Origin of the sequence: Colwellia sp. PAMC 21821 (assembly GCF_002077175.1) — a bacterium.
GTDB lineage: Bacteria > Pseudomonadota > Gammaproteobacteria > Enterobacterales > Alteromonadaceae > Cognaticolwellia.
In genome coordinates, this window is sequence record NZ_CP014943.1 from 346029 (window position 1) to 461371 (window position 115343).

Annotated in this window: 92 protein-coding genes and 6 tRNA genes (2 of these 98 cut by a window edge); 42 read left to right on the plus strand and 56 right to left on the minus strand. The window is 38.8% G+C overall.

Translation table 11 applies throughout. From position 1 onward, the window contains the following. The 9 genes from pheT to thrS form a co-directional block, all read right to left on the minus strand. Window positions 1-2173 carry the 5' portion of a phenylalanine--tRNA ligase subunit beta gene (gene pheT / locus A3Q33_RS01370; protein ID WP_081178182.1) on the minus strand. It extends 239 nt beyond the left edge of the window, so only the first 2173 of its 2412 coding nucleotides appear in the window; it begins with the start codon at window positions 2171-2173; the stop codon falls past the left edge of the window. Between the two features lie 12 nt (window positions 2174-2185). Further along, window positions 2186-3166, minus strand: a complete 981-nt coding sequence (gene pheS, locus A3Q33_RS01375) for a phenylalanine--tRNA ligase subunit alpha (protein WP_081182167.1) — start codon at window positions 3164-3166, stop codon at window positions 2186-2188. A gap of 316 nt (window positions 3167-3482) precedes the next feature. Beyond that, window positions 3483-4775 carry an ammonium transporter gene (locus A3Q33_RS01380; RefSeq protein ID WP_081178184.1) on the minus strand — a complete coding sequence of 431 codons (1293 nt, stop codon included), beginning with the start codon at window positions 4773-4775 and terminating at the stop codon, window positions 3483-3485. A 69-nt stretch (window positions 4776-4844) separates the two neighbouring features. Then, window positions 4845-5183 (minus strand): P-II family nitrogen regulator, encoded by a 339-nt coding sequence (locus tag A3Q33_RS01385; RefSeq protein WP_081178185.1) that lies wholly within the window; start codon window positions 5181-5183, stop codon window positions 4845-4847. Between the two features lie 344 nt (window positions 5184-5527). Next, window positions 5528-6631: a phosphoribosylaminoimidazolesuccinocarboxamide synthase gene (locus A3Q33_RS01390; RefSeq protein ID WP_081178187.1), complete on the minus strand. Its 1104-nt coding sequence runs from the start codon at window positions 6629-6631 to the stop codon at window positions 5528-5530. 204 nt (window positions 6632-6835) lie between these two features. Beyond that, entirely contained in the window at window positions 6836-7192 is a 357-nt protein-coding gene (rplT, locus tag A3Q33_RS01395) for a 50S ribosomal protein L20 (protein ID WP_077284679.1), read from the minus strand. 15 nt (window positions 7193-7207) lie between these two features. Then, the gene (gene rpmI, locus A3Q33_RS01400) at window positions 7208-7402 is read right to left on the minus strand and encodes a 50S ribosomal protein L35 (RefSeq protein WP_081149668.1); all 195 of its coding nucleotides are present in this window, start codon (window positions 7400-7402) and stop codon (window positions 7208-7210) included. Window positions 7403-7582: 180 nt separating this feature from the next. Next, window positions 7583-8137 (minus strand): translation initiation factor IF-3, encoded by a 555-nt coding sequence (gene infC / locus A3Q33_RS01405; RefSeq protein WP_081178189.1) that lies wholly within the window; start codon window positions 8135-8137, stop codon window positions 7583-7585. Between the two features lie 92 nt (window positions 8138-8229). Then, window positions 8230-10140, minus strand: a complete 1911-nt coding sequence (thrS, locus tag A3Q33_RS01410; protein ID WP_081178191.1) for a threonine--tRNA ligase — start codon at window positions 10138-10140, stop codon at window positions 8230-8232. A 414-nt stretch (window positions 10141-10554) separates the two neighbouring features. Between thrS and A3Q33_RS01415 the strand changes: the two genes are divergently transcribed. Next, window positions 10555-11265: an START domain-containing protein gene (locus tag A3Q33_RS01415; RefSeq protein WP_196798028.1), complete on the plus strand. Its 711-nt coding sequence runs from the start codon at window positions 10555-10557 to the stop codon at window positions 11263-11265. 180 nt (window positions 11266-11445) lie between these two features. Here the strand turns inward: A3Q33_RS01415 and A3Q33_RS01420 are convergent, their stop codons facing one another. Beyond that, a complete protein-coding gene (locus A3Q33_RS01420; RefSeq protein WP_081178195.1) occupies window positions 11446-13092 on the minus strand; it encodes an NAD(P)/FAD-dependent oxidoreductase in 1647 nt (548 codons plus the stop codon). A gap of 196 nt (window positions 13093-13288) precedes the next feature. Between A3Q33_RS01420 and fdxA the strand changes: the two genes are divergently transcribed. From fdxA to A3Q33_RS01435, 3 genes are all read left to right on the plus strand, one after another. Next, entirely contained in the window at window positions 13289-13621 is a 333-nt protein-coding gene (gene fdxA, locus A3Q33_RS01425; RefSeq protein WP_081178197.1) for a ferredoxin FdxA, read from the plus strand. Window positions 13622-13731: 110 nt separating this feature from the next. After that, window positions 13732-14598, plus strand: coding sequence for a fructosamine kinase family protein (locus A3Q33_RS01430; RefSeq protein ID WP_081178199.1), 867 nt, complete (start codon window positions 13732-13734; stop codon window positions 14596-14598). 146 nt (window positions 14599-14744) lie between these two features. Then, window positions 14745-14951: a CPXCG motif-containing cysteine-rich protein gene (locus tag A3Q33_RS01435; RefSeq protein ID WP_502687209.1), complete on the plus strand. Its 207-nt coding sequence runs from the start codon at window positions 14745-14747 to the stop codon at window positions 14949-14951. A gap of 94 nt (window positions 14952-15045) precedes the next feature. On the opposite strand, the gene A3Q33_RS01440 is transcribed toward A3Q33_RS01435, so the two are convergent. Further along, window positions 15046-15666: a riboflavin synthase subunit alpha gene (locus A3Q33_RS01440; protein ID WP_081178201.1), complete on the minus strand. Its 621-nt coding sequence runs from the start codon at window positions 15664-15666 to the stop codon at window positions 15046-15048. 108 nt (window positions 15667-15774) lie between these two features. Between A3Q33_RS01440 and A3Q33_RS01445 the strand changes: the two genes are divergently transcribed. From A3Q33_RS01445 to A3Q33_RS01460, 4 genes are all read left to right on the plus strand, one after another. Next, entirely contained in the window at window positions 15775-17109 is a 1335-nt protein-coding gene (locus tag A3Q33_RS01445; RefSeq protein WP_231295758.1) for an MATE family efflux transporter, read from the plus strand. A 165-nt stretch (window positions 17110-17274) separates the two neighbouring features. Continuing rightward, window positions 17275-17351, plus strand: a tRNA-Val gene (locus A3Q33_RS01450). Between the two features lie 126 nt (window positions 17352-17477). Beyond that, window positions 17478-18674, plus strand: a complete 1197-nt coding sequence (locus tag A3Q33_RS01455; protein ID WP_081178205.1) for a leucine-rich repeat-containing protein kinase family protein — start codon at window positions 17478-17480, stop codon at window positions 18672-18674. Between the two features lie 190 nt (window positions 18675-18864). Continuing rightward, complete coding sequence (locus tag A3Q33_RS01460; protein ID WP_081178207.1) at window positions 18865-19341, plus strand: DUF2947 family protein; 477 nt, start codon at window positions 18865-18867, stop codon at window positions 19339-19341. Window positions 19342-19514: 173 nt separating this feature from the next. On the opposite strand, the gene A3Q33_RS01465 is transcribed toward A3Q33_RS01460, so the two are convergent. The 5 genes from A3Q33_RS01465 to A3Q33_RS01485 form a co-directional block, all read right to left on the minus strand. Beyond that, window positions 19515-20852 (minus strand): Na+/H+ antiporter family protein, encoded by a 1338-nt coding sequence (locus A3Q33_RS01465; protein WP_081182172.1) that lies wholly within the window; start codon window positions 20850-20852, stop codon window positions 19515-19517. A gap of 159 nt (window positions 20853-21011) precedes the next feature. Further along, the gene (locus tag A3Q33_RS01470) at window positions 21012-21785 is read right to left on the minus strand and encodes a HalD/BesD family halogenase (protein ID WP_081178209.1); all 774 of its coding nucleotides are present in this window, start codon (window positions 21783-21785) and stop codon (window positions 21012-21014) included. Between the two features lie 374 nt (window positions 21786-22159). Next, a complete protein-coding gene (locus A3Q33_RS01475) occupies window positions 22160-23197 on the minus strand; it encodes an AI-2E family transporter (RefSeq protein ID WP_081178211.1) in 1038 nt (345 codons plus the stop codon). Window positions 23198-23294: 97 nt separating this feature from the next. Then, window positions 23295-25880 carry an ABC transporter permease gene (locus A3Q33_RS01480; protein ID WP_231295759.1) on the minus strand — a complete coding sequence of 862 codons (2586 nt, stop codon included), beginning with the start codon at window positions 25878-25880 and terminating at the stop codon, window positions 23295-23297. After that, window positions 25880-26665 carry an ABC transporter ATP-binding protein gene (locus tag A3Q33_RS01485; protein WP_081178213.1) on the minus strand — a complete coding sequence of 262 codons (786 nt, stop codon included), beginning with the start codon at window positions 26663-26665 and terminating at the stop codon, window positions 25880-25882. Before A3Q33_RS01485 ends, A3Q33_RS01480 begins: the two co-directional genes overlap by 1 nt. Between A3Q33_RS01485 and A3Q33_RS01490 the strand changes: the two genes are divergently transcribed. Both A3Q33_RS01490 and A3Q33_RS01495 read left to right on the plus strand, forming a co-directional pair. After that, the gene (locus A3Q33_RS01490) at window positions 26664-27338 is read left to right on the plus strand and encodes an arylesterase (protein WP_081178215.1); all 675 of its coding nucleotides are present in this window, start codon (window positions 26664-26666) and stop codon (window positions 27336-27338) included. The genes A3Q33_RS01485 and A3Q33_RS01490 overlap by 2 nt on opposite strands. 6 nt (window positions 27339-27344) lie before the next feature. Further along, window positions 27345-28913 carry a cation:proton antiporter domain-containing protein gene (locus A3Q33_RS01495; protein ID WP_081178216.1) on the plus strand — a complete coding sequence of 523 codons (1569 nt, stop codon included), beginning with the start codon at window positions 27345-27347 and terminating at the stop codon, window positions 28911-28913. A 1404-nt stretch (window positions 28914-30317) separates the two neighbouring features. On the opposite strand, the gene A3Q33_RS01500 is transcribed toward A3Q33_RS01495, so the two are convergent. The 5 genes from A3Q33_RS01500 to A3Q33_RS01520 all read right to left on the minus strand — a co-directional run bounded on the left by A3Q33_RS01500 (window position 30318) and on the right by A3Q33_RS01520 (window position 31196). After that, window positions 30318-30393 (minus strand) — tRNA-Glu (locus A3Q33_RS01500). A 94-nt stretch (window positions 30394-30487) separates the two neighbouring features. Further along, window positions 30488-30563, minus strand: a tRNA-Glu gene (locus A3Q33_RS01505). 136 nt (window positions 30564-30699) lie between these two features. Next, window positions 30700-30775 (minus strand) — tRNA-Glu (locus A3Q33_RS01510). 145 nt (window positions 30776-30920) lie between these two features. Further along, window positions 30921-30996, minus strand: a tRNA-Glu gene (locus tag A3Q33_RS01515). Between the two features lie 124 nt (window positions 30997-31120). Then, window positions 31121-31196 (minus strand) — tRNA-Ala (locus A3Q33_RS01520). Window positions 31197-31594: 398 nt separating this feature from the next. Here A3Q33_RS01520 and A3Q33_RS01525 point away from each other — a divergent pair. Continuing rightward, complete coding sequence (locus tag A3Q33_RS01525) at window positions 31595-32524, plus strand: gluconeogenesis factor YvcK family protein (protein WP_081178218.1); 930 nt, start codon at window positions 31595-31597, stop codon at window positions 32522-32524. A gap of 229 nt (window positions 32525-32753) precedes the next feature. Here the strand turns inward: A3Q33_RS01525 and dcd are convergent, their stop codons facing one another. Together dcd and apbC are read right to left on the minus strand one after the other, a co-directional pair. Further along, window positions 32754-33347, minus strand: a complete 594-nt coding sequence (dcd, locus tag A3Q33_RS01530) for a dCTP deaminase (RefSeq protein WP_081149598.1) — start codon at window positions 33345-33347, stop codon at window positions 32754-32756. Between the two features lie 122 nt (window positions 33348-33469). Further along, the gene (gene apbC / locus A3Q33_RS01535; RefSeq protein WP_081178220.1) at window positions 33470-34570 is read right to left on the minus strand and encodes an iron-sulfur cluster carrier protein ApbC; all 1101 of its coding nucleotides are present in this window, start codon (window positions 34568-34570) and stop codon (window positions 33470-33472) included. 120 nt (window positions 34571-34690) lie between these two features. Between apbC and metG the strand changes: the two genes are divergently transcribed. The 5 genes from metG (at window position 34691) to A3Q33_RS01560 (ending at window position 41344) form a co-directional block, all read left to right on the plus strand. Then, window positions 34691-36817, plus strand: coding sequence for a methionine--tRNA ligase (gene metG, locus A3Q33_RS01540; RefSeq protein WP_081178223.1), 2127 nt, complete (start codon window positions 34691-34693; stop codon window positions 36815-36817). Between the two features lie 157 nt (window positions 36818-36974). After that, complete coding sequence (locus tag A3Q33_RS01545) at window positions 36975-39107, plus strand: cation:dicarboxylate symporter family transporter (protein WP_081178224.1); 2133 nt, start codon at window positions 36975-36977, stop codon at window positions 39105-39107. 42 nt (window positions 39108-39149) lie between these two features. Beyond that, complete coding sequence (gene rcsF, locus A3Q33_RS01550) at window positions 39150-39572, plus strand: Rcs stress response system protein RcsF (protein ID WP_081178226.1); 423 nt, start codon at window positions 39150-39152, stop codon at window positions 39570-39572. Continuing rightward, window positions 39572-40345 (plus strand): tRNA (N6-threonylcarbamoyladenosine(37)-N6)-methyltransferase TrmO, encoded by a 774-nt coding sequence (gene tsaA, locus A3Q33_RS01555; RefSeq protein ID WP_081178228.1) that lies wholly within the window; start codon window positions 39572-39574, stop codon window positions 40343-40345. The genes rcsF and tsaA overlap by 1 nt, the downstream gene beginning before the upstream one ends. Before the next feature lie 168 nt (window positions 40346-40513). Continuing rightward, the gene (locus A3Q33_RS01560; protein ID WP_155866671.1) at window positions 40514-41344 is read left to right on the plus strand and encodes a DMT family transporter; all 831 of its coding nucleotides are present in this window, start codon (window positions 40514-40516) and stop codon (window positions 41342-41344) included. A gap of 117 nt (window positions 41345-41461) precedes the next feature. Here A3Q33_RS01560 and A3Q33_RS01565 read toward each other — a convergent pair whose 3' ends face one another. From A3Q33_RS01565 to A3Q33_RS01575, 3 genes are all read right to left on the minus strand, one after another. Next, entirely contained in the window at window positions 41462-42766 is a 1305-nt protein-coding gene (locus A3Q33_RS01565; protein WP_081178230.1) for a metal-dependent hydrolase family protein, read from the minus strand. 250 nt (window positions 42767-43016) lie between these two features. Further along, a complete protein-coding gene (locus A3Q33_RS01570; protein WP_081178232.1) occupies window positions 43017-43511 on the minus strand; it encodes an FKBP-type peptidyl-prolyl cis-trans isomerase in 495 nt (164 codons plus the stop codon). Between the two features lie 179 nt (window positions 43512-43690). Continuing rightward, on the minus strand, window positions 43691-44578 hold the full coding sequence (locus A3Q33_RS01575; protein WP_081178234.1) for a DMT family transporter: 888 nt from the start codon (window positions 44576-44578) through the stop codon (window positions 43691-43693). Window positions 44579-44821: 243 nt separating this feature from the next. Here A3Q33_RS01575 and A3Q33_RS01580 point away from each other — a divergent pair, with 243 nt between their 5' ends. Then, entirely contained in the window at window positions 44822-45571 is a 750-nt protein-coding gene (locus A3Q33_RS01580; protein ID WP_081182177.1) for an MBL fold metallo-hydrolase, read from the plus strand. Window positions 45572-45601: 30 nt separating this feature from the next. Here the strand turns inward: A3Q33_RS01580 and A3Q33_RS20710 are convergent, their stop codons facing one another. Next, window positions 45602-45769, minus strand: a complete 168-nt coding sequence (locus A3Q33_RS20710) for a hypothetical protein (protein WP_182130918.1) — start codon at window positions 45767-45769, stop codon at window positions 45602-45604. 828 nt (window positions 45770-46597) lie between these two features. Here A3Q33_RS20710 and A3Q33_RS01585 point away from each other — a divergent pair. Beyond that, window positions 46598-47593 carry a D-cysteine desulfhydrase family protein gene (locus A3Q33_RS01585; RefSeq protein ID WP_081178235.1) on the plus strand — a complete coding sequence of 332 codons (996 nt, stop codon included), beginning with the start codon at window positions 46598-46600 and terminating at the stop codon, window positions 47591-47593. A gap of 268 nt (window positions 47594-47861) precedes the next feature. Then, a complete protein-coding gene (locus tag A3Q33_RS01590) occupies window positions 47862-48671 on the plus strand; it encodes a substrate-binding periplasmic protein (RefSeq protein WP_196798029.1) in 810 nt (269 codons plus the stop codon). 12 nt (window positions 48672-48683) lie between these two features. Here A3Q33_RS01590 and A3Q33_RS01595 read toward each other — a convergent pair whose 3' ends face one another. Both A3Q33_RS01595 and sbcD read right to left on the minus strand, forming a co-directional pair. Further along, window positions 48684-52607 carry an AAA family ATPase gene (locus A3Q33_RS01595; RefSeq protein ID WP_155866672.1) on the minus strand — a complete coding sequence of 1308 codons (3924 nt, stop codon included), beginning with the start codon at window positions 52605-52607 and terminating at the stop codon, window positions 48684-48686. Further along, window positions 52607-54016: an exonuclease subunit SbcD gene (gene sbcD, locus A3Q33_RS01600; RefSeq protein ID WP_081178238.1), complete on the minus strand. Its 1410-nt coding sequence runs from the start codon at window positions 54014-54016 to the stop codon at window positions 52607-52609. Before sbcD ends, A3Q33_RS01595 begins: the two co-directional genes overlap by 1 nt. Before the next feature lie 230 nt (window positions 54017-54246). Between sbcD and A3Q33_RS01605 the strand changes: the two genes are divergently transcribed. Beyond that, window positions 54247-54615: a VOC family protein gene (locus A3Q33_RS01605; protein WP_081178240.1), complete on the plus strand. Its 369-nt coding sequence runs from the start codon at window positions 54247-54249 to the stop codon at window positions 54613-54615. A gap of 819 nt (window positions 54616-55434) precedes the next feature. Here A3Q33_RS01605 and A3Q33_RS01610 read toward each other — a convergent pair. Both A3Q33_RS01610 and A3Q33_RS01615 read right to left on the minus strand, forming a co-directional pair. Further along, the gene (locus A3Q33_RS01610) at window positions 55435-57054 is read right to left on the minus strand and encodes a methyl-accepting chemotaxis protein (protein ID WP_081178241.1); all 1620 of its coding nucleotides are present in this window, start codon (window positions 57052-57054) and stop codon (window positions 55435-55437) included. 363 nt (window positions 57055-57417) lie between these two features. Then, window positions 57418-57981, minus strand: coding sequence for a DUF2780 domain-containing protein (locus tag A3Q33_RS01615; RefSeq protein ID WP_081178243.1), 564 nt, complete (start codon window positions 57979-57981; stop codon window positions 57418-57420). 177 nt (window positions 57982-58158) lie between these two features. On the opposite strand from A3Q33_RS01615, the gene A3Q33_RS01620 reads away from it, so the two are divergent. Beyond that, window positions 58159-58740 (plus strand): VF530 family protein, encoded by a 582-nt coding sequence (locus tag A3Q33_RS01620; RefSeq protein WP_081178245.1) that lies wholly within the window; start codon window positions 58159-58161, stop codon window positions 58738-58740. Window positions 58741-58895: 155 nt separating this feature from the next. On the opposite strand, the gene A3Q33_RS01625 is transcribed toward A3Q33_RS01620, so the two are convergent. Further along, complete coding sequence (locus A3Q33_RS01625) at window positions 58896-60890, minus strand: methyl-accepting chemotaxis protein (RefSeq protein ID WP_231295760.1); 1995 nt, start codon at window positions 60888-60890, stop codon at window positions 58896-58898. Window positions 60891-61288: 398 nt separating this feature from the next. Here A3Q33_RS01625 and A3Q33_RS01630 point away from each other — a divergent pair, with 398 nt between their 5' ends. Further along, window positions 61289-62341 (plus strand): hypothetical protein, encoded by a 1053-nt coding sequence (locus tag A3Q33_RS01630; RefSeq protein WP_081178249.1) that lies wholly within the window; start codon window positions 61289-61291, stop codon window positions 62339-62341. 113 nt (window positions 62342-62454) lie between these two features. After that, window positions 62455-63507, plus strand: a complete 1053-nt coding sequence (locus tag A3Q33_RS01635; protein WP_081178250.1) for a hypothetical protein — start codon at window positions 62455-62457, stop codon at window positions 63505-63507. Between the two features lie 149 nt (window positions 63508-63656). Here the strand turns inward: A3Q33_RS01635 and A3Q33_RS01640 are convergent, their stop codons facing one another. Continuing rightward, the gene (locus tag A3Q33_RS01640; RefSeq protein WP_081178252.1) at window positions 63657-64136 is read right to left on the minus strand and encodes an acyl-CoA thioesterase; all 480 of its coding nucleotides are present in this window, start codon (window positions 64134-64136) and stop codon (window positions 63657-63659) included. A gap of 218 nt (window positions 64137-64354) precedes the next feature. Then, entirely contained in the window at window positions 64355-65422 is a 1068-nt protein-coding gene (locus tag A3Q33_RS01645) for a porin (protein ID WP_081178254.1), read from the minus strand. A gap of 447 nt (window positions 65423-65869) precedes the next feature. Between A3Q33_RS01645 and A3Q33_RS20535 the strand changes: the two genes are divergently transcribed. Beyond that, entirely contained in the window at window positions 65870-66136 is a 267-nt protein-coding gene (locus tag A3Q33_RS20535; protein WP_155866673.1) for a hypothetical protein, read from the plus strand. Further along, window positions 66129-66854, plus strand: a complete 726-nt coding sequence (locus A3Q33_RS01650; protein WP_155866674.1) for a sulfite exporter TauE/SafE family protein — start codon at window positions 66129-66131, stop codon at window positions 66852-66854. Before A3Q33_RS20535 ends, A3Q33_RS01650 begins: the two co-directional genes overlap by 8 nt. Before the next feature lie 158 nt (window positions 66855-67012). Here the strand turns inward: A3Q33_RS01650 and A3Q33_RS01655 are convergent, their stop codons facing one another. The 5 genes from A3Q33_RS01655 to A3Q33_RS01675 form a co-directional block, all read right to left on the minus strand. Further along, complete coding sequence (locus tag A3Q33_RS01655) at window positions 67013-68533, minus strand: MFS transporter (RefSeq protein ID WP_081178256.1); 1521 nt, start codon at window positions 68531-68533, stop codon at window positions 67013-67015. Between the two features lie 119 nt (window positions 68534-68652). Further along, a complete protein-coding gene (locus tag A3Q33_RS01660) occupies window positions 68653-69027 on the minus strand; it encodes a RidA family protein (RefSeq protein WP_081178258.1) in 375 nt (124 codons plus the stop codon). 107 nt (window positions 69028-69134) lie between these two features. Next, entirely contained in the window at window positions 69135-70694 is a 1560-nt protein-coding gene (locus A3Q33_RS01665; protein WP_081178260.1) for a BCCT family transporter, read from the minus strand. Between the two features lie 93 nt (window positions 70695-70787). Beyond that, on the minus strand, window positions 70788-71786 hold the full coding sequence (locus tag A3Q33_RS01670; protein WP_081178262.1) for a dipeptidase: 999 nt from the start codon (window positions 71784-71786) through the stop codon (window positions 70788-70790). Between the two features lie 14 nt (window positions 71787-71800). Further along, the gene (locus A3Q33_RS01675; RefSeq protein ID WP_081178264.1) at window positions 71801-73243 is read right to left on the minus strand and encodes an aldehyde dehydrogenase family protein; all 1443 of its coding nucleotides are present in this window, start codon (window positions 73241-73243) and stop codon (window positions 71801-71803) included. A gap of 90 nt (window positions 73244-73333) precedes the next feature. Here A3Q33_RS01675 and A3Q33_RS01680 point away from each other — a divergent pair, with 90 nt between their 5' ends. The 3 genes from A3Q33_RS01680 to A3Q33_RS01690 all read left to right on the plus strand — a co-directional run bounded on the left by A3Q33_RS01680 (window position 73334) and on the right by A3Q33_RS01690 (window position 75892). Continuing rightward, entirely contained in the window at window positions 73334-74242 is a 909-nt protein-coding gene (locus tag A3Q33_RS01680) for a LysR family transcriptional regulator (RefSeq protein WP_081178266.1), read from the plus strand. 560 nt (window positions 74243-74802) lie between these two features. After that, window positions 74803-75396, plus strand: coding sequence for a class I SAM-dependent methyltransferase (locus tag A3Q33_RS01685; protein WP_081178268.1), 594 nt, complete (start codon window positions 74803-74805; stop codon window positions 75394-75396). Window positions 75397-75652: 256 nt separating this feature from the next. Beyond that, window positions 75653-75892, plus strand: coding sequence for a hypothetical protein (locus A3Q33_RS01690; RefSeq protein ID WP_081178269.1), 240 nt, complete (start codon window positions 75653-75655; stop codon window positions 75890-75892). Between the two features lie 456 nt (window positions 75893-76348). Here the strand turns inward: A3Q33_RS01690 and A3Q33_RS01700 are convergent, their stop codons facing one another. Next, complete coding sequence (locus A3Q33_RS01700; RefSeq protein WP_081178271.1) at window positions 76349-77365, minus strand: IS110 family RNA-guided transposase; 1017 nt, start codon at window positions 77363-77365, stop codon at window positions 76349-76351. Window positions 77366-77698: 333 nt separating this feature from the next. Here A3Q33_RS01700 and A3Q33_RS01705 point away from each other — a divergent pair, with 333 nt between their 5' ends. The 5 genes from A3Q33_RS01705 to A3Q33_RS01720 all read left to right on the plus strand — a co-directional run bounded on the left by A3Q33_RS01705 (window position 77699) and on the right by A3Q33_RS01720 (window position 80480). Beyond that, window positions 77699-78241, plus strand: a complete 543-nt coding sequence (locus tag A3Q33_RS01705) for a DUF4287 domain-containing protein (RefSeq protein WP_081178273.1) — start codon at window positions 77699-77701, stop codon at window positions 78239-78241. A 168-nt stretch (window positions 78242-78409) separates the two neighbouring features. Beyond that, window positions 78410-78574 (plus strand): hypothetical protein, encoded by a 165-nt coding sequence (locus tag A3Q33_RS20715; RefSeq protein ID WP_196798030.1) that lies wholly within the window; start codon window positions 78410-78412, stop codon window positions 78572-78574. Between the two features lie 163 nt (window positions 78575-78737). Next, window positions 78738-79082: a DUF3024 domain-containing protein gene (locus tag A3Q33_RS01710; protein WP_196798031.1), complete on the plus strand. Its 345-nt coding sequence runs from the start codon at window positions 78738-78740 to the stop codon at window positions 79080-79082. Between the two features lie 496 nt (window positions 79083-79578). Further along, window positions 79579-79770, plus strand: coding sequence for a DUF3185 family protein (locus tag A3Q33_RS01715; protein ID WP_081178277.1), 192 nt, complete (start codon window positions 79579-79581; stop codon window positions 79768-79770). A 128-nt stretch (window positions 79771-79898) separates the two neighbouring features. Further along, window positions 79899-80480, plus strand: a complete 582-nt coding sequence (locus A3Q33_RS01720) for a DinB family protein (RefSeq protein ID WP_081178279.1) — start codon at window positions 79899-79901, stop codon at window positions 80478-80480. A 97-nt stretch (window positions 80481-80577) separates the two neighbouring features. On the opposite strand, the gene A3Q33_RS01725 is transcribed toward A3Q33_RS01720, so the two are convergent. Further along, window positions 80578-80760 carry a hypothetical protein gene (locus A3Q33_RS01725; protein ID WP_081178281.1) on the minus strand — a complete coding sequence of 61 codons (183 nt, stop codon included), beginning with the start codon at window positions 80758-80760 and terminating at the stop codon, window positions 80578-80580. Window positions 80761-81129: 369 nt separating this feature from the next. On the opposite strand from A3Q33_RS01725, the gene A3Q33_RS01730 reads away from it, so the two are divergent. From A3Q33_RS01730 to A3Q33_RS01740, 3 genes are all read left to right on the plus strand, one after another. Next, window positions 81130-82839 (plus strand): hypothetical protein, encoded by a 1710-nt coding sequence (locus tag A3Q33_RS01730; RefSeq protein ID WP_081178283.1) that lies wholly within the window; start codon window positions 81130-81132, stop codon window positions 82837-82839. Between the two features lie 10 nt (window positions 82840-82849). Then, on the plus strand, window positions 82850-83587 hold the full coding sequence (locus tag A3Q33_RS01735; protein ID WP_081178285.1) for a DUF3726 domain-containing protein: 738 nt from the start codon (window positions 82850-82852) through the stop codon (window positions 83585-83587). A 511-nt stretch (window positions 83588-84098) separates the two neighbouring features. Next, window positions 84099-86378 carry an FdhF/YdeP family oxidoreductase gene (locus A3Q33_RS01740; RefSeq protein ID WP_081178287.1) on the plus strand — a complete coding sequence of 760 codons (2280 nt, stop codon included), beginning with the start codon at window positions 84099-84101 and terminating at the stop codon, window positions 86376-86378. Window positions 86379-86584: 206 nt separating this feature from the next. Here A3Q33_RS01740 and A3Q33_RS01745 read toward each other — a convergent pair whose 3' ends face one another. Then, complete coding sequence (locus A3Q33_RS01745) at window positions 86585-87412, minus strand: SDR family oxidoreductase (RefSeq protein WP_081178289.1); 828 nt, start codon at window positions 87410-87412, stop codon at window positions 86585-86587. A gap of 426 nt (window positions 87413-87838) precedes the next feature. On the opposite strand from A3Q33_RS01745, the gene xylB reads away from it, so the two are divergent. Next, the gene (gene xylB / locus A3Q33_RS01750) at window positions 87839-89296 is read left to right on the plus strand and encodes a xylulokinase (RefSeq protein WP_081178291.1); all 1458 of its coding nucleotides are present in this window, start codon (window positions 87839-87841) and stop codon (window positions 89294-89296) included. 37 nt (window positions 89297-89333) lie between these two features. Here the strand turns inward: xylB and A3Q33_RS01755 are convergent, their stop codons facing one another. Further along, on the minus strand, window positions 89334-89810 hold the full coding sequence (locus A3Q33_RS01755; RefSeq protein WP_231295761.1) for an RDD family protein: 477 nt from the start codon (window positions 89808-89810) through the stop codon (window positions 89334-89336). Window positions 89811-89947: 137 nt separating this feature from the next. Next, window positions 89948-90772 carry a DUF2059 domain-containing protein gene (locus A3Q33_RS01760; RefSeq protein WP_081178293.1) on the minus strand — a complete coding sequence of 275 codons (825 nt, stop codon included), beginning with the start codon at window positions 90770-90772 and terminating at the stop codon, window positions 89948-89950. Window positions 90773-91055: 283 nt separating this feature from the next. Here A3Q33_RS01760 and A3Q33_RS01765 point away from each other — a divergent pair, with 283 nt between their 5' ends. Further along, window positions 91056-91718 (plus strand): peptidylprolyl isomerase, encoded by a 663-nt coding sequence (locus tag A3Q33_RS01765; protein WP_155866675.1) that lies wholly within the window; start codon window positions 91056-91058, stop codon window positions 91716-91718. A gap of 89 nt (window positions 91719-91807) precedes the next feature. On the opposite strand, the gene A3Q33_RS01770 is transcribed toward A3Q33_RS01765, so the two are convergent. Together A3Q33_RS01770 and A3Q33_RS01775 are read right to left on the minus strand one after the other, a co-directional pair. Beyond that, window positions 91808-92068 (minus strand): DUF2999 family protein, encoded by a 261-nt coding sequence (locus A3Q33_RS01770; protein WP_081178295.1) that lies wholly within the window; start codon window positions 92066-92068, stop codon window positions 91808-91810. Between the two features lie 152 nt (window positions 92069-92220). Beyond that, on the minus strand, window positions 92221-93420 hold the full coding sequence (locus A3Q33_RS01775; protein WP_081178297.1) for a DEAD/DEAH box helicase: 1200 nt from the start codon (window positions 93418-93420) through the stop codon (window positions 92221-92223). A 229-nt stretch (window positions 93421-93649) separates the two neighbouring features. Between A3Q33_RS01775 and A3Q33_RS01780 the strand changes: the two genes are divergently transcribed. Continuing rightward, on the plus strand, window positions 93650-93982 hold the full coding sequence (locus tag A3Q33_RS01780; protein WP_081178299.1) for a GIY-YIG nuclease family protein: 333 nt from the start codon (window positions 93650-93652) through the stop codon (window positions 93980-93982). 270 nt (window positions 93983-94252) lie between these two features. Here the strand turns inward: A3Q33_RS01780 and A3Q33_RS01785 are convergent, their stop codons facing one another. Further along, on the minus strand, window positions 94253-94438 hold the full coding sequence (locus A3Q33_RS01785) for a hypothetical protein (RefSeq protein ID WP_081178301.1): 186 nt from the start codon (window positions 94436-94438) through the stop codon (window positions 94253-94255). Window positions 94439-94580: 142 nt separating this feature from the next. Beyond that, entirely contained in the window at window positions 94581-95483 is a 903-nt protein-coding gene (locus tag A3Q33_RS01790; protein ID WP_081178302.1) for a hydrogen peroxide-inducible genes activator, read from the minus strand. A gap of 296 nt (window positions 95484-95779) precedes the next feature. Here A3Q33_RS01790 and katG point away from each other — a divergent pair, with 296 nt between their 5' ends. Continuing rightward, entirely contained in the window at window positions 95780-98002 is a 2223-nt protein-coding gene (gene katG, locus A3Q33_RS01795; protein WP_081178304.1) for a catalase/peroxidase HPI, read from the plus strand. An 81-nt stretch (window positions 98003-98083) separates the two neighbouring features. Here katG and A3Q33_RS01800 read toward each other — a convergent pair whose 3' ends face one another. From A3Q33_RS01800 to A3Q33_RS01835, 8 genes are all read right to left on the minus strand, one after another. Continuing rightward, window positions 98084-98905 carry a M90 family metallopeptidase gene (locus A3Q33_RS01800; RefSeq protein WP_081178306.1) on the minus strand — a complete coding sequence of 274 codons (822 nt, stop codon included), beginning with the start codon at window positions 98903-98905 and terminating at the stop codon, window positions 98084-98086. Window positions 98906-99716: 811 nt separating this feature from the next. Next, on the minus strand, window positions 99717-101903 hold the full coding sequence (locus A3Q33_RS01805) for an OsmC domain/YcaO domain-containing protein (protein ID WP_081178308.1): 2187 nt from the start codon (window positions 101901-101903) through the stop codon (window positions 99717-99719). Between the two features lie 212 nt (window positions 101904-102115). Next, entirely contained in the window at window positions 102116-104731 is a 2616-nt protein-coding gene (locus A3Q33_RS01810) for a glycoside hydrolase family 3 protein (RefSeq protein WP_081178310.1), read from the minus strand. Continuing rightward, window positions 104731-106005, minus strand: a complete 1275-nt coding sequence (locus A3Q33_RS01815) for a sugar MFS transporter (protein WP_081178311.1) — start codon at window positions 106003-106005, stop codon at window positions 104731-104733. Before A3Q33_RS01815 ends, A3Q33_RS01810 begins: the two co-directional genes overlap by 1 nt. Before the next feature lie 138 nt (window positions 106006-106143). Next, entirely contained in the window at window positions 106144-109131 is a 2988-nt protein-coding gene (locus A3Q33_RS01820; protein ID WP_081178313.1) for a TonB-dependent receptor, read from the minus strand. A gap of 106 nt (window positions 109132-109237) precedes the next feature. Then, window positions 109238-111886: a glycoside hydrolase family 16 protein gene (locus A3Q33_RS01825; RefSeq protein ID WP_081178315.1), complete on the minus strand. Its 2649-nt coding sequence runs from the start codon at window positions 111884-111886 to the stop codon at window positions 109238-109240. Window positions 111887-112153: 267 nt separating this feature from the next. Next, window positions 112154-112984, minus strand: coding sequence for a LytR/AlgR family response regulator transcription factor (locus A3Q33_RS01830; protein WP_081178317.1), 831 nt, complete (start codon window positions 112982-112984; stop codon window positions 112154-112156). A gap of 3 nt (window positions 112985-112987) precedes the next feature. Beyond that, entirely contained in the window at window positions 112988-114097 is a 1110-nt protein-coding gene (locus tag A3Q33_RS01835; RefSeq protein ID WP_231295762.1) for a sensor histidine kinase, read from the minus strand. Window positions 114098-114312: 215 nt separating this feature from the next. Here A3Q33_RS01835 and acuR point away from each other — a divergent pair, with 215 nt between their 5' ends. Both acuR and acuI read left to right on the plus strand, forming a co-directional pair. Continuing rightward, window positions 114313-114945: an acrylate utilization transcriptional regulator AcuR gene (gene acuR, locus A3Q33_RS01840; RefSeq protein ID WP_081178322.1), complete on the plus strand. Its 633-nt coding sequence runs from the start codon at window positions 114313-114315 to the stop codon at window positions 114943-114945. 45 nt (window positions 114946-114990) lie between these two features. Further along, on the plus strand, window positions 114991-115343 hold the 5' end (the start) of the coding sequence (acuI, locus tag A3Q33_RS01845) for an acrylyl-CoA reductase (NADPH) (protein WP_081178324.1). 634 nt of this gene lie beyond the right edge of the window; the window shows 353 of its 987 coding nt (coding positions 1-353); it begins with the start codon at window positions 114991-114993; its stop codon lies beyond the right edge, outside the window.

Genomic DNA, 115343 nt, shown 5'->3' on the forward strand with positions numbered 1-115343 from the left:
GCTCATCAATCACTACAGCGATGTCACGTCTATTCGCCGGAAAGCGAGATATGTCGCGTGCTTGCGGGATATTTTGTGTACAAACTTCAGCCAATAAAAGCTCAAAAACTAATGTGCGACCATTAAGGCCCAATTTACGTTCTAATTCAGGATGTAAGGCTCCAACGTGTCCAACTAGCACACCATTTTTGTGAATTGCAGCGGTTTGACCCGGGTGTAACGCGTCAATTTCAGCCTTAGAAAACACAAAATCACTTACGTTATTTGTTAAACCAAGTAGTGCCTCAACATCAGATTTAATGTCATAAAAATCGCTTGCTGCTTTTTCGATGTCCCAATGTTCTTCACTACGTTGACCACTTAAAACACCGGCGATCATATTATCTTGGCGAACACCATTTTCGACACTTTCATCAGGAATAAAACGCAAACCGCTTTCAAATAGGCGTACGCGGTTTTGTTGTCGATTTTGATTATAAGCAACAGATTGTAATAAACCGGTCCATAAACTCACGCGCATTTCTGACATTTCAGACGAAATTGGATGCGGTAAGGTCATAGTTGCTTGACCAGGATGCAATTGCGCTTGTACTTTTGGATCAACAAAACTGTAAGTTATAGCTTCTTGATAACCGCGATTAACTAACACATTACGTAATTTGCTTAACGGTAACTGTGCTTCTTTTTGCTCACGCATGGCTAATGTTGCTTTTGGCGAAACATTAGGAATATTGTTGTAACCAAAAATTCGAGCAACTTCTTCAATTAAGTCAACTTCAATGCTGATATCAAAACGGTACGCTGGCACAACAACAGTCCAAACTTTTGCTTGGTCTGCGCCAGTTTCAGTAACATTAAAGCCTAAGCGCGTTAATATTTCAGCAACGGTTGTATCTTTAATATGATGTCCAATACGGCCATCGAGTTTTGCACGACGTAAGGTAACGGTTCGCTCAGCCGGAATATTTTCTATCGATACAGCTTCAACGATTGGGCCGGCTTCACCGCCAACAATTTCAAGCAGTAATTGTGTTGCGCGTTCCATAGCATCACGTTGCAATTGTGGGTCAATACCACGCTCATAACGGTGCGATGCGTCTGTATGTAAACCATATTGACGGGCTTTGCCTAAAATAGCTAAAGGAGCAAAGAAAGCACTTTCTAAGAAAATATCTTTTGATTCGTTAGTAACACCTGAGGCCAAACCGCCAAATATACCGGCCATAGCCAATGCTTTTTCATTATCCGCAATCACTAAGGTTTGTGTTGATAATGTCACTTCATTACCATCGAGCAAGGTCAGCTTTTCAGCTTCATTAGCGAAACGTACGTTAATGCCGCCTGCTATTGCTGATAAGTCAAAGGCATGCATTGGATGTCCTTGCTCAAGCAATACGTAGTTAGTCACGTCAACCACAGGGTCAATTGAGCGCGTACCACAACGGCGTAGCTTTTCTACCATCCATAAAGGCGTTTGGGCATTGATATTAATGTTTTTAATCACGCGACCTAAATAACGCGGACAGGCTTTCTCAGCTGATAAGGTAATGGCAACGGTATCGTCAATCGTTGGTGTAACCGCTGTAATTTCAGGCTCAGTTACACTTAAGTTATTTAATACACCAACTTCACGTGCAAGACCTTTTAAGCCAAGACAATCGCCACGGTTCGCCGTTAAGTCAACGTCGATAGTTACATCGTTAAGATCAAGATATTCACGCACACACATACCGATTGGCGCGTCACTTGCTAATTCCATGATGCCGTCAGCACTTTCAGATAAACCTATTTCTGACTCACTACACAACATGCCATGCGATGGAACGCCACGAAGTTTCGCTTTCTTAATTTTAAAGTCGCCGGGTAAAACAGCGCCAACAGTTGCGACAGCAACTTTTAAACCTAAACGACAATTTTTAGCACCACAAACAATATCGGCAAGCTCGCCGTCATTGTAATCAGGTCCTAAATTAATTTTTGTTACTTGTAATTTATCCGCATCAGGATGAGGACCACATTCAACTACTTCACCAATCAATACACCGGTAAATTCACCTGCAACAGGTTCTACGGCGTCAACTTCAAGACCAGCCATGGTAATTTGATGTGCTAATTCATCTGAAGATATAGCAGGGTTTACCCACTCACGTAACCAAGATTCACTAAATTTCATTATATGGCTTTCCTACTTGAACTGTTTTAAGAAGCGAAGATCATTTTCGAAGAATGAACGTAAGTCATTTACGCCGTAACGTAACATAGTTAAACGTTCAACCCCCATACCAAAGGCAAAACCGGTATAAACTTCAGGATCAATGCCAACACTGCGCAGTACATTTGGATGCACCATGCCACAGCCTAAGACTTCTAACCATTTGCCATTTTTACCCATAATGTCTACTTCTGCAGACGGTTCAGTGAATGGGAAATATGACGGGCGGAAGCGTATTTCTACTTCTTCTTCAAAAAAGTGATGTAAGAAGTCATGTAAAACACCTTTTAAATGCGTAAAACTGACGTCTTTATCAACCATTAGGCCTTCTACTTGATGAAACATAGGCGTATGGGTTTGGTCATAATCGTTACGATAAACTTTACCTGGCGAGATAATACGCAAAGGCGGTTGTTCTTTTTCCATGGTGCGAATTTGCACGCCAGACGTTTGCGTACGCAACACTAACTTAGGATTAAAGTAAAAAGTATCGTGGTCTTGGCGCGCTGGATGATGCTCTGGAATATTCAAAGCATCGAAGTTATGAAAGTCGTCTTCAACTTCTGGCCCTTGCTTGACTGAAAAGCCTAAGTCACCAAAAAAACTCTCGATGCGTTCGATGGTGCGCGTAACTGGGTGTAATCCGCCTAGCTCATCACCACGACCGGGTAATGTTACGTCGATAGATTCTGCCGCAAGTTGTTGTTTAATAACTTCTGCACGCAATAATTCGCCACGTTCAGTCAACAATTTTTGTACTTGCTGTTTAGCGATGTTAATCACTTGACCCGCTTTGGGCTTTTCTTCTTTTGGTAACTTACTTAGGCCTTTCATTTGCTCTGTGAACAAACCTTTTTTTCCTAAGAAGTTAACGCGAACTTGGTCAAGTTCTGCAGGATCAGTCGCCGCAGCAATTGCTTGTTCTGCCTGCAATATAATATCGTCTAAATTCATGAGTTCCTCTAAAGCGTGTTTAAAGCGCCCATAGTTTTTTAATACAAAAATATAGGGCATTAACATCGGCCTGATTTTGGCCTTTAGCTAGACTTTTTCGATTAATAAAATGGTGAATGATTTTACACAAAAAATAGCTATTAGAGTAGAGTAAATCTGCGCTTTTCAAGAAAAAACTGGTGATGATTAAGTTTTATTTTCTAAAACTAGGATATTTTGACAGTAATGGGGTTTTAAAATTGAAATTTATCGAGGTAGGAGGATTAGGAAAAGGCCTTTTATCGCCTTTTCCTATGATAGATTAATCAGTTATAAATTACATGTTATAACCAACTTCGTCATGCTCTGTTAAATCTAAGCCGGTGGTTTCCTGCTCTTTCGAAACACGTAGACCATTAGTCATTAACGCCACTAATTTAAACAAAATGTAAGATACAACAGCAGTATAAAGAATAGTTGAACCGATACCAATAAGTTGTACTGTGACTTGCCCTAGCATCGTAGTAATGCCTTCAGCGTAACCAAAACCACTAAATGCTCCTAGCTCTGTTGAGGCAAAAACCCCCGCAAGTAAAGTCCCTAAAATACCGCCAATACCATGTACTGGGAATACATCTAACGAGTCATCAATTTTAAGTTTATGTTTGATATAAACCGTAGAATAAAAACAAATAATACCCGCTGAAACACCAATAATTAACGCGCCGCCCGGCCCTACGAAACCTGAAGCTGGTGTAATAGTACCAAGACCTGCAACCATGCCTGTTACGGCACCAAGTACACTGGCTTTACCAAATTTCTTCCACTCAATAGCAGCCCAAGTAAGCGCCCCAGCAGAAGCTGAAAGATGCGTAACTAACATCGCCATTGAAGCATCACCATTAGCAGCTAACGCACTACCGCCATTAAAGCCAAACCAACCTACCCATAGCATACCCGCGCCAGTGACTGTCATAGTGAGGTTGTGAGGTAACATAGGTGTTTTTGGAAAGCCGTGACGCGGCCCAAGCACTAACGCAGCCACAAGTGCCGCAACACCGGCAGTAATATGAACAACAATACCACCAGCAAAGTCATAAACGCCCATTTGTGCAAGCCAGCCGCCGCCCCAAACCCAATGAGTCACTGGAGCATAAACCACTAAAAGCCATAATCCTGAAAACAGTAACACCGCAGAAAACTTCATTCTTTCAGCATAAGCACCAATAATTAGCGCTGGTGTTATCACCGCGAAGGTCATTTGAAATAACATAAATAAACTTTCAGGAATGTCACCTGAAAGTGACTCTTTGGTCATGCCAACCATCAGCACTTTACTGAAATCGCCGATCCATGCATTACCTTCCCCAAAGGCAATACTGTAACCAACGATAAACCATAAAATTGATGAAAGGCCGGCAATGGCAAAACATTGCATTAAAATTGATAGAATATTTTTACGACGCACTAAACCGCCATAAAATAAAGCCAATCCCGGTAAAGTCATCAATAACACTAGTGCAGTGGCGGTTAATATCCACGCAGTATTAGCACCGTTAAGGCTTGGCTCGACCGCAAAGCTTGGAACTGAAAAGCTTAAAGCTAAAAGTGTGATAATTATTTTATTCATTTTTACATCCACTATTTATTTCTTATTTTGGCTTAACACAGCCAAATGTATCAACGCGATAAGGCAAGTTTAAATAGCGTCATCATCTGTTTCGCCAGTACGAATACGAGTAATGTTTTCAATGTTGGTGACAAATATTTTTCCGTCACCTATTTTTCCGGTCTGAGCCGAGCTCACAATAGTCTCAACAACGCGCTCAGCGAAATCATCTTTAACCGCAATTTCAAATTTTATTTTTGGCAGAAAGTCGACCGAATATTCAGCTCCGCGATAAAGTTCGGTATGGCCTTTTTGACGACCAAAGCCTTTAACTTCTGTGACGGTCATACCATCGAGGCCAATTTCGTTTAGCGCTTCGCGAACATCATCCATTTTGAAGGGTTTAATAATTGCTGTTATTAGTTTCATTTGATCACCTTAAGTGCATTCACTTTAATTTTATTTATAAACTTCATTATTTGAATAACACTAAGCACCATTTATACCCAAAATATAAAACACAATAAATACAATAAATTAAGTTATATACAGCAAGTTAATCATAATCAACAGGCACCAAACTAGTGCATAAAAACACCAAAAAAGTGCAATATTGGTGCAGCCAGTAACCTTTGCCTCAGAAATGGGCAATTAAATATATTTGGGATTGGCAATACCAAAGGGTCTACCGGGAGCAATTACCGAGATGGCTAATGCCTGAGCATAAAAAAGCCCCGCTATTGCGAGGCTGTTTAATGCTTAATCTCTAAAACCTAGTCAATCAGTTGATATTCATCACGTAATATATCAATAATTTCTTGTTTAGGATTTTGCGATAATACAATTTTTTTACCGATAACTTTTTCTGCAATCGCAAGGTAAGTTGCAGACAAGTCCATTAACACTGAGGCTGGTAACTCATTCTCACGAGCCAGTGCCTCACGTTCTGTCATCCGGTCTTTATTCAAAAGAATATCAGGATCAGGGAAGTGACTGAGTAATAACTGACGGAAACCTTCTTTAGAGTTTTCTACAATATTGCCAGCGCGATATTGCTCGCCGTCCCAAATACGTGATGAATCAGGCGTGCCCACTTCATCCATATAAATAAGCTTGTCATTACCATTACGGTCTTTGACATAACCAAACTCAAATTTAGTATCAACAAAAATTTGATCAAGCTTGCCTAATGCTGCTGAAATAACGTCAAAGCCTTCCGTTAATAACTTTTCGTACAAGGCAATATCTTCAGTTGACTTGAAATTAAAAGCAGCGAAGTTATCTTCAATATTTTTACGCGTAATATTGACGTCATCAACGGCTGGTACGCCAGGAATATCCTGTAAAATACCTTTAGTTGATGGTGTTTGCAGTAATTGTGGTAACTTACTGTCTTTTTCTAGGCCATCGCTGAGTTCAATACCACAAAATTCACGTTCGCCTTTAGCATACGAGCGCCACATTGAACCGGTGATATATTGGCGACATATAGCTTCTATCATCACAGGTTTAGCTTTTTGCACGATCCAAACAAACGGGTGCGGAATATCCAGAATATGGCTATCCGCTAAACCTTGCTCTTTAAATAATTTAAACCAATGATTAGAAATGGCATTTAATGCTGCACCTTTGCCAGGAACACCTTTCATGCCTCCCTCACCGTGCCAAATACAGTCAAATGCTGAAATTCGGTCACTGATCACCATAATCGCTAAAGGTGTATCTTGTGCAACATCATAGTTTTTTTCTTGAATTAAGCGACGACTGTCAGCTTGAGTTAACCAATAAACAGAACGTACTTTACCGCTATGAACAGCAACATCAGTACGGATAGGCAAATCATTATTTACCGCTAGAATTTGATCAGCAAGACTCATAATAAGACCTTTACTTCCTATAATTAAATTAAACTTTTAAACTAAACTTTTAAATAAACAGGCTTGATTTGGATTTGATAAACCAGCTTAGTTACGGTTCATTTTATATGATTTGAATTTTCCTGACTTTTCAGTCAATTTTTTTAATTTCTAAAAAAGAAAAGGACGCCATAGGCGTCCTTATCTCAGAGCTAATATCTCAAACTATGCTAAAGAAGCTTGCGCTTTTTCAACTAAGAATGTGAAAGCTGCTTTATCGTATACTGCGATGTCAGCTAGGATCTTACGATCGATTTCAATAGAAGCCTTTTTAAGACCATTAATGAAACGGCTGTAAGATAAACCATTTTGACGAGCTGCTGCATTTATACGAGCAATCCAAAGTTGACGGAATTGACGCTTACGTTGACGACGGTCACGGTATGCGTATTGGCCAGCTTTAGTTACAGCTTGGAAAGCAACGCGATAAACGCGACTACGGGCACCGTAGTAACCTTTAGCTTGCTTTAGAACCTTCTTGTGACGTGCACGTGCTTGTACACCACGTTTTACTCTTGCCATTTTCTATCTCTCCTATTAACCGTGACGTAAAAGTTTTTTAACTGACTTAATGTCAGCTGCGGCGATCATGCATTTAGCACGAAGATGACGCTTAACTTTAGTACGGCGTTTAGTCAAAATATGACGAAGACCGGCTTGTTTAAATTTATAGCCTGTGGCTGTCTGTTTAAAGCGCTTTGCAGCACCTTTATTGGTTTTCATTTTAGGCATGTTAATAACTCCGCATTGTTATGCCAAATATAAAGTAAACTAGGCGAGAATTTCTAAGCGCTTAGCGGTTAAGCTAAGATATTGAACTCTACTTGTAGGCCTTGTTTACCAGCTTAAAGATAATAGCGGTGAGCTAAATATTTCGAAAAATACGTAGCTGCTTGTAAAACCGGGTATTATCTATTTTTTAGGGGCTAAGACCATCACCATTTGACGCCCTTCCGCTCTACGAGGGAAAAACTCGACTACGGTCAATTCTTCTAAATCGTTTTTAACGCGAGTTAGAATTTCAAGACCGAGTTCTTGGTGGGCCATTTCACGGCCACGGAAACGTAATGTTACCTTGACCTTGTCGCCGCCTTCTAAAAAGCGCTTCAGGTTGCGTAGTTTTACCTGATAATCGCCTTCATCTGTTCCAGGACGGAATTTAATTTCCTTAACCTGTATTTGTTTCTGGTTTTTACGTTGTTCTTTCTGCTCTTTAGCCTTTTCATAGATAAACTTACCGTAATCCATAACTCGACAAACAGGAGGTTTTGCTGTTGGGCTGATTTCTACAAGATCGACACCTGCGTCCTCTGCTTGGTCCATAGCTTCATCTAATGTAACTATGCCACCGGGTTCGCCGTCATATTTAATTAAACGAACTTCATTGCCCAGAATACCTGTGATTAACTCATTTAAGCGATGCGCCGGCTCTTTTTGTCCGCCACGTTGTCCACCTTTAATAGCCATGTTCCTCCAAAGAACGTTGTGACCAAGTAAGCACTAGTTTTAGCTTACTTGGGTTAAATAATAATATTACGTGTTTTTTTATTTCAAAGTGCTTATCGACGGTTTTTAACTTCGTCCGATAATTTAGTAATAAAGTCGTCTACCGACATTGTACCTAAATCTTCACCACTTCGAGTTCGTACTGCAATTTCGCCAGTTTCCATTTCTTTATCACCGACAACTAACAAATACGGAACACGCTTTAAAGTATGCTCGCGGATTTTAAAGCCTATCTTCTCATTTCTCAAGTCTAGTTTTGCTCTAAATCCACTTTCTTTCAGTTTTTTTGCAACTTTTTGACAATATTCGTCTTGTTTGCCCGTAATATTCATCACAGTTGCTTGAATTGGCGATAACCACGTTGGAAATTTGCCAGTGTACTCTTCAATCAAAATTCCGATAAAACGTTCAAGTGAACCTAAAATTGCACGATGGATCATGACCGGAATGTATCTTTCGTTGTCTTCACCAACATAAGTTGCGCCTAAACGCTCTGGCAAAGCAAAATCGAGTTGTACAGTACCACATTGCCAAGCACGTCCCAAACAATCCATTAAAGTGAATTCAATTTTAGGACCGTAAAATGCGCCTTCGCCTGGTAAATATTCAAAAGCGATATCACTATCGGTTAATGCTTGGGCAAGACCGGCTTCAGCTTTATCCCAAATTTCATCACTACCAATACGATTTTCTGGTCGAGTAGACAATTTTACCACAATATCTTTAAAACCAAATGAGCTATACACGTCGTATACCATTTCGATACATTTGGTGACTTCGGCTTGCACTTGTTCTTCCATACAGAAAATATGTGCGTCATCTTGAGTAAAGCCACGTACGCGCATTAAACCATGTAAAGACCCTGAAGGTTCATTACGGTGACAACAGCCAAATTCAGCTATGCGCAGTGGTAAATCGCGGTAAGACTTTAACCCTTGGTTAAATATTTGTACATGTCCTGGACAGTTCATCGGTTTAATCGCGTATTCACGCTTTTCAGACTCAGTGGTAAACATGCCATCAGCATATTTATCCCAATGACCTGACTTTTCCCAAAGACTGCGGTCCATCATCATCGGTGCTTTAACTTCGTCGTAATCATATTCGTGTAATTTTTCACGAATGAATTTCTCTAACTCTGTATAAATAGTCCAACCATCGTTATGCCAAAACACCATGCCTGGTGCTTCTTCTTGCCAATGGAAAAGATCTAAGGTTTTACCAATTTTACGGTGATCACGTTTTTCAGCTTCAGCTAATCGTACTATATAAGCTTTAAGTTGCTTTTTATCAGCCCAAGCGGTGCCGTAAACACGTTGCAACATTTTGTTGTCTGAATTACCACGCCAATAAGCACCCGCAACTTTCATCAATTTAAAATGATGACAATGACGCATGCTCGGTACGTGTGGTCCACGACACATATCAATATATTCTTGATGATGATAAAGCGCAGGGGTATCTGACTTATCGATATTCTCATCAAGAATTTGTAATTTATAACTTTCGCCACGCTCAGTAAACGCGTCGTAAGCGTCTTGCCACGTACCGGTTTTCTTAACAACTTCGTAGCCGGTACGCGCTAATTCTGTCATGCGCTTTTCTAGCTTAACTAAATCGTCTTCGGTAATTGACTCTTCTAGGTCAACATCGTAATAGAAACCGTTATCGATTGTCGGCCCAATGGCCATTTTGGTATTAGGCCATAACTGCTTAATAGCATGGCCTAATAAATGCGCGCAAGAATGACGGATGATCTCAAGACCTTCGCTGTCTTTACTGGTAATAAGTTGCAGCGCTGCATCTGCTTTAATTAATTCACAAGCATCGACTAACTCGCCATTGATGCGACCAGCAATGGTGGCTTTTGCCAATCCAGGACCGATATCTAAGGCAACGTCCATTACAGAAACAGCTTGTTCAAAAGAGCGTTGACTACCGTCGGGAAGCGTAATTACAGGCATGTGTTTTCCTTTGTTCAGTGGCGACACACACTAAGTGCCGCTTGAGTATAAATAATACCAAGTGAAATAAATAATCGATCATTCTAAGATGGTTTAAATGTCCAATATCTGCGTTACTTTCAATCCCAATAGCCAGCTATTGCTCAATCAAGTGCCTTAATCTTGAATATTTATACTCGCTTATAATTGCTCACTTACTTAATTCAATTGGTATAATAATTTTTATAACAACATTATTGATTATTAAACAATTAATGACGCTATATAATGCTAAATTCGATACTATATCGGTGGCTATTAACACAATGAAATGAAAATAATAAAATTTGCGTTAAAGCGAGCACGGGAATATAGGGTAATTCGCTATAATTTGCAATGCACAGGACGAGTATATTGAGCCAGCAAGTAAAAAAAATGATGACATTAAAAGTGCGGATGATTTTCAGTGCTTTGCTTAGCTTATATTCAATTAATAGTTTAGCGATACAAAACACTGCTGAAATAGCCAGTAAAGCCAATGATAAAGCTCAAGAAATGCCTTGGAAATTATGGCGTACAGACGATTATTTCAAGGTAAGCTATCGTATAGATAGCGTGAAAAATTTAATTGAAATAAAAGCACAAGCTGAGCTTACATCAACGCTTGCTGGTTTTCTTTACTTTATTGAAGACTTAGAAATGACATCTCACTGGTTAGACAATGCAGAGTCAGCGGTAATGATTAGTGAAATAGCGACTAATGAACATATTTTCAAAACTCGTTTCAAAAGTATATGGCCATTTTCAGCACGCGAGATAGTGGTTTATTCTCGATATTGGCAGAATCAGGATCTATCGATAGAAATTTTGCTTGAAGACTATGGTGATAACATTGCAAAGACCGATGACGCCATTCGCATGCAAGTGTTAAGCGCGCATTGGAAAATTATACCGACTCAGCCTGAGCGCATAAGTATTACTTATCAGTTTAAGGTTGACCCTAAAGGTAACATTCCACAATGGCTAGCCAAACCGATGGCACTTAACAGTATTTGGACCACACTCAATAATATGAGAGAGCAGTTACCTAAAAGTAAATTCCAGCAACAAATTAAAACCGATATTCAAGAAATACAACATAACTAACTAATGCATGAATCAAATGAATGCTAAGTTAGCTTCAAAGTTATTTACTTCACTTCAAAAGTACAGTGTTCACTTCAAGGTTAAAGAGTTCACTTCAAGATACTGTCACGGTAACTTGAAGTGCCTGATCGCCATAATGAGTTAAGGCTTAGAATAGATAATTAACTGATTGTTTATACGTTATTGGTGGTTTTTAAGCATAGAAAGCGCCATAGCTTCAGCGACTTTAATCCCATCAATACCTGCAGATAAAATACCGCCTGCATAACCTGCACCTTCACCCGCTGGATACAAACCTTTGGTATTAACACTTTCTAAGCTGTCTTTATCACGGGTAATATTAATAGGAGACGAAGTTCGAGTTTCAACAGCCGTTAAAGTGGCATCGGCCATTGAGAAACCTTTTATTTTTCGCTCAAACGCAGGTAGTGCTTCACGAATAGCTTCAATAGCATAAGCAGGTAAGGTTTCACTTAAATCACAGTACTTCACACCCGGCTTATATGAGGGTTCAACAACACCGTGCTCACCACTTTTTCGTCCGGCTAAAAAGTCACCCACTAATTGCACAGGTGCATCGTAGTTTTCACCGCCGAGTTTAAATGCGGTTTCTTCAAGTCGGCGTTGAAACTCAATGCCGGCAAGTACGTTATCTTTACTGCCATTTTCATCATAATCTTCTGGAGATATTCCAACGACAATGGCGCTATTAGCGTTACGTTCATGACGTGAATATTGGCTCATGCCGTTTGTAACCAAGCGGCCTTCTTCAGATGCCGCTGCGACTACCGTGCCACCAGGGCACATACAAAAACTATAAACTGAACGGCCATTTTTACAATGGTGAACAAGCTTGTAGTCAGCCGCACCTAATATCGGGTTACCGGCATTATCGCCAAAACGAGCATCGTCAATTACCGATTGTTCATGTTCAATTCTAAAACCAACTGAAAAAGGTTTGGCTTTAATAAAAACACCTTTTTTATGCAACATTTCAAACGTATCACGGGCACTATGTCCAATAGCTAGCGCAATATGTTTTGTATTAATGACCTCACCCGTTGCTAACGTTAAGCCAGTAACTTGCATATTGTCGCTGTTATCATCTGCTTGGGTAAAATGAATATCATCAACACGCTGGTCAAAACGCACTTCACCACCAAGGCGATGTATTTCAGCACGCATTTGTTCAACCATAGTCACCAATTTAAAAGTACCGATGTGCGGCTTGCTTACGAATAATATTTCGCTTGGCGCACCCGCATCAACAAACTCGTGCAGCACTTTACGGCTATAATGTTTTGGATCTTTAACTTGGCTGTAAAGCTTGCCGTCAGAAAACGTACCCGCGCCACCTTCACCAAATTGAACATTAGATTCTGTATTAAGAATTTTTTTCCGCCAAAAGCCGAAAGTATCTTTAGTACGCTGACGTACTTCACTACCACGCTCTAAAATAATGGGGTTAAAGCCCATTTGCGCTAACAGTAACCCTGCAAATAAACCACAAGGTCCCATACCAATGACGACTGGGCGCTCGGTTAGGTTTTCTGGCGCTTGTCCAACAAACTTATAACTAGTATCTGGGCTGGCTTTAATATTTTGATCACTTGAATGTTCAGCAAGCAGCTGTTCATTCTTTGTAGTCTCTACATCTAAGGTATACATCAAAATAATTTTGCTCTTTTTACGCGCATCGTAACCACGTTTAAAGATTGAAAAACTTGTTAGCTGCTCAGCAGTGATTTTCAATGTTGCAAGAATGACTTGCTCTAAGTCTTCAGGTTGATGATTTAGCGGTAATTTGACGTTAGTTAAACGCAACATATTGTGTATCCAAAGCGAGACTAGGGTAAAAATTGGCGCTATTTTACCTGATAGTACTAGCGATACCAAACACAAAGCTAAAACAATAATTGAATTTGTTCGCTAGCAAGGTATGATCCGCCTATTAGTCGCAGAAATGTAGTCGCATAAATGCGGATAAATTTGAACCACCAACAGATAAACTAAGCAGAGTAAAATGGCGTTTGTAGTAACTGATAATTGTATTCAATGTAAATACACAGATTGTGTCGCAGTTTGCCCTGCCGATGCCTTTCATCAAGGACCCAATTTTTTAGTCATTAACCCTGACTCATGTATTGATTGCGACTTGTGCCCTGTTGAATGCCCCGCCGACGCTATTTATGAAGAAAGTGAAGTGCCTGAGAGTCAAAAAGACTTTATTGAACTTAACGCCGAACTTGCTAAAACATGGCCCGTAATCACCGACGTTATTCCTGCTCCTGCTGATGCAGACCAATGGGATGGTGTGCCCAATAAAATTGAAAATTTAATTATTGATATCGAATAGTTAAATAGCGCTCCATTTAGCCTTGTTTAAGCAAGATTACGTCATTATTACGTTTATTTCTCATCCTCTACTATAATTGCTAATTAGTGCAGCCTGGTGGGTACGTGAACATGTGGCAAAATATTGAACGAGATATATCACAAGTAATAGGTGAAGAATTTAACATTAAGCATAAACAATTAGTCACTGGTGGTGACATAAATTTATGCTATTGGTTAAGTGATTATCAGCACAATTATTTTATAAAACTAAACGATAAGTCTCGGCTGCAACAATTTGAAACCGAGGCATACTCTTTAGAAAAAATTAAACAGCTTAATACCATTGCATGCCCAAACGTTATCACCACAGGTACAACGTTAGACAAAAGCTATTTAGTTTTAGAATATCTCCCTTTTAATCATACCGGCACTAAAAACTGGTTATTGTTTGGTAGACAACTAGCCAACATGCATCAACAATCATCACATGGTCAATTCGGTTGGCAACACGATAATTACATTGGTAATACACAACAACCTAACGACTGGCAAAGTAATTGGCGAACATTTTTTGCCGAGCAACGCATTGGCTGGCAATTGCAACTGCTTGCTGAAAAATCAATTATTTTAGGTGATATCGAACATATTATTCGAGTCTGTCATGACGCCTTATTACATCATCAAGTCACCCCTTGTTTAGTGCATGGCGACTTATGGCAAGGCAATATTGGTTTTAGCGATAATAGCGTGTTTATTTATGATCCTGCCTGTTATTACGGCGATCGTGAAGTTGATCTCGCCATGACAGAATTATTTGGTCAAATGCCAGATGAATTTTATCAAGGCTATCACGAGGTTTACCCGTTAGAAAACGGCTACGAAAATCGTAAATTAATCTACAACTTTTACCATATACTTAATCATGCAAACTTATTTGGTGGGGTTTATGTTGAACAATCTAAGAGTAACTTAATTCGAATTTTAGCACTGCATTAAAGCCAGTAAATGTATCTGATTAGTCATACGCATAGTTGAGTTGAGTTCAGTTGAGTTTAGTTTTTTAATATCTCAACACTAGCACTTTTATGAAAATTGACCATACTAAAATCTACAGTTCATTCAGTTAAAGTCTAGGAGGCAGCATGCCCCATAAGATTAAAGAACAACGTATAAAATGCCCACACTGCGGCCATAATATTCATGTTAGCTTAGACGCCACTGAAGGCGACCAAGATTATTATGAAGAGTGCCCTGCCTGCTGCATGGAAATGCATTTGAATTTACATATTGATGAATACCATAAAAAAATTCAATTGGCGGTAGCTAGTGATAATGAGCAGTACTTTTAAACCCGTCGTTGTTTAGACAATGCGTTAAATGACAATACATTAAATATTAACGCAACGTTAAACGGTCAAAATATACTGCACTATCCTATTAAGGTTAATGGTTTAACTTCATGCGCTCAATGGTTTCAACAATGGTCATAGTTTGCTGATCAATTTCAATATTAACTTTATCGCCAACAAGCACATGTTGTAAGTTGGTACGCGACAACGTTTCAGGTATTAAATGTACCGAAAATGTCTCAGCTACTTCAGCGCCTAATGTCAAACTGATGCCATTGATACTAATAAAACCTTTGGCAAAGATATATTTTTGATATTCAGGCGCTATGGTAAAACTTATCGTGCAATTATCTTGGCTATCAATACGATTAACCACAGTGGCTTGAGTATGAACATGGCCGCTGAGCATATGTCCGCCAATTTCATCACCAATTTTTAACGAGCGTTCCACATTAACCATTGTCCCTATTTCAATTTCAGCAAGGTTAGAAACCCGCAACGTTTCATCAATAACATCGAAACTTATAAAGCTGCTAGCGTCGTCTAAACGGCCAAATTCAACAGCTGTTAAACAAACGCCATTTATCGAAACGCTAGCGCCAATTTCAAGGTTAACTATAAGTGAGTTTTCTAACGCGATTTTTAATCTTATCGCATTTTCTTTACTAATTATCGCAATTACTTCAGCTTGTGATTGCACTATACCGGTAAACATATATTATCCAGATAAATACTCTATTTTTTGCTATCTTAGCAAGAATAACCTGATGATATAATTGCCTTGATGAACATTAATCGTTTTTTTTCCAATAGCAAAAATTTAATGAAATTGGCTTACCCAATTTTAATCGCTCAATTGATCCAAAATTTAATGGGTTTTGCTGACACAGTAATGGCCGGTCGAGTTAGCGCCACTGATATGGCAGCGGTTGCCGTTGCCAGTAGTGTTTGGTTACCCTTAATTTTAACCATATCGGGTCTGGTGATGGCACTGGCCAGTATTATTTCGCAACTTTCAGGCGCAAAGCAGTTTGATGATGTAGCAAAAGCCAGCTACCAAACTGCTTGGATAGCCGTTTTCTTTTCAATAATAATCATTATTCTGTACTACATCGCAACCCCTATGTTAATAGACTCACTCTCTATGGAGCCTGAGCTAAAAAACCTGATGTTTGACTATTTAGGCTACATTGTTTGGGGCGGCCCGGGCTATTGCTTGTATTTAGTATTACGTAATTACTCAGAAGGTTTGTCTTTTACGCGACCAACCATGATCATTAGCATATTAGGTTTGCTGATTAACATTCCGGCCAACTATATTTTTATTTATGGTGAGTTTGGTATGCCTGCACTAGGTGGTGCCGGTTGTGGTCTTGCAACAGCCCTTGTTTACTGGGTTATGTTTCTCGGCATGCTGGCGTATACTTATTACTCAAAACACCTAAAACAAGCACCACTGTATACTAAGTTCTATTGGCCGCAATGGTCAGAAATTAAAATCATATTGGCATTAGGTACACCGATAGCATTATCTTTACTTTTCGAAGTAAGTCTATTCGCCGCCGTCGCCATAATACTGATACCCTTTGGCGCCAATGTGGTCGCAAGCCACCAAATAGCGATTAACTTTTCTGGTCTTGTTTTTATGGTGCCGTTAAGTTTAGCAATGGCTGTCACCATAAAAGTCGGTTTTGAAGTGGGTAATAAAAACCTTGAAAAAGCAAAAGAGCTTTGCCGATATTCCGTTATTTTGGGACTGATTATTGCGGTAGCAACAGCAGCCGTTACTTTGTTATTCAGTACACAAATTGCAGCTATCTATACCACAGATACTGAAGTGCTTGAGCTTGCCGCTGGCTTAATGTTTTTAGCGGCTTTATTTCAGTTTTCAGATGCCATACAAGTTATTTCAGCCGGCGCATTACGTGGCTACAAAGACACTAAATCAATTTTGTACATCACCTTCTTCTCCTACTGGATTGTTGGCTTATCTTTCGGCTCAATATTAGGGTTAACCGACTGGATAGCGCCAGCATCGGGTCCTTATGGTTTCTGGATAGGCTTTATTTCTGGTTTAACTGTGGCAGCAGTGTTGCTGGCTTGGCGATTAAAAGTAGTACAAAATCGCTTTGACCAACAAGCGGCATTGGCAAGTTAATCGATTTATTGGGCTATGTGTCGCATAAATGAGCAAGTATAATCGCCACTGCTGAATTAATCAGCAGTTACATCGAGTTTTGTATAAAACTGCTTGCACTTGCTAAAACAGATCGCTAACATAGCGCCTCGTTGAGTTACTCAACACGTTTTATATAAAACTAAAGCTCGCTTAGCTCAGTTGGTTAGAGTACTTGCATGACATGCAAGGTGTCACTGGTTCGAGTCCAGTAGCGAGCACCATATTAGGGTTTACTAAACCCAAAAAAGCCCGAGAGCATTTAATTAAGCTTATCGGGTTTTTTTATATCTACTATATTTTATGGCATCGTCATTTTACGCGACTAAAAATAACAATAGGATTAATAAATGCATACTCTGGCTCAGTTAAAGTCTGGCGAACTCATGGGCATTACGCGTTTAAAATTATCCGAGAACTTAAGCTCATTTCCGATGGAAATTCTTTCATTAGCAGACAGCTTAGAAATCCTAGATTTATCTGACAACCAATTATCCTCGCTACCAAACGAGTTAACTCAACTCAAAAGTCTTAAAATAATTTTTGCCTCGAATAACTTATTTGAAGTTTTACCTGAAGTTTTAGGGCAGTGCGAAAATTTAGAAATGGTAGGCTTTAAATCAAACCAAATTAATCAAGTACCTACTAACTCATTACCTGCAAAGTTACGTTGGTTAATTTTAACTGATAACTGCATTGAAACATTACCCGACGTTTTAGGAGAACGCCCAAAGCTGCAAAAGTTGGCGTTAGCTGGAAATAAGTTAACCACACTACCGTTAACCCTAGCGCAATCAACTAACCTTGAGTTAGTGCGTATTTCAGCCAACAATCTGACAGAGTGTCCAGAGCAATTATTGAACTTACCTAAGCTTGCATGGTTTGCATTTTCAGGTAACCCGTTTAGCCGTTCTAACCTAGAAGTTGCATCAGTTCCATCATTACCCTCATCAAGCTTTACCTTACACAATGTGCTTGGACAAGGTGCTTCAGGCGTTATTTCAAGAGCTACTTGGACTAAAAACCAATCGACATTTCCAGATGAAGTTGCTGTTAAAAAGTTTAAAGGAAAAGTAACTAGTGATGGCTATCCAGAAGATGAATTACAAGCCTGTTTAAAAGTTGGCGATCATCAAAATCTAGTCCGTTCTTTAGCACAAGTGAACGAGGAAGATTATTTAGCGTTAATCATGAATTTGATACCGAATAACTTTAAAAACTTGGGCTTACCGCCAAACTTCAAAACCTGTACCCGTGACACTTTCCCAGCAGGCTTTACCTTAAGCATCGAGCAAACTGATAAAATAGTGACGCAAATGAAAAATGTATTTGAACATTTGCACTCAAACAAAGTATGTCATGGGGATTTGTACGCCCACAACACCCTGTTTGACGAGGATGCTAATATAATTTTTGGCGACTTTGGCGCAGCCACTATGTATCACATGCTAACTGTTGAGCAGCAAAAATTAATCGAAAAAATTGAACGCCGCGCACTTGCTTATTTTATTGAAGATTTATTAAGTGTTTGTAGTGACCAAGGGTAAAGCAGAACGCAGTTTGGAATATAAAGTTACCGAGCAAAAACTTAATTAATTTTGCTGTAAATAAAAACTATTGTGCTTAGTAGCGACTTATAATTAATTATAGGTTTACACTAATTGTCATTCGAAATTGTTAATGAGTTATCACACAGCCTTGTTATAATGCGGCAACAATTACTTTATAGAAGACACCATGAACTACACCTCAATTGACGAATTAAAAAACGCTTGGGTCTTTAAGCATAATAGTTTACCGATTAGCGATAGCGACAAAGCAAAGATTAAACCTATGGCAAGTAATCGTGCAAAGGTACTTTGGGATGGCAGCATTAGTAAACAAGTTGATCACCCTGACTTTTTTAAAAAAGGTGACTGGCCGGAAAACGCAGCGTCGTGGCTAGATAATGGCAAGTGGGAAGGTACTTGGGATAGTGAAGAGAGTTTATTACCCGAGATGATTTTAACCCATCTAAAATGGGATAATAATACCGTGGTTTATTATTGCAGTGCGAGAGACAATGTTATTGAAACCACCTGGGCGGTATTTCAACGTTGTTGGAAAAACTTTCTGTTTATGGATGATGGTTCAATTTTGATTGGCAAAAAGCGCAATGAAGCGGTGCAATTCCTCTCAACCGGTTATTTTAAAGTAGGACAAAAGCCAAGTTAAACTGAGCTGAGTTCAATAAAACATGCCCTTAGTTACCTTTTTCAGTGTTGTCCTCTTGTAGTCTTCCTGCTTTTCTCCCTGTGAATTATTTTGTTAGTTTTGCAGGGAGGAAATATCAACTTACAACAAATTAAATATTTCGATTCCCCCCCTTTAATCTAGTGACAATATTTTTATAAAACCATAGCGGCTATCCAACCAAAAGCAATTAACGGTAAGTTGTAGTGAATAAATGTCGGGACTACACTGTCCCAAATATGATTATGTTGTCCGTCAATATTAAGCCCTGCTGTCGGCCCTAATGTTGAATCAGACGCTGGAGAGCCTGCATCACCAAGTGCTGCTGCCGTACCGACTAAAGCGACAATGGCCAGTGGTGAAAAGTTTAATTGTAAGGCAAGCGGAACATAAATGGCGGCAATAATGGGAATGGTTGAAAATGACGAACCAATGCCAATGGTAATAAAAAGTCCGACTAATAACATCAAAATAGCGGCAATAGCCTTACTGTCACCCATAATATCGACTGATGCTGCGACCAGTGAATTAATGTCACCCGTTGAGCGTAATACTTCAGCAAAACCACCGGCGGCGATCATAATAAAACCAATCATGGCCATCATACGCATGCCTTGCGTAAAAACATCGTCTGAGTCTTGCCACTTTAAAGAGCCGGTTAATAAGAACACTAAAAAGCCTGCCACACCGCCATAAATCATTGAGTGCGTCATAATCTGAATCGTAAAGGCTAAAACAATAGCGATTACAGCTACCGCAACGGTTCTACCGCAATATGGGGTTTCATGATTTTCTTCAATACCTTCTACTTTTTCCAACTTTTCTAGATCGTATTCACGTTTATTACGATAACTGTAAAAAACCGCAATTAGTAACCCTACTAACATTCCCGATGCAGGAATTAACATTGCTACAGCGGCATTAATGCCATCGGTTTGCAGACCACTTTGTTGAATATTGCCCAATAAAATATCATTTAAGAAAATCGCACCAAAACCTACTGGGAAGAACATATAAGGGCTCACCAAACCAAAGGTTAAAATACACGCCACTAACCTACGGTCAATACCCATTTTAGTCATCATAAACAATAAAGGTGGTACTAGAATAGGGATAAAAGCGATATGAATAGGCACAATATTTTGCGATGAAAACGCAGCTAACAATAAAAAGGCTAGCACAAAGTATTTAATTTTTCGGGTTTGGCTTTCGCTAGTTACACCATTAAGTTTTTTGGTGATTTTACTCGCAAACATTGCCGGTAAACCTGACTTAGATATTGTTGCTGCGAATGCGCCAAGCAAGGCATAACTTAATGCTGTTCTGCCTCCTGAGCCTATGCCGGTATTAAAAGCGTCAATGGTTTCGGTAATATTAAGCCCGCCGACAACGCCAGCAAAAATAGCAGATAAAAGCAGTGCTACCACTACGTTAACCCTGAGCAAACTTAAACTTAACATGAGTAAAATAGAGACCAGTACGGAATTTAGCATGGCCGAACCTGAGCTCATATATTCATAAATCATGTAAGCAATTGCTATTGATAATATTGATAAAACAACTTTAATCTCTGAGTGCATGAAACTATTGTTTTTAAGCTTAATATTTTCCATTGTAATACCTTTTGTTAACGGTCACGTTGCGTTTTATTATTATTTTCCGTAAAAGGTTTTACGCGCTGATGCTGAAAGAGCAACACCAGGTTTGTTGTTATAGGCAAGCACCACCATCATTCGGGTAGTATTACCGATAGTAGGAGTGACACGGTGGATAGCATTTCGGCCTCTAAAAAGTACTAATGCACCGGGTTCAATTGCTAACATATCAGGAGTAATGTCTCCAGCGAGCACTTTTTCAGCATCAGAAAAGTTCATTTCGCCTTTATCGGCGTCTCTAACATCTCTGACATATTGAAACTCTCCACCCGCTTCAGGTTTTTGGATCATCAAGGTAGTTGCAAAAGAAGAGTTATCAAAATGCCAACCTAGCTCCTGCCCTTCGCTGGCATAATGAAGATTAATTGAAGAACAGTCATCATCATAGGAATAAAGCGCCTGTTCATTTAATACTACTTTTAAAAATGAGCGAAAAACGTCACTGTCATATAACGTTCGAAGTACAGATTCAGCGGATATTTGATCATCCGTAATACAACCTTTGCTTGATATTACCCGTTTGTTTCTAATATGATCTTCAGGGTAACTCGGATCGGCATCACTAATATAAATGTTATGCTGCTTGTTAGTAAAAAATGCTAAATGCTTCTTAGCCGCACCTTCAAGTTTAATTTGCTCTAAAGCCTGTGGAGTGATGAAGTCATCAAGAACAATTGCACCATGACGTTCAAGCGTTTCTTTACATTTTTTTATATAGGTTGGGTCAGTGATCTGATTCGACTTAAGGTTTATAACGTCTTCAAACTTCATTACTCTCTCCAAAATAAGCTTCATTCGTCTGTCTTATTATGATTTATTAAATAAAACCTGTATTTTATTGTCACTCCATTATCTGGACTTATTGCCGAAGCACAATACTAGATTATTGTAATTCACTTTTACTGCTCAGTAATAATAAAGAATTAAACAGATTTCATTTTAAACACAATACGTACCTATAAAAGACGTCAAGAAAGTACAAAAATTTCATTTAAAATCAATAACTTTACATCACAGCAAGTTCATTAATCTTCAGCCTATTTTACTCACAAAAAAAGGGAATTATATTCCCTTTTTAATATTCCACTATAGAAACTTAGTAAGTGCAGTTTTGTTATCGCTAATAATCGCAATAATATGAACGCTTACTGATCAGCATCTTCACTGGATAATAACACCGCAAACCAACGGCCTTCTTCAGAGTTTTCTAAGGCTATTTTAATGATCATGGTCAAAGGTACTGATAACAGCATACCAACCGTACCTAGCAACCAGCCCCAAAAGATTAAAGAGAGAAAGACCACTAAGGTGGATAAGCCAAGACCGCGACCTAAATAACGTGGTTCAACCACATTGCCCATAACCGTGTTTATAGTTAAATAACCTAAGCCAATAAAACCTGCGGCGGCTGGCCCTAACTGTAAAACAGCTAGCGACATTGCAGGAACAGCGGCGATAATAGAGCCAATATTAGGAATGTAATTCAGTAAAAATGCTAACACCCCCCACAATAAGAAAAAGTCTAAACCAAAGGCCCACAACATAATTGAAACAATAACGCCGGTCGCGATACTAACTAAGGTTTTAATCGCTAAATAGTTATTTACCGATGCCAAAAACTGATCAATTTGTTTTAATCGCGCTTGCGGATCGTCAAGCGCTAAATGTAATTTATGCGGAATTGATGATGCTTCAAACAGCATAAAGATTACCGTGATAATGATTAAAAACAAGTTCGCCATTACACCGCCCAAACCGCTGAGCATGTTCGCAGCTAGCCCCATCGCGGCTGCGGGATCAAAGTATTCAATCAAAAGCTCTGACGATATTATAATATTGTAATCGTCTAATTGCTGGGTTAACCAAATAAACTCTTCTTGCAGCTGTGCACGATATTCTGGAATAAGTTGTGACAATTCATTTAACGAATTACCGACTAGCCCTGCCAGTGAAAGCGCAATGGAAACAAAAATGCCAATAACAAAGACAACCGCTACCGGTTTTGGAATTTTATAGCGCGCCGCCATCACCACTAACGGGTTACAAATAATGGCGATAAACGCCGATAATAAAAATGGCACCAATAATGTCGCTGCGGTTTTTATACCCGCTAGAACCACAAATAATGCGGCGGTAACCAATAAAAACTTCACCGCGCCTTCAGACTTTCCTTGTAAACCCATTGTGTAAACCCGTATGCATAAGTACATAAAACTATACGCGATTTCATAGCATGCTCGCTAGTATTAAAGGCAGTATAGTTTTACTAAAGTAATAAAATTACATCGTTCGTCGAATTAAAGTAACACTCGACAGTTTAAGTAGACGCCAACAGCTAAGCATACCAATGGTGCCAACAAAAAACGCCCCAGCGCCAATCCCCACTAACCAATATTGAAAATGGAAACTGCCTGACATGTTAAATACTTGGCTTTGCAAAATATAAACCGCTATTTCCATACCAATACTTGCCATTAAGCCTGCAATTGCGCCTAATGCGACAAATTCATATAACACGCTATTACGTAACAGGCTGCCTTTAGCGCCTAAGGTTCTTAATATCGCTAGTTCGCGTTCGCGTTCTTCCATACTGGCTTGTACTTGCGCTATTAACACTAAACTCCCCGCAAGTACGACCAAAATTAGGATCAACTGAATCGCAACCGTTACTTGCTCAATAATGCTATTGAGCTGTGCCATAATCGCGGCAAAGTCCATTACCGTAATGGTCGGAAAGTTTGCTAAAAAGCGATAAACCAAATCACGGTCTTTATCAAGAATTGACCAAGCAGAAATCGATGTGGTTGGATATTGCTCAAGAGCACTTTCATTAAACACCATAATGAAGTTTAACTGTCGACTTTGCCAATTCACTTTACGAATGCTAGTTACTGGCACCGTAAACTCATCAGAGCCAAGGGTGAAGGTCAAATTATCACCTAAATTAATTTCCAACCGTTCTGCAATGTTGCTTTCAATTGATACTTGAGGTGTTTCATCGCCAAATTGCCACCATTGGCCAGCCGTAATTTCATTTTCCTCGGGTAATTCAGTACGCCACGTTAAGCCAAGTTCACGCCCCATGCCTTGCCGACTCTCTTTCTGTTCAGTTTTTGTGTTTTTTTGTTTTGCCTGTTCATCAGGTTTTTCATCACTTTGCGCTTGGTTTTCGTTGTCATCTTCATCAACAGTTTTTATCCCGTTTATTGCCGATAAGCGACCTCGATAAACATGATAAAACCCTTGATTGGCAATATTATTTTCTTCAACAAAAACTTTTAAAGGATCAATTTGATTTTGGGTGATATTGATCAAGTAATGATTCGGTGTATCTTCAGGAAATTGCTGTTCCCATTCCGATAATATTGAGCTTTTCATTACCGTGATCAGTAACAAAAGTTTTATCGCGATAGTAAAACTGACCAGTTGAACGCTATTTTCACTGGCTCGTCGCTTTAAATTTGCTAATGCCAAGTGCCAAGACTTTCCAGCTTTAGTGCCGACGCTGCGCCCTGCACTCATTAATCCTCGTCCGAGCAATAACAAAATGAAAGAGACAACAACACCGCCTAGCAATAAAGCAGCACTCATGACTACATCTTGACTGAAAATAAACAGTAATAAAAATAACGCTAATATTGGCGGTAGTTGATGCCAACCAAAGCGCGCTACTTTGTCTTGGCTAAAGCCGCGAATTACGTTTAACGGTGAGCTTTGTACTAAGGTCATAATCGGGTGAATGGCAAACGCTATTGCACACAATAAACCGGTAAATATCGCGGTTAAAAATGGCACGAAGGTCAGCGGCGCATCGGCCAATGACAAATAGCTCGCAATGGCATTAACACCGAGCAGCAATAAACCATAGCCCACCACTAAGCCTGTTGCAATACTTAAACAACTTAATAAAGTCCAGTGCAAACAATACAATTTTCTGACATGTGAAACTGATGCACCTAACGCTTTAAATATTGAAACGGTTGACTGATGACGCTGCCCATAACGGCGACTTGCAACAGCCACAGCAACCGCGGCTAATACAATGCCTAACATGCTTGCTAACGAGAGAAACTTTTCTGCGGTGTCTAATATTCTCGATAAACGATTCTGTGCGGCTTTAGCATCATACCAACGCTGTGATTCATTAATTTGAGGTTTTATCCAGGTTTCAAAAGTTTCTATTGCGTCAGATTCACCGGCAAATAAATACTTGTAGGTTATACGGCTGCCTGGCTGAATTAGCTCAGTTTTCGGCATATCCGCAATATTTAAGATAACCGTTGGGCCGGCAATAAAAGCGCGGTATGAACGATCAGGAATATCAGTAACAATGCCGGCAATGGTGAGTGGCGCCATACCAATTTCAATAATGTCGCCAATTTCAACATTTAAACGACTTAACACGCTTGGCTCTACCCAAACACTACCTGGGCTTGGGGCATTAACTACTGTGCTTTCGGTTTGTGATAACGAGGTTTTCACCCGTAATTCACCACGTAAAGGATAAGTGTCTGATACCGCATCGAGCTCGCTTAGTAACATATTGTCACCCGCAAAAGCCATTGACTCCGTTTCAATTTTTCGTGCAGACTTTATCGCCAATGACTGGCTTTTCTCGATAATACTAAGATCAATTTCTGACGACATGCGCAGAACACGATCGGCACCTATCGTGTTAGTACTATTGGCGACTATGGCATGCTTAATTTGGCCTGAGAATCCTGTTAATGAGAACACTGTGGCAACGGCAAGCACAATAGCGAGAAATATAATGGTTAATTCGCCGCGGCGAAGCTCATGGTGCAGTAAACGCAGGGACTGCGTAAACCACATTGTTGAGGCTTTTGGGTTAGCAATAGTCATCATTAACCTACTTGTGTCGCAGAGTTGTTGCTTTGTGCGACATCGTGGGTTGTAGCTTGGTTATCAACCTGATTTTTTTCTATATTTTGAGGAGTAACCGCAGTAGCCGTTTCGGTTAAAACACCGCTGTCCATTTCCACTTGCCGCTGACATCTTGCAGCTAATTTAGCATCATGAGTAACCAATACTAATGTCGTGCCTTCTTTAGCATTCAAATCAAATATTAAATCAGTAATATGTTGTCCGGTCTTACTATCTAAATTGCCTGTTGGCTCATCAGCAAATAAAATATCAGGTTTAGAGATAAATGCCCGAGCAATAGCTACCCGTTGTTGTTCACCACCAGAAAGCTGAGAAGGATAATGGTCAAGTCGGTCTGCTAAGCCCACTTGCTCAAGCAAAGCTTCGCCACGTGCTTGAGCATCAGGAAAGTTTGCGAGCTCTGCGGGGAGCATGACATTTTCTAGGGCGGTTAAGCTGTTAATTAAAAGAAACTGTTGAAAAATAAAACCAACATGCTGAGCACGAACTTGACTGCGCTGCTCTTCATTAAACTGGTGTAATGGCTGCTTTTTAAGATACACTTGACCGGAGCTTGGTAAATCTAACCCCGCTAAAATCGATAATAGTGTGGTTTTACCAGAGCCAGATGAGCCAACAATGGCAATTGACTCGCCCGCGGCAACGTCTAAGTTTAGTGGTTGAAGTAAAATTAAGGTTTTATCTTCAACTTGTACTGATTTAGTTAGGTCTTTAACGCTTAGAATACTCTCGGAATTTACTTGCATGAAAAATTATCCACTCTTTATATTGTTTATTAGTTTACTTTTAATCACTACAGCGAACGCAACTGCACAAAACAAACAGACCAATACGGTTGATAACAGCATTAGTATCACACCTGTCACCAATATTTTATTATTAGGTGATAGTATCAGCGCAAGTTACGGGATGAAACCCACTCAAGGTTGGGTACATATACTCAATAAAAAGCTTAGCGAGCAAAACCAACCTTACACAATAATAAATGCCAGTGTTAGTGGTGAAACGACGAGTGGCGGATTATCTCGGCTAGCAGGCATTTTAGCGAATGAAAACGTTGATCACTTGTTGATTGAATTAGGTGGCAATGATGGTTTACGAGGCTATTCACCTAAATTAATAAAAAATAATTTGTTACAAATGGTCAAAATTGCACAAGAAAAAAATATCAAAGTTTCAATGATTAAGATCAGAATAACGCCAAATTATGGCCCAAGATACAATAAAATGTTTGAGCAAGTTTTTGAAGACGTTGCAAAAGTCACCAACATAACCTTACTGCCGTTTTTTATGGAAGCGGTTGCCACCGATAAAACACTTATGCAAGCCGACGGTATTCATCCAAACGCAGAAGCTCAGCCAATAATTGCAGAATATGTTGAACAGCAACTTAACAATTTAATGACTACGGAAGATTAATTAAGAATGGAATTTATCTGGATAGGTTTTGCGTTTATTTGTGGGCTATTAACAAAATTGGTGGCTTTACCACCGTCAATTGGTTATTTGGCTGCAGGTTTTATCTTACTTTTTCTTGGTTATGAAGCCGACAGTATGATCCACGTGCTAGCTAACATTGGTATAACGCTTATGTTATTTACCATTGGACTAAAGCTAAATATAAAAGATTTACTTAAAGCCGAAGTTTGGTTGGGCAGTTTAAGCCACACCTTTGTTTGGTTAGTTTTAGGGCTGATCATAGTAAAAGGCATGGCATTAATTACTATTCCTTTTATCAGTGGCTTAAGTTTAACAACATCAGCATTAATCGTATTTGCTCTAAGCTTTAGTAGCACAGTTTGTGTTGTTAAACTGATGGAAGAACACGGTGAAATGCGTACACGCCATGGTAAGCTCGCCATTGGCATATTAGTGATGCAAGACGTTATTGCGGTAATATTTCTAGTTATTGCTACTGGTAAAATCCCTACCCCTTGGGCTGGTTTATTGCTGCTTTTTATTCCTTTAAAACCATTAATAAACAAAGCAATAGATAAAGCAGGCCATGGAGAGTTAATCCCACTAATGGGGTTTTTCATTGCCTTTGGTGCCTATGAACTATTCGAGTTAGTACATATAAAAGGTGATTTAGGCGCGCTGTTAGCCGGCATGTACTTAGCGTCTCACAGCAAAGCGAGTGAAATAACTAAGTCGCTATTAAGCTTTAAAGACTTATTTTTGATTGGCTTTTTCTTATCGATTGGCTTTACCGCCCTCCCCACTTTAGAAATGCTAGTAATAGCCTCTGTACTAACCTTGCTGTTGCCGATTAAGTTTATGCTATTTTTCTTTATTTTAGTGAAACTGAAACTGCGTGGTAGAACCGCATTTTTATCTGCCTTGGCCTTAAGTAACTTTAGTGAGTTTGGTTTAATCATTGCTGCTTTGAGCACTAAAGAAGGATGGCTATCGTCTGAGTGGCTAGTCATATTATCATTAGCGGTTGCCTTATCATTTATCATCACAAATGTGCTTTATAACTTTGCCCATGATTATTTTGCCAATAATAAAGAAAAATTTAAACGCTATGAAAGTAAGAAGCGTCTAGTAGAAGATGACTTTGTTCAGCCATGCGACGCACCTATTGCTATCATTGGTATGGGTCGAGTTGGTATTGGTGCTTATAAAGCGTTAAACGCCCAAGTCGGCAATCAAGTTTGGGGGTTAGACACTGATAAAAAGAAAGTAAATTGGTTAATTGAAAACAACGTTCAAGCCTTTGAGGGTGACGCAGAAGATGCTGATTTTTGGGAAAGTATGGATCTGAGTAAAATTGAACTGATACTTTTAGCCTTGCCGTCCATGCAAGATATTAAAAATATAACCATACAAATAAAGCGAACGAATTATCAAGGAAAAATCGCGGCTATTGCGCGCTATGATGATGATCGTATTAAGCTAGAAAGCTATGGTGTAGATAAAGTGTTTAACTTCTATAACGAAGCCGGAGTAGGTTTTGCTGAAGAAAGTATGAGCCTATTGAAAAACGCCTAAACCCCCTAGATTTACTTCGCCTAAAGACACATAACTATAGTCGAAGACCAAAAAATGTGTGATTAATTCTAATCGCACATTTACTTATCCTACGGCTCTGCTTACTTTCTTCCTGTGAACTATTTTATTCTTTTTACAGGGAGGAAATAATAAGAAAGAAATGAGTGACTGAACAATATTTATATCTGTTGAATTCATAACAAGCAAATGGCCAGTTACTTGGCTTAATTGGGATTACGGATGCCTTCGCCTGCAGTCCTCCTTCTTTTCTCCCTGAGAATGATCATATTATTTTTACAGGAAGAAAAGAATGAGAAAACAATGAGTAGTGATTTAGTACTAATATAACTTCACAATTGCTTAGCCTGTGGTATTGATACTAAACAACAATTATTTCATACAATTACGGGACTCTGGTTTAGCTCGTGATTATAAATTGAGTAAGTAACCCACAAATTACTGATGTCTTCTCCTGCAGTCCTCCTTCTTTTCTCCCTGTGAATGATTATCTTATTTTTTACAGGAAAAAAAGAATGAGAAAACAATGAGTAGTGATTTAGTACTAATATAACTTCACAATTGCTTAGCCTGTGGTATTGATACTAAACAACAATTATTTCATACAATTACGGGACTCTGGTTTAGCCCGTGATTATAAATTGAGTAAGTAACCCACAAATTACTGATGTCTTCTCCTGCAGTCCTCCTTCTTTTCTCCCTGTAAATGATTATCTTATTTTTTACAGGAAAAAAAGAATGAGAAAACAATGAGTAGTGATTTAGTACTAATATAACTTCACAATTGCTTAGCCTGTGGTATTGATACTAAACAACAATTATTTCATACAATTACGGGACTCTGGTTTAGCCCGTGATTATAAATTGAGTAAGTAACCCACAAATTACTGATGTCTTCTCCTGCAGTCCTCCTTCTTTTCTCCCTGTAAATGATTATCTTATTTTTTACAGGAAAAAAAGAATGAGAAAACAATGAGTAGTGATTTAGTACTAATATAACTTCACAATTGCTTAGCCTGTGGTATTGATACTAAACAACAATTATTTCATACAATTACGGGACTCTGGTTTAGCCCGTGATTATAAATTGAGTAAGTAACCCACAAATTACTGATGTTTTCTCCTGCAGTCCTCCTTCTTTTTCTCCCTGTGAATGATTATCTTATTTTTTACAGGAAGAAAAGAATGAGTAGTGATTTAGTACTAATACGTATCTGCGGTACGTACGTATCTGCGGGGTCAGGTTCGTTGAAAGTTCTTTGCACTTGCAATTTTAAGCTAGTCGTTCAATACCCACTAAATTTTAGGCATAAAAAAACCGACATAAGTCGGTTTTTTTATTTCACTTTTAAGCACTGCTTAAATTACTAAAAGTAAAATAATAAGTGGCATCCCTAAGGGGATTCGAACCCCTGTTACCGCCGTGAAAGGGCGGTGTCCTAGGCCTCTAGACGATAGGGACACTAAAACAATATGATAATAGCTAAATTAGCTACTTCATGTTTTGTATCTGATTGTTAAACATTATAAAAACATTTATCAATCTAAGTTAATGGTGGCATCCCTAAGGGGATTCGAACCCCTGTTACCGCCGTGAAAGGGCGGTGTCCTAGGCCTCTAGACGATAGGGACACATTAATACCAATAGAAAACTTAACACTACGTTACTGTAAAAAGCTCTAGCCTAGTGAACTTATAATAACGTTGTATATTCTATAGTATGTGTCAAAAAACACTTACCAATAAACTTATCAAACTAAAAAATGAGTGGCATCCCTAAGGGGATTCGAACCCCTGTTACCGCCGTGAAAGGGCGGTGTCCTAGGCCTCTAGACGATAGGGACACATTATAAACTCGAAACACTTAGTATAATAAAACCGTAAAAAGCTCTAGCCTAGTGAACTTATGATTTACATTATATATTTCTTGTTTGTGTCATAAAACACGAACTCATTTTCATTTTACTTCCGAAGAAGCTTCCGAAGAAGTGGCATCCCTAAGGGGATTCGAACCCCTGTTACCGCCGTGAAAGGGCGGTGTCCTAGGCCTCTAGACGATAGGGACACTAAAACGATAAAACAAAACTTAATAAATCTTGTTTTTGCAATCCGATAACCTCGCGGTATATCCAATTACGTTATCTTTTTAACTATCTTTCACTTGTGCTATCAACACGAGTGAATAATATTGGTGGAGCTATGCGGGATCGAACCGCAGACCTCTTCGCTGCCAGCGAAGCGCTCTCCCAGCTGAGCTATAGCCCCACATAGAAATAAAATAAGTGGCCTAATACTTACCTTAATCCTCTCCCAACAAATAATCGAGTTACTCGTTGAAAGCGAGGCGCATTCTAAGCAGCGACCAAGATACTGTCAACCCTTATTTTAGATATTGGGCCATTTTTTTGAAAGATTTTATCTAACTGATTACTTATAGTACAAGTTGATTAATTTTTGCCTTATTAACTATATATAACAACCATAATGTAATAGTTAGCTGGTATAGAAATCACAACACTGTGAGAGCCCATCAGCTTTAAATAAAATATATGCTAGAAATATTGATTTATCTCGCTCACAACACCATATACTATGGCTAGTCACTTTATTTATAGTTAATAAAGCGTTATTGTTAATAATCAGTTAAAAGAAATAATAGTTATATGCAGCTAAAAGAGCTTAACGTTGTTGCCATTGGCGGCGGTCACGGTCTAGGACGTGTACTTTCCACCCTCTCCTTTTTAGGAGACCAACTTACTGGCATCGTCACGACTACTGATAATGGAGGTTCTACTGGTCGTTTAAGGAAACGCAGTAGCTCAATCGCATGGGGTGACTTACGTAATTGTCTTACCCAATTAGTAGATGACAAATCAGTTGGCAGCCAATTATTCGATTTTCGTTTCGACGGAGAAGATGAGCTAGGTGGTCATAATCTAGGTAATTTAATTTTATACGGCCTCGGAGAAATTCACTCACGTCCGCTTGATTCTATAAAACTTGTACGTCGATTATTAAGAGTTAAGACACCGGTATTACCTATGTCTGAAACACCAACAGACCTCATGGCATTTTACCCAGAGGGCCTTTGCCGTGTTGGTGAGATATCTGTTGATAAAATGTCGATGATGCCGAAAAGCTTGATGTTAGCCCCCTTAGTTAAAACACTACCAGGCTGTATTGAAGCAATATTAAAAGCCGATTTAATTATTTTAGGCCCAGGCAGCTTTCTGACCAGTGTTGTTCCACCATTGCTCGTACGGGATATTAGTAATGCATTAAACCAAACAAATGCTCATCGTGTGTTTATTGATAATATTATCGCTGAAGATAGCCCTGCTGCAGATTTAACCTTAGATGAAAAGCTAGCTTGGATCGAAGAGAACGTTGGTTGTCTGCCCATTGATAGCGCGATATGTCACGATCCTAATGTCACCTCAACTCGCATCGATGTTTGTCATCATGAATTAAGCAGTGATACTGTTAGCCACTATCATAGCCGAGACAAGTTAATCGCCGCATTAAATGTTTGTATTTCAAAAGCAAGTAACAACATTAAAGTAGAGCATTCAGTTGCCGTTAACGCTGACTAATATCGATTTACATCAATAAACCAACACTTTAAGTGCTATTAACTTTCAATAACGCTTTTATTTCTCCAGCAATGCCCCGTATTAATTACTTTACTGGCTCGGCAGAATGAGACATAACGAGTAAAGATTTAAAAAGTTTATAAGTCTCTTGAATTTAAAACAAAAAAAGCCAACGATTACCTCGTTGGCTTTTTGTTAGTTTTTTCTGTGCTAAGTTTTAAACTTTTTACTATTTATGGCTCTCATCTTGGCTAATGCGGCTAGCAACAGCGCCCATTTGGCCTTTATATTTAGCATCTTCACGCTTGTTGTATGGGCGCGCAGCACTTGACGACATTGTTTCGAAGTTAAGTGCGGCGATTTTCATTTTTGGACGCAATGCTAAGGGTAATTTTCCGCTGTTATAAAACTCCAAAACGATTTGTCCTGACCAACCAGGATCAATTCTATGGGCTGTAACGTGCACCATTAAACCTAAGCGCGCTAATGAAGAGCGACCATCTAACCAACCAACGATATTATCAGGCAGTGTTACTGACTCTAAGGTTACCGCTAGGGCTAATTCACCTGGGTGAAGAAAAAACGCTTCGCCGTCTGGAATATAAATTTCATCACTCATTACAGAGTTCATGGCTTTTTGCATTTCTACTTTTGGGCCACTTAAGTCGATATAAGGTGCGGTATGATCTTGGAATACGCGAAACTCATTGCCTAAGCGAATATCAACACTAACCCCAGAAATCATGCTGCTGTCTGGCGTTGGTGAAATTTCTATCTGCCCTTTGCGAAGGCATTCTTCTATATCTATGTCACTTAATCTCATGATTATTCTTCTTTGACTCAGTTGTTATACCAGTTGAATGCATTTATTGATTCATTCGGTATTATTTCGACGAAAAGAACTTTGTATTCTTTTTGCGCCTTAAAATTGTGTTGGTTTCTACTTTATTTGCTCTCTTGAACGACCACTTTAGCGGTTGTTGGGCTACGCATATCTAGTTGATAGTATAATTGTGCCGCGACATTACGCGCTATATTACGATACAGCAGCGCAACTTCTCCAGTGCTATTTTCATTTATTGCACAACTACCGCTATCAGCGTCTTCACGAATACGGATATCTAGGGGTAATTGTCCGAGTAATTGTGTTTGGGCCGATTCGGCAATACGCTTGCCACCACCATCACCAAATAAATGTGAATGATGACCACAGTTTTCACACTGGTGATAACTCATATTCTCTATAATACCCAACACAGGTAGCTTAACCTGCTCAAACATCGCCATACCTTTAATGGCATCAGCTAAGGCAATGTCTTGCGGTGTTGTTATCACCACGGCCCCTGCAACCGGTACTTGTTGTGCTAAAGTTAACTGAATATCGCCGGTACCTGGTGGCATATCGACAATCAAGTAATCTAAATCTGGCCAGTCAGTTTCATTGAGTAATTGCGAAAAAGCACGGCTGGCCATTGGTCCTCGCCATACGGTTGCATTGGCATCATCGACTAAAAAGCCAATTGACATAGCACTTAAGCCATTTGCCTCAAGTGGCGTGATTAACTTACCGTCATTTGAGCTCGGTTTCGCGCCCTTTAAACCCAGCATAGTCGGTACAGACGGCCCGTAAATGTCTGCATCTAAAATACCCACGTTACAACCTTCTGCAATCAGGCCATACGCTAGGTTAACAGCGGTAGTTGATTTACCAACACCGCCTTTACCTGAAGACACGGCAATTATATTCTTTATGCCCTTAATCTTGTGTTCTCTTACGGGCTGAACATTATATTCAACATCAAAATTAACCTGCTGTTGCAATAATTCGGTTAATTGCTCAGCAATGTCATGTAATTGCCCGTCACAAGGAAAAGGCAATACCATTTTGATCAGGATGTTTTTTTTCGCCATCACCATAGTGACAACCTGAGCAATAACCAGCAGCCCTTGAGGAAAAATATCTGAGCGATAAGCGTCTAAAAAAGCATTAATCGCTTTTTGGCTTTCGACACTGACTTCATTTTTAGAAAAGAAATTTGATAACATGATTAAAACGCGCTTTTATCTAGCCTTTATTGACATAAAGACGATAATTCTTAATGAAAAGTAACGACAAATTCTGTACCATTCCCTGCATAATTACCACCAATAATATGTAAACTTTATATGTCTTTATCAAAGTCATCTGTGCAAGCTGCAGATAAGCGTAAAATTTTAGTCACTTGTGCCCTTCCATATGCCAATGGTTCTATTCATTTAGGCCATTTATTAGAGCATATTCAAACTGATATTTGGGTTCGCTTCCAGCGTATGCGTGGTCATGAAACTTACTTTGTTTGTGCTGACGATGCTCACGGCACGCCTATCATGTTAAAATCACAAGAGCTTGGTATATCGCCTGAAGAAATGATCGCTGCTGTTCGTGAAGAACATATGGCAGACTTCGCCGACTTCCATATCAGCTATGATAATTATCATTCAACGCACACTGATGAAAACAAAGCGTTTGCTGAAGAGATTTATAATCGTTTACATGCTAATGGTCACATAAAAACCCGTACTATTTCGCAGTTATATGATCCTGAAAAAGGCATGTTCTTACCTGATCGCTTTGTTAAGGGCACTTGCCCTAAATGTAAAAGTGAAGACCAAAACGGTGACAGTTGTGATAACTGCGGTGAAACTTATTCACCGATGGAAGTTTTAAATCCACGTTCAGTCGTTTCTGGCGCAACCCCGGTATTACGTGATTCAGAACATTATTTCTTTGATCTACCCGCTTTTGGCGACATGTTGCAAGAATGGACACGCAGTGGTGCACTGCAAGAAGAAATGGCCAATAAGTTAGCTGAATGGTTTGAGCAAGGCTTAAAGCAGTGGGACATCAGTCGTGATGCACCCTACTTTGGTTTTGAAATTCCTAACGCGCCAGGTAAATACTTTTACGTTTGGTTAGACGCACCGATTGGCTACATGGGCAGTTTTAAAAACCTTTGTGACAAAACAGGTATCGACTTTGATGCTTTTTGGCAATTAGACTCAGAAGCTGAGCTTTACCACTTTATTGGTAAAGACATCATTTATTTCCATAGTCTATTCTGGCCAGCCATGCTTGAAGGCGCAGGTTATAGAAAACCTACCTCAGTTTATGCGCACGGTTTTGTTACCGTTAATGGCGCAAAAATGTCTAAATCAAAAGGCACTTTTATAAAAGGTCGCACTTATTTAGATCATTTAAACCCTGAGTATCTGCGTTATTACTACGCGGCAAAACTCACCAGTCGTATTGATGATTTAGATTTAAACCTTGAAGATTTTGCTCAACGGGTAAATTCAGACCTTGTCGGTAAAGTCGTTAATATCGCCTCACGTTGTGCTAGCTTTATTACTAAACGCTTTGACGGCATGCTTTCAACGAATATTGACAACCAAGCCCTAGCAGACGAAGTAATGGCTGCGGGCGATAGCATAGCAGCACATTATGAAGCACGTGAGTTTTCTCGTGGTATGCGTGAAATTATGGCATTGGCTGATAAAGTTAATGAATACATCGCCATAAAAGAACCATGGCAGTTAGTGAAAGACGAAACTAAACAGCAAGAAGTACAAGATATTTGTTCGCTTGGCATTAATATGTTCCGCACGCTAATGATTTACTTAAAGCCTGTATTACCGGTTTTAGCTGACAGCACAGCTACCTTCTTAAATGACGAACTTATTTGGGAAGGTCATAAAAGCTTATTAACAGATCATAAAATCAACAAATTTAAAGCGTTATTGCAGCGTGTTGATATGGATAAAGTTAATGCCATGACTGACGCTTCAAAAGACAATTTAGCGGTTACATCTGATGAAGCAGATACTAAAAAAGATAAAAAAGCAGAGAAGAAGGCTAAAAAGTCTGAGCCTGTGAAAGAACTTACCGGTGAGCCACTAGTAGATGATCCCATTTCGCCTGAAATTCAATTTGATGATTTTGCTAAAATAGATTTACGTATTGCAAAAATTGTTAATGCTGAGCATGTTGAAAAAGCAGATAAGTTACTGCGCTTAACGTTATCACTTGATGACCAAGAAGACGGTGAAACTCGTCAAGTATTTGCGGGTATTAAATCAGCTTATCAACCTGAAGATTTAATTGGCAAGCTTACCGTAATGGTCGCTAACTTAGCGCCTCGTAAAATGCGCTTCGGTATGTCAGAAGGCATGGTTTTAGCCGCAGGTCCAGGTGGCAAAGACTTATGGATACTGAATCCAGATGATGGTGCTCAACCAGGTATGCGCGTTAAATAAAGACTAACGTAAGTTCTGACCCAAAGCAAAAAACTAAGGCAAACCCTCATAATAAACATGGGTTTGCCTTTTTTAATATTTCATGTCGCATCTTTTATTAACTCGCTTTATTATAATATGTAGAAAATAAAGCATCGAAATAATTATTTTATTCAATATGACCATATTTAAGCTCAGTAACATACCTACCTCTACCCGTATTATCATCGCCATGATCATGGGGCTTCTGATAGGTAGCTTTACCAACACCTTATATTCGACAGTGAACCACCTTGCCGATGCCCTTGTCATGCTATTGCAAATGACAGCGCTACCTTATATTTCCCTGTCACTAATGGTCGGTATTGGCGGTTTGTCTGCCAGTAAAGCCAAATCAGCTCTTAAGAGCAGCGTAATACTGGTAATCTTGCTCATAGTGCTGATGTTATGCTTTATATTGATGGCGCCTTTATCCTTTCCTAATTGGCAAACAGCCGAGTTTTATAGCGCTAATACCATTAAAGTTAGCCAAGAATTTAATATCATTGAACTATTTATTCCGTCGAACCCTTTTAATGCTTTTGCAAATGCGGTGATCCCTGCCGTGGTGTTTTTTAGCGTATTTATTGGCATTGGCTTAATACCAATTAAAAATAAACGCCAAACACTCGCGGTGTTAAGCAATTTAAAACAATCCGTTAGTAATATAAGCCACTTAGTTATGCGTTTCGCTCCTGTTGGCATATTCTGTATTGGTTGGCGGGCGGCAGCAACCCTTGATGCTTCTCAACTCGATGGTTTAATGATTTACGTTGCAAGCGCCTTAGTGCTGACAGTTTTATTATCTTTTGTTGTCTTTCCTGCCCTGTTAGCAACGGTTACCCCGTTTGGCTACCGAGCAATTTTAAAAGCCTCAAGAGAAGCTATGGTGACAGCATTCGCAACTGGTAGCTTCTTTGTCGTAATTCCTATCATTGTCGAGAAAACTAAACAGTTAATCGCGAGCCAATACCCTGATACCGAGAATGCCGATAAAATTTCCGATGTAATTGTGCCAATCAGTTATAGTTTGCCGGTTGGGGGTAAATTGTTATCGCTGCTCTTTGTGCTGTTTGCCGCGTGGTTTTCTGGTGCCTATATTAGCTTTGAAGATTATGTGAAATTAGTAGTAATGGGTGTTCCACAATTGTTTGGTAGCAGTACCTTAGCCATGCAAAACCTACTAGAAATATTTAATGTTTCACATTCAATGTTTGACTTCTTTCTTGTTTCAGAAAACCTAGTTGTTGGGCGTTTATCGGCATTACTTTCAGTAACTTTTGCCTGTTGCTTACCCATACTTGTTGCGACGAGTATGGCCAAAGCTTTTACCTTAAAGAAGAAGGCGCTGTTTAAATATTTGGTTATTATTCCTGCCTTATCAGCTTTCGCCTTTGTTAGCCTAAAATTTGGATTTAGCTCAATTAGTTATCAGTATGAAGGCTACGCTAAATTTATAGAACGCGACTTTCTTATGGAAAGCGTTAACACTAAACATTTAGATAATGCCGCGAAAAACAGCCAAACAGTTCAGCCTTTTATTGGCGTTTTAACGCGCATAAAACAGCGAGGCTTCATCCGCGTAGGTTATTTTCGTGACGATTTACCTTATTCATTTCACAACAATAAAGGCAAACTTGTTGGCTTCGATATTGAAATAATGAACCAGCTCGCGATTGATTTAAATGTCGATATTGAGTTTGTTAAAATATTTCGTAATCAAGCGAAAACTTTACTATCCTCAGGCTATTTAGACATCACCACAGGTGTGCCAGTTATTCCAGATAACATGACAAAATATACCCTAACAATGCCTTACAGCGCACAAAGTTTGGCTATTATTGTTAAAGATAAAAGGCGTGCAGAGTTTACAAAATGGGATAATATTTTACAGCGAGACGATCTCACCTTAGGTATTCCTGAGAGCTTTTATTACGAAAAAGCTATTGCTAGAACGTTTACTCATGGTAAAGCCTGGGAAATATCGACACCGCGGTTATTCTTTAAACCCGAGTTTGCCCATATTGATGCCATGCTTTTTGGCGCGGCAGCTTCATCTGCCTGGACATTGCTAAATCCAAGTTATACCGTGGTTGTGCCGAAGCCTGAATTAGCGCCACTTTTTATGGCTTTCCCTATTAATAAAAATGATCATAGTTTTGAACTGTTTATGCGTAATTGGATCACCATGAAACAGCAGAGTAACACTATCGATAAACTGTTTAACTATTGGATTAAAGGCGATACAAGTTTGGCAAAACAAACACAATAAATCGACTTTTACACAACTATTATAAAGAATTTAAAGGCCATAATGAAAAATTTTAAAACGATGCCAGTAATTGCTAAACGCCATGCAACAATATTATTGTTTGCCGCATTATTCGCAACTGGTTGTGCCAAAATAAACGACATATCAACAAACTTGGATCGTGAAAATTTCAAAAATTATTTTTCTCCGACAAAAGTGAAAATTATCGCTAGTGAAAAAGAATTCGTCGGTAAGTATAAGTTTCTAGGCTTGGTTGAAGGCGAGTCTTGCCAAGAGAAAGCACATCACGCAGCCCCCAATGAAATTGATGCTCGCACCGAAGCACGAGGTAAAGCCTATAAACTTGAGGCCAATGCTATCATCTTTAGCCAATGTGTCATGATAGAAGAAGATAAAGCCTCGAAGTATTGTGTCGCATCTACCGTTTGCTATGGTCGAGCTTACAAGGTTGAGCAAGTAAAATAATGTCTGACAGCATTAACTTAACTGTTATTGGTACTATCGACTCTCCCTATAAGGAAAAGTTTGCTATCCCCAGACAGCCCGGTATTGTAACTGCGGCTCAAGGGCAATTGCATCTAACCGGCTCGGCCAATAATGCCGAGCTAGTGCGAGGTTTAGAGCAATTTAGTCATATCTGGCTATTGTTTGTTTTTCATGGCACACAAGCACAAGGTTGGAAACCACTGGTACGCCCGCCACGCTTAGGCGGCAATAAAAAGCTTGGGGTATTTGCCACACGTTCAACGTTTAGGCCTAACCCTATTGGCATGTCGGTGGTTAAACTTGACCGAATAGAGCAATGTTCGTCAGGACAAAGCAGCACAGGACAAAAAACTTCGCAGGTAATTTTGCATATCAGTGAATTAGACTTACTTGATGGTACGCCGATTTTAGATATTAAACCTTACGTGCCCTACGCTGATATTATCGAAAATGCCCATGGCGGCTATGCTCAAGAACAACCGAACAACAATATTAAGGTGATATTTTCTAACGCCGCATTAGTTACCTTAGACAGAAATAGCGAGCATTATCCAACACTGCAAAGTCTTATCGAACAAGTGTTAAGCCAAGATCCTCGCCCTGCTTATAAACAAAACAAAGCTGACGATAAAGTTTACGGTATGACCCTGTACAAATTTAATATCAATTGGCAGATGGCTGATAGTTCAACATTGCACGTCATTGCTATACAAGACGCTGCTATACAAGACATCCATAGCAACACGGTGTAATACTTTAATTTATACGACCTGTCCGATTACCGCGACTATCCATCAGTTAACTATTTATACTTATGGTGAAAATATTAATTAAGGATTATCGTTGAAGATACCCAGTACCCATAATCATCAAGCCAGTATTGAACTCCTGCTATTAGCCGCTATTTGGGGGCGTCATTTATGTTCATGCGCGTTGGTGCTCCTGAATTTGGCCCAATAGTTTTTACCACTTTGCGCACAGGCATAGCGGCTATTTTCTTAATCGCATGCTTAGTTTTATTCAAAGAGACTAAAGCGCTAAAAGGACGCTGGCGAGATATTTTCGTTGTAGGGGCTTTAAATACCGCGATACCATTTGCCTTATTCAGTTTTGCTACATTAACCCTAACAGCCGGAACAGCCTCAGTATTAAACGCAACCGCCCCTATGTTTGGCGCGATAGTCGCCTATTTATGGTTAAAAGATAAATTAACCCTAAGTGCTATGTTTGGCTTACTTATTGGCTTTATTGGTGTGTACTTATTAGTGTCTGACAATTTACATTTTGGCATGGAACTCTCTAATAAATCAGTAGAAAATAATGCCTTACTACCAACCTTAGCGGCGATGTTGGCCGCGTTGTGTTACGGTATTTCAGCTAATTATACCAAGAAATACCTCAGCACAATAAAACCGTTAGCCTTAGCTGCCGGCAGCCAAATTTCAGCTACCGCTATGCTACTACCGTTAAGTTTATTTTTTATGCCTGAAACATTACCTAGCACCAATGCAATCTGGTCCGTTATATTAATTGGTGTTATCTGCACTGGCGTTGCCTATATTATATTCTTTCGACTTATTGCGCAGCTTGGTCCTGCTAAAGCTATTTCGTTGACCTATTTAATTCCTGCTTTCGGCATTCTATGGGGTGCGTTATTTTTAGGTGAAGCCATCAGCTTAATGATGGTTATTGGCGGTGGTGTGATACTGTTTGGGGTGGCATTAACAACTGGCGTTCTGCAAAGAAAATAACGTAATATCGCTACGCTTATACATCGACGTTATTGCAGAATATTTCTCGTTTTGAGCATAAAAAAGGCTGTTATAAAACAGCCTCAATTTAACCAATGTCTTTAATCGTTATCGTACTTACTTTTGCTTAACGACCTTACCACCTTTCATTACAAAGTCTACGTCAAGCAGTTCATTAATATCGTTTAATGGGCTAGCATGCATGGCAATAATATCCGCCACTTTACCCACTTCTAATGTACCTAAACTTTTTGACTTGCCAATTAAGTCAGCGCCATTGATTGTCGCTGACACTAAAATGTCTTGTGGTGACATACCCGCTTCAAACATTAACTGTGCTTCGCGGGCATTATAGCCGTGTTTTGAAACGCCACTGTCAGTACCGTAAGCTATTTTTACTCCCGCTTTATATGAGCGTTTGAAGTTTTCGATCATGTCACCACCGACACGAATAGCTTTAGCGCGGATAGCTGGCGACATAAAGTCAGTGTTTTTTGCCATATTAACCACGGTATCGCCCGCCATTAATGTCGGCACTAAATAAGCACCACCTTTTTTAAAGAGTTTAATACTTTCTTTATCGGCGTAACTGCCATGTTCGATACTGTCAACGCCTGCACGTAATGCCGCGTTAATACCGGCTGCGGCATGGGCATGACTCGCCACTTTACGACCCAGAGCATGGGCGGTATCAACCACTTCTTTTAATTCATCATCGGCCATTTGCTGACCCGTACCGGTATCGGTATCTGATAACACACCGCCCGTTGAGGTGATTTTAATCACATCTGCCCCAAACTTAATCGCATGACGCGTGGCGCGTCGACAATCGTAAGGGCCATCACAAACCGTTTTTGCGGTATGCAGCTCCATTAAATCAGGCGCCATACCGTCTACATCACCATGTCCGCCAGTTACGGCAACACTACTACCAGCGGCAATAATCGTTGGCCCAGTTATCCAACCGCGCTTTACACCATCGCGAAGCGCAAATATCTGCTCAGCACTGCTGCCTAAATCTCTGACAGTTGTAAAGCCAGCCATTAAGGTTTTATGAGCAAAATAAGCGCTTTTCATTAATGTATCCGCGTCAGATAAATTTACCATTTCACTATCGTTTTTCGGACCCAGTTCACCTTGCAAATGCACATGCATATCCATAAGGCCAGCCATCACAAAACTTGAAGATAAATCAATGAATGTTGTATCGTTTTCGAAACGGTTTACGTCAACAAACCCAGATTTAAGCTCGGTGATTTTACCATCGGTAATCACTAAAGTTTGTTGCTTAAGCGGAGTTTTACCAGCGCTAACCAATAATTCACCGGCATGAATAACGGTAGTGGCCGCCAATGCTGACTGAGACAATGCAGCACTCACGACTAGCGCGATAGTTGATATTGAAGATTTCAATGTAAACATGTTCTGGGCCTTATTATTATTTTAGTATCTAGGTATAGTTATAACAGTATGGCAAAAAAATAAAAAATGAATTCGATAAGCGGAAAGTTTATTCAGTTCAATAACGGATAAGTGATTAGTTTTAAGCGTTAAGTAAATAGTTTTAAGTATTTAGTATTATCTTTTATGGCCTAGCCTTGCTCTTTGTGAGCCTTAAAAACAAAAAAACCAGCGCTAGGCTGGTTTTTAAATGACGAAAGAAAACTTTCGCTTAGTGGTGATGACCACCTGCGCCGTGGGCATGGCCATGTTCAATTTCTTCAGTCGTTGCTTCACGTACATCGGCAACTTCTAAATCAAAAGTCAGTACTTTACCCGCAAGTGGTGGATTAGTATCAACAGTCACCATAAATTTACCGGCTTTAAGTACTGTCACTTGGCGTTGACCGCCATCAGTATTCACTACCGCTGTCATGCCCGCTTTCCATTTAGCACTTGGCGTTGGTAAACCTTGCATATGTTTTACTGGTACACGTTGTATTGCATCTTCTTGACGCGCACCGTAAGCGTCTTCAGGTTGTAACGTCACTGAAAACTTGTCACCAGTTTCTTTGCCAGCTAATGCGTTTTCTACGCCAACTAACATGTTTTTGTAACCGTGTAGGTAGGCTAATGGGTCACCAGCATGAGAGTTCTCTATTTCAGCACCCGCTTCATCTTTAAGTACGTAGTGAAACTGAACAACGGTTTTATCGGTAATTTTCATATTATTTCCAAGCTAGTATTTAGTATTAATTTGCCACTTTTATAGGGTAAAAATATAGGGCAAAAAATTGTGCGTGAGTCTTTGCGCCTGAGTCTAACAAAATAGTGATACCAATTGAATTAACAATTGTACTCTTATGGTGAATTAATCCAGAGTTAAAGCAATAACACTGTTCCAAGCTAAGCCCAGAGTAATAAAACCAACACACTAATAATGATCAACAGCATGCCTAAATACTCTACGGCTGATATTTTTTCTTTAAAAATACGGTAGGTTATAAACAAGGTAATAAAAAACTCTACTTGTCCCAATGCTTTAACATAAGCCGCATTTTGAAAACTCATGGCCGTAAACCAACCTATTGAGCCAACAACACTGGTAATACCAACAAATAAACATAAACGCCATTGAGTGAACATAGTAACAAGCTGACGCTTATCCTGACAATATACGTAAATTAACGAAATTATCGACTGCACCGTGATCATAAAAGTTAAAGTAACTGCAGCACTCAATAACAAGTCTGTATTTAACGCCAAGCTAGATTCACGAACGAGTAATGTGGTTATTGCTAAACCTAAACCTGACGCTAAACCAAAACCTGCTCCTGGGTTTTGCAAAACATCTTTACGCGTAAACTTAACTTTGGACACTAACAAAACTCCTACCACACCAATAACTACTGAAAACCAGCCCATCAGGGTTAAACTAGCTGAAAATAGCAAGGCGCCGACAACGGCAACTTGAATGGCTTCGGTTTTAGCTAAACTCGTCGCCACAGCAAAATTGCGATATTTAAATGCAGCAACTAAACATACCGTACCAATAATTTGCATCACACATGCGATTAGCGCGTATTGTAAAAATTGGTTATTTAATGGCGGCATGGGCAAGGTGCTATAATCGAGCACCCACCATAAATAAAGCCAGGTAAAAGGCAGTGCGTAAATATACCTAACACCGGTTGTTGCCATAGCATTAAGATGTTGCGTAAGCTGTTTTTGGCCCGCAGTGCGAATGGCTTGCATAAAAGCAGCAAGTAAAGTGAAGTAAATCCAAAGTTCCAAGAAAAATCCAAGTATCAATACTTTATAGTTACTATTGTATGGTTTGATGTCTCTAAAAACCATTATTGAAATACGCTATTTAAACTTTATATGACCTAATAGCACCAGCATCTGAAAAATTTTTTATTGAATTAAGGAAATACGATAATAAAAACAGCTTATTAATGAGTCGTCTAATCTGTTGAGGTTTTATCAATAACAAGGTACTTTAATCATAACTAACTCGTTATAGTCACTTTTATGATCGAACTACATTGCTTAAATGGTTATATTCAAAATATTTACCTGGCCGAGTACGCTGATAAGCTTTTATTGCTTGATGGCTGTTGCCGAGCCGACATTCCAGTTATTGAAGATTTTATTGTTAATCAACTTAAACGCCCGATGTCTGAGCTTGCCTTAATTGTGGTCACACATATGCACCCTGATCATGCAGGGGCTGCAAATATATTACGTAAAAAATATGGCTGTAAGGTAGCGGCAGCGAATGTACCGGGACAATGGTATTCAAGTTTAGACGGTAAGTTAATGCATTTAACTGATATGTTACTTACTTTATGGGTAGCCGGTCGTCAGAAAAAAGTAAAAAAATATATCTATTACTCTAGCTCACTAACACCAGATTATTATCTAGTTGATCAGACAGTTTTACCTGGTTTTGAAGATTGGCAAGTGCATTTTACTCAAGGTCATACTGACCGAGATATATCCTTGCATCATAAAGAAAGTAAGCAAATTTATGTTGCCGACTTAATGGTGAAAGTTAGAGGCGCCTTCATACCACCCTACCCGGTTTTTTATCCTAATAGGTATCTTGAGTCGTTGAAAAAAATAAAGGCCTTGAATGTTGAGTCTGTACTTTTAGCTCATGGTGTGAAAGCTCAGTTAACTGAACAGCAATGGCAACAGTTGATAGCGTTGTCGCCAACAAAACCTGTTACGCATTGGCGTTCAGTAAAAACAAAACTCAAACGGGTGCTATTAAATCACTAAAGTAACTGGTAATAGCTGAGGTTTGACTTTCTAGCTTTGGTAAATCCAAGCTAAAAATGATTTTGACTCATTTACATTGGTAAATGAAATTAGTTTTGTGCCGTTTTTATCGGTCACTGCAACATTATTTTTGTTAACAGATATTGATTGAACTGGCGAGGCGATCGAATAGATCGTACCTTGGTATGTATAAGACATAATAAACTCTTTTAATGTGCGTAAATACGCATGAACAAAAGCTATATTATTGTGTAGTTGTTCTTTTTATGTGTGAAAAAATAAAAAATATTTACGAAAAAAACTCGAAAAATCAGACAATAATTTAAGCTTAATAAATTAAGTGATGACTAACTGTGAAAGGGAAAGGCATAACACGATTTTTTAAACAATCGGCTAAATAAACTAGATAGGAATAATTAACGCAAGCACTATATCGCTAACAATTGATAAAGTAAACTTTTATTTTCATTTATATTAATAAAAATCTATTGTTGGTGAGTCTATTTATCTAACAGCGCAATTTAAGTCTAAAATGGTTAAGTCTAAAATGGTTAAGTCGAAAGCAACGCTGTATTTTGAATATATATCATCTTAGCTTGGGTATTTAATCCTGACAGAATAAATTATTGGCGCCTTTCATACTGAAGCCTTTTAGCACAATTTTTCTGAGATAAAATATCATATTTACCTTTACCCCACTGTTTTATAAAATAAGAGTTTACTCTGTTAAAATACTTTTCAGTGCTATTACCGTGAGTTAGAGTAGCCAGGACCTCAGCACCATATTCAATTATTAATAGATAACTGTATTTTCCGGTTTAATATACGCTAAAATTACCTAATATTGTTGTTACTTGATTCATTGATATGCATAAATTGAATTAAGCTATTGCCAACTTGTGTACGTTAAAAACACACATGTCGTATACTTAGGTTTTGTCTGGGCAACCCAAAACTAAGCTCACAGATTATAGCCAGACTATTTGTTAATCGAGCCCTTTACACTTGTATTAGAATGGATGAAGTATGAAATATGAACACATGCCTAGAGAGCCTTTAGGTTTTTTCCCAACGCCATTAGTTGAACTGACTAAATTAAGTAAAAAGCTTAATGGGCCCAAAATTTACATGAAAAGAGATGATAATACGGGGCTTGCCTTGGGTGGTAACAAAACAAGGAAACTTGAGTTTATTATCGGAGATGCACTAGCTCAAGGTGCTGACACTATTGTTACTGCTGGTGCTGCGCAATCAAACCATTGCCGCCAAACCGCAGCAGCGGCGGCTAGTTTAGGGCTTGAATGTCATCTAGTTTTAGGCGGACAAGAACCAGAAAAATCTGATGGTAATCTTTTGCTAGATAAAATTTTTGGTTGTAAAATACATTGGTCGGGCACAAACCGTAAAGGAGAAGATATTCCTGAAATTGTTGAGCAATTAAAGAAAACAGGAAAAAAACCTTATGTTGTCCCTTATGGCGGTTCAAACGAATTAGGTGCTTTAGCATTCTTAGAGGCATTTAAAGAGTTAGAGTCTCAGCGTCAAAACATAAATGCTTCTTTCACCCATATTGTATTTGCATCTAGTTCAGGCGGCACACATGCTGGTTTAATGCTTGGGAATAAAATATTTAAATCATCTTATAAAGTAGTGGGCATAAATATCGATAAAGGTGAAACTGATAAAGTCCCTTTTAATCAATACATTGTATCTCTTGCTAATAATACGGCAAAATTAATAGGTGAAAACCTTAATTTCTCAGATACAGACTTAATACTTAACGCTGATTATGTCGGTGAAGGTTATGGTGTCATTGGGGCCTTAGAAAATGAAGCCATTTCGATGACAGCTCAAACTGAAGGCATATTATTGGACCCTGTATATACTGGTAGAGCAATGGGTGGCCTAATAGATATGATCCGCACTGGGAAAATCAAGAAAACAGACAGTGTTTTATTTTGGCATACTGGCGGCGCACCAGCGTTATTTGCTTACTCAAATGATTTAGATGCTGCTCAATAATTACCTCTATTTGTATTATTCCATTGCTTTAATGGCCAACTAAAAGTGGCCATTAATCGAATTTAAAATAACATCTTTATCTAAAAATTACGGTTGAAATTTTTATAATAACGTATCGTCACTAACTACTTGGTTGTATTTTAGACACTATACATATATAACAATACTATATGTTTAGTTTTCATGACCAATAATTTTACAGCACTATCCAGAATGAAAAATAATTGATACGAGCAAAGAGAATTTCATTATTTAGAGTATGGAACATATGAAACAGCTAAAAATAAGAGGTTTTATAAGAAACATCAATATTATTTTTTTGATCTTTGTTTCCTTGCCTGCAATAGCAACAGAGCCCCTGCTATTTGCAACTCATGCTCGAGCTCCCTTGAGTTTATATTTGACAGAAGTTATTCAAGCAGCGCTTGGACCCTATTCAATTACAGTAAACGTTATTGAAATGCCTGGCAGCAGAGTTATTTCGCAAGTAAATAGTGGTCATGTTGATGGCGATCTATCGCGTGTAATCAATTTTAAAGATATTTCAGATGCAGACACATCAAATTATCGACTCGTTAACGAGCCTATCGTATTAACTGAAATAGTGATGATTACATTGGCACAAAAAGAAATCACCCGTCCGATCACCTGGGAAACCATCAATCAAGGCAAAGTCTCATTTCTACGAGGTTCTAAAACGATCAGAAAGTATCTCAACATTGAAAATCGTGTCGCTGTCTCTTCGAACAAACAAGTGTTAGAAATGGTTGCCAATAAACGGGTAAATTCGGCTATTATGTTTGCATCGGTTGCAAAAAAGATGCTGAATCAATCTCCCGAATTAAGCCGTAAATTAATAATACAAAGTCCGGCAGTGCTTTCATTCCACCTTTTTACTTATCTCAATAAAAAACACGCCGATTTAGTTCCAAAACTTGAGCTTTCGTTGAAACAGCTCAAAGATGACGGTTTTTTAGAAAATACCGCCAATAAATATCAGGTCACCGCAGCAAGCGCTGCAACGTTATCAGCGGTTAGCTTATTACCAGAAATTAACGCCGACAGACCCTTGCTATAGAATGAATAACGCTTAACTACCAAGATAGCGATAACAATCAGCTAATTCGCTCACGCCAAGTCCATTTTGTTTCTTCACTTCTATTTGTACATCAATACGTTTTTTTAACGCATCTACATGGCTTATAACTCCAATCATTTTGCCACTGGCGTTTAAGGAATCAAGCGCAGACAAAGCGATTTCTAAAGTATCGTTGTCCAAAGTGCCGAAACCTTCATCAAGAAATAGCGAATCAATACTGGTTTTTGCGCTCACTAAATCTGATAGCGCCAGTGCTAACGCTAAACTCACTAAAAAGCTTTCACCACCGGATAAGGTTTTCGTATCGCGCACACTATCAGCTTGCCAAGTATCAAGCACTTCTAAGGCCAAACTGTCTGATTCCTGACGTTGCAACTGGTAACGACCATGCAATTTATTGAGCTGCTGATTCGCTAAATAAACGAGGTGAGAAAGCGTTAACCCTTGAGCAAACCGCCTAAATTTAGCACCATCAGCTGCACCAATTAGGCCGTTAAGATGTGACAAATCATCGAGCTCTGCTTGTTGCTTAACTATTTCATCGAGTAATGTTTGTTGTTCATTACGCTGCTGCTGATCTTGGGTAATTTGCTGACTTAGTTGACCTTGGCGAATTTGCAGTTGTTTCAATTTCTCTTTACAGACAGCGGCTTTATTATCAAATTCTGTTATATCTACATCCGCATCTAGCGTTAATATTTCAGTGAACATTAGATCATTCAGCAGTTCATCGCTATTACAGGCATTCTCTTCATCCAGAGGAATAGTGGCAACAAGCTGCTTTGTCTGCGCTTGAAGCTGGTATTTATCTTCTTCAAGTTGTATTAATTGCTGCTGTACTTGCTCAAATTGTGCATTAGCTTGTTGAGTTTGTTGGTTAATATTTTGCTGTATTGCTTTTAAACTTATGCGTTGTTCTTGGCTTAATAATGCCGCTTTAAAATCGTCTTCAGTTTCAAAGTCACTATGGGTTAATTGCGTTTGCCAAGTTTGCTCAGCAGCTTGCTGTTGTGGCGTTAAACGGCTTATCGCGTCGACATTCCCGTTTAACTTCCCGCTAATGTTTTGTTGAAGGCTTTTCTGTTCATTAACGCTATTTTGCAGATTAACAAGTAGCTGTTCTTGTGTTTGTTGTTGTTGCTTTAACTGTTGGCGCATTTGTTGAGTATCTTGCTCTGCAAACAATGCTTGGCGCTGGGTTTTAGCATCATTATGCTGACTTTCGATTATCGTTAATTCATTTTTTATCGCTTGTTCCGATTCAGTTAGTTGTTCAATTTTACTTTGTATTATCGCAAGTTGCTGTTGCACTTGCTGTAGTTGCTCATTATCGCTTGCCACCGCACTAAGGGCTGTTTGATAACCATGGCTTTGCTGTTCAAGATCGTTTATCCAGGTTTGTTGTAATTGCACAGCATCAGCAAACGTATTAGGTGAAAATGTATTATTAGCCGTATTAGAGGGCTGAAAAACACTAAAACATTCAGGCATTACCAACTGACAATCTTGCATAAGCAGGCTTAGCTTTTGCCACTCTTGCGATATTTGCTCAAGCTTGTGATTAAGGTTTTGCTTGTTTTGCGCAATTTGTTGCTGCAACTGGCTTGATTGCACCGCTTTATTTTCGCGCTGATTAGATAAGTTCACTAACTGTTTTTCTAGCCCTAAAACTAATTCACTTTGTTGTTGCTTAGACTGCTTTAATTGTTGTAATTGGTTATTCGCATTATTTAACTGCTCAAATTGTTGTCGCCGCGCATGAATGTCTGCTTTTATTTGCTCAAAGGCTGATAATTCAAAGTCAATTTTCAATAACTCTCTTAATGCTAACCACTGCTGCGATAAACTTTGCTGTTCTTGTTGTTTTATTGCTTTATTTTCAGTAATGAAATTAAGTTTCTCTTTTAGTCTGTCTTGCTCTGAAGACAAAGCTTTGCCTTGAGTTTCAAGTTGCTCTAACTCAACCGTCAGTTGTTTTAGACGCTGTTGATGTTCGCTTTCAGTTGAACTATTGTCACTAAGTGCCTGATAATCCGCTATAGCGGGATGCTGATCTGAACCACATAATGGGCAAGCTTCATCTACTTTTAAATTATCTCTGTGTGCGCTTAGCGACATAATTGTTTTTTGCTGTTCAACAATTAACTGGACATCAATAAACTCAGATTTTTGGTTTTTGTAGTGTTTGCGTAAAGGTGTTAATTGCTCAGCTAAATTTGCTAAATGCTGATTATCTAAGGCTAATGCTTTATCAATTTCCTGAAGTTCAGTGTTTAATGTCTGGTAACGCTCAGCATTATGCAGCGCTTGCGATTGCTCATTTATCGTCGATTGCATGCCATGGAGTTGCTGGCTAAGTGCTTGCTCATTTTGACACTGGACTTGCTGTAACAACTGGGAAATATCGTTTTCTTTCGTGTTAAGCATGACTTGCTGTTGTTTATAATCTGCTTCTAGTGCAACTAATTGCTCTTGCGATTTGATGAGTTCATTCGATAGTAAATCGGTTTGCGTTTGTAGGTTGTCATTCTGCGTGTCTAGCTCAAAGCTCAACTGCTTTTCATTAACCATTTGAGCAAGCATATTACGCCATAACGGCAGGTGTTCAGGCAATGTAGCCAAATACCCTTGTTGCGAAATAATAACTTGCGCGTTAGTTATTTTATCTAACTGCAACTGCTTTTGTATGGCTAACTGCTCGCTTTGCACGGTTGCTTGAACTAATGCTTCGCTCGCTGCATTTACTCGGGTAACTTGCTGATTTTTATGCTCAATCAATTGAGCTATTTTGCTATCAAGCGGCAGTACTTGCTCAACGATTAGTTGCTCAGTTTCTTGTTGCTGGGTAACAAATTTAGCATGTGATAGTAAAAATTCTGCGAGTTCTTTTTCGGCATTATCTACCTGATATTGACTTTGCTTCGCATCATCTGCAAGTAACCTTGCTTGCTCATTAAGCTCAACAAGCTGTTGATTTACATAGCTGAGTTGCTGATAGTCAGCCCGTAAGTTTTCAGCGGGCTCTGACAAGGCTAACGCTTGCAGTTGCGTAGCATGTTCTTGTTGTGTTTGCTGTGCTGATGTTTGTAGTTGCTCAGCTTGTAATTTTTGTTTGTTAGCGCTTTGCAGATTCATCAACCAGCTACGAATTTGCTGCCAATGTGCGAGTTGAGCTTCAAAAGGTTGCTGCTGAGCATTAGCCTTGTTAAGTTGCTCATTTATTTGCTGTTGTTGTTCTGCTGAGAGCAATTGCATGCCGGTGCTTTTAGCTTGTAATAACTTTAATTCGTTACTTGCCTCTTTATGCTGATCGTACACCGCTTTAGAAATTTCGCCATAAATCTCACTACCCGTTAGCTCTTCTAATAAATCGGCGCGATCATTGGCTGGTGCATTTAAAAAAGCAGCAAACTCACCTTGCGATAACATCATCGATTTTCTAAAACGAGAAAAATCTAAGCCCGTTAATCGTGCTATTTCGGTCCGTATATCGGAAACTTTTGTTGCAATAACCTCGGCTGCCCCAACGGCTAATTCACTGTTATCTTCACCCGTAGAGACTAGTTTAGCTAGCTCAGCGGTCGGCTTTTGTAAATTGCCTTCAATACTATTTTTCGCTCGACGTTGGCTCCAAAATGCACGATAAGCTTGGCCTTTTACTTCAAATTCAACCTCAGCTAAACAGTTCGCCGTATGGCGAGTCATTAATTGGTTTTGCTTATCCGAAATAGTTAGCCTAGGCGTTTGATGATATAGCGCCAAACACATGGCATCGAGTATAGTAGTTTTGCCAGCGCCCGTTGGGCCGATAATGGCAAAAAGTGCACTGGTATCGAAGGGCGATTGCGTAAAATCAATTTTCCAGTGACCTTTTAAAGAATTAATATTTTCAAAGCGCAGCGATAATATTTTCATTATTTTTGCTCCACTTTAATAGTCGAACTAGTATCAGCTTCATTATGCTCTGTTAAAGCTCGTTTTGCTGAACTGGCAAGCTGTGTTTGCTCTGCAATATCGAGGTACAAACTATTTAAGCGAGTTTTACGCTGTTGCTGTTCATCTGTTTGCCAAGGCTCTAGCGCCAAGCGTGCGTCAAATACTTCCTGAACACTTAATTCACTTAAAGTGACTTTCTTCTCATGACTCGGCATTTGTTGGCGGGCTTTTTTACTCCGCCTAACGAGTAACACTTCAACCGGCATTTCTTTTACTATTTGCTCAATTCTAGCGCTTAAATCTAGTAAATATTCAGCACTTTCAATTTCAATATCAAGCCAAATTTTTTCTTGTTTTTCAGCCTGAGCATTTTGTGAAACTGTATTTTTTAGGTCGGTATTTTCCGATCCTGCAGCGCTCGACTCTGCACTTTCCGATTCTAATGTTTTCGATTCTATGGTTTTAGTTTCAACAACGGCAGAAATATCTTCAGTTAAGGTTTCTAAATGTGTTTTTACCATCGACAAAGGTTGAAAACATGGCACCTTGCAAAGCTCGACATTGCTTAGCTCTCCGGCGTTAAATTGTGCAATAACAATACTTTTTTGCGTATTAGCTTCATCAAAACTTAATGCAATGGGTGAACCGCTATAGCGGATGTGTTCGCTCTTGGTTACTTTTTGAGGCCGATGAATATGACCTAAAGCAATGTAGTCAGCCGCGGGGAATTCACTGGCAGGAAACGCTTCTAAAGTGCCAATATAAATATCACGCACAGACTCACTAGTAGATGCGCCTATGGTCGTTAAATGCCCTGTGGCAATAATCGGCAAACGCGCTTCGCCCGCTTGAACATCCTGCGATAACACTTGAGCTTGTTCAAATAAAGTTTGGTAGTGCCCTGTAATCGCTTGTTGCAGCGATCGCTGTTTTTCACTGGCTGATTGCCCTGCATAACTTTTAACAATATCGCGAGGGCGAATAAATGGGATTGCGCAGATCACGGCTTGCTGCTGAGTTTTAAGGCTCTTAAGGACAAATACCTGCTCTGCTATATCATCACTTGCCGCAGAAATAACCCGTGTTGATAGTTGCTGCAGTAACTTTTGCGATTCTGATAACATAGCAACAGAGTCGTGGTTACCCGCTAAAACCACCAACTGGCAATGTGTTTGATGCAACTTAGCAATAAAATCAAAGTACATTTCGCGGGCATAACTTGGTGGTGTGCCGGTATCAAAAATATCGCCCGCTACAATAATCGCATCTATTTGCTGACTTTGGGATTGTTCAATTAACCAATTTAAAAATTTTTGATGCTCACGTGCTCGACTTTTGCCATAGAAATGTTGGCCTAAGTGCCAGTCGGAAGTGTGAATAATTCGCATAATGTCGTGCACGCCAAAGTCATAAAAATCAAAGCAATTATTCTACCGCCTCTCCGGCAAGCTTGCTACTAACCAGCAAAGAAACCTTTAAAAAGAACGATAATTAAATTCAACGTCCACGCTAAAAATATGGCTAATTAAATTACTCAACTATACTTATTAACAACATAAAGTTTGTCATTGTTCAAAAATAACACCGTAAATAACAAATCAACAACGAAGGAAACAATATGGAAAATCAAATTGTTTGGGTTGATATTCCCGTTATAAACTTGTCGCGCGCTATTGAGTTTTATAGCGCAATTCTTAAAGGCATTGTTAAAAAGGAAGCGTTTGAACATTTCACTGTTGGCATTCTGCCGCATGCCGAAACCAATGTTTCAGGCTGCTTAGTGCCCTCACCACCTGAACATATTTTCACCTCAGGGCCACTGATTTACTTTAATGTTAATGGCCGACTTGACGATGCTATTAAGCAATCAGAAATGCACGGCGGCCGACTGGTAGAAGATAAAATGTCACTGGGAGGCCACGGTTTTCGCGCTATAATTCATGACTCAGAAGGCAATAGAATTGCGCTACATAGCAATACGATTTAAGCTTCGCTTAACTATAAGATTTTACTGATAGCTGTAAGATTTTTCTAGCTATAAGATTTTACTGATAGCTATAAGCTGTCAGTTTTAAGCTATCAGTAAAAAGCAAACACAAGTGCCAATCTAAAAACTACCCATCAGTTACTGACAGCTGACAGCTCAAAACTTAAAGCTTTTTTTTAGCTGTAAGCTGTCAGTTTTAAGCTATCAGTAAAAAGCAAACACAAGTGCCAATCTAAAAACTAACCATCAGTTGCTGACAGCTGACAGCTCAAAACTTAAAGCTTTCTTTAGCTGTAAGCTGTCAGTTTTAAGCTATCAGTAAAAATCAAAACAACCACCAACATCAAAACTACCCATCAGTTACTGACAGCTAACAGCTAACAGCTCAAAACTTAAAGCTTTTTTTAGCTGTAAGCTGTCAGTTTTAAGCTATCAGTAAAAATCAAAACAACCACCAACATCAAAACTAACCATCAGTTACTGACAGCTGACAGCTCAAAACTTAAAGCTTTTTTTTAGCTGTAAGCTGTCAGTTTTAAGCTATCAGTAAAAAGCAAACACAAGTGCCAACCTAAAAACTAACCATTAGTTACTGACAGCTGACAGCTCAAAACTTAAAGCTTTCATTACTCTGAATAACCGGTTATTTTTTTAATACTTTGATAAATCGGTTTTAATTGTCGATACATTTTAAGATATACCTGCTGATATAATTTGTTATATAGCACCACATTCCATCGAGATGTTTTACTTGTTTAAACCTTACACATCAATATTAAAAGCCGCTATATTTAGCGGCTTTTTTATTTTATTTTATTTTTAAAGAGTGAAATAATTGACTCGATTTTGAACTTGCTGACTCGCTTCTTTCATTTCGATACTTCGCTCGTTTGATTGATTAACGAGTATCGAATTGTCTTCAACTAATGTCTGAATTTGTTGCATATTTTTACTTAAATCTAAAACTACAACACTTTGCTCTTCAGCAGCAGTGGCAATTTGATGCGATTGGTCGTTAACTAAATCTACTTTAGCTTGAATCTTTTCGACTAAATTATTACTCTCGTCCACTTTTTCTTGTAGCAGCTTAGCGGTGTCTGAACTTTCAACCATTTTCTTAACCGCCTCATCGCCCACTTGTGTTAAATTGCCGAGTAAACTTTCAATTTCATTCACTGAATCTTGAGAGCGTTGAGCTAGACCTCTAACTTCATCGGCTACAACGGCAAAACCTCGACCTTGTTCACCTGCTCGGGCAGCTTCGATAGCGGCATTTAACGCAAGTAAGTTGGTTTGATCAGAGATGCCTCGAATAACATCAAGAATTTGCTCAATGTTCTTTGTTTCAGATTTCAACTGGTGTACAACATCGGCTGAAATACTAATTGAATTAATCAACGAACTAATTTCTTTAACCGATTGATTTGACGATAATAAACCTTGCACGGTTAATGCTTGTATTTCTGTAGCGAAAGTTGCCGACTCTGTTGTACTTTTGGCGATGCTATCACTAGTTAATGACATTTCTTCAATCGCGGTCGCGACTAAATTAGTGTTATCTGTAATGGTAAAAGAACTCGCAAGCATAGCCTCATTTAATTGCAGTACATTACTACTATTTTTATCGACTAACTTTCCAGACTCACTAATAGCAATAATAGTTTCTTGTAAGCTAGCGATAGTATTATTTAACGCTTCCGCCAGTTCAAATACTTCATCTTTACTATCGACTATGGCTTTTTGTTGCAAAGATCCGCCAGCTAGTTTTTCTGCCGTATCGCGAACTGTTTTAATACCTGCGCTAATTCTATTAGCGATAAGAAAACTTAACAGTAATGAAACAAGTACCGCGATGATCAATCCTAAATAAAACACAGTACTGCTCATATTTATATTTTCTATAACCGAGCCTCTCGTTGCTTCGGCCGATAAATCTACTTGCTTTTTAAACTCAACAGAGAAAGCAATTAAATCATTATACGATCCGATAAACGCTTTAAACACAGGAAAAGGTGCTTTGTTTTCAGGAGAATTTATCATGGCAGATACAAAAGATGCTGCCTTATTTTGAAACTCTCCTGTAAAAGTTTTTAATTGTTCGAGTTCGCTTTGTTTACCGGAGAAATTTTCAGACATCTCATTAAGCAATTTAGGGGTTAGTGCTTCATTATTTTTAATAACCTTTAAATAACCATCGGTTTGATTATCCAACTTGAGCAAATAACTAATTTGTAAGCCGCGAATATTCAGCATAGTGTCAATTTGCAGTTCTTTTACTCGTTCAAATTGTGCTGATATTTTATAATTTTTTTGATAAAAGTTATAAAAATCATCTGCTATTGCATTACTATTTGAATGAATAGTTAAAATAACAATGGTAAACAAAGTAATAATGGCTACTGCCATAAGTTGTAACTTACGTAAAATATTAAATGACATATTGCCCGATTTCCCGAAATATTAAGTTAGTTAATATAGCGTAATGTTAGGTAAAAAAAAGCGTTTTGTGTATTGTAGTTACTGATACACGATTTTTTAGATGGTGTTCTCAGTATAAATATTAATAACACATGAAGTCGATAATTTAAGCCCTACAAACAGTTTAGCCATGTTTAACATGGTGACTTAAATTATCTTTCTATTATATTTTTTTGGCTAAATATCCAATAAAAGCGCTTCCAGTCGATAAAAACTATGACCTGTAATGTAAGATGGGCGGCGATTGAAGGATGAGTAACGTTTTCATATGCTATGAAATAGGATAACTGACGCTCGAAAAGAGTCAGTTATCTGCGCTTAGTATTAACCTAAAAGTTTACCTAAACCATCGCTTAATACTTGCTTTGCTTGTTGACCTTGCTCTGTGTCTAAGTAGCTTTGTGCCGTAGAAATAAAACTACTGATCATTTCAGGCTTTAATCCTAAAGCTTCAAATTGCTTTTTCACATCATTAATAGACTTTAATGAATCACTGTATTGTGATGCTTGTTCCAGTAAGCCACCCAAACCTTCGCTCGAGCCTGAGCTGAGTTGACTAATATCAGGCATTTGACTGACAAGTCCTTCAACACCTGGTACTGAATTAGCAAGCTGGCTAAATTGCTCAGTTGAAACATTGTCTTTTACATAATTAAAAATAGCGCCCATACCACCAGCGGCTTGATCAGCATTAACATCTAAAGAGCTCGTTAGCATGTCAACCAAACCATTAGTACTTTGAATGTCAGGTGTATTAGCTTCAACACTTTGCTCGGTTGTTTCACCCAAACCGACGAGGCTTTTCAAGCTTTCAAACCAGCTTGTTTCTTGTGCTATAGCCGAACTACTTAACGTGGAAATAGTTAAAAGTACGATCAGTTTTTTCATATCAGGGATCCGTTATTATCAAAAGTTATAAATGAGTTAAAACAAGTGTACAACATTTAGCTGAGGGGTATGTAATGCTTTATTTTCCTACGGTTAGCACTAGAAATAAAATCAACGCTTATAACCCAAGCATTTAGGTGTATAATATCAAGTAATGTCAGTCAAATTAAGTCAACCATGAGTCAAGAAAACGAACAATTACACAATCCTTTACATGGATTAAAATTAGACACGCTACTAAACGAATTAGTAACTCACTATGGCTTTGATATTTTGGCTGAGTATACGCGTATTAACTGCTTTAAGAGCAATCCAAGCATGGCTTCAAGCTTAAAGTTTCTGCGTAAAACTGAGTGGGCAAGAGAAAAACTTGAACGTTTTTATCTTTATGACTTTAAAAACCTACCAGAAGCCGGTGAAGATGAGTTTGAAATACCACCGCGCCAACGCGTGATTCCGTTAAATATAAAACCCAAAAAACCAAAAGTTTTAGTGCGTGGTGAAGCTATTATACCGTTAAGTAAAGATAGCTTTAAAGAAACTCATCGTTCTAAGCCTGAATATAAAAAAGAGCATAAAAAAGAGCATAAAAAAGAGTATAACAAAGCCTATAAGCCTGAGCATAAACGTGAAAACAGTCATGCTAAATCAAGCGACAAGCCTAGCTATGGCAATACAGAGCGAAGTTCAAATAATAGCTCAAAAAACAGTTCAAATGAGAATAAGCCATTTGACCCTTATGCTGACGCACCTAGATAGTTCACTTTTATAATTAATATAAAAAGCCCTAAATAACTTACGCTATTTAGGGCTTTTTTACCGTTATGCTAGCGACCAACTAATTTATAAACTTAAAACTTAAAATTTAAAGCTTAAAATTTAAAGCTTAAAATTTAAAGCTTAGAGCTTAGAGCTTAAAGCTTAAATCGTGCCACAGAATTAGTTAACGAGTTCGCTAATTCATTTACCTCATCACTGCGGTTAGACAAATCTTGTGATTCAGCTCCATTATATGTTGCCGCTTCGGCTGCTTCAGTCATGGTAAGTTCTATTTCTTGACTAAAACCTAGTTGCTCATTCGATGCAACGCTAATGCTTTTACTCATCTCATCAATGGTATGCAGTGCGGTTTCAATTTGTTTAATCGCATGACTTAATTCTTGGCTTTGAGACACACATTCTGCCGCCTGATTCTGCCCTTGAGAAATCGCAATTTCCGCCGTTTGCGTTTCTTTTTGCAGTGAATTGATCATCAGTTGAATTTCAGCAGTTGATGCCTGGGTGCGAGAGGCAAGCGATCTCACTTCATCAGCTACAACAGCAAAGCCTCGTCCATGTTCACCCGCCCGTGCTGCTTCAATTGCAGCATTTAATGCCAGTAAATTAGTTTGATCAGCAATGCTACCTATGGTGTCTAAAATACCACCAATACTGTCACTGTGCTTACTTAAACGAGTCATGACTTCAACAGAGTCACTTAAACTTGTCGACAAAGATTCAATACGACTACTGTTATCGTCGGCAATCGTTCGTATTTCAAAACTGTGTTTAGTCGCTTCTGACACGTTGTTAGCGGTCAAATTTGCTTCATCTGTGACACTTGATGAACTGATAAACATTTTTTCCGCAATAAGTTTAGCGTCAGATACACGGGTGATTTGTGCCGATGTTGACTGAGCTATTCGGTGGCTTTGCTCACTGGTCACTTTTGCCGACTCGTTCAGTGAGTATGCATTCTGGCTAATGTTTTTTAACAATGAAGTTAAATCATCACTCAATTTATTAATATTATTGAATAAATCACCAAATTCATCTTGGTTCTTAATCGTTAACCTTCGGGTTAAATTACCCTGAGCTATCAAAGCTAATGATTTATTGGCTGCCGCTAATGGACCTAACATCGTCCGCGTTGTTACCACAGCAATAAAAGTAGCTAAGGCGACAAAGATAACAGCCATATATATGGCCAGGTTAACGCCTGTATCAACTTTCGCTTTGGTCGTTAACTGCAACTCATCAAAACGTGCTTCAGCAAGAGATAACAGTAACGTTAATTGCTGATACGTTGCATTAAAACTATTTACAGAAAGGTTATAAGCGATATTGGCATTTATATAATCGTCTAAGGCTTGTTGCTTGACTTGATATAGTTTGCCGGGCTCAACTAATAAGTTATTTAAAATAGCAAACTCAGTGGAAAAGGCTTTAAGTAACGACTTATCATCAACACTGGAAAATAGTCGCTGCATAAAATCGTAGTTATTTTTGATGTTAGCAATTAAAAAGCTTACGTCTTCTTTATGCTGTGACAATACATCGAGTTCTGTTACCTGCTTCAAGCCTGACATTGTGCTTTGAAGGGTGAACAGCATATCGTCAATTCGCGCACCATTGCCAATAATATCATCTAGCAACTGTCCATTATCAGGTAGCTCGAGTAATTCAAGATCAAGCATTTTATTACTTGCTTGGTCACGACTTTCAATGAAAGCTTGATAATTAGCCACAAATTGATCATTAGCTGAGGCAATATTTTTTTTCGCTAAATAAAATTTCTCGCTCTGATTAACGTACGCTTGGTAATGATTCTGAGCTTGATTCAGCGCTTGCAGCATTTTAGGTTGGTCAATCAACTTACTGCTTAAAACTGTAACAGCCGATTGATACTCTTTATTTAAATTCGTATATTCTTGTTCGCTATTCATCAAGTTAGCGAAGTCTGTTTGCGTAAATCCCAAGGCACCTACTTTGATCATATTGAGTAATTTGATCTGTAAAGCGCTACTTTGCTTTTGGACCGGTACAGCCAAGAGCTCAACATTACTATTGGCTTGGCTTATTTGTGTTAATGAGTTATAAAAAAAAATGCTTCCTGCAACTAATAAAATCCCTATTGTGCTAAACCCCATTATTATTTTTTGTTTTATTGTTAATGGTAGGTTGTACATAGACACCTCTAAATAAATTTTCTAATGCATAGTTTAAAATTTCAATCATTATGATTGACGGATGATTATAGTTTCCTTGGGGTAAATGTAAACCATACTGTAATCAAGACCAAAGCCGGCAAGTAAAGCGCTAATTTAATCACCACTTATTATTATGGTTGAAAAGCATTAATTTTAGAAACTTTTATAAAAAATAAGCCAACTTTACTCAAAATATAGAAAATAAATAATGAGTAAGGGCTAGATTATAAATAATCACTGTTCTATTATTAATCAACTGGTCGAACGTCCGATCAGTAGTTCATCAATAATAAAAAATATGACGTAATAAAAATAACGATAAAAACTTGGGGAAATATATGAATATAATCAAACACTTAATTGCAATTGCAGCACTCGGTTTAACACTATGTTCGACTGCCGCACTCAGTAAAGAACACAAAATAGTGCTTATTCACGGCTTTCAACCACAACAACTCATTGCTGACGGAGATGTTACGGCAAGTGGTCAAGACTATTGGAAAGGATACTGGAACAACTTAAGTGACGCTAGAATTGACTGGCCTTCGTATGAGCGAATAGAAGGTAAAATTGCCACTGACTATGTCTGGCCAAAATTAAAAGCATTTTCTGAAAGTAACTTCTGCGATCCTGGCTGCATCTTTGTCACCCACTCTACAGGTGACTTAGTTGCGCGATATATTATCGACAATCAAGAAACTTGGTTAGAGAACGCAGGTTTAGCACCATTAAATATCGTTGCAACATTTGATATTGCCGGTGCGGGCGGCGGAAGTGAACTTGCCGATTTAGCGGTAAGCGTTGCTCAGGGTACTGAAAGCTGGACCTTTATCATCGAAGCCGCTTTAGAAGCTTGGCTTGGTGGCGATTTAGGCGATGAAATGGGCGTACTTCATGACTTAAAAGTGAATAATGCCAGACAGCTTGCACCCTTGCCTGATGCGCGTATTCCACGACTGCGTTTTGTCGGCGATGCCACTGAATACTTAGGCGTTACTAGCCCATTTATTCAAGGTAATGATGACGGTGTTGTTGGTACCCATTCTTCATGTGGCGGTAATCGCCAAGCACGCTTTGGCAGTTGTAGTTCGCAATTGGCGTTCAACGGTAAAATTTCATACCAAGGCAATGCTGTTTCAGGTTTTATGCCATATCATTATCCAATGCTAATGGGTGAAAAGTATAGTCACGGCTCACTGCTTGAACCATGGCAAGCAGGTAAAGTAACGGCAGTTAGCAATCAAGAAAATACCTTGTCTGGTGAAAGTATTCATTTTAATACTTACACTAAAACATCGGGCTGGTGGATTTGGAAAAGCAATTACCTTTATGTTCAAAATTCAGCGTCTGACAGCATGTCAACGCTAATTTATGACGCTATTCCTAACTAAAAATGAAATAAGCGATGGCTGTTTATCTTTCAATATGCACCACGAAAAATAAACAGCCCTAGCACTATCTGAGCATGCAAAATAAAAATAATTATAGGTAGAATAAGCCCGTCATGAAAAACAAATCTGCTTTAAAGCGCATAGCAATAATAGGTATTGCTGTAGTCTCGGTTTGGCTTTTTTGGCCAACAATACCTCAGCAGCAAACTACGGTCACTCAATCGACGGTAAGTTCTCCTAAAATAAAACCCACAAAATCAGCAGCAATAACTATTGAAAATAATATCGCAAGCATGGCGGTACCAGAGAAAATAACGTCCAATGACTCAGCAACATTAGTGGCAAAAGCCTATGCCGGCGAACTCAACTTCCCCCCTTACTCACAACCCTTAACAAATAAAGATTTTGACCGATTATCGCCTAATCATTTTAACCCGCAATCTATTCCAGTTGACGATATTGGAACTACGATATCGGCGCAGTTATCAAAGTATCGTTATACCTACCCTGAAACAGTTTTTGCCACACTCTCAGGTGAAAATATTGATAATGCCGTACTAATACTTGTCGACATAACAACCGGTAAATCACTATTAATGCGCGATTTTGATCAGGATAATAATAACTGGACTGCACAATTTGAAGGTGAACGTAACTTACCTACGCAGTTGCAAGCAACAGTAAAAGCACGCGTTAATGGTAAAGATATTAGCCTTGCATTAGCCCTTAAATATGTTGACTCAGTTGCTACACTTAACAGTTTCGATCCCGCATACAATCAATACGCTGATATGGTAATAAAAGCTAACTTGACTACCAGAGAGCAAGGTCTTTATCGCATACGCGCTAACTTATTTGATGCTAACAACCAACCTATTGCCCATTTGGTAAGTAAAGAAAAACTCAATAAAGGCAGTGATACTATAGAATTAAAAGCCCACCAAAGCGTATTACAAGGAAAACAAGCGCCCTTTACTTTATCTACATTTTCAATCGAGTTAATGTCGCCAGCACCCGGTTCGCCAACAAAATATGGCGATAGTGCTATTAATCAATTTGAAATAAAAGACTTCGCTACATCAAGCTTAAGTGGAATGCCTTATCGACCATCAAAGCAGGAGCAACAACGATTACAGTTGTTACAGAATATGGCACAAGGTAGGTAAACAGCATCCACCATATCAGGTAAATAAGTTGATACTTCAAAGTTATAAAAATTTTTACCGGCGTTGAAACAGCTTCACTCTAATCATCATAGATTTATGATGTCAGTGTTTAACAAAGTCACATTTAAATAATAACTTTAATACGCTTGTTAATCTTCGACAAATATTTGCATTTCTTCGCCGATTCTTTTCCGTATTTCCATTAATTTTATTGCTGTAGCATGCTGCCTTTTGTCTATGTCAGTTTCAGGTAACCATTGAGGTACGCGCTCAGGCTGACCGTTTTGATCTACAGCCACCATGATAACAATGCAATGTGTTGTTAAGCGTCTATTTAATGATTTAGGGTCACAAGCACTGACTTCCAACGCAATATGCATTGAAGACTTGCCGGTATAAATAACTTTAGCTTCGACTTCTACCAAGCTGCCAACATGTATTGGGGCAATAAATCGAATGCCACCTGCGTATGCAGTGACACAATAGCGGCCACTCCAGCCGGCTGAACAAGCATATGCGGCTAGATCAATCCATTTCATTACCGCACCACCATGGACTTTACCACCGAAGTTAACGTCATGTGGTTCGGCTAAAAATCTCAGCGTGATATCTCTTTGTGCTTGGGACATTGTTTTCTCTGTTTAATATAAAGTACATTTTAAAATAGTTAGATAACAGCAGCTCAAGCCATCCTTGGCTAGAAGCAACTATAATTATTACCAATAAACGATACAGTATCACTAAATCAAATTAGCGCTAAGTGCTTTGTTTTAGAAAATTATCTGAACATTGCTGATAACTAAGCTGACCAACTAAGCTGAACAACTAATTAATGCAATGGACATAATTAAAAATTAAGCTTGTAGCCCACCAGTATTTTATCACCGGCTTCAAATACGGCTTCTGCTTCATCGCCCCAAGCGCTATATTCAACATAGAAGCTACCCAATTTATGATTATAAATTGCGTCTAATATCACTTGATTACTATCAACCGTTAGGCCACTTGCTGAGTCCATAGAAACCCAAGCGTACTTAGCTTGAAATTGTATTTCGCCCATTTTATAACCGCCGTATATCTCATAAACATTTTCATCGACAATTTCGCCATTTGGATTAAGGCCTTCATAAAAACGTAAATCGCTAGAGTCTTGATAATGGGCGGCAAGGCTTAATTGACCATGGTTATAAGCAACCTGAAATGAGTCAACTTTATTTTCACCTTCAAATGCCGTTAATTCATATCGTGAAGCCGACAAGGTAAAGTCATTTATCACGTACTTAGCCGCAACATTATAGCCAAGAATATTTTCATTCTCTGTGCCTGCTATATCTGCTTTAACATCACCATTATTTAACACCGCCATAATCGCTAGCTGAAATCCGTCCATGTCTGGCGTGACATAAGTAACAGCGCGGTCGGGGCGTAAATACTCAACATAGTGACCATTACCTGCTGCATCTATAGCATATAATCCATAACGACTTGTGTGACAAATGACGCCTGCAGATTCATTAGTACAACCTGCTGACTCATCGATATCTGAAAAGATATCAATCGCATTATCGGTAAAATTCCATTGTGGTGAATATTGCTTACCAATCAAAATAGAGCCAAAGTTACCTTCTAGGCCAACATTAGCAAGACGAGCACGTTGGTCGTTACCCGCAAATGAACCATCATCAGTAAAAAGTCTGAACTCAAAGTTATAAGTTGCTTTAACGCCATCTAGAATTTCAGCCGAGCCATAAGCGCCTAAACGAGAATAGTTATCTTTGTACTCAATTTCGCTTTTATTGGTATCTTCTAATTGCACGCGAATACTGCCGTACCAATTAAATAAATTATTATCTGCTTGTGCCATAGTCGGTACGATCATGGTTGCCGCTAAGGCTAAACCTGTGCTCAATTTCATTTCATTTTCCCCTTATTAAACTATTGAATTATAATTATTGTTTTCAGAACCTATGTTTAAAATGCTTACAGGGTTGGGACTGTATCGCTTAAAAAACACCTGCTTATATTCTGCAAAAATTATATTAAGGAGATGCAATTGAACATTGAAGTCAATTAACTTAATCAGTTAATAAGAGAATCTTATAACCTTTTAACTAAGGCAAGAAGGGATGGCAGTAAGTTATTGTTTATAAAGAATTAAAATGATATTGCAAATAAAAAATCACATTGCATAGCAGGTTTGACATGCCAGAATATCAGTAAAATAAATCCCTGTAATTATGGTGTTTGTCTCATAAAAGAGCTGTTCCATAATTAACCAGTATTACTTATCAAATAATAACTTATTCTAATTAGATTTCGCTTGAACAATCAGAAATAATGCATAATTTTAGGGCGAAAAATCGTGTTCATTTCAAAAGGAAAAGTCCCGCAACAAACCGTGGTCTATTTACCCAACACTTTATTCGGTACTTTATTCGATATTTTATTCAACATTTCATCCGACATGCTACCCGACACTTTTCCCGACAAGTTACTCGACACTTTACCCGTGTATTTACCCGGTACTTTCTCCAACATTTTATCCGACATACTACCTGACAGGTTATGCGATATTTTATGCGAAAAGTTTTCCGCAACATTATCTAAATATGATGCTAACTATGTATGATTCCGCGTTATTAATTACGGCTTTATTGGCAGTTACCGCAGGCGCGGCACTGCAAAGCATGGCTGGATTTGGCTTAGCTGTGGTAGCCGCACCTATTTTGGTATTAATCAACCCGGCGCTGCTACCCGTGCCTATATTGGCACTGGGTTGTATATTGTCGCTTTTGAATTGTATACGTTATCGACAGCAACTACATTTTACTAATATACGCATAGCACTACTGGCTCGGATCCCCGGCTCTATTATTGGTGTGGTTTTGTTAACCTTGCTACCATCGGCATTTTTCTCGATAAGTTTTTCATTATTAATTATGTTGTCTGTGCTGTTAACTTATCAACATATCAATATTACTCACAGCCTTAGAAACTTAGCTTGGGCAGGATTTTTTTCAGGATTAATGGGAACCACGACCTCCGTTGGCGGGCCACCTATTGCTCTAGCGTATCAAAATAGTGCATTGGGCATCGCCAGAGCAGAACTATCGCTTTATTTCTTAATAGGTACATTAATGTCCCTGGTATTATTATATTGGTCTGGCAATACTAATTATTATCAACTACAGCTTACTTTACCGCTAATTCCCGCTGTATGTATGGGCTTTGGCTTATCTTTACTGCTAAATAAATACTTTATTCAAGCCTATTTAAAGCCCTTAATTGCCATACTGTCAGTCAGTTCATGTTGCCTTATTCTATTTAAAACTATCAGTAATTTATAACGATATTGTTAAGCTCAACATGAATATGGAAATAACAAGGACAAATAAAAAAGTCTCTATAATCATTAGATTAAGCTAATAACTATAGAGACTTTTTTATTTGCTTACCGAAGATAGTATTTTGCAACTTCAGTTTTAACCGAGTTTACGAGCTTAACTTACGAAGAAACAGTTGGTCCTGAATGCTCTATTGCATTAGCAAAATCTGGATCTGCCTCTGATAATGCTGCTAATAATTCTGCTGAATGCGCAGGTATAATTTTGCTCATTGCGTGATAGAGATTTAAAACATTTATATTGGCTAATACTGCCAGCGCTTCGGCCACTTCTATTCCGCGCTGTGCATTCACTTTAGCTATAACTAACGCTAACTCTACTGCAAGTTCTGGATCGGTTGTTGCCACCATTAACGTTGTTTCAACTTCTGCACAAGGCAAGTGTTGAGGCTCGTGATACTCGGTTCGAGGATCAAGCTCAACAGCGGAAGTAATAACCGAACCTTGCATCACAAAATGCTCTTGTTCTTCTATTGGTAAGGCTGCGCGCACTGTCATTCGAAAAACAACAAAACAGGCTAACGAAAACTGCACAAAGGCTAGGAAATAAAATAATGCCGAACCACCAAATTTTTCCATCACAAGCGACGCCGAATACGGGCCTAAAACACCCCCTAAGGCAAACGCTAAAATCATAGATGACATGGCGGAAACAATTTCACTTTGCTTTAGCTTATCAAGCGCTTCAGTAATACTTAATGGATAAGTACAAGCGATAATGCCACAGGTGATACCTGTCGCTAAAAACACTGCCCATGTGATCCCCAACGGGGCTAATAATGTTACTGCGATGCCAGCACTGGCTGAGATTAATAACAGCACAAATAAAACCGTACGACGGTCAAACCTGTCTGATAAAAAACCAACAGGAAACTGTAAAACAAAAGCCCCGAATATAGCAGCGCCCATATAAAGCGAGAGTTGAAAGCCAGTGATATCAAACTCTTTTGCAAATACCGGCAATAAGTTAAAAATAGCAGAATAAAGTATACCTGATATCAAGCAACTTACGACGCCAAGTGGCGACCGTTTATATAACAAGCGCAACGACATCGAACTAAATTCTTCAATTACTGGCCCCGGATGACTGCTCATTACTACAGGAATAACCGCGATACACATTAAGATACCAGCAATAACAAAAAGCATATTATCTTGCGGGCTACCAACGTTGATAAAAAATTGTCCACCAAAAAGCCCAGCTAAAACAACGGCATTGTATATAGCTAATACTTGACCACGAGTTTCTTTACTTGAACTATCGCTTAACCAACTTTCCATCGCGGTAAACGCGCAAGCAATACAAAAGCCCATCACTATTCGCATTGCGCCCCAAAGCGCTGCATCTGAATAAAGGCTGCACAGTAATATACTTACCGCGCCTAATGACACACAACCAGCAAACATACGAATATGCCCGGCTCTTTTGATTAAACTCGTACTATAGAGTGCACCTATTAATAAACCGACATAATAGAGCGATAAAACAACACCGATAGTTTCTGTATTCAAGCCGTCTAAATTCATTCTTACTGGTAATAAAACATTAATCAGACCAATACCTGACAATAAAATGAAACAACTTAAAAATAGAGAAAACAGCGATACAAACGTTTTACGCACAGAACTTCCTTCATGGAGTTATTTAAAGCAAAAAAAACTGGCAATATGCCAGTTTTTTAATTTTAGTGAAAGTTAAATCACTTATTAATTCGCGTTATAACAAAAGTATAAAGATTTAGTTATGGAACGGCAGCATAAGCGACAACTTCACAAAGCATTTCTTCACGCGCTAAACCGGCAACAATCATCGCTGCTCGGTTTGGGTAGGGCGCTTGAAAATATTCAGCGTAAACTTTATTAAATACTGGTAATTGATCTCTAGCAGTCACATAGATAAGGACTTGAGTCACATCATCCATAGTTAAATTTGCCGCTTCAATAGTGTGCTTAAAATTTTCCATCGTTTGACGCGCTTGTGCTTCTATACCACCTTCAACTACGTTACCTTCAACATCAATCGGGATTTGAGCTGTAGATAATGTGCCGTTAGCAATAATTGCCCATTCTAAAGGGGCTTTAGATGCAAAAAGTTCAGTTTTTACGGGTGTTTTCATGTTCTTTTTCTCTATTAAATTAAATTATAATTCGATGACATCATGCTAGAACAGGCAGTAACTTTGCGAGGTAAAAGCATTCATTGTCATCAAGTTTGAAAAATTTGTTATAAACCCTGCTCATCAGCCATTTTTCTAGCGATTTGTGGCGCATTCCACAATGACGGCAATAAAACGAATGACACCGGTACTGCGGTAACCACAATAAATGATTGTAATGCCGATATACCCCCAGAGCCGATTGATATAAGTAGTGCAGCCATTACACCCATAATTATGCCCCAAAATACACGTAGTGAACTTTTTGGCGAGTCAGTTCCTGTCATCACCATAGAGACAGAGAACGTCATAGAATCACCTGTTGTGGCAACAAAAATGGTTGTTAAAATTAAGAACAGCACAGATATAACGCCGCCCATTGGCAACTGCTCGGTAATTGCCAGCAGTGCTGCGGGTAAATTAAAGCCAGTAAAAGGTTCAGAAATAACACCTGGGTTAGCTAACTCAAACGCGAGTCCGCTGCCACCTACAATAGTGAACCAGAAACAAGTAATAATAGGCGCAACAACAGAAATCAGGATAATCATTTCTCGAATTGTTCGGCCTCTTGAGATACGCGCAACGAACATAGCCATTAACGGACCGTAGCCTAAGAACCATCCCCAAAAGAACACTGTCCACCAATCTAACCAAGCTGGATTAGCACGGAATGTCGCCATAGGAATAAATTGGTCAATATAAATACCGAACGAATGAAGGTAGCTATCAAAAATAAATGTCGTTGGGCCGAATATTAAGATAAAGGCCATTAACAGCACCGCTAAAATAACATTGGCTCGACTTAAAATTTGAATACCTTTAGTGACACCACTTACCGCAGATAGGGTATAGATACAAATTAAACCAAACAAAATGGCTAGCTGGGTAGTATAAGTATCAGGAATACCAAACAGTTTCTCTAAACCAAAACTTACCTGTAAACCAAGAAAGCCAATCGGGCCGACCGTGCCAGCAACAACAGCGACAACACAGCACGAGTCAACAATAGTACCAAAGGCGCCTTTCATCACTTTATCGCCAAAAACTGGATATAATAAAGTACGTGGTTTTAAAGGGAGACCTTTCTCGTAATGCAGGTACATAAAAACAATACCCGTTAAGCTGCCTAATATTGCCCACGCTAAAAAGCCCCAATGCATAAAGCTTTGTGCTAAAGCATTATAAGCGGCATCGACTGTACCTGACTCACCGCCAAACAATGGTGGTGGCGAAGTAAAATGTGCCATCGGCTCAGCGGCAGCCCAAAATACGCCTCCGCCAGCAAGCAATGTACACATAATAATAGAAACCCACTTAAACCGAGAAATTTCAGGTGACTTAATACCACCTAAAACCACAGAGCCTGTGCGACCTACCGCTAGAAAAATCCCAATAACGAACGTTAAAAGTAATAACACTTGCCAATATGCACCAAATAACTTGGTGGAAGAAGCGAACGCTGTATTAACCCAGCTAGACATCATCTTGATATCGTACAGCGCCAAAACAGCAAACAATACAAGGGCTCCACCACTGATCAAAAATACGGGTATATCTACACCCTCTAAAAATTTGATCCCCGGTTTTGCAACTTCTTCACTTTCCGCAATATTTTTAGCAGTATTCATTGTTGTCCCCTATTGGTGCTTTTATATTTATAGTTATAGGTATTGTTATATTTTATAAAACTCTATTAACTCATTGATTAAGCGCTATTAAAATTAGCCCTTAAACACTTGAGGTTTTAAGCCTTTATCCAGAAGGTTCAGCCAATTTAACCCCATGACTTTGGCAATATCCTCTGCCTTAAAACCTCTATCTTGTAATCCTTGTGTTATATTTGGAAAATCGCGACTGTCACGAAACCAAGAGAGTGGTCTTGGCCAGTCAGCATTGGCTTTTGAGCCTTCGCCATAGTCCATTTCTTTTGACCAACGACCATTACGCATCCACTCAAGTACTGATAATGGTTGGTCTTGGCATAAATCTGTCCCTATGCCAATATTATCAATCCCCATAAGGTCTGCTGTATCGGCAACCATGTTGCAAAAATCGTCTAATGTGCAATCTGGGCCATTTTTTAAGTGGAACGGATACAAACTAAAGCCCAATAATCCACCCGACTCACCTAGCGCTTTTAACACCGTGTCAGATTTATTACGTTTTGCTTCATGAAAACTATTCGGGTTGGCATGCGAGATAACAATGGGACGCTCAGAAATATCAATCGCCTCCAAGGTACTACGCTCTCCGCTGTGGCTCATATCAACCAACATACCAACACGGTTCATTTCTTTAATGACTTGTTTACCAAAGCGTGTAACACCACTGTCTTCTGCTTCATAACAACCACAAGCCAGTAAGCTTTGGTTGTTATAAGTCAGCTGCATAATCATCAAGTTGAGCTCACGCATGATCTCAACCATTGAAATATCATCTTCGATAGGCGAACAGTTTTGTGCGCCAAACATCACGCCAACTTTGCCTAATTTTTTAGCTAAAAGAATATCCGCAGCACTTTTTACTGGCATGATTAAATCGTGATTGTGCTCAAAATGTCGATTCCAATCCCCCATACGCAATAGCGTTTCGCGAATTTGTTCGTGATATACCACGGTGACATGCACCATGGTGACACCACCTTCTTTAAGCTGTTGAAAAATAGACCGGTTCCAGTTGGAATACTGCAATCCATCAATGACAATAAGATCGTTATGCATAGTAATCACCCAGTTTATGAACGGATATAAGTGGTTTTAACGATGGTGTAAAATTCTTTTGCGTAGCTACCCATTTCACGAGAGCCAAAGCTAGAGTCTTTGCGGCCACCAAAAGGTACGTGGTAATCAGTTCCAGCCGTAGGTAAATTAACCATCACACAACCTGTTTGAGCATTACGTTTGAAGTGGGTTGCTGATTTAAGCGATTGTGTACAAATACCGCCAACTAAACCGTAATTAGTGTCGTTCAGTGTGGCTAACGCTTCGTCATAATCTTTAACTTTAATTACGCAGGCGATTGGTGCAAAAGCTTCTTCGCGGTTAATCGTCATGTCATTCGTGGTTTCAGTAAACAACGCTGGCGTTAAGTAGTAGCCTTCTGTTTCTTCAGTAATAACTTCGCCGCCACTTACTAATTTACCGCCTTCTTTTTTGGCAATTTCAATATAGTTAAGGTTTTGCTTCATCTGACGAGCATCTGCAACCGCACCAATATGAACACCTTCACGTAATGGATGACCGACCACCAATTGCTTCATTCTTGCAACTACCGCGTCAACAAAACGATCATGTATACCTTCAGTGACAATTAAACGTGATGACGCGGTACATTTTTGACCGGTACCAAAGAAAGCGCCACCTACTGCACACTCAACGGCATTATCTAGATCGGCATCATCAAGCACGACTAAAGCATTTTTACTGCCCATTTCTAATTGGCATTTCACGAGGTTTGCTGCCGTTGCAATGGCAACTTTACGACCTGTTTCCAACGAACCAGTAAACGTTAATGCGTTAATTTTTGTCGAGTTAATTAACAAATCACCCACTGCAGCACCGGGTCCCATAACAAGATTAAAGGTTCCTGCTGGTAAGCCTTGACGAGAGATAATTTCAGTTAATGCCCATGCGCTAGCAGGTACTTGGTTTGCTGGTTTTAAAACAACCGCATTACCAAAAGCTAATGCCGGTGCAATTTTCCAAGCGGCTGTTGCCAAAGGAAAGTTCCAAGGGGTAATAATACCAACAACACCCACTGGCTCTCTGCGCGTTTCAATTTCAATACCAGGGCGAACTGAATCAGCAGTTTCGCCCATTTGGCGTAATACTTCAGCAGCATAATAATGAAAAAATTGACCTGAACGGTATATTTCACCAGCGCCTTCAGGTAATGTTTTACCTTCTTCGCGGGCTAACAATTTACCTAATTCGTCTTTACGTGCAATAAGCTCATCACCAATGGCCATTAACACAGAATAACGTTGCTCTAAGCCACTTTCTTGCCAAGCAAGCTGACCAACAATTGCTGCGTCTAATGCTTGTTCTACTTGATTTGTGTCGGCTTGTGCGTACTGGCCAATAATGTCACTGGTGTCGGCAGGGCTAATATTAGTTAATGAGCTCGCGCCCTCTACCCATTCACCATTAATAAAATTACAAAAAATTGATTCAGACATAAATACCTCCATAAAATAATTGAAGCTATTATAGTTAGCATGCTTTAATAATAAAAATTAATAAAAACTATCCCTTGATAAGGAATGCTTATGGCAATGCCAGAATTCAAAATTGCACAATTACGACACTTTGTATGGGTGGCTGAATTACGCGGCTTTCACAATGCAGCAGAAAAAGCTTGTCGGACCCAGCCCGCCATATCGTTGTCAATTAGAGACTTGGAAAATAAGCTTTCAACACACCTGTTTGAAAAAAGAAATGCCAAAACAACGGTAACGACATTAACGCCTTTTGGCCGTTACTTTTTACCAAAAGCGAAAGAGTTAATTGCCCATCACGACAATATTGCTCAAGACATGGCGCTAATGAGCGAGCATAAAACTGGGCATTTAAGACTAGCATCTGTCCCTTCAATCGCCTGTCATATGTTACCCGAACTGCTATCTGAGTTTATTGCTGACTCACCAGATTTACATATAAGTTTTTTCGATGACAGTTCAGAAGCAGTACTACGTAAAGTTGAAAAAAGACAAGTAGATATTGGCATTGCTAGCTTGCCACATGAGCATGAACATTCCGGCATTGAATTCACCCCTATTTGGCAAGATCAAATAGGCTTAGTATGCCCAGTAAATCATCCATTAGCAGAAGCCGAAGAAATACATTGGAAAGAACTACGAAAACATCGGTTAATTCGAAATGGCACATCACGGTTATTAGAAGGCACAGAAGCCGAACCGTTACTCAAAGATTCACAGTTTCTTATTTCTAACATGTTGTCATTAATCGCCATGCTAGAAGTGGGTTTAGGCGTGACTACATTGCCTTGGTTCGCCTTCCCTAAAGAAAGTAAAAAATTACGATTCATCCCGCTAACTACGCCGAAAATCATTAGAAAAATCGGTATTGTGCAGCTAAGTAACAAAACATTATCACCGGCAGCAGCGGCATTATTAGCCTTTATATTAAAAAAATCAGCAATAGCAGAAAACGACTAATCAGTGCAATTAAATAGAGTAATTAGCAGCAACAACACCACAGCATTATTTGCTACAAACGCTGTCGCTGGCTGAGTAAAGTATGGCTATATTCAGTGCAATTCGGTGTGACACAAGCCCTGAGTATGCACGATGAAAAAATTGACTTCTGTTGGTTCGAAAACCTTGTTATAAGCATCAAGTTTTCTGCTCAAATATGAGTAACCAACAGAAGCATATTCCACTGATGAATAAGCAAGGTAAACTGCTTAGTTAGTGGAATGGTCAAGCCATAAGGCGTACAAACAGACAAAAAGTATTTGGCTGTTTCACACTGCCTACAATTTTAGCCAACTATCTGTTGCCGCTTAACGTGGAGTTGAAGCTTTATAATGACTCAAAAACAAAATTGAGCATGAACTTTTTAGTGTGCTAAATTAAATACAGCACTACTTCCGGTGCTAAAGCGCTTCGAAATTCATCGATAATCGTGATTTGAAGCATACTTTACTTTAATTTAATTTTTTATGACTGTATTTACAGAAATGTAAATTCTACAGTTTCGTTAGAGCCCAAGTCATATGCAACCTGCTGAGTTAGCGAAAAAGTACAATAAAATAGCCGAATGGTGGCATCAGAATCATTCTGATTCCGACTATGGTGTGGTTCAATTTAAACTTGCGCTAAACTTCTGCGCACAACATGGTCAAGCGTTGGATGTTGGTTGCGGTGCTGGTGGCAGATTTATTCGAATTCTTAAAGAAAAAGGATTTAATATTACCGGTCTAGACATCTCAGAAAAGATGGTTCATTTAGCCCAAAAAAATCATCCCGAAGATTACTTTCTCGTTCAGGATATTTGTTCTTGGGAAACAGCACAAAAATTTGACTTTATTTACGCTTGGGACAGTATTTTTCATTTACCACTTAATAAGCATCATTCGGTGATTAGTAAGCTTTGCTCACTGCTAAGTTCAGGTGGCATTTTAATGTACACATTGGGTAATGCTACAGGTGAAAATATGGACGAATGGCTTGACGATACGTTCTATTACAGTTCTATTGGGATTAATGCTAACGCTCAATTACTATTAGATAACGGTTTAAATTTGTTGCATTTAGAACTTGATCAATATCCTGAGCGACACGTGTTTGTCGTCGCAGCAAAGCCCTAACAATACCTTTGAATTTAAAAGCTACATTAGGGCTTAAAATTCAACACCACATTATATTACAGCCCAAAAACTACAGCTTTAGTTCAACCTTTAGCATCATCGAACACTTAACAATGTAAAAATTTAAAGACCCAAACGTAAAGGTTTTTAATTGTTAATAGAAAATAATCCAGTTAGAGTATTTTGATTAAAAATTAATATATAAAACGAGTAATTCTATAAGAGCGTTAGCTTTTTATCATAAATGGAAATAGTGATGTCTGAATCAAATGTTAAGGAAAAACGACCTGGTTTTGCTGCTTATACCTCAGTTATATTTGCTAGTGTCTTTACTGGGATCATTCTGAATGACTTTGCAAAAAACTATAGTTTTGTTATTGGCTCATTTGATATTGTTCCTATGCTAATACGCATTATCATTATTTTTATTTTGTTTTACCCATTTAATAGTTTTTTTAGATGGTTGTACTCAGCCTCTCCAAAAAAAATAACATAAATACTTATTTAGGGTCAGAGCGCTTAAAACCTTTATTTAACTTAATATTTTTTGAATTTTTTTATACCAAATGTAATAAGTTATTGACCAATTTTAAGCGAGGATAAATTGTTCAAGAATACATGTTTATTGTTCCAGACTAAACATAAGTACCTGCATATATGGACCCACTCCGTTTGCAAGACATTTAATCGTTATGTAAGAGAAAATCATTGCTCTCATATATCCGGCCTGTTTATGAAGGATTTTTACCTTCTGGCCCCGATGGTTGTTTGCGCTCACACTCCTCATCATCCCTCCGGCTTTTTTATTAGCCAATGCAGGTACCAGGTTTTGTGCAAGCCAGTCTGACTATCTTACCATCCGATTAATTTATCTTTTGCAACTGAAGTAAAAGGGTTTTACTGTTATCTCATCACTGAAACCAATCTAACTTGCTTCAGTTTTGAGCTTTATTTATATAGCCGGGCGATAACTTTCCCCCTTCGCCATTATTACCCAAGCCATTCTTGCTATTTTATTCGCCACAGCAACGCATGCTTTGTTGTGTCCTCGTCGGGATTTTAACGCTTGTGCCCACAAACTAAATCGGTCAGTTTTGTTTTCACTGTGCCTTAATACTGCCCGGGCCCCGTGGATGTATAGTGTTCTTAAATAACTATTACCGCGTTTACTTATACCGAGTAAGGTGGCCTTTCCACCCGTTGAATGCTGCCCAGGAACAAGCCCAAGCCATGCCGAAAAATGTCGACCATTTACAAAGTCTTTTCCATCTCCTGCAGCTGCATAAGTAGCGCTAGCTGTGATTGCTCCAATACCTAATATTTCATCTAAGCGAACACATATTTCATTTTCTTTATTCATCGTGTTTAAGCGAACTTCACACGCTTTAAACTTCACTTCTGTGACTTGAAATTCAAGCCATAACTCATTAAATATCTCCCGACTTAAATACGTTAACTCATTTGTCGCATCCTCTAAAATATCCGGCAGTTCATTGCGAATTGCAGAAATACCTTTATTGATGACAATGCCATATTCTCCTAACAAGCCTCGTACCTGACTTGCTAATGCTTTACGTTCTTTCTTTATGCGTTCACGTTGTCGATGGAAGTTTTGAATATCTTGTTGTTCTATCGATTTAATTGGCACAAACCTCATGGTCGGGCGTTGCGCTGCCTCTGCAATACCTTCGGCATCGTTATAATCATTTTTATTGCCTTTAACGAAGGGTTTTACATATTGAGGCGCAATAAGTTTTACTTGGTGCCCCAATTCAATAAATTTTCTAGCCCAGTAGTTCGCACTGCCACAAGCTTCCATTACAATTAGGCAAGGCTCTAATGTAGCCATGAAACTCAACACTTGTTTTCTTCTTAATTGTTTCTTTTTTACAAATCGCCCATTTTTATTCACAGCGAACATGTGAAAAATTGATTTTGCAATGTCTAAACCGATTGTAGTAATCTTCATGTTGATCCACTCCGCTTTTATAAATGATTGTTGTCACTTTCATTTTGGCCCTAAAGAGGCCGGAAATAAAGTTGGAGTGGGTCCATACCATTATCCCTGCAGGCAAGGCGTTTGATTGATTAGGGCATGGATGCCCGTAAGTAGAACAATGCAGGAGCAATTGTCGAGTAATAGCGGGCGTGTGGGATTGAAAACAACGCAGTTATTGACGATTTAAACCGCCTTAAAATGATCGATTATTTATTTCAATTGGTATTAGTCAGCCCTGCCGCTTCGGGTTTAAAAAAACAGTAATTCTACCCACTCGTTATATTCAAATAAAAGGTGAACAATATGGATAAAGCACTTCAATCAATGATTAATAATATGCCTGAAAAAACAGGAAAGAAGCTAGAAGAGTGGATACAAATATTGCATGATAAAAGCTTCGAAAAACATTCAATGGCAGTAAAGTACTTAAAAGATGAACACGGGGTAACACACGGTTTTGCCAACACCATAGTCACTTTATCCAAAGAGAATAATGTAACTGCGGATGATTTGGTTTTAGCGCAATATAATGGTAAAGAATCACTTAAACCCATTTATGAATTACTCATTGCTACAATCACAAGTTTTGGCAATGATGTTGTAATAACGCCCAAAAAAGGAAGTGTTAGTTTAATTAGAAAAAAACAATTTGCGCTAATAAAACCGGCAACTAAAACAAGAATAGATTTAGGTTTAAAACTAACAGATGTAGAAGTACAAGGCCGCTTAGAAAACTCAGGGCCATTTGGGACTATGTGCACCCACAGAATACAGCTGCAGAATATTTCTGATGTTGATGCCGACATTATTAAATGGCTATCAATGGCGTATGAAAAATCGGTATAGTTAAAATATAAAAAATACAAACAGGGTTAATGTACATTTAGTTTTAAGTTTACTGTCTGCTTTTATGTTAGCCAACTACGTGTATCACGCCTACTTTATGAGGCATTTTACAAAAAACGCGTTATTCTACAGTAACGTTCGACGAACATTAAAATATAAGGACATAAAATGGGTATTATCGACAACATATTAATGGCATTAGGGCTGCTTCCTGCAAAGGGCTTAATTGTTTCAATGCGACAATCTAAAACATTAACCATCATGGTCATCGTTGCCATTATTTTCATTGCTTTGTTTACATTATTTTTATTCAAAATGGCAGCCGCTCAATAGTTAACTTATTTATACACCCGTCTGACATAAACAACTGTGTTGCTGTAATGCACTGTAGTCGATTTATCCATATTAATAATATATTTACACCACTTGTTTTTATGGCGATAATTTATATTAAACGAAATTTTTTCGTCTCATTATGCACTTTGAGGATTTTGTTGTGACAATCAGTGAATTTGAATTATTTAAGGTAGAAAAATTAGCAAAAAACTTCTGTGCTAATAAAAATAAGAATATTCCTCGTGAATTAGTATTTATTGATTATAAAATGGAACAGCAAAGTTTATTTTTGCTTGAGGTTCGACCTCTATGGGATAACCCAACTAAAAAAACAGAAACCTTAATTGCCAAATTTACGTATGTTAAAAAAGATAAAGTTTGGAAGTTATATTGGCGACGTCAAAATATGAAATGGCAGCAATACTTGCCAGGCGGTATTAATCAACATTTAGAGCCATTATTGAATATAGTTACTGAAGACCAACAAGGATGCTTTTGGGGCTAATTTACACTTCATTACTTTCCCGACGAACAACACTTTAACCCAGGCTCCTTTCACGTTTTGCGATAGTTCGACTCTATGATAAATTTTATGTATTTTAAATTACGAATAAATAAAAATAGATATGAATTATGCTTAGTAAATCGTAATCTACGGATAATTAATACCAAATGTAATAAGTTATTGACCAATTTTAAGCGAGGATAAATTGTTCAAGAATACATGTTTATTGTTCCAGACTAAACATAAGTACCTGCATCCCTGCAGGCAAGGCGTTTGATTGATTAGGGCATGGATGCCCGTAAGTAGAACAATGCAGGAGCAATTGTCGAGTAATAGCGGGCGTGTGTGATTGAAAACAACGCAGTTATTGACGATTTAAACCGTCTTAAAATGATCGATTATTTATTTTAATTGGTATAATACTAAATTACGCTTGGTATTTGTTTAAATATTAGATCCATAAATAATAATTTTTAAAAATAATTGGAGTAAAAAAATGAATAATAAAATTATCGGTATCGTCCTTATTATTGTCGGTGTAGCTTTAACGTTATGGGGCTTTAATATATATGATTCTGCAAGCTCGCAAGTTACTCGAGCAGTAAGTGGTGATACGCCAATTGAAGCATGGGCTGGTATGGTTGGTGGTATTATTGCTGTTTTAGTTGGTATTAGAAAGTTAAAATAAAATCACTTTAAAATCAACTGACGCTTATTTTCTCATGTAAGCCAATCAAGCGGAAAACGTACGGTTTTTCGCTTTTATTTAGCCGTACTGCAAACCTAAATAATACGATTAGCGCTAAGGAGTAAAAATTGAGTTTGGTAAAAAATTTCAGAATGATGGCTTTATATAATCAACGGATTAACGCTCAGTTAATGGTTAACTGCCTAACGTTATCAAAAGAGCTTATTGAAAAAGAAACACATTCTTTTTTTCCAAATATTATAAGTTATTGGAACCACATTCTGTTCGGTGATTTAATTTTATTAGGCCGATTAGCGTTAAACCATGTAGCTAGGCTAACACCTCAAACATTATCAGCATGGCCAACACCTAGGTCTCCACAAGATATTTATTGCGGTAATTTATCAGACTTTGCGCTTTTAAGATCACAGGTTGACGAGCTTATCATACAATATTGTACAAACTTGACCGATGAGGATTGTGATCGACTTATTAGCTATACAACAACTGAAGGTGAGCCTATTACGAAGGTTGTAGCGGATGTAACACAACATATTTTTAATCACCAAACACACCATCGCGGCCAATTGACCTGCGTGTTAAGCCAATTTGGTGTCGATTACGGCTGTATGGATTTACCGGTTATTGTTTCAGAAGGCAGTCGTGCTAGCACGAAGTTAACCTCCCTCATTATTTCAAAGTCATCATAATAAACTCACTTTTTTAGCTATACGACTTACTTTCGAAATCAAAATATTAACCGGGAAATCAAACGTTGTAAGTATATTCAAAACTGTAAAGTGCCCGCTAATTATAACCTCTTACGTAGCTTGATGTGGTCGCATCGCCATTGATTTCTTCTTGTAATTTACGCTCTGGCTTTATTTGCTCTTGATAGTTAGCGCTGGTATTTTTAGTCGTGTTTATATTGGCGACTGGTGTGCTTTTAGTTACATACTGACTTTGTTTATGGCTAGTTAACGCATTCATAATGACCTCTTAATTAATGTTCATAAAATGTTGATATACACTTACTTATAACCTCATGATAGTAAAGGATACTGAAAAGCCATAATCAATAACTTCTATCTTTTGATAAGAAATAATTATCTATGAAAACTGCTGCGACTAACGTATTAATAAATATAATGAAATATGCCTCGATAAATTTTACTTATCAGCCGATAGAGCTTTTTGATTTGTATACCTACCCCTGTTTAGCTAATGATATGGCCAATTTCAAAGTAGGTAAGCAATATGTTCACCGAAATGAAAACCAAACATAAGTCTGTGTGCTGTTTCAACTAACTAAAATCAGTGCGTATGCAAACAGCTAACAGGTAAAAGAGGATTAATAACATGACAACAGTTGCGGCTATTCGCTCATCCCTAAGCGGGAAAAATGCCCTTCCGCTTCGTGCGGCAAGTCAAGTGATGACTTTAGAACGACTCGGTGCTTTCCACCAAAGTCGTTTAAGCTTTATGCGCACCATAGTAAGAAGAGTTTTTAAAGAGCGCTGGCAAATTGAGGCGCGTATATTAGAGCTTGATAATCAAGGCTACGGTACGGTTGTGTACGAAATAAACGCACCACATGGCGTTTTTAGTTTTGTACTGTTTTCTGATTACTTATCGCCTGACGAGCGCAACGATCGCGTTATCGCCACCAAGTGGGATCTAACCATGGCGTTAGTGGAAGGCAAAGTAGACAGCGATTATATTGAAATGCTGCGCCAAAACGTACCGAAACAAGAAGAAGGCCGCGTTGACTCTCGTGTTTTTGTACTGTCGCGTGCTAATCGAAGTGCCCGAAACTTCGACTATGTTGTCGATCAGCTAGCTAATGGCCAACAGCCTGATGTTAAAAAAATTGCCGATGTAGGCTACTTATACCGTACAACGGCTGTTTATGGCAGTGGTAAACTCGGCATGGCTGATTGGGAGAAAATACGAGAAAAACATCCTGATTTTGCCCGACCTTTTGCTGGTGAAATGTTTGTTTGCTTAATGCTAAGAAACTTCAGTCTGTTTCAGGTTGAGCATATTGCTCGTCATCAATCACCAAAGACTTACCAACCTATGCGCCACGATATTAAACGCTATTTTGGCATTGGGAATTCAACCGGCTTAGGCATGGCGCCTTATTTGGTTAATCATCCTTTATTGATCAATCAATGGGTTGAAATGCGTGAATTAGCGCTAGCGCGTGTTCGGGTATTAGGGGCTATTACTGAGACAGTGTCACAAGCGTTTAACGAGCTAATTAATCGCTGTAGTTTACATACCCAACAAATATTAACCGAAGATGACTGGCAAACTAACAACAATATTACCATGCTTGAAGACCTTGCTGCGCTTAAGGGCTGTGTTAAGAATGGTTTTGAGTCATGGGACAGCATAGTGGCATTCAGTGAGCAAAATTGCTCTTTGCAAGGTCAGGAAATGTTGGTTTCTATTATGTTGGAAATTTACCCAGAATTGGTTGATGAACTGGAAGATTTCCACAGTGCAGACGAGCAACTTGATTTAGATCCACTCATGCCAATTCAAAAGTTAAAAAGCATTATTGAAGATAAGTATGACTGGGCATTAGCATTAGATTTTGAACAAGAAGGCGCGCGTGAAACGTACTGGTATCGCTCTGAAGAAAAAATGGAGCCGCGCTTAGGTAGCATTGCCGATATTGAAGGTGAAAAGAAACAAATGGCGCTTGGTGTTGGTTATGCTGTGCGTAAATGCTACAACCAATTAGTTGCTTACTTTACTGAAAACCCCGACCACACCACGGCACGCTTTATGGTCGCACACCCGAAACTCAGAGGTATTGTTCGTCGAATTCAAGGCATGGACCGCTGTGTATATGGTGATATTCAAGCCAACTTACTCGATAAAGATGTACTACCTATGCATTTATTACGCGCAAAACTGGCATTTTTTGGTGTCAGTAAGTTTGATCCTCGTTCACGTTTATGGGTTCGAAACACCATGTTTCAAGGTGCTCCTTTACTCGAAGATATTGGCAAAGCCTTCAGCGATGACTGGTTTATGCCACTAGCACCTAAGCAATAAGGAAAGCCTAATGAATATTTCTATGAACGAATTTAAAGCGTCTTTACGTCGTTGTTTTGAAGCCAGTGGTTATTTTGTTGGTAATTATGAAGACGCTGCCAACATGGTGCTTTGGCTTGAAAAACACGGATTAAATGGCCTAAAAGAGCTTAAGCAAGCCCTACCCTATATATACGAAGATCGAAATAAGCCGTTAAGCAATGTAATTTACGAAGATAGTACTTCAGCAACAATAGATGCACATAACCGTAGTGCGCTAAATTGTATTGCTGCTGCCGTTGACTTAGCACACGCCAAAGCTTTAGAAAGTGGTATAGCTACAGTTACCGTGCATAATTGTCATAATCGTATGTTTGTTTTAAAAGCCTTAACTGACCGTGGTCGTAGTGGAATAAGCGCCGCTGCCTATTGGCAAAATGGTAGTAAAAAAGTCACCGAACATACCGCTGCTATTGGTTCTGGCAAACGTTATCCTAGTTATAGTGAAGGCCCCACAAACCTTACTAATAGCCCAAATGACAAACAAGCCTTAACCATCATATGTAGCTCACGTGTTGATATAACGTCATCGTTACAAAGTAGTGCAAGTCGCTTTATTAGCTCAGAACAAATTGAGAAGAATAAACAGCACACCGTTGAACATGGTATAGAGATAGAACCAGAAGTGTGGGCTGAAGTTAATCGTATCGCTGCAGGCGTTTTAGTTGAAAATACCGCAGCATCGAAAAAAGATGCAGGTGGACGTTAGCCTTCCCTCATTGTTGCTGGCAATTTAAAGTTGCCGACAATTTAAATTAAATTTGTCGGCAACCCATGGCTCTGGAACTAAACACACAACTAAATAATATAAATCACGGTAAATTGCAAAAGAGCGTAAGTATAAGCGACCCGTTATATGACATTGTTGATTGTAAGTTGCGTCGATTAATCATTGACAAGAAGCAGTACACATATGAAGATTTAACTGCGATTTCATCCTGATTTTGGCTAACTCTACCTTATTAGTATTGCTGAAATAATTTAACGCCAGCAACGGTAAATACAGCTCCGCCTTTTTATATTTATCAGCCAAAATTATCGCCGTTCAACACTAACTTGGCCGCCATTAAGTCAGATATTATTCGGCCGATAGCTTATAATCATATTATTTAGTAACACAAGTTCAACCTGCCGAGTTCTGGCTAGGCATCACATTTAAAGGGCTAGCCCTGTTATGTTTCATTCGTTCAGTGAAACGTTTCGCATAAAAGAGAATTAACATGTCAAAACCTACAAAAACATCTCCTGCATATTCTTCACCCGCTGGCGGTTGGGGAGCACTGAAAAGCTCGGCTAAACATTTGATTAAAAGTGAAAATGCCGCTAAAAACGTTAAAGCGTTATTACGCGCCAACCAACCAGGCGGCTTTGACTGCCCAGGCTGTGCATGGGGTGATTCAGCAGACGCAGGTAAAGTTGATTTTTGTGAAAATGGCGTAAAAGCAATCGCATGGGAAGCGACAAGCAAAAGGGTTGACGTTGAATTCTTTCAACAACACTCGATCACCGAGTTAAAACAATGGGATGATCATTCCCTAGAAAAAAGTGGCCGTTTAACTCAGCCGATGTTTTTTGATGGCAAAAGTGACCATTATCAAGCTATAAGCTGGGACGATGCCTTTAACGTTATCGCTGATAATCTTCAAAACCTTGCATCACCAGATGAGGCGCTACTGTATACCTCAGGCCGAGCGAGCAATGAGGCGGCTTATTTGTATCAATTATTTGGCCGCGTGTTAGGCACCAATAATTTCCCTGATTGTTCCAATATGTGCCATGAAGCTTCAGGCATAGGCATGGCCAGCAGCTTAGGAACAGGCAAAGGCACAGTGACCATGGAAGATTTCGACGAAGCTGACGCTATTTTCGTCTTTGGCCAAAACCCCGGCACTAATCACCCACGTATGTTGGGTACATTACGAAAAGCCAGTAAACGCGGCGCAACTATTGTCAGTATTAACAATCTGCAAGAGCGTGGCTTACAGAAATTCTTAGATCCACAAAGTCCCAAAGAAATGATCCTTTTCACTGGCACCAATATTAGCCAATATTACTTTACCCCACGATTGGGTGGCGACATGGCCATTTTGCGTGGTGTCGCCAAGTCATTATTCGAACGATTTAAACAAGATAAAACCGTACTTGATAGCGACTTTATTGCAGAACATTGCCATGGTATTGAGGCATATCAAAGCAGTGTTGAAGCCACATCATGGGAAAAAATAATCAGCCAATGCGGACTGAGCCGACAAGACATAGAACAAATTACCGACATTTATGCCAGCAACAAAAAAGTCATTTTCACGTGGGCTATGGGTATTACCCAACACAAGCATTCGGTTGCCACCATTCAAGAATTGGTAAATGTGTTACTGCTCAGAGGTAATATCGGTAAACCCGGCGCGGGCGCTTGTCCTGTTCGCGGCCATTCTAATGTTCAAGGCAATCGCACGGTAGGGATTAACGAAAAACCGTCAATGGAATTTCTTGATGCCTTAGATAGTCACTATGCTTTTACAACGCCACGTAATCATGGCCTAAATACGGTTGAATCAATACACGCTATGTTGTCAGGCAAAGCCAAAGTGTTTATCGCCCTAGGCGGTAACTTTGCCGCTGCAACACCCGACACAGCGCGAGCTTATCAAGCCTTACAGCAATGTGACCTAACCGTGCAAATTAGCACTAAACTCAATCGCAGCCATGTAATTACGGGTAAACAGGCAATAATTTTTCCTTGCTTAGGCCGTACTGAAATTGACAGCCAATCCAGTGGAGAACAATGCATTACCGTAGAAGACTCTATGAGTATGGTGCATAGCTCAACGGGCCAAAATGAGCCAGCATCACCGCATTTACGTTCAGAAACTGCCATTGTTGCCGGCATAGCTAAAGCTTCAGTGGGTGAGCAGATTGTTAATTGGACTAACCTAAAGAACGACTATGGTTTAATACGAGAAGATATTAGCAAAGTACTGCCAGAATTTTTTGATTACAACCAACGTATAAAAATTGGCAGAGGTTTTCATTTAGAAAATAAAGCGGCGCAGCGCCAATGGAAAACAAAAGCGTTAAAAGCCACCTTTTCAAATACCCTACTACCAGAAAAGTTGGCCCACGAAGTGGCTAAAGAGTTTACCGACAAGCCTATTTTAACTTTACAAACGCTACGTTCACATGACCAATACAACACCTCAATTTACGGTATGGACGATCGCTACCGCGGTATATATGGCGAACGTCGTGTAGTATTTGTCAACGCTGATGACATGGCGAAACAGCAATTAAACAATGGTGACAAAGTTAAAATCACCACTGTATCAAACGACAATATAGTGCGTTCGATCACCGACTTTAAAGTGGTTGAATATACTATTCCTGCCGGCTGTGTAGCGGCCTATTATCCAGAAACTAATCCGCTTGTGCCGTTAGAAAGTACCGCTGATAATTGCGGTACACCGACTTATAAATCAATCGCAGTTTCTATCGAGAAAGTATAGTACTTAGCAAGCGTTATATCAGAGTGTGCCTAATATAGGCGCACTTGTACTTTCCGAAGATGATGCATTGAATAGTTAACATACCCACTTAATCTGCATTAAACGTCAAACAAGTCTGCCTTTGAAAATAATCGATAGTTTCCAACATGAATATTCCTATAATGTATATTCCTATAATTCAAGCTATAAAAATGATACCTAACCAATTAACCTTTCGCGAGAAAATAGTCCAACCAACGCGTTGGCAATAATCGCTTCAACACGGCAAAGAGTTTAGTCGGAGTCGTTATACGGTAGCGCAATTTTGGCCGCTTACTTTCTAAAGCATGAATCAAAGCTTGGGTAACAGCGAGTGGCTCTAAGGTAAAAGGCGCATTCGATTTCTCACTGGTTAAACGTGAAATTTGTTGTTGGTATTGTACTTTATGATCGCTAGCTTCAATATCGATATGGGCTTTAATCGCCGCTAAAGCGTTGGCTCTAAATTGTGTATTTATTGGCCCCGGCTCTAATAAAATCACCGTAATATTAGCGTCTTTTAATTCTAACCTTAAGGTATCGGTTAAACCTTCAATGGCATATTTTGAGGCATTGTAAGCGCCGCGATACGCCATAGAAACAAAACCTAACACTGAACTACATTGGATAATGCGGCCATGGCCTTGACGTTTCATCACCGGAATTATTTGCTTGGTAAGTTCGTGCCAACCAAAAACATTGGTTTCAAACTGCTCTCGCAGAGCCTGGGTAGGTAAGTCTTCCAACGCCCCCGGTTGACCATAAGCGCCGTTATTATAAAGGTAATCTAAACGTCCACCTGTTTGCTCCATTACTTGAGTAACAGCTTGGGAAATACTTTCAGGTTTAGTGAGATCTAACCGATACGCGGTTAAACCTCTGGCTTGCAAGTCGGCAACATCTTGTGCTTTTCGCGCCGTAGCAAATACTTGATAACCGCGCGCAGAAAGTGTTAAAGCCGCATGTAAACCAATGCCGCTTGAGCAGCCGGTAATTAAAATAGATTTTATTGACATAAAGTAGTGACACGCATTAATAACGGATAAACAATAGCTTACTTGAATAAGTTAGTCATTAGTACGAATAAAGTACATGAAAATATTAGTTAAATATCATAGTGACGTAATTTCATCTTTCGATAGCTCTCTTGACCTTACCAGACAGATAGCGATGACAAACCAAAACCATAATAAATGACTTAATCGATCTATAAATTTAGACATACATCTACATCTACATCTACATAATAGCGTGATTGTATAATATTCATTTAAAGTCAAGGTTAAAGCTTTAGTGTATTTAAAGCACTATTGATATTTTCGGCAAGATAATTTAAATAACCCAAAACAAGTAGCCAACTAAAAAAGCTTTTTTGATTACAACAAAACACAATGCTAATGTTAGAATCAACCGCTATATTAGTACTTTAGGTGAAGTTAAATATGTATTTGGGAATTGATTTAGGCACATCAGGTGTCAAGGTGATTATTTTAGATTGCCATGACACGTTGTTAGCACAAGCGAGTTGTAGCTTAACGGTGTCTCGCCCTCATCCACTATGGGCTGAGCAAAACCCACAAGATTGGTGGCAAGCAACATGTGATGCCGTTCAACAGCTCAAACTAGCGCATCCTGCGTTATTAGCCTCAGTAAAAGCAGTGGGTTTATCAGGACAAATGCATGGTGCAACTTTACTCGATGCCGATAATAAAGTGATCAGGCCTGCTATTTTATGGAACGATGGTCGAAGTGAAGAACAATGTAAAACCCTTGAAGCAGCAGAGCCTAACAGCCGTAAAATTACCGGTAATATTGCGATGCCCGGTTTTACAGCCCCGAAGCTTTTGTGGGTGAAGGAAAACGAACCGGAAAACTTCTCTAAAATTGCAAAAGTGTTATTACCCAAAGATTATGTGCGCTTTTTAATGACTGGTGACTTTGCATCAGACATGTCTGATAGCTCTGGCACCTTATGGCTAGACGTTGCTAATCGCTGCTGGTCAACCCCGATGTTAGCGGCAACCTATTTAACCCAGGCACATATGCCTCTCCTTTATGAAGGAACAGAAGTTACCGGTAACCTTTTGCTTAGCGTAGCCAAAGCTTGGGGGCTCGATGAAGTACCTGTTGTTGCTGGTGCGGGTGATAATGCAGCAGGAGCGGCAGGCATTGGTGTTATAAAACCGAACCAAGCTTTTCTATCGCTTGGTACTTCGGGGGTTTACTTTGTAGCAAATGATCAGTATCAGTCCAATCCTGACAATGCAGTTCATACTTTTTGTCATTGCATAGAAAATACTTGGCATCAAATGTCGGTGATATTAAGCGCCGCTAGTTGCCTATCTTGGGTCACTCGCTTAACTGGTTTTGAAAATGAACTAGCGTTATTAAATGAGATTGAGCAATGCGACTTTACTCAACCCTGTAGTGTGCTTTTCTTGCCCTACTTATCTGGTGAACGTACACCACATAACAACCCTTCGGCAAAAGGCCTATTTTTCGGCTTAGATCACAATTCAAACGCAGCCACGCTTGGTCGTTCTGTTTTAGAAGGTGTGGCTTTTGCTTTTGCAGATGGACAGCAAGCACTTTTAAATTCAGGCAGCTTAATCGACGAAGTCTCCGTGATAGGCGGCGGCTCAAAAAGCCCATTATGGGGTAAAATTTTAGCCAGTGTACTTAACAGGCCTTTGACTTACAGAGAAGGTGGCGAAGTTGGTCCTGCTTTTGGCGCAGCCAGGTTAGCACGAATAGGGGTTGAAAAATCATTACCAGCCAGTGTATGTAAAAGCGGTAAGGTCAAGTTGATCATTGAACCCGATACCGAAATGCAAAAGTATTACAGCGTGCAATACAAAAAGTACCAAGAAATATATGAAAGTATTAAAAAACACTTTTAATAAGCCCAGATAACTTGATTATGCTAGAACGGCTAATTCATGATGAAAACTTATTGTCACTAATAACCACAGTGCCAGCCATTTTGTCATGCCAGCCCTGCTTTTTGTTGTCCCAAGCAATCCAAAAAAAACCTAAACCTAATGCAAGTATTGAAACATAGTAGCCCAAATAACGAATAACACATTGCTTGGCACTTGGTTTTTTACCGGTTTTTTCATCAACGATTTTTGCCGACACTGCCATTTTACCTGGCGTTGCTGATTTATAAATCCAGAATAAAATAACCGCGATTATAGGTAATAAGTAAGTGATTATAAAATCAGTCCAGCCTTGAACCGAACCATCAGAGTCGAAATACTCAGCACCATAAATTAAATATAAAAATGGGTATGTCAGCAATATTACACAGATTGAATCAATGACACTTGCGCCTAATCTCGGCCAAAAACCGACATATTGAACAGTTTTAATATCCACCGCTAGCTCCGACTCTGTCATATCAGGTTCTGTCATTTTATTGCCTTTATTACTTAAATATTTATATGCGTAAGTTAAGTTGTAAAGCTGTATTAAGCCTAATGACTATTGGCAAAAGTACGATTTACAACTTAGTGCTAAGCAATGAAGTGGCGAGTATTAATATTAATTTCTTATTCAATGAACTCTGTAGCAATATTTTCGAAGGCGGTTGTAGACCAATAATTTAGAGCTTGGCCGATACCGTCATACATTACCGTTAATTCTTTTTTACCTAATGGTTGCTGGTAAAATGCTGTGTATTGCTGTATTTCTTGCTCGGTTAATTGGTCATAAATAAAATAAGAAACCATGATCATTTGTTGCTCTAAAGCCGGTCTCATCATAAGTTCCATTTGTGACATTTGCGCTTGAATTTGGGCTTCATCAACACCTTGACCTGGGTTTGCTACCATTAAACCTTCAATTGTACCTTTTGCTACTGCCATGACAATTTTCAACGAATGATCCACTAAGTTGGTTACTTCTACAAAATTTCTAATCACCTTTACGCGTGATGTAGTCGGTGGGGTAGTTTGTAGTGTTGCCATATAAGTCATAAAGTCTTGATTGAAACTTGGTGCAGAGGCTTTTAACTCAGCCGCTTTTATTCTTCGCGCTAAATCACTGTTTAACCATGTCAGTAACTTTTGCATTTCATTGGCAGAGAAATTGTCTTTTACATGCTCAGAAACAACGAGTTTTACATCCTCAAATTGCCAAGCATTTAATAATAAATCCATCACCTTTTGTGATTGTGCCGGGTCTTTAGCTGTCATTTGCATTTGCTGATTCATGGCACTCATTTGCGCAGGAATACTGTTAAGCGCAGAATCAATACCAGAAAGTGCCATATATTGCGTTACCTCTGCATCACTTATGGTTTTAGCAGCACTCAGTTGGCTAAATGTTGTGAACAGTAAAAATAAAACAGTATAAAGTGAATTAAATTTTTTCATTTTCATTCCTTGAATTTTATAAGTGGGTTTCATTAAAAGCTCGCTTTTAGCACAGTAAACCATAGCACAGAGTCTTATTAATTCACTGAAATATTTTATTTTTAGCTTGTGTAGTTTCTCGACGCTTATTATCCTCAAAATATTACCTTAAAAATGAAGCAGGTATAAATCATTGAAAATACAGTTGATCAACATCTAGGAATTAACTAACCTATCGGCTCAAGCTTCAAACTGCCCTGTCTAACGCCATGTCAGCTAATTAATATAAAGGAATAATAAACGCATGCTGAAAAGTTACCGTCCATCACTAAAGAAATATTTAATAACCGTGTTATTAATAGGTTTAACGGGTTGTTTTAACGCTGATCCTGCCGTGGAAGCGGTAAATGCTTATGTTGAAAAGCAAAAAATAGATAAAACACAAAATGATTGGAAAACAAAACTAGAAAAACCTGAAATAGTAACGTTCAATCCTGAAGCGCAATATTTTTGGGACTTAGAAACTACAGAAGGAAAATTAGTGGTTAAGTTACTCCCAGAAACTGCGCCAATGCATGCAACAAGCACTATTTATTTAACCAAACTTGGCTTTTATGATGACTTAATTTTCCATCGTGTGATCTATAAGTTTATGGCTCAAGGTGGCGATCCGTTAGGTAATGGTAGAGGTGATCCTGGCTATAAATATGCGGGGGAATTTGAAGGTGCATTAAGTCACGATAAGCCAGGGTTATTAAGTATGGCAAATTCAGGACCCAATACTGACGGCAGCCAGTTTTTTCTTACTTTTGCTGCAACTCCTTGGTTAGATGGCAAGCATACTATTTTTGGTGAGGTAGTTGAGGGGTTAGACACAACATTGCCGGCAATTGAAAGTTTAGGCAGTCGTTCTGGTCGCACACAAAAAGAAGTAAAAATTATTAAAGCGACTATTCGCGTAGAATAATTTCGCTAAATTTATAAAACGTCTAATAGATACTATTTTTATAAATAACAGCAGGGAAAGATTTCACTTACCCTGCTGTTGCTTAATTATTACGGATTTTCTTTATTTAAGGTTGCCTTAGCGGCTTCGACTTTCGAAAAGTCTAAACCTAACTCATTAACCGCTTCTTCAATTAAACCTGGGTTTGATATTAGTAACATCATTAATGCTTGTAATTTTTCTTGTGGGATACCCAACTGCTGTACTGTTGCCATAGCCATTATTGGGTTTTCTGTTAGCGCTTGAAATACCGCTTTAGTTTGCTCGTCACTAACGTTATGTTCTTTTAAAATTGCAATAATTGGGTTCATCAAATTTCCTATTTACTTACTTGTTTATAATTCTTAATTTGTCGTTCTAGCAACTTAACCGCTAGCGTCGATTGCGTTTTGGTTATTCTATCATTGCTGCATTTAATGTAAAAAGGTGATCACTACCTTCAAAATTTAGCAGCATACTTTATCTAACTACGCTTGTTTTTAGGCACATAATTTAAAATTGACACGGGAACCACTTTTTTAACTGGAAACTCTTCAAACTCCCGGCGCTCAATAACATGGCCTAAGTTACTTTCAATTGCACAGAGGTTTCTAAAGTTGTCTTTAGCGACAAAAGATACCGCTTCGCCATTTTTTCCTGCACGACCTGTACGGCCGATACGGTGAGTATAGTCGTCTACTTTATCAGGTAAGTCATAATTGACCACGCGAGCCAGTTCGCCAATATCGATACCACGAGCTGCGATGGCCGTGGCAACTAGAAAGTCAATTTTACCGGCTTTAAAATCATTCAAAATTTGTTCGCGTATGGCTTGGGTTCGGCCACTGTGAATTGACTCAGCCTTAATGCCACGCTTTTCTAATTGACTAACAAGCTTTGCCGCACCATGTTTTGTTTCAATAAAAATAAGGGCTTGCTGCCATTGTTGTTCTTTAATCAAGTAACTCAATAAGGCTGACTTGTTGCCTTTATCTACCGTTACTAACCATTGTGCTATTTTCGGTTTTGAATCACTATTTTTAGCAATAGCAATTTCCGTGGCATGATGAAGTGTTCTTTTAGCCAACGCTCTAACATCGTCAGAAATAGTGGCTGAGAATAATAAATTTTGGCGTTTTTCTGGTAAGCGTTCAATAATTTTATTGATGTCATCAATAAAGCCCATATCGAGCATTCTATCGGCTTCATCAAGTACAAAAGCTTCAAGTTGATCGAAATAAACCGCCCGCTGATGCGCCATATCGAGCAGTCGACCTGGGGTTGCTACCAAAATATCAATGCCCCAAATTAAGCGCTGCTTTTGCGGTTCTATTTCAGTGCCGCCATACATCGCCATAGAGCTTATGTTTAAATATTTACTATATTGAGCAATGTTAGCTTCAACTTGAACCGCTAACTCGCGAGTTGGTGTTACGATTAATACTCGAATGCGTTTGCCACGTAAATTACGCTCAGTATCACTTTCACCAGCATGTAATTTTTCTAATAACGGCAAGACAAAACTTGCGGTTTTTCCTGTGCCGGTTTGCGCTGCGGCAATGACATCTTTACCAGATAAAATAACCGGTATAGCACGCTTTTGTATGTCAGTGGGTTGACGATAATCTAAATCAGCTATCGCATTTACTATCGGGTTTGACAACCCAAGCTGGGAAAATGGCATTAAAAATCTCTTTAGGTTTATAGCTAGCATGAAGGCTAACAACAAGCCCGCTCAAAATTGTCGGCGATTATAACATTCACTTTCGTTTAATGTAATTTTTTAAGTGCCAACGTCTAGTTAAAATTGCTGATATAATTATTTATATATAGCGCTATATAACGGTTGGTATTTAGCTTTTATGAATTTATTGAAATCACTTTATGGATCATAACTATAGGTTAATTATTTGATGGGAAATACTGCGCAAGGAACCAGCAGCACGAATATTACCTATGGTAATGTTTATGTCATGACACATTCATTTTTTAGCGATGTTATTAAAATCGGCTGTACGCCTATTGATCCAATTCAGCACGCAATTACGTTGTCTGAAAATACCATTGGCGACTATACGGTGGTATTTTCACTTCAATGTAAAAATCCATGTAATGTTAAAAAACAAATTCGCCAATATTTACATGCTAAAGCATACGTTAACGAATTTTATCAAGTACCTGCAGAGGTTGCAGAGCGACTTCTAAAACGTGAAGCATTAAGAATACCTATGCTCAGCGATGTGTGAACTATCACGACTCTCAATAGTTAGACCTAAAATAAGCAGACTTAAATATTACCATCTAAATGTGTTCTACATGTACTGTAACAACCTATTTAACAACCTTTTCATAGGACCTTTATTTATTTCGCCACGCCTGTAAATCGCTTAGCCAATAGACTAACAGCATCAACAAAATTCAGCTAAATCAATTATTAAATCAATCTCGTTAATGTGCTTAGAATTGCCGCCAAAATACAGCTTACAAGTGTGTTAAATCTACTTCAAGCCACAGGTTTATGGTTCTATTTGTATGGGGTGGCATTGCTGATCACCGTAGTAATTATTAGGGTAATTACATGCAACTTGTTGCTGCGACTTCACGTCAGTACTACGTTGATGAGTTAAATTCAATAAGGTTTGAATGTTTTCACTCATGTTTGCGCCGATGTTTACGCCGATATTTAAAATTAAGCTTTTCATCATTTATTCCTTTTAATTAGATATACCTCCATTATTGCTTAGTTAGTTAATCCAGTAAATTTGATAAAATCAATAAAGTCGTTCTAAAATACAGATTAATAAAACCCGAACTCACATGTCTAAACGGTCACGTTTACAAGTTTCAACCGCACTTTTTAGCTAACTCTTGGTTAAATATATCCCTTAACATTGTCAGCTCGTTAGTTCTTACATAGTTAGGACGAATAACTAACGATATGGTTCGATGCGGCCCCGGTTCGTTTAAATGTATTGCCCTAATTTCTGACTCGTTATAAATCAGCTGATCTAACGCCATTTGCGGCACTAAGGTCGTACCTAATTTACCCGCAACCATTTGAATTAAGGTATGTAAGCTTGCTGAATCAAAGTCGCTGTCTTGTTTGTCGTTTTGCATGCTACAGGCCGCTAATGCGTGATCTTTTAAACAATGGCCATCTTTTAATAGCATAAGTTTGTCTATTTCTAATTCTTCACTGGTTATTTCTTTTAGTTGACTCGGGCACTCGTCTTTATGACTGACCCAGTAAAAATCTTCTTGCCAGAAATTAAAACTCATTAAACCTTCTATAGGAAATGGCAGCGCCAGCACAGCAGCGTCAATATCACCTCGCCTGACCATATCGACTAATACTTGCGATTGATCTTCAATTATTTTCAATTTAAAGCAGGGATGCTGACGCCTAACTTCGGGTAATACTTTAGGTAATAGATACGGACCTATTGTAGGAATAACACCAATGTTCATAGGGTTAATAAACGGCTGTTTATTTGACTGCGATATTTGTAAAAGTTCGTCAATTTCTATCTTGATCGTTTTTGCTTTATTTAAAATTAACCGACCATGGTTAGTGACTAACACTTGTTTGTTATTACGCTCAAAAATGGTGCTACCTAACTGTTTTTCAAGCTCAATAATGGCCGTACTTAATGCAGATTGTGAAACATTACAGGCATCAGCGGCCTTTTTAAAATGTAAGGTCTTTTCAACAGCAAGCGCATAATGTAGTTGTTTAAGTGAAATCATAATTTTCTATTTTAGTTACCTGTGATCGCGATAGGTTGTGGTTGATAGATATTAACGAACATAAAACTCAGTTTAATCAGTTTTTTATCTCACTGTAAGACTAACTTTATCTTCAAATAAAGCATTCTTAATTTTCAACTTACAAACCATTGATTTAATTTATAAAATCAATACATTCAAAAAACAGAACACTATCTTCCATTCAATCGATTATCAAAAATAACCGTTCAGCACTATGCTTAATCACATTGATTCCTACAAGTGAATCAACAGTCATAAAATGCTGAGGAAATAAAATGTTTAAAAAAACACTACCGTTAGCTGCCGCTATTTCAGTCGCACTTTCATCAATCACGTTATCAAGTACGGCGCTAGGAGCTGATGCTGCCAAAACTAACCAATTTTGGTGGCCAGAGCAGTTAAATTTAAGCCCGCTTCGTCAACACGGTGCTGAATCTAATCCGTATGGCGAGCAATTTAACTATGCCAAAGAATTTGCCACCATAGACATAAGCCAATTAAAAAAAGATATAGAAACAACATTAACTGATTCAAAAGCTTGGTGGCCTGCCGATTGGGGGCATTATGGTCCCTTGATGATAAGAATGGCGTGGCACAGTGCAGGTGTTTATCGTGTGCATGATGGTCGAGGCGGAGCTTCAGGTGGGCAACAGCGTTTTGATCCATTAAATAGCTGGCCTGACAATGTTAATTTAGATAAAGCTCGACGTTTATTATGGCCAGTAAAACAAAAATACGGCCGCAAAATTTCATGGGCCGATTTAATGGTACTTTCTGGTAATGTTGCACTAGAGTCAATGGGCTTTAAAACCTTTGGGTTTGCTGGTGGCAGAAGTGATGATTGGGAACCTGACCTAGTATACTGGGGACCAGAAACCACTATGCTTGATGACAAGCGACGAGATAAAAAAGGCAAATTAAAAGGCCCACTAGCGGCGGTAGAAATGGGGTTAATATATGTTAACCCTGTTGGGCCACATGGTAACCCCGATCCACTTTTAGCTGCCAACGACATCAGAATGTCATTTGGTAGAATGGCAATGAATGACGAAGAAATAGTGGCACTCATTGCTGGTGGCCACACATTAGGTAAAGCCCATGGTGCTAAAAAACCTGAAAATTGTGTGGGCGCAGAGCCAGCCGCAGCAGCCATTGAAGAGCAAGGTTTAGGCTGGAAAAACAAATGTGACTCAGGTGTTGGCGCTGATACCACTAGCAGTGGTTTAGAAGGCGCTTGGACAGTAACACCAACACAATGGTCTTCTAACTACCTTGATAACTTAATGAATTTTACCTGGGTACAAACTAAAAGCCCAGCAGGTGCCATTCAATGGATACCTAGCGATAAAGCAGCGGCTAATTTAGTGCCTGATGCCCATATAGCTAATAAGCGTAATGCGCCAATTATGTTCACGACTGACTTAGCATTAAAAGAAGATCCGAGTTTTCTTAAAATTGTGCAGCGCTTTAGAGCTGATCCAAAAGAATTTGATAAGGCATTTGCTAAGGCTTGGTTTAAGCTAACCCATAGAGACATGGGACCACGTGCTAGATATGTTGGTGCAGATGTACCAAGTGAAATATTATCATGGCAAGACCCGATCCCTGAGATTGAACATCCGCTCATTTCAAAAGCGGATATTAAGGAACTAAAACAACAAATATTAGACTCTAGACTCACAACTTCTGCATTAGTAAGAGCTGCTTGGGCTTCAGCAGCCAGTCATCGTATAACTGATATGCGAGGCGGTGCAAACGGTGCGCGAATTCAGCTTGAGCCACAAAAAAGTTGGAACGTGAATAACCCAACAGAATTAAGTAAAGTGTTAGCTAAATTAAAGTCCATTCAACAAAACTTTAATCAGCAATCGCCTAACAGAAAAGTATCATTAGCTGACTTAATTGTTTTAGCTGGCGCTGCTGCAATTGAACAAGCGTCAAAAATAGCCGGAAACGAAATTGATGTGCCTTTTAATGCTGGTCGTGCTGATGCGAATCAAGCCCAAACTGAAATTAAGTCATTTAATTATTTAAAACCCAATGCCGATGGATTTCGTAATTATTACAGTGAAGATAGCTACATGTCACCAATCGAAATGCTGGTCGACAAAGCTAACTCACTGGGTTTAAATGTGCCAGAGATGACTGTATTGGTTGGTGGAATGCGTGCTTTGAACGCCAATTATGATGGTTCAGCGCTAGGTGTACTGACTAAAACTCCAGGGTTATTAACCAACGACTTTTTTGTCAACTTACTCGACATGTCGACCACTTGGCGCAAAGACAGTACTCAAGTTGGGGTATATCAAGGTTATGATCGCATGTCAGATGAATTAAAGTGGCAAGCAACACCAGTAGATTTAATTTTTGGATCCAGCTCTGAATTACGCGCCATTGCCGAAGTTTATGCTTCTGATGATGCTAAGCATAAGTTCGTTACTGACTTTGTAAAAGCTTGGGTTAAGGTAATGCAGCTAGATCGCTTTGATTTGAAGTAACCTCAGATAAGGTAAGTAGTAAATTTATATTAGCGATTATTACGTAACAGTAATACTCGCTTTTTTATTTTTAAAAACGGATTACCAGTAAATTGGATCAACATGATAGTACTGAGTTAGTTGTTGATAAAGCTTAGGGTGTTGTTGACTAAATTGCCGAGACTGTTCAAAAAACACTTCACTGGCTACCGCAAAAAATTCTGCGGGATTGGTCGCACCATAATAGTCGAATAGTGAGGGTTCGCCGGTATTCGCTTGCTTTTGTAGTACTTCAAATTGCTTAGAAAAAATCTCAGACCAACACTGATAACTTTGCCCTGCTGATAATATTGGTGCCCCATTAGCTCGACCATCTTCTTGATCTAATTGGTGTGCAAATTCATGAATCACTACATTGCGACCGTCATCAGGAATTTGCGCGCCTTCTAAGGTGTCTTGCCACGACAATACTATTTTGCCAAAGTCCCAAGACTCTCCAGCTAATACCACTTTTTGAGTAAAATATACCCCGTCACCACTTCGTGTCTGCTGTTGTTTTACAAAAGCGCTTGGATAAACCAATATCGTTCGTAGCTTCGGGTAATAATTAGTTTTTCGATTTAGTAGTAGCAAACAGGCTTGCGCCGCTATAGTGATTTTTATTTCGTCAGTGATCACTAAGCCATTACAACCAACAAATTCTTTTTCGGACAAAAACACCTGAATGTGTTTTTTTAATTGCAGCTGTAAATCTGCTGGCATTTGTCTAAAATACGGCATTCTTTGCTGAATGATTTTTCGCCACTGTTTTTTAAAGGGCTTAGTTTTTATTAATCGACGTTTATATGCTAACCAATAAGGTTTTCCAGCCACATAAGCTATGAGCAATAAACCAATAAATATCGGTAGGAAGTAAGACAACATAATCAATTATACTAATTAAACTTTATTATAAAGTGAGGACAAATTAGTCAAATATCAAATTATTTTCTTAATAATCATCTATAAAAAATTAAAACACTACATAAAATAAATAAATTTGAAATAAATTTGAACTTATCCCAAAACAATAGCTCCTACTATACAAGATACTTACTTCCCTGAGTGTTTTATGTTTTTATTGTGTTTTATGTTTTTATAATGCGTTTACTTTTTTAGGTAAACGCTTTTTTTTGTCTGAAACTTAGCAAAAACTTATCTAGTGCTCACTGTGTAGATAATTAATGTGTAGATAATTAATCTTTAAAATAAAAAAGTAGTACGCTTAATGAGTAAAATTTGTTTTAGATTACCAATTTCATTGAGTAATATTTAACGCCACTCGTAAATAAAAGTAGCGTTTACCCCCTTTAAATAAACCATCAAAAAGCAGCTAAAAAAATATTCAAATAAATTTGAACTTATCCCGAAACAATAGCTCTTACTATACAAGATACTTACTTCCCTGAGTGTTTTATGTTTTTATTGTGTTTTATGTTTTTATAATGCGTTTACTTTTTTAGGTAAACGCTTTTTTTTGTCTAAAATTCAACAAAAATTAACCACGATATATTCTGTTTAGTCGATTTCCCTAAAGGAGATAGCTGGCTTTAGAAACAATGAATAAAAAAAGGACAAATAAAAAAGCCAACTCCGCTTAGTGGAATTGGCTTCTAATGATTGATTATTAACTGTTTTCTTTACTGCTTTCTTAGCTACTAACTAAATAACTATTTTTATAGCGAATATATTAATGTTAGCTCACCGCTATATTTTTTCGTGCTTGATGAAGCTTTTTATAACTGTCGATTAGTCTTAAATGTTTATCTAAGCCTTCTAAGTTCATGCCTGTTTTGGTTAAGCCGAAGAACTTCACTGTGCCTTCTGTTGAACCTACAACATTACTCATCATATCTTCGCCAAACATTCTATTAAGGTTATGAATATAATCCTCTAGTTGCATGTCTTCGTCGATTTCAATTTCGAGCACAGCTTGCATCGCTTGATAAAACAAACGACGCTCAACGGTATTATCATTAAACTGTAAGAATTCTTCGACTAACTCTTGCGCGTCTTCTAAGGCACCTAAGGCTAAATAAATCAGTATTTTAAGCTCTAAAATCGTGAGCTGTCCCCAGACGGTGTTCTCATCAAACTCTATACCTATCAAAGTTCTAATATCGATATAATTATCTAACTGGCTATCTTCTAAGCGAGTAACTAAGCTTTCGAGTGCATCATCATCTAAAATATGCAGATTCAGAATATCTTCGCGGTAATTAAGTGCCTTGTTGGTGTTATCCCAAACTAGGTCTTCTACAGGATATATTTCTGAATAATCAGGTACTAATATCCGACAAGCGGTTGCGCCTAGTTGGTCAAATACTGCCACGTAAGCTTCTTTACCTAAGGCTTTTAAAATACCGAATAAACGATCGTTTTCTTCTGCGCTGGTGCCAGAAAAATCCCATTCGCAAAACTCAAAGTCTGCCTTGTTACTAAAGAAGCGCCATGAAATTACACCAGTTGAATCAATAAAGTGCTCAACGGCATTTTCAGGCTCAGATACCGCAAGGCTATTAAATGTTGGTCTTGGTACATCATTTAAGCCTTCAAAACTACGCCCTTGTAATAATTCAGTTAAACTACGCTCTAACGCGACTTCAAAGCTTGGGTGTGCACCAAACGAGGCAAATACACCACCGGTTTTTGGGTTCATTAACGTAACGCACATTACTGGGAATTGACCACCTAACGAGGCATCTTTAACAACAACTGGAAACCCTTGGGCTTCAAGGGCTTCGATACCGGCCAAAATGCTTGGAAACTTTTCAAGTACACTTTTAGGCACATCAGGTAAAACAATTTCTTGTTCTATTATTTGTCTTTTTACTGCTCTCTCGAATATTTCAGACAAACACTGCACTTGTGCTTCAGCTAAGTTATTACCGGCGCTCATGCCATTACTTAGAAATAAGTTTTCAATCAAATTTGAAGGAATATATACTGTTTCACCGTCAGATTGGCGCGTGTAAGGAATAGCACAAATACCACGTTCAGCGTTTCCTGAGTTGGTATCAATTAGGTTTGAGCCACGAAGTTCATCGTCAGGATTGTAAATATCTAAACAATAATCATCTAAAATACCCTCAGGTAAATCATCACTTTCATATAACGTAAACCACTTTTCGTTCGGGTAATGTACAAAATCGCTGTTAGCGATGTCTTGCCCTAAAAACTGATCGTTATAAAAGAAATTACAATTAAGGCGTTCAATAAACTCACCTAAGGCTGAACATAGTGCGCTTTCTTTTGTGGCACCTTTACCGTTGGTAAAACACATTGGAGAAGCGGCATCTCTAATGTGTAATGACCATACATTTGGCACAATATTGCGCCATGAGGCAATTTCAATTTTCATGCCTAAGCCCGCTAAAATCGCGGTCATGTTTTTAATGGTTTCTTCTAGCGGTAAATCTTTACCTAGAATATAAGTGCTGTCTGTGCCTTGTTCGCCTGCCATTAACATGGCTTGTGCGTCATCTTCTAAGCTGTCGACCAAATCAACTTTAAATTCCGGCCCTGTTTGTATAACTTTTTTTACCGTACAACGATCTATTGAGCGTCGAATACCTAAACGGTCTTTTTCTGAAATGCTTTCAGGCAGCTCAACTTGAATTTGAAATATTTGCTTATACCGATCTTCAGGATCTACAATATTGTTTTGTGATAAGCGAATATTTTCGGTCGGAATATCGCGAGAATTACAATACACCTTAACAAAATACGCCGCACACATAGCTGACGAAGCTAGGAAGTAATCAAACGGTCCGGGCGCTGAGCCATCACCTTTATAACGAATAGGTTGGTCGGCGACGACGGTAAAGTCATCAAATTTGGCTTCAACTTTTACGTTGTCGAGAAAATTAACTTTAATTTCCATTAGATTGGATCCCACAATTGATTGCTGTAACTGCCAAAATTTCACTTTGAAACTTTGCTAATCAGCGAATTTATCTTAATGCGGGGAATTATCGTGGTTTTTGCCGCAATAGTCTTGGGTTAATTGCATAAAACCCTAAATTTGAGCAAAGAAAAAGGCGAGTAGGTAACTACTCGCCTTTTCATCAATATTTATGCCTTAGTGTTTTATCATTAAGGACACTGAATTAATAAAGGTTTAGGTGTATTAATTTCAGCTTGAGGTTGATAGCGAATATCGCTTACTGAAAGTTTAATAGCGCCGTTGGTATAAAGGGCAAACGGTGAAACAATTTTATCCATTGCGATACCTTTCTCGACAAAACATTGTAAATCGATGGCAATATTTTGCCATTGTCCTTGCGCTAATGTTTGCATTTTATCAGTAATATCAACAGCCGCTCTGCAGCTGCCAAATGCATCACCAATAGATTCACAGTGCATTTCAACAATCACTGGCGCAGTTATGCTTGAATCACGTTTAACAGAAATTACCAAGGCAGAATTTTGTTCTAATTCAAAACCAAGGTCTTCTCTGAAACTACTTGAAAATATCACACCTGTTTTTGCCGTGCCTGAAGTGTCAATTCGGAAGGCATCTTCTTGAACTACTTTGTCTACCGTACGATAAGTAATACCTGGAAGTTTGGCACTATTTGAACGTAACTCTGACGATTGCTGCTCAGATGATAAAAACATACGCCATGGCTTAACTACTTGACCAGAGAATATATTGGTGTTTTTAGTTAGCCCTTCATCACTGCTAACTTCTTCAGATAAGTTATCAGATAAAAGCATTTGTTCTTTGTTACTTTGATAGGTTAAACCAAAACCATAAGGTAATAACGGCTCGTAAACTTCGTCAAATCGGTTAACAATTTGTGTCGCCGTTTTTGGCCATGAAAAAGAAAGTTTACCTGTAAAGTCATGCTGTATTTGCTTGTTCTTATCGGTTAATAGCACATCGGCTAAAGCCTTACCTTCAGAGCCAGGTAACCAAGCAGCAACAAAAGCATCGCTGGCGTTCAGCTCAGCATTTACCCACATAGGTCGACCGCTGATAAAAATACTGACAACAGGAATACCTTGAGCTTTAAGCTTTTTCAATAAAGCTAAATCTGTTTGCATACCACGTTGATAGGCTAAATTATCTTTATCGCCATGCCCTTCTGCGTAAGGTTCTTCACCAAAAATAACAATGGCAACATCTGGCTTTTGAGAAAACTGACCGTTCTCGCTCAGCGTAATTTTTCCGCCTGCAGCGTTAACTTGAGATGCTAAGCCATCATAAATTGAGGTACCGCCGGGGAAATCTTCATTGCTATTATTAGTACCTTGCCATGTAATACTCCAGCCACCTGATTGCTTACCAATGTTATGAGCAGCATCACCAGCAACTAAAATATTTAACTTAGGTGAAAGTGGTAATAAATTAGCTTTATTTTTTAATAATACCAAAGACTCTCTTACCGCTTGGCGAGCAACTTCACGATGTTCTTCGCTACCCACTAATTCAGTTTTACCTGAAAAAAGTCGATTAGCTGGGCTAGGTTTATTAAATAAACCTGCACGTAACTTAACGCGTAAAATACGGCTAACTGCATCGTCGATACGCGCTTGTGGAATAATGCCTTGCTTAACTTGCGCTATCGTATTTTCCATTAATGGCTTCCAAGCATCTGTTGGCACCATAAAAATATCTAAACCTGCATTTGCCGCTTGTGGACAGCTTTCATTTGTACAGTCAACAATTTGCCCATGACCATTCCAATCACCAACAACAAAGCCATCGAAGCCCATTTTGTTTTTCAACACATCGGTTAACAAGTAACGATTGCCGTGAATTTTATCACCATGCCAGCTGTTAAATGATGCCATAACTGATTGCGCGCCAGCGGTTAAACCACCCACATAGCCTTGGGCATGTAAGTCGTATAAATCTTGCTCTGACGCTAAGTTATCGCCTTGGTCGTCACCGTCAACAGTTCCGCCATCACCAATAAAGTGCTTTACGGTACTGATCACGCGATCATCCCCTAAAAAGTCATTACCCGCATGGCCTTGTAACCCTTTAACCACTGATGCAGCATAAGATCTTACAATCTCTGGATCTTCAGAGTAGCCTTCATAAGTTCGGCCCCAGCGATCATCTCGAACCGTTGCTACCGTTGGCGCGAAAACCCAATCAATGCCAGTGACCATGACTTCTGTCGCCGTGATTTTTGCAATTTTTTCGACTAAGGCAGGATTGTTTGCCGCACCTAAGCCAATATTATGCGGAAATAGCGTAGCACCAATAACATTGTTATGACCATGAACCGCGTCTGTACCCCACATAGTAGGAATAGTTGAGCCATCTAATGAGTCATCAATAGAAGCTTGGTACATAGCTTCGGCTAAGGCGATCCAATCTTGCGGAGTGGCATGTTTATTATTATCAGGAAACGCGCCACCACCATTAAGGTATGAACCAAAGCCATATTTACGCATATCTTCGAATGTAATATCGCGAATTTCCGGTTGGATCATTTGTGCTACTTTTTGCTCCAATGTCATAGTAGATAATAAGCGCTTTACTTGTCGTTCAAGCGCAGCGTCTGTTTTCACTTCAGAACTAATAGACGGCCAAATTGATAAGTTTTTCTTAGCTAATACGGGTTTATTAGCCGCTACCGGCTTCGACACTATTTCCGTTGATTTTGTTTCGGATTCAATCTTAGCGCCAGCATTACAAGCCGCTAAACCCAATGCTGAAATAGTTGAAACAAATAGGTAGGTAAATTTATTCATTATGCTTGTTCCTTCAAAGTAACAGCTGACGGTTTAGAGCCAATGACACCATAAGCAACAATGTAGATGTAACAAAGTACTGGCAGAATGAAAGATAATTGCACACCAATGATGTCAGCAAGTACACCTTGTAATAATGGTATAATCGCACCGCCGACAATGGCTAAACATAGAATGCCTGCCCCCTGGCTGGTATGCTTACCTAAGCTGTTTAACGCTAAACTGAAAATTGTCGGGAACATGATAGAGTTGCATAGTCCGACTAATAAAATTGCCCACATTGCTAAACTACCACTAGTTAACATAGCAATAGTCACTAAAACCACCGCAAAAAAAGCGTTAAATGCCAACGTTTTACCAGCATCAATTTTCTGCATGACCGCCGCACCTATGAAACGTCCGACCATGGCTCCGCCCCAATAATAAGTCAGGTATTTAGCCGCTTCGGACTCTTCTAGCCCAGCAATATTGGCTTCGCCAAAAAAGTTAATTAAAAAGCTACCAATAGACACTTCAGCGCCAACATAAACAAATATACCCAAAGCACCTAAAACTAAGTGACGATATTGCCAAGCTGAGCCTGAGACAACTTCGTCTTCCTCAGTTTCTGCACTAGCAATATGCGGTAATTTCAACCAAGCAAAAATAGCCGCTAATATCAGTAAAGCCGCAGTAAGGACTAAATAAGGTACTTTAACTGAGTCTGCTGAAGGCTCGGTAGCCATGGAATGTACCGCTTCATTTAGGATAAACAAACCACCTAAATATGGCGCAACCGTTGTGCCTAAAGAATTAAACGCTTGGGTCATGGTCAATCTTGAAGAAGCTGACTCTGTTGGCCCAAGTAAAGTAACATATGGGTTCGCCGAAACTTGTAAAATAGTAATGCCACTGGCTAACACGAACAATGCTGATAAAAACATCGCATAACTGTGCATTGATGCTGCAGGGTAAAACATTAAACACCCTAACGCGGCGACAACTAGGCCTGCAACAATACCTTTTTGATAACCGACTTTTTTCACTAACTGCCCTGCTGGCAAGGAAACAATAAAGTAAGCACCAAAAAAACAAAATTGTACTAACATCGATTGGGTATAAGTTAAATCGAAGATGGCTTTTAAATGTGGAATAAGAATGTCGTTTAAGCAGGTAATAAAGCCCCACATAAAAAACAGAGTTGTTAAAGAAACCAACGCAAAGCGATTTTGCTTAGGTGCACTAATATCTGTGGTGCTATGTTGTTTGTCTAATACGACTGAAGTACTAGCCATAAGATAAATTCCTATACTATGGAATTAGCAATGCCATAACCTTGTTGAGTTCAATTAACTAAAAATACCGTTAGAACATGACAATGCTAAATAAAGAGAAGTGCGCGCCTGCATATCAAACAGGCGCTATGTTTAAGGTTACTTAAAGCTATATCGAACGCCCAAAGTATATCTCGAACCGTATTGTCTAGCAGATAAAAATTGAGCTTCATAACGACCAAAAGACTCTTCAGTTTCGTTATTTAAGTTAACCCCTTCAACGAATACCGTTAAGTTCTCATTAACATCGTAGTTAACACTCATATCGACTTGACCAAACTCTTTAGCAAATTGTGGAGGAGCATCAGAAGAGCCCTGACCTTGACCGACACCAATTAAGTACTCGTCACGCCATGCGTAAGAAATCTTCACTGACAAACCGTCTTTTTCATAAAATGCTTGAAAGTTAGCTGAGTCACTTAAACCGGTTAACGGTGTTTGTGGCTCTAGATCTTTGATATCTGCAACTCTGGTTATATCATCAACATCAAACTCAACATCGCCACCAACAAATGTGGCATTTGCACCAAAACCAAAACCACTTTCACCGAATAAATGTTGAACTGCTACTTCAAAACCATCAACTTTTTTATCATCAGAATTGTTAAATGGACTGGTGATATTCCATTCCATTAATGGATCATCTGAAGCTGGTTCAATGTAACCCTGAGCGTTTAAGGTTGCACCATTAAGCTGCATTTGAGCAAAAATTTCATCACTAGTTGGATCTCCACCTAAATCTGCAACAGCTTGATTCCAACGTGGACCTTGATAAATATCACGCATATCATCAATTGTTGTTTTTATGCCGATATTACTAACAAAGTTTTTTACATCTTTTTTGAAGTAACCAACAGAGGCATAACTACCTTCTGCGTAGTAATACTCGACAGATAAATCAAAGTTTGTTGACTGGTATGGGTTTAGATCGGTATTGCCTTCACCACCAACACGATTGTTAACTCTAGTACTTGCACCTAAAGTTCTACCGCCAGCTAATGCTCCTAATGGAGCACGAGTAATGGTTTTCCCCCATGATGCACGTGCTACAACATCATCAGTAAGATCAACTTTGATATCAATCATAGGTAAAAACACATCATGATCAGCTTCAACCATATAAACAGTATTTTCACCTGGTTGATTTTGAGTATGCCACTCTGAACCACCTTTCCACCAAACTTCAGTTGGAATTGGTTGCACTACATTACTAGTCACATCAGTTTGCTCATATCTAAAACCAACATTAATTTGCACTGGGAAGTCAGCTACATCCATATCCCATAAAGAAGAAACATAAATACTATTAGTATTTTCTTCTACAGAACCTTTAGAAAAACTGCCTTGGTCAAGGTGTTGACGATAAGCTGTTGTGTCAAAATAATCATCACCAAGCAAGTCTTGGTTTAAGTAAGCTTGCGAACGCGCAACAGCTTCATCAAAATCAAAGCTATAATAGTATCCAGCACCAATAGGGCTATCGCCATTTGAAAACTGATCTAAAAAGCCACTAGTGGTGTTGTAATTAAACATACTATCTGGGAATGCAGCAGAGTAATTTGGATTGAATAAGAAACCACCAATGAGACCACTCCAGGCATTTGAACCACCCATAATTTGCTCAGTACGTGCAACACCAAATTTGATGTGCATTAATGGGAAGTCATAAGGATTTTCCCAAGTACCATCAATTTGTAATTGATCTACTTCAGCTTTACCCGGGCTGTGAATAAATTGGCTAAAATGCGAATCCATCTCACTAGGCGCAAGCGTTGTTGAGCCATTTTTCCAGTTAATAACACCTTGTGGGATGTCGCCAGTACGGAAATCATAAGTTTTATTGACTAACTGATCAGATCCAAAGACTAGTGAACCTGCAGAACCCATGCCTTTATCTTTCCCATTATCAGTATTACTTTCTGAATTATGGTAATCAAATGATAAACTTAGCTCATCGGTTGCTTGCCACTCAACATTGAAACCTATTGATTTTTCATCAACTTGGGTAGTATCCCGATTAGCAGTATAAGAACCATCGTTACCCGCTAAATCAGCATACAAAACCGTACCATTTTCATCTAATTCATAGGCATTAATATTTCCGCCATAATCGTGCCATTGGCCCCAACCCACTGAATTATTCCCCGTAGTGGCTTCACCCATGGTGTAATCAAGTGTCATTATAAGACTTTCAAAAGGAGCATATTGAAAAGTAACATTTGCGTTAGTTCTTTCACGTTCAATATCGGCAATACCGTAGTTCATATCACGAGGAAAGAATGCGCCAGCAGCTGCGTTGGCATCACGGTTATCAACAATTTTATCAGCATCTAATGATGAAGGAAGTGCATCATCTGGCTGAAACTGCCAACCTTGAATGTTTGCCGATTGTTGTTGAAAATCACGCTGCTGGTGAGAAAAAGATAACGCAAAGCCAAGCGTATCATCAGCAAAGGTATTACTGTATAACGCTGAGAATTCTGGTGTTACATCATCACCTTTTTCATTTGACGAGTCATATATACCTTTCGCTGAAAGTGAGTATTTCTCTCCTGGACTTTGTAGAGGTTTAACAGTAATAATATTGACTGTTGCACCTAAACCACCACTTGGATTTTCAGCGCGAGCGGTTTTGTAAACTTCTAATGCACTAACTCCATCTGACGACAAGTTTTCTAAGCTGTATGAACGAGAATTACCTGTACCTGGCATTTGACGGCCATTAAGTGTAATTAAGTTAAAGTCAGGACCAAAACCACGTACGGTTATTTGACTACCTTCGCCATTTGAACGGCTGACCGAAACCCCGGTAATACGCTGTAAAGACTCTGCTAAGTTGGTATCTGGGAACTTACCCATTTCTTCTGCAGAAATCGCATCAACGACCCCTGACATTTCTCTTTTTACATTCATTGACCGAACTAAACTACCGCGGATACCTGATACGGTGATGACTTCAACATTAGCTTCTTTTTCTGCTAATGCGACATCTGCTTCTGCAGCAACTAACTGTGTACTCATGCCTGCCGCTAATATTGACGATATAGTCAATGCTATACGTGTTTTGGTAAAAGTTGATTGTTTCATGATTGCCCTACTTACTTAAAATAGTTTGTTAATAGCGACTTGTTGTACTCTGAAAAGCCGCTTAACTTTTTAATTGCTATCTACTATGCGTCTATTACTGAATTGGCTAGTAAATCATAACGTTGTCTAAACGATATACCGCACCTTCACCAGTACCCCATGCAGGGAAGACCATCACTACATCAATGAAACTAATATCTAAACCAGCATCAAATAGTGTTTGTAATGAGAATGTGTATGTTTGCCATTCACCAACAACAGGGTCTAGACCTTCTATACTTGTATTTAACGCAAGCTCTGCAAAAGTAGTTGCGCCATCAGATTCAATTTTAAACAACCAAGTAGATGAGGCATCGTTTGGAGCCGTTATAACTTTAAGCTCAAATTGCACCACACCACTGGCTAAAATAGCTGACGCATCAACAAATACGTCATCGTCAGCAAGAATTCCCATAACTGTAGGCTGTGCACCGATAACAAACTCAGCGGTCATACCATGGTCAGTGTCATCATTTTCAAGTGTTGGTGTTGAACCACCACAACAATCCCAGATAGACCAACCTGTTGCAGCATCATCGGCAAATAAAACATTGATACCTGGAGCGTCAGTTGGATCGTGAATTTTCACGTTATCTAAGCGATATATTGCACCTTCACCGGCACCCCATGCAGGGAATACCATTAGTACGTCAATAGCACTTACATCCAAACCAGCATCGGCTAAATCAGAGAGGTTAAATGTATATGTTTGCCATTGGTCTATCGCAGGAGCAACACCTTCAACACTGTCAGTTAAAGGCAGTTCAGCAAAGCTGGCATTATTATCTGATTCAACTTTAAACATCCAAGCAGCATCGCCAGGCATTGAAGTTACTTTCATATCAAATTGAATAACACCATTAGAAAGAATGGCAGAAGCATCGAATGGCGCAGGAGTTTCAGTGTTGTCTATACGTGAAATAAAGCCCATGACTGTTGGATTAGCACCAATTGAAAATTCTGCTACGTTGCCGTGTGCTTCATCATCTAATTCAACCGTTGGCGTAGAGCCGCCACAACAATCCCACATTGGCCAGCTTGGATTTTCGTTATCAGTAAAAACTACAAGTTCAGGAGAAGCACCAACATCACCTTCAATTTTCATATTGGTAATTAAATACTCAGCACCTTCACCAGTTTGCCAAGCAGGGAAAACCATCACGACATCAATCGCACTTAAGTCTAAGCCTTTTTCTTGCAGCGTAGCTAATGAGAAAGTATAAGTTTGCCATTGACCAACCACTGGGTCTAAACCTTCAACACTGGTATTAAGCGCAACATCACCTGTATTTGGTCCGCCGTCACCAGCTTCTGCTTTTAGTAACCAAGTTGTTGCAGATGTAGGAGGTGTAACGACTTTCATTTCAAATGACAATGTGCCGTTTAAGTCCACTAGAGGAGAGGCATCAAATGGCGCTGAATCGCCAGTAAAGCCGGCAGGAAAGTGGCCTGAACGAGTGGAAAAACCTAATACGGTGCCATTGTTATCATTAATGTTAAATTGAACTACGTCACCTTTATCTGCATCCGAAATAATGGCAGGTGTTGTGCCGCCACAACAATCCCATGCGGTCCAGTTAGCATCTAACGTGCCACCAAAAATAGCTAGATTTTTAGCTACGCCGTCACTCGGTGGTAATGGCACTGGAGCTTTACCTTCAACAAGGCCATCTTCTGCTTTATCGTAGCCAGGTCTAACTGTTTCACAACCCTTGCCGGTTTCAGGATTAGACTGACATTGATAAACTCTTACGTAATCAACTACATATTTATTTTCCGCATGAAAAGCGCTTGCGTCAATACCTGTTTCGTTGACGCTTTCTGGCCAACTACCACCAACGGCAAAATTAAGAATTAAATAAAAATCTTTATCAAACGGCGCCGTGTCCCAATGAGTTTTAAGTTCACCAGAAACTTGATCGAAGTATTCAGTAAACCAACCTCTATGCGCTAAGCCAACCGCTTCATCTTTACTGTTGTAACGCACTTTTGACTGACGTTGTGTCGCGTATAAATAGCCATCCATATACCAACGAATTTCACCTTCTTGCCACTCTATGGCATAAGTATGAAAGTCATCAGCAGGGCTAACACCATCAGCTAAGCTATAAGCTTTACCTGATGATGAGTTGTCAGGCCAGCTTTTACCGTAATGTATAGTGCCGTAAATATGATTTTCTGCGGTGCCATCATCTCTAGCAGCACCTAAGTTAACCGATTCAAAAATATCGATTTCACCCGAACGTGGCCATTCGCCATATTCTTCATCAGTGGGCATCATCCAAAATGCAGGCCAACTACCTTGTCCTGAAGGCACTTTAGCGCGCATTTCAACGCGACCATATTTAAAGTCTGTTTTATATCGTGTAATCATTCGCGCTGAAGTATAAGGTAAGGCAGCGCCATCTTCGGCCGGTAAAGCAACAAGGTTTAACATGCCGTCTTGTACAAATGAATTGTCTGCGCTGTCGGTGTAACATTGTTTCTCTTGGTTACCACCACCGGCACAGTTAACTTCGTGTGTCCAATTTTGCGCATTGATAGCGTCGCCATCAAATTCGTCACTCCACACCAAGCCCCAATCACTAACGGGTTGCTGTGGATCGATTTTATCAGGTTTTGTTTCAGTTTCAGCACTACTACCACCACACCCTATTAAGGTGATGGTTGATAGTAAAGCAAACAACTGTGTAATATTTTTTGCAGCTTTTAACATAATGTATTTTCCAATTACCCAACTATTTTTGTTGTACTAAGAAAACTCGCAATGATTTTGATTATATTATTTATGCGAGTTAATTAGCAGCATAGCTCGGTAGCCATAATTGCAACTTACAACACAACTACAGACTACCCCCTGAAATCATACTGATTCAAATTACAAATAGTTACAAACAAAATGCGCTATGGTGGTTATAGCATGCGGTATGGAAGGTTTTAGATGCATATAAGGGATAAGGCGTTACAAAAGTACGACAAGGGGTTAAATTTGTTTAGATTCTACAATTTTTTGTATGGTTGAACTGTAATTACGACTGACTTTTAATTGTACGTCATCACCCAATTCAAGAATACTTTCACTGTTGCGTAATGGTTTAATACTTTTAATGCAGTTAACGTTCACTAGCGTAGATTTGTGTATGCGCGTAAATATTTTAGGGTCGAGCTGACTGACCAGTTTTTTCATGGTTATTCGCACTACATGAGTTTCATGGGGAGTGTGAACGCACATATAATCACCGGCAGCGTCAATCCAGCGAATATCTTTTATCGGTAAAAATACTTTTTCGTGATCATTATTTTTAATCACTAATTCCTGATTAAAAAGTGTTGGCAGCGGTAAATCAGAGGCTAACCAATTCTCTAACTCCGTTACGGCAATACCTGAAGTTTCGCCCAAGGCACGTAAAAGTTTGAACTTTTCTTTACTTGAATCTACCGGCTTAACACGCTGCATTATACGTTCTACAGTTTTTTGCAAGCGCCCTAAGTTAGCGGGTTTTAAAACATAGTCAATCGCATTAAGTTCAAAGGCTTCTAAAGCATATTCACCATAAGCACTAACAAAAACTATCATAGGTAAAATATCGGCCTGTAATGCTTGTACAACTTCAATACCATTTAACCCAGGTAAGCGTAGGTCTAGAAACAATACATCAGGGCACAAGGTTTGGCATAAATGAATAGCTTGATCACCATCACTAGCTTCTGCGATAACTTCAATTTCTGGCAATTTCTCCAATCTTAGTCGTAATCCCTCTAAAGCAAGAGGTTCATCATCAACAATAATTGCGGTTAACGGTTTGTTTATCATAGGTTAAGTTTTTTTCTCAAAAGGAATAGAAATAGAGACCATAGTACCGCCCTCATCAGTATCGGTAATATTCACTTCATAGTCACCATTAAACATAGCACTTAATCTAGCTCTTGTATTACTCAAACCGATACCAAAACCATCACTGACCTTACCTTGGCTTTCTTGACCATTATCGACAACTTGTATCAATAAACGATCTGTCGATTTTTTAGCGCTGATTCTAATTTTACCGCCAGACTTTCTTAATTCAATCGCATATTTAATGGCATTTTCCACTAAAGGTTGTAACAACATACAAGGTACTTGACAAGCCAATGCTGTTTTACAAACATCTATTTCTACGTTTAATCGAACGCCAAACCTGACCTTTTCAATGGATAAATAAAGCTCAATTAGCTCAAGCTCTTTTTGCAAGCTTGTTTTACTTTTGTCATTTTTATCTAATGAATAACGAAAAAATTCACACAGTTTATCAAGCATTTCATTAGCTTTATCATTTTCGTTTTTATAAATTAATGTTGATATAGCGTTCATGGTATTAAACATAAAATGCGGATTGAGCTGATAACGCAACATTTGTAACTGGGCGTCTTTAGTCGCTGTTTGGGCGCGCAGCAACATTTCATGTTCACCTTGCAACTTAGTGTTATAAAGCATAATAAAATATATCGAGGTCCAAACAAACATGGTAGTTAATGAGAACATTAACCAGCCACCAAACTCTAGCGTATTCCACGCCTCATTCCATTGTTGTTGATAAACCAACATTTTGTAAAAACTTAACTTAATAACATTAAATAACAACCCTAATGAAGCCGCGGAAACAAAGCTTAACAACAAAGTTTTTTTCAGGGGTAAATGCACAATTTTTCTGATCAATTGCCACTGTAAATAAGATAAAAGAAAACCAGTGAGGGTTTCTAGCACCAAATTTATCATCTGCCCTGAAAAATTAAAGCCTTCTAAGCCGAGTTGTGGACGAATAATCGCTAAAAAAACCACCACGGCATAACCTAACCAACCGGTTATTTGTAAAGTCCAAAATTGATGGCTTTGCTTTGAAAAAGCTTGTGGGCCTAATTCAAGTGTACTTTCTGCATGATTTTCCACTGTTATTTCCATTATAGATAAGTCAAAAAGTTGGCCATTACTATTGATAAAGATATAACAAATTGTAGCCAACGAGCAAGAAATGAGTCAAAACGAGTCATATCTGCGATAACACATCATAGAGACAATAATGAGGTTAAAAGCACTTTGCCTTTAATTGAGAAGTTTCTATTTATAGGTTGCATTTAAATAGACGATCGGTCTAATATATAATCATGATTAAAAATAATACAGCCGCTAAACGTGGCAGGCCCGCTAAATCAGGTCGAGATAGCAGTCAAACAAAACAGGCACTAGTGCAAAGTGGTGTTGAATACTTTACTGAATTTGGTTTTGCCTCTTCTGGTATTGATCTGATCCTAAAAAAAGTATCTGTGCCCAAAGGCTCTTTTTATCATTACTTCGCTAGCAAAGAAGCCTTTGGCATCGCGGTTATTGAAGAATACAGCCGTTACTTTGCTAAAAAATTAGATATACACCTGCTCAATGAAAATAATAAGCCCCTCATGCGTATTGCTAACTTTGCCAACGACGCTAAAGATGGCATGGCTCGATATAATTTCAAACGCGGTTGCTTAATTGGCAACCTCGAACAAGAAGTCACCCTATTGCCAGAAAGCCATCGGCTGCAACTATTGACTACGTTTGCTGATTGGCAACAAAAAATAGCCCATTGCCTGGACTTAGCACAACAAGACAACGCCATTCCTGCTTCACTTGACTGTAAAGCCTTAGCGAGCTTTTTTTGGATGGGATGGGAAGGCGCAATAGCTAAAAGTAAATTGAGAAAAGATCTAACCCCCATCGATATTTTTATCGATACATTTTTACAATTAATAGCAAAGTAATTTTTTTAACTATTTATAGACCAGCAAATTTAATTGGAGAGAATAATGTTTAAAAGTTTAGTGATTGATAAAAATGATAGCCAAGGCTATCACACCACTATTAAAGAACTTAGTGATGAAGATTTAAATGATGGTGACGTGCTTATCAAAGTACTTTATAGCACCATCAACTACAAAGACGCCTTAGCTATTACCGGTAAGGTGCCGGTAATTAGACGTTTCCCGATGATACCGGGTATAGATTTAGTTGGTGTTGTTGAGCAATGTGATAATGATAAATTTAACATTGGTGATCATGTTTTATTAAATGGTTACGGTGTCGGCGAAAAGTATCTGGGCGGTTTATCGCAAAAAGCGCGTATTAAGAGCGAGTTTCTCATTCCATTACCAGAAGGAAT

Coding starts and splice junctions, on each gene's coding strand:
- A3Q33_RS01610 (WP_081178241.1), bottom strand. CDS start 57,054: ATGTCATTTAATATTTTACGTAAGTTACAACTTATGGCAGTAGCCATT.
- A3Q33_RS01670 (WP_081178262.1), bottom strand. CDS start 71,786: ATGCATAACGATCTTATTGTCATTGATGGATTGCAGTATTCCAACTGG.
- A3Q33_RS01590 (WP_196798029.1), top strand. CDS start 47,862: ATGAAACAGCTAAAAATAAGAGGTTTTATAAGAAACATCAATATTATT.
- A3Q33_RS01565 (WP_081178230.1), bottom strand. CDS start 42,766: ATGTTTACATTGAAATCTTCAATATCAACTATCGCGCTAGTCGTGAGT.
- dcd (WP_081149598.1), bottom strand. CDS start 33,347: ATGAGATTAAGTGACATAGATATAGAAGAATGCCTTCGCAAAGGGCAG.
- A3Q33_RS01475 (WP_081178211.1), bottom strand. CDS start 23,197: ATGGGTTTACAAGGAAAGTCTGAAGGCGCGGTGAAGTTTTTATTGGTT.
- A3Q33_RS01820 (WP_081178313.1), bottom strand. CDS start 109,131: ATGAAACAATCAACTTTTACCAAAACACGTATAGCATTGACTATATCG.
- A3Q33_RS01785 (WP_081178301.1), bottom strand. CDS start 94,438: ATGAAAAGCTTAATTTTAAATATCGGCGTAAACATCGGCGCAAACATG.
- A3Q33_RS01770 (WP_081178295.1), bottom strand. CDS start 92,068: ATGAACCCAATTATTGCAATTTTAAAAGAACATAACGTTAGTGACGAG.
- A3Q33_RS01775 (WP_081178297.1), bottom strand. CDS start 93,420: ATGCCATTTTCCCAGCTTGGGTTGTCAAACCCGATAGTAAATGCGATA.
- apbC (WP_081178220.1), bottom strand. CDS start 34,570: ATGTTATCAAATTTCTTTTCTAAAAATGAAGTCAGTGTCGAAAGCCAA.
- A3Q33_RS01635 (WP_081178250.1), top strand. CDS start 62,455: ATGAAAAACAAATCTGCTTTAAAGCGCATAGCAATAATAGGTATTGCT.
- acuR (WP_081178322.1), top strand. CDS start 114,313: ATGATTAAAAATAATACAGCCGCTAAACGTGGCAGGCCCGCTAAATCA.
- A3Q33_RS01705 (WP_081178273.1), top strand. CDS start 77,699: ATGGATAAAGCACTTCAATCAATGATTAATAATATGCCTGAAAAAACA.
- A3Q33_RS01380 (WP_081178184.1), bottom strand. CDS start 4,775: ATGAATAAAATAATTATCACACTTTTAGCTTTAAGCTTTTCAGTTCCA.
- A3Q33_RS01385 (WP_081178185.1), bottom strand. CDS start 5,183: ATGAAACTAATAACAGCAATTATTAAACCCTTCAAAATGGATGATGTT.
- A3Q33_RS01625 (WP_231295760.1), bottom strand. CDS start 60,890: ATGGGGTTTAGCACAATAGGGATTTTATTAGTTGCAGGAAGCATTTTT.
- A3Q33_RS20710 (WP_182130918.1), bottom strand. CDS start 45,769: ATGTCTTATACATACCAAGGTACGATCTATTCGATCGCCTCGCCAGTT.
- A3Q33_RS01690 (WP_081178269.1), top strand. CDS start 75,653: ATGTCTGAATCAAATGTTAAGGAAAAACGACCTGGTTTTGCTGCTTAT.
- A3Q33_RS01760 (WP_081178293.1), bottom strand. CDS start 90,772: ATGAAAAAATTTAATTCACTTTATACTGTTTTATTTTTACTGTTCACA.
- A3Q33_RS01480 (WP_231295759.1), bottom strand. CDS start 25,880: ATGATGACTATTGCTAACCCAAAAGCCTCAACAATGTGGTTTACGCAG.
- A3Q33_RS01675 (WP_081178264.1), bottom strand. CDS start 73,243: ATGTCTGAATCAATTTTTTGTAATTTTATTAATGGTGAATGGGTAGAG.
- A3Q33_RS01815 (WP_081178311.1), bottom strand. CDS start 106,005: ATGGCTAGTACTTCAGTCGTATTAGACAAACAACATAGCACCACAGAT.
- A3Q33_RS01665 (WP_081178260.1), bottom strand. CDS start 70,694: ATGAATACTGCTAAAAATATTGCGGAAAGTGAAGAAGTTGCAAAACCG.
- A3Q33_RS01490 (WP_081178215.1), top strand. CDS start 26,664: ATGAAAAATTATCCACTCTTTATATTGTTTATTAGTTTACTTTTAATC.
- A3Q33_RS01435 (WP_502687209.1), top strand. CDS start 14,745: ATGCCCCATAAGATTAAAGAACAACGTATAAAATGCCCACACTGCGGC.
- katG (WP_081178304.1), top strand. CDS start 95,780: ATGTTTAAAAAAACACTACCGTTAGCTGCCGCTATTTCAGTCGCACTT.
- A3Q33_RS01765 (WP_155866675.1), top strand. CDS start 91,056: ATGCTGAAAAGTTACCGTCCATCACTAAAGAAATATTTAATAACCGTG.
- A3Q33_RS01560 (WP_155866671.1), top strand. CDS start 40,514: ATGTTCATGCGCGTTGGTGCTCCTGAATTTGGCCCAATAGTTTTTACC.
- sbcD (WP_081178238.1), bottom strand. CDS start 54,016: ATGCGAATTATTCACACTTCCGACTGGCACTTAGGCCAACATTTCTAT.
- A3Q33_RS20715 (WP_196798030.1), top strand. CDS start 78,410: ATGGGTATTATCGACAACATATTAATGGCATTAGGGCTGCTTCCTGCA.
- A3Q33_RS01680 (WP_081178266.1), top strand. CDS start 73,334: ATGGCAATGCCAGAATTCAAAATTGCACAATTACGACACTTTGTATGG.
- rplT (WP_077284679.1), bottom strand. CDS start 7,192: ATGGCAAGAGTAAAACGTGGTGTACAAGCACGTGCACGTCACAAGAAG.
- A3Q33_RS01420 (WP_081178195.1), bottom strand. CDS start 13,092: ATGTTGCGTTTAACTAACGTCAAATTACCGCTAAATCATCAACCTGAA.
- A3Q33_RS01790 (WP_081178302.1), bottom strand. CDS start 95,483: ATGATTTCACTTAAACAACTACATTATGCGCTTGCTGTTGAAAAGACC.
- A3Q33_RS01630 (WP_081178249.1), top strand. CDS start 61,289: ATGAATATAATCAAACACTTAATTGCAATTGCAGCACTCGGTTTAACA.
- infC (WP_081178189.1), bottom strand. CDS start 8,137: ATGGCTATTAAAGGTGGACAACGTGGCGGACAAAAAGAGCCGGCGCAT.
- rcsF (WP_081178226.1), top strand. CDS start 39,150: ATGAAAAATTTTAAAACGATGCCAGTAATTGCTAAACGCCATGCAACA.
- A3Q33_RS01615 (WP_081178243.1), bottom strand. CDS start 57,981: ATGAAAAAACTGATCGTACTTTTAACTATTTCCACGTTAAGTAGTTCG.
- tsaA (WP_081178228.1), top strand. CDS start 39,572: ATGTCTGACAGCATTAACTTAACTGTTATTGGTACTATCGACTCTCCC.
- A3Q33_RS01800 (WP_081178306.1), bottom strand. CDS start 98,905: ATGTTGTCTTACTTCCTACCGATATTTATTGGTTTATTGCTCATAGCT.
- A3Q33_RS01495 (WP_081178216.1), top strand. CDS start 27,345: ATGGAATTTATCTGGATAGGTTTTGCGTTTATTTGTGGGCTATTAACA.
- fdxA (WP_081178197.1), top strand. CDS start 13,289: ATGGCGTTTGTAGTAACTGATAATTGTATTCAATGTAAATACACAGAT.
- A3Q33_RS01570 (WP_081178232.1), bottom strand. CDS start 43,511: ATGAAAATTACCGATAAAACCGTTGTTCAGTTTCACTACGTACTTAAA.
- A3Q33_RS01455 (WP_081178205.1), top strand. CDS start 17,478: ATGCATACTCTGGCTCAGTTAAAGTCTGGCGAACTCATGGGCATTACG.
- A3Q33_RS01805 (WP_081178308.1), bottom strand. CDS start 101,903: ATGGAAATTAAAGTTAATTTTCTCGACAACGTAAAAGTTGAAGCCAAA.
- A3Q33_RS01415 (WP_196798028.1), top strand. CDS start 10,555: ATGATGACATTAAAAGTGCGGATGATTTTCAGTGCTTTGCTTAGCTTA.
- A3Q33_RS01595 (WP_155866672.1), bottom strand. CDS start 52,607: ATGAAAATATTATCGCTGCGCTTTGAAAATATTAATTCTTTAAAAGGT.
- A3Q33_RS01745 (WP_081178289.1), bottom strand. CDS start 87,412: ATGTCAATAAAATCTATTTTAATTACCGGCTGCTCAAGCGGCATTGGT.
- A3Q33_RS01645 (WP_081178254.1), bottom strand. CDS start 65,422: ATGAAATTGAGCACAGGTTTAGCCTTAGCGGCAACCATGATCGTACCG.
- rpmI (WP_081149668.1), bottom strand. CDS start 7,402: ATGCCTAAAATGAAAACCAATAAAGGTGCTGCAAAGCGCTTTAAACAG.
- A3Q33_RS01445 (WP_231295758.1), top strand. CDS start 15,775: ATGAAATTGGCTTACCCAATTTTAATCGCTCAATTGATCCAAAATTTA.
- A3Q33_RS01605 (WP_081178240.1), top strand. CDS start 54,247: ATGGAAAATCAAATTGTTTGGGTTGATATTCCCGTTATAAACTTGTCG.
- A3Q33_RS01585 (WP_081178235.1), top strand. CDS start 46,598: ATGAAATATGAACACATGCCTAGAGAGCCTTTAGGTTTTTTCCCAACG.
- A3Q33_RS01545 (WP_081178224.1), top strand. CDS start 36,975: ATGACCATATTTAAGCTCAGTAACATACCTACCTCTACCCGTATTATC.
- A3Q33_RS01470 (WP_081178209.1), bottom strand. CDS start 21,785: ATGAAGTTTGAAGACGTTATAAACCTTAAGTCGAATCAGATCACTGAC.
- A3Q33_RS01715 (WP_081178277.1), top strand. CDS start 79,579: ATGAATAATAAAATTATCGGTATCGTCCTTATTATTGTCGGTGTAGCT.
- A3Q33_RS01525 (WP_081178218.1), top strand. CDS start 31,595: ATGCAGCTAAAAGAGCTTAACGTTGTTGCCATTGGCGGCGGTCACGGT.
- metG (WP_081178223.1), top strand. CDS start 34,691: ATGTCTTTATCAAAGTCATCTGTGCAAGCTGCAGATAAGCGTAAAATT.
- A3Q33_RS01730 (WP_081178283.1), top strand. CDS start 81,130: ATGACAACAGTTGCGGCTATTCGCTCATCCCTAAGCGGGAAAAATGCC.
- A3Q33_RS01685 (WP_081178268.1), top strand. CDS start 74,803: ATGCAACCTGCTGAGTTAGCGAAAAAGTACAATAAAATAGCCGAATGG.
- A3Q33_RS01390 (WP_081178187.1), bottom strand. CDS start 6,631: ATGAGTCTTGCTGATCAAATTCTAGCGGTAAATAATGATTTGCCTATC.
- A3Q33_RS01780 (WP_081178299.1), top strand. CDS start 93,650: ATGGGAAATACTGCGCAAGGAACCAGCAGCACGAATATTACCTATGGT.
- A3Q33_RS01485 (WP_081178213.1), bottom strand. CDS start 26,665: ATGCAAGTAAATTCCGAGAGTATTCTAAGCGTTAAAGACCTAACTAAA.
- A3Q33_RS01825 (WP_081178315.1), bottom strand. CDS start 111,886: ATGTTAAAAGCTGCAAAAAATATTACACAGTTGTTTGCTTTACTATCA.
- A3Q33_RS01660 (WP_081178258.1), bottom strand. CDS start 69,027: ATGAAAACACCCGTAAAAACTGAACTTTTTGCATCTAAAGCCCCTTTA.
- A3Q33_RS01620 (WP_081178245.1), top strand. CDS start 58,159: ATGAGTCAAGAAAACGAACAATTACACAATCCTTTACATGGATTAAAA.
- A3Q33_RS01640 (WP_081178252.1), bottom strand. CDS start 64,136: ATGTCCCAAGCACAAAGAGATATCACGCTGAGATTTTTAGCCGAACCA.
- A3Q33_RS01465 (WP_081182172.1), bottom strand. CDS start 20,852: ATGCTAAATTCCGTACTGGTCTCTATTTTACTCATGTTAAGTTTAAGT.
- A3Q33_RS01440 (WP_081178201.1), bottom strand. CDS start 15,666: ATGTTTACCGGTATAGTGCAATCACAAGCTGAAGTAATTGCGATAATT.
- xylB (WP_081178291.1), top strand. CDS start 87,839: ATGTATTTGGGAATTGATTTAGGCACATCAGGTGTCAAGGTGATTATT.
- thrS (WP_081178191.1), bottom strand. CDS start 10,140: ATGCCTGTAATTACGCTTCCCGACGGTAGTCAACGCTCTTTTGAACAA.
- A3Q33_RS01700 (WP_081178271.1), bottom strand. CDS start 77,365: ATGAAGATTACTACAATCGGTTTAGACATTGCAAAATCAATTTTTCAC.
- A3Q33_RS01430 (WP_081178199.1), top strand. CDS start 13,732: ATGTGGCAAAATATTGAACGAGATATATCACAAGTAATAGGTGAAGAA.
- A3Q33_RS01755 (WP_231295761.1), bottom strand. CDS start 89,810: ATGACAGAACCTGATATGACAGAGTCGGAGCTAGCGGTGGATATTAAA.
- A3Q33_RS01740 (WP_081178287.1), top strand. CDS start 84,099: ATGTCAAAACCTACAAAAACATCTCCTGCATATTCTTCACCCGCTGGC.
- pheS (WP_081182167.1), bottom strand. CDS start 3,166: ATGAATTTAGACGATATTATATTGCAGGCAGAACAAGCAATTGCTGCG.
- A3Q33_RS01735 (WP_081178285.1), top strand. CDS start 82,850: ATGAATATTTCTATGAACGAATTTAAAGCGTCTTTACGTCGTTGTTTT.
- A3Q33_RS01650 (WP_155866674.1), top strand. CDS start 66,129: ATGTATGATTCCGCGTTATTAATTACGGCTTTATTGGCAGTTACCGCA.
- A3Q33_RS01725 (WP_081178281.1), bottom strand. CDS start 80,760: ATGAATGCGTTAACTAGCCATAAACAAAGTCAGTATGTAACTAAAAGC.
- A3Q33_RS01830 (WP_081178317.1), bottom strand. CDS start 112,984: ATGATAAACAAACCGTTAACCGCAATTATTGTTGATGATGAACCTCTT.
- A3Q33_RS01810 (WP_081178310.1), bottom strand. CDS start 104,731: ATGAATAAATTTACCTACCTATTTGTTTCAACTATTTCAGCATTGGGT.
- A3Q33_RS01460 (WP_081178207.1), top strand. CDS start 18,865: ATGAACTACACCTCAATTGACGAATTAAAAAACGCTTGGGTCTTTAAG.